General features: G+C 71.5%; 103 protein-coding genes and 2 rRNA genes (2 of these 105 only partly in view). 37 read left to right on the forward strand and 68 right to left on the reverse strand.

Translation table 11 applies throughout. The features are described from left to right. A protein-coding gene (locus K1T34_RS50475; protein ID WP_220241854.1) for a serine protease crosses the window boundary here: on the forward strand, window positions 1-701 show its 3' portion. The gene continues 88 nt to the left of window position 1, outside the view; only the last 701 of its 789 coding nucleotides appear in the window; its start codon lies off the left edge, out of view; it ends in the stop codon at window positions 699-701. 93 nt (window positions 702-794) lie between these two features. Further along, entirely contained in the window at window positions 795-2,201 is a 1,407-nt protein-coding gene (locus K1T34_RS50480; RefSeq protein WP_220241855.1) for an MFS transporter, read from the forward strand. A gap of 57 nt (window positions 2,202-2,258) precedes the next feature. On the opposite strand, the gene K1T34_RS50485 is transcribed toward K1T34_RS50480, so the two are convergent. After that, window positions 2,259-2,417 (reverse strand): hypothetical protein, encoded by a 159-nt coding sequence (locus K1T34_RS50485; RefSeq protein WP_220241856.1) that lies wholly within the window; start codon window positions 2,415-2,417, stop codon window positions 2,259-2,261. Window positions 2,418-2,473: 56 nt separating this feature from the next. On the opposite strand from K1T34_RS50485, the gene K1T34_RS55050 reads away from it, so the two are divergent. Then, window positions 2,474-3,370 carry a GNAT family N-acetyltransferase gene (locus K1T34_RS55050; protein ID WP_220241857.1) on the forward strand — a complete coding sequence of 299 codons (897 nt, stop codon included), beginning with the start codon at window positions 2,474-2,476 and terminating at the stop codon, window positions 3,368-3,370. A gap of 361 nt (window positions 3,371-3,731) precedes the next feature. Next, window positions 3,732-4,052 carry a hypothetical protein gene (locus K1T34_RS50495; RefSeq protein WP_220241858.1) on the forward strand — a complete coding sequence of 107 codons (321 nt, stop codon included), beginning with the start codon at window positions 3,732-3,734 and terminating at the stop codon, window positions 4,050-4,052. A gap of 602 nt (window positions 4,053-4,654) precedes the next feature. On the opposite strand, the gene K1T34_RS50500 is transcribed toward K1T34_RS50495, so the two are convergent. Beyond that, complete coding sequence (locus tag K1T34_RS50500) at window positions 4,655-5,398, reverse strand: helix-turn-helix domain-containing protein (protein WP_255638165.1); 744 nt, start codon at window positions 5,396-5,398, stop codon at window positions 4,655-4,657. Between the two features lie 64 nt (window positions 5,399-5,462). Here K1T34_RS50500 and K1T34_RS50505 point away from each other — a divergent pair, with 64 nt between their 5' ends. Beyond that, window positions 5,463-6,032 (forward strand): TIGR03086 family metal-binding protein, encoded by a 570-nt coding sequence (locus K1T34_RS50505; protein ID WP_220241859.1) that lies wholly within the window; start codon window positions 5,463-5,465, stop codon window positions 6,030-6,032. A gap of 551 nt (window positions 6,033-6,583) precedes the next feature. Here K1T34_RS50505 and K1T34_RS50510 read toward each other — a convergent pair. Further along, on the reverse strand, window positions 6,584-7,225 hold the full coding sequence (locus K1T34_RS50510; protein WP_220241860.1) for a hypothetical protein: 642 nt from the start codon (window positions 7,223-7,225) through the stop codon (window positions 6,584-6,586). Window positions 7,226-7,445: 220 nt separating this feature from the next. On the opposite strand from K1T34_RS50510, the gene K1T34_RS50515 reads away from it, so the two are divergent. The 4 genes from K1T34_RS50515 to K1T34_RS54385 all read left to right on the forward strand — a co-directional run bounded on the left by K1T34_RS50515 (window position 7,446) and on the right by K1T34_RS54385 (window position 9,449). After that, window positions 7,446-7,889, forward strand: a complete 444-nt coding sequence (locus K1T34_RS50515; protein ID WP_220241861.1) for a hypothetical protein — start codon at window positions 7,446-7,448, stop codon at window positions 7,887-7,889. A 374-nt stretch (window positions 7,890-8,263) separates the two neighbouring features. Further along, window positions 8,264-8,548, forward strand: coding sequence for a hypothetical protein (locus tag K1T34_RS54380; RefSeq protein ID WP_255638166.1), 285 nt, complete (start codon window positions 8,264-8,266; stop codon window positions 8,546-8,548). After that, window positions 8,515-9,150, forward strand: coding sequence for a hypothetical protein (locus tag K1T34_RS50520; protein ID WP_255638167.1), 636 nt, complete (start codon window positions 8,515-8,517; stop codon window positions 9,148-9,150). Before K1T34_RS54380 ends, K1T34_RS50520 begins: the two co-directional genes overlap by 34 nt. A gap of 170 nt (window positions 9,151-9,320) precedes the next feature. Then, window positions 9,321-9,449 (forward strand): hypothetical protein, encoded by a 129-nt coding sequence (locus K1T34_RS54385; protein WP_255638168.1) that lies wholly within the window; start codon window positions 9,321-9,323, stop codon window positions 9,447-9,449. A 76-nt stretch (window positions 9,450-9,525) separates the two neighbouring features. On the opposite strand, the gene K1T34_RS50525 is transcribed toward K1T34_RS54385, so the two are convergent. The 4 genes from K1T34_RS50525 to K1T34_RS50540 form a co-directional block, all read right to left on the reverse strand. Further along, entirely contained in the window at window positions 9,526-10,356 is an 831-nt protein-coding gene (locus K1T34_RS50525; protein WP_220241862.1) for a hypothetical protein, read from the reverse strand. Between the two features lie 94 nt (window positions 10,357-10,450). Further along, window positions 10,451-11,974 (reverse strand): CehA/McbA family metallohydrolase, encoded by a 1,524-nt coding sequence (locus tag K1T34_RS50530; RefSeq protein ID WP_220241863.1) that lies wholly within the window; start codon window positions 11,972-11,974, stop codon window positions 10,451-10,453. A 92-nt stretch (window positions 11,975-12,066) separates the two neighbouring features. Beyond that, on the reverse strand, window positions 12,067-12,786 hold the full coding sequence (locus K1T34_RS50535; RefSeq protein ID WP_220241864.1) for an SRPBCC domain-containing protein: 720 nt from the start codon (window positions 12,784-12,786) through the stop codon (window positions 12,067-12,069). Between the two features lie 95 nt (window positions 12,787-12,881). Then, the gene (locus tag K1T34_RS50540) at window positions 12,882-13,331 is read right to left on the reverse strand and encodes an Lrp/AsnC family transcriptional regulator (RefSeq protein WP_220241865.1); all 450 of its coding nucleotides are present in this window, start codon (window positions 13,329-13,331) and stop codon (window positions 12,882-12,884) included. 93 nt (window positions 13,332-13,424) lie between these two features. On the opposite strand from K1T34_RS50540, the gene K1T34_RS50545 reads away from it, so the two are divergent. After that, the gene (locus K1T34_RS50545; RefSeq protein ID WP_220241866.1) at window positions 13,425-14,282 is read left to right on the forward strand and encodes an LLM class flavin-dependent oxidoreductase; all 858 of its coding nucleotides are present in this window, start codon (window positions 13,425-13,427) and stop codon (window positions 14,280-14,282) included. Then, the gene (locus tag K1T34_RS50550) at window positions 14,279-14,695 is read left to right on the forward strand and encodes a nucleoside deaminase (RefSeq protein ID WP_220241867.1); all 417 of its coding nucleotides are present in this window, start codon (window positions 14,279-14,281) and stop codon (window positions 14,693-14,695) included. Before K1T34_RS50545 ends, K1T34_RS50550 begins: the two co-directional genes overlap by 4 nt. Window positions 14,696-14,724: 29 nt before the next feature. Here the strand turns inward: K1T34_RS50550 and K1T34_RS50555 are convergent, their stop codons facing one another. After that, window positions 14,725-14,886, reverse strand: a complete 162-nt coding sequence (locus tag K1T34_RS50555; RefSeq protein ID WP_220241868.1) for a hypothetical protein — start codon at window positions 14,884-14,886, stop codon at window positions 14,725-14,727. Window positions 14,887-15,019: 133 nt separating this feature from the next. Between K1T34_RS50555 and K1T34_RS50560 the strand changes: the two genes are divergently transcribed. After that, the gene (locus K1T34_RS50560; protein WP_220241869.1) at window positions 15,020-15,541 is read left to right on the forward strand and encodes a 2'-5' RNA ligase family protein; all 522 of its coding nucleotides are present in this window, start codon (window positions 15,020-15,022) and stop codon (window positions 15,539-15,541) included. Here the strand turns inward: K1T34_RS50560 and K1T34_RS50565 are convergent. From K1T34_RS50565 to K1T34_RS50575, 3 genes are read right to left on the reverse strand one after another with little or no spacing between them, the layout of a single operon-like run. Then, window positions 15,483-16,562, reverse strand: a complete 1,080-nt coding sequence (locus K1T34_RS50565) for a hypothetical protein (RefSeq protein WP_220241870.1) — start codon at window positions 16,560-16,562, stop codon at window positions 15,483-15,485. The two genes, K1T34_RS50560 and K1T34_RS50565, sit on opposite strands and share 59 nt — an antisense overlap. 7 nt (window positions 16,563-16,569) lie before the next feature. Then, window positions 16,570-17,154: a hypothetical protein gene (locus K1T34_RS50570; RefSeq protein WP_220241871.1), complete on the reverse strand. Its 585-nt coding sequence runs from the start codon at window positions 17,152-17,154 to the stop codon at window positions 16,570-16,572. A gap of 2 nt (window positions 17,155-17,156) precedes the next feature. Next, on the reverse strand, window positions 17,157-17,630 hold the full coding sequence (locus tag K1T34_RS50575) for a helix-turn-helix transcriptional regulator (RefSeq protein ID WP_220241872.1): 474 nt from the start codon (window positions 17,628-17,630) through the stop codon (window positions 17,157-17,159). Between the two features lie 257 nt (window positions 17,631-17,887). Here K1T34_RS50575 and K1T34_RS50580 point away from each other — a divergent pair, with 257 nt between their 5' ends. Further along, window positions 17,888-18,832, forward strand: a complete 945-nt coding sequence (locus K1T34_RS50580; protein WP_220241873.1) for an NAD(P)-dependent oxidoreductase — start codon at window positions 17,888-17,890, stop codon at window positions 18,830-18,832. Further along, window positions 18,829-21,003, forward strand: a complete 2,175-nt coding sequence (locus K1T34_RS50585) for a glycosyltransferase (protein ID WP_220241874.1) — start codon at window positions 18,829-18,831, stop codon at window positions 21,001-21,003. The genes K1T34_RS50580 and K1T34_RS50585 overlap by 4 nt, the downstream gene beginning before the upstream one ends. On the opposite strand, the gene K1T34_RS50590 is transcribed toward K1T34_RS50585, so the two are convergent. Continuing rightward, complete coding sequence (locus K1T34_RS50590; RefSeq protein ID WP_220241875.1) at window positions 20,933-21,439, reverse strand: GtrA family protein; 507 nt, start codon at window positions 21,437-21,439, stop codon at window positions 20,933-20,935. The genes K1T34_RS50585 and K1T34_RS50590 overlap by 71 nt on opposite strands. A gap of 182 nt (window positions 21,440-21,621) precedes the next feature. Here K1T34_RS50590 and K1T34_RS50595 point away from each other — a divergent pair, with 182 nt between their 5' ends. The 7 genes from K1T34_RS50595 (at window position 21,622) to rpmJ (ending at window position 31,033) form a co-directional block, all read left to right on the forward strand. Further along, a complete protein-coding gene (locus K1T34_RS50595; RefSeq protein WP_220241876.1) occupies window positions 21,622-22,776 on the forward strand; it encodes an NAD-dependent epimerase/dehydratase family protein in 1,155 nt (384 codons plus the stop codon). A gap of 161 nt (window positions 22,777-22,937) precedes the next feature. Continuing rightward, window positions 22,938-24,293: an SWIM zinc finger family protein gene (locus tag K1T34_RS50600; protein ID WP_255638170.1), complete on the forward strand. Its 1,356-nt coding sequence runs from the start codon at window positions 22,938-22,940 to the stop codon at window positions 24,291-24,293. 676 nt (window positions 24,294-24,969) lie between these two features. Continuing rightward, window positions 24,970-26,412 (forward strand): DUF5691 domain-containing protein, encoded by a 1,443-nt coding sequence (locus K1T34_RS50605; protein WP_220241877.1) that lies wholly within the window; start codon window positions 24,970-24,972, stop codon window positions 26,410-26,412. Next, entirely contained in the window at window positions 26,409-27,494 is a 1,086-nt protein-coding gene (locus tag K1T34_RS50610) for an AAA family ATPase (protein WP_220241878.1), read from the forward strand. Before K1T34_RS50605 ends, K1T34_RS50610 begins: the two co-directional genes overlap by 4 nt. Next, window positions 27,491-29,671 (forward strand): DUF5682 family protein, encoded by a 2,181-nt coding sequence (locus K1T34_RS50615; protein ID WP_220241879.1) that lies wholly within the window; start codon window positions 27,491-27,493, stop codon window positions 29,669-29,671. Before K1T34_RS50610 ends, K1T34_RS50615 begins: the two co-directional genes overlap by 4 nt. Continuing rightward, entirely contained in the window at window positions 29,668-30,837 is a 1,170-nt protein-coding gene (locus K1T34_RS50620; RefSeq protein ID WP_220241880.1) for a VWA domain-containing protein, read from the forward strand. The genes K1T34_RS50615 and K1T34_RS50620 overlap by 4 nt, the downstream gene beginning before the upstream one ends. Before the next feature lie 73 nt (window positions 30,838-30,910). Continuing rightward, entirely contained in the window at window positions 30,911-31,033 is a 123-nt protein-coding gene (gene rpmJ / locus K1T34_RS50625) for a 50S ribosomal protein L36 (RefSeq protein ID WP_220241881.1), read from the forward strand. A gap of 79 nt (window positions 31,034-31,112) precedes the next feature. Here the strand turns inward: rpmJ and K1T34_RS50630 are convergent, their stop codons facing one another. From K1T34_RS50630 to K1T34_RS50655, 6 genes are all read right to left on the reverse strand, one after another. Further along, window positions 31,113-32,588, reverse strand: a complete 1,476-nt coding sequence (locus K1T34_RS50630; protein WP_220247846.1) for an NAD(P)/FAD-dependent oxidoreductase — start codon at window positions 32,586-32,588, stop codon at window positions 31,113-31,115. Window positions 32,589-32,733: 145 nt separating this feature from the next. Continuing rightward, window positions 32,734-35,115, reverse strand: a complete 2,382-nt coding sequence (locus tag K1T34_RS50635; RefSeq protein ID WP_220241882.1) for a polysaccharide lyase 8 family protein — start codon at window positions 35,113-35,115, stop codon at window positions 32,734-32,736. A 206-nt stretch (window positions 35,116-35,321) separates the two neighbouring features. Then, window positions 35,322-36,776, reverse strand: coding sequence for an aldehyde dehydrogenase (NADP(+)) (locus K1T34_RS50640; RefSeq protein ID WP_220241883.1), 1,455 nt, complete (start codon window positions 36,774-36,776; stop codon window positions 35,322-35,324). 45 nt (window positions 36,777-36,821) lie between these two features. Continuing rightward, complete coding sequence (locus K1T34_RS50645; RefSeq protein WP_220241884.1) at window positions 36,822-37,970, reverse strand: hypothetical protein; 1,149 nt, start codon at window positions 37,968-37,970, stop codon at window positions 36,822-36,824. Window positions 37,971-37,974: 4 nt separating this feature from the next. Continuing rightward, window positions 37,975-39,231, reverse strand: coding sequence for a glucarate dehydratase family protein (locus tag K1T34_RS50650; protein WP_220241885.1), 1,257 nt, complete (start codon window positions 39,229-39,231; stop codon window positions 37,975-37,977). Further along, the gene (locus K1T34_RS50655) at window positions 39,228-40,169 is read right to left on the reverse strand and encodes a 5-dehydro-4-deoxyglucarate dehydratase (protein WP_220241886.1); all 942 of its coding nucleotides are present in this window, start codon (window positions 40,167-40,169) and stop codon (window positions 39,228-39,230) included. Before K1T34_RS50655 ends, K1T34_RS50650 begins: the two co-directional genes overlap by 4 nt. Window positions 40,170-40,386: 217 nt before the next feature. Here K1T34_RS50655 and K1T34_RS50660 point away from each other — a divergent pair, with 217 nt between their 5' ends. From K1T34_RS50660 to K1T34_RS50680, 5 genes are all read left to right on the forward strand, one after another. Continuing rightward, window positions 40,387-41,196: an IclR family transcriptional regulator gene (locus K1T34_RS50660; RefSeq protein WP_220241887.1), complete on the forward strand. Its 810-nt coding sequence runs from the start codon at window positions 40,387-40,389 to the stop codon at window positions 41,194-41,196. Window positions 41,197-41,239: 43 nt separating this feature from the next. Beyond that, entirely contained in the window at window positions 41,240-42,064 is an 825-nt protein-coding gene (locus tag K1T34_RS50665; protein WP_220241888.1) for an NAD(P)-dependent oxidoreductase, read from the forward strand. A 291-nt stretch (window positions 42,065-42,355) separates the two neighbouring features. After that, window positions 42,356-43,240: a helix-turn-helix domain-containing protein gene (locus K1T34_RS50670; RefSeq protein WP_220241889.1), complete on the forward strand. Its 885-nt coding sequence runs from the start codon at window positions 42,356-42,358 to the stop codon at window positions 43,238-43,240. Window positions 43,241-43,349: 109 nt separating this feature from the next. Further along, on the forward strand, window positions 43,350-45,275 hold the full coding sequence (locus tag K1T34_RS50675; RefSeq protein ID WP_220241890.1) for a maleylacetate reductase and hydroxyquinol 1,2-dioxygenase domain-containing protein: 1,926 nt from the start codon (window positions 43,350-43,352) through the stop codon (window positions 45,273-45,275). 14 nt (window positions 45,276-45,289) lie between these two features. After that, window positions 45,290-47,050 carry an FAD-dependent monooxygenase gene (locus K1T34_RS50680; protein ID WP_220241891.1) on the forward strand — a complete coding sequence of 587 codons (1,761 nt, stop codon included), beginning with the start codon at window positions 45,290-45,292 and terminating at the stop codon, window positions 47,048-47,050. Between the two features lie 58 nt (window positions 47,051-47,108). On the opposite strand, the gene K1T34_RS54390 is transcribed toward K1T34_RS50680, so the two are convergent. The 9 genes from K1T34_RS54390 to K1T34_RS50720 all read right to left on the reverse strand — a co-directional run bounded on the left by K1T34_RS54390 (window position 47,109) and on the right by K1T34_RS50720 (window position 58,646). Further along, the gene (locus K1T34_RS54390) at window positions 47,109-47,861 is read right to left on the reverse strand and encodes a hypothetical protein (RefSeq protein ID WP_255638172.1); all 753 of its coding nucleotides are present in this window, start codon (window positions 47,859-47,861) and stop codon (window positions 47,109-47,111) included. Next, complete coding sequence (locus tag K1T34_RS54395) at window positions 47,780-48,667, reverse strand: hypothetical protein (RefSeq protein WP_255638173.1); 888 nt, start codon at window positions 48,665-48,667, stop codon at window positions 47,780-47,782. The genes K1T34_RS54390 and K1T34_RS54395 overlap by 82 nt, the downstream gene beginning before the upstream one ends. A gap of 102 nt (window positions 48,668-48,769) precedes the next feature. Further along, window positions 48,770-49,645 (reverse strand): peptidylprolyl isomerase, encoded by an 876-nt coding sequence (locus K1T34_RS50690; RefSeq protein WP_220241892.1) that lies wholly within the window; start codon window positions 49,643-49,645, stop codon window positions 48,770-48,772. 58 nt (window positions 49,646-49,703) lie between these two features. Continuing rightward, a complete protein-coding gene (locus tag K1T34_RS50695; RefSeq protein ID WP_220241893.1) occupies window positions 49,704-51,122 on the reverse strand; it encodes a M1 family metallopeptidase in 1,419 nt (472 codons plus the stop codon). 82 nt (window positions 51,123-51,204) lie between these two features. Then, the gene (locus K1T34_RS50700; RefSeq protein ID WP_370643583.1) at window positions 51,205-55,155 is read right to left on the reverse strand and encodes a Pls/PosA family non-ribosomal peptide synthetase; all 3,951 of its coding nucleotides are present in this window, start codon (window positions 55,153-55,155) and stop codon (window positions 51,205-51,207) included. Between the two features lie 286 nt (window positions 55,156-55,441). Beyond that, entirely contained in the window at window positions 55,442-56,926 is a 1,485-nt protein-coding gene (gene der, locus K1T34_RS50705) for a ribosome biogenesis GTPase Der (RefSeq protein ID WP_220241894.1), read from the reverse strand. Between the two features lie 16 nt (window positions 56,927-56,942). Further along, a complete protein-coding gene (locus K1T34_RS50710; protein ID WP_220241895.1) occupies window positions 56,943-57,602 on the reverse strand; it encodes a 1-acyl-sn-glycerol-3-phosphate acyltransferase in 660 nt (219 codons plus the stop codon). Next, a complete protein-coding gene (cmk, locus tag K1T34_RS50715) occupies window positions 57,599-58,315 on the reverse strand; it encodes a (d)CMP kinase (RefSeq protein ID WP_220247848.1) in 717 nt (238 codons plus the stop codon). Before cmk ends, K1T34_RS50710 begins: the two co-directional genes overlap by 4 nt. A gap of 172 nt (window positions 58,316-58,487) precedes the next feature. Continuing rightward, complete coding sequence (locus K1T34_RS50720) at window positions 58,488-58,646, reverse strand: hypothetical protein (RefSeq protein ID WP_255638174.1); 159 nt, start codon at window positions 58,644-58,646, stop codon at window positions 58,488-58,490. A 162-nt stretch (window positions 58,647-58,808) separates the two neighbouring features. Between K1T34_RS50720 and K1T34_RS50725 the strand changes: the two genes are divergently transcribed. After that, window positions 58,809-59,177: a DUF4267 domain-containing protein gene (locus tag K1T34_RS50725; RefSeq protein ID WP_220241896.1), complete on the forward strand. Its 369-nt coding sequence runs from the start codon at window positions 58,809-58,811 to the stop codon at window positions 59,175-59,177. A 44-nt stretch (window positions 59,178-59,221) separates the two neighbouring features. Here the strand turns inward: K1T34_RS50725 and K1T34_RS50730 are convergent, their stop codons facing one another. After that, window positions 59,222-60,118, reverse strand: coding sequence for an alpha/beta fold hydrolase (locus K1T34_RS50730; protein WP_220241897.1), 897 nt, complete (start codon window positions 60,116-60,118; stop codon window positions 59,222-59,224). A 180-nt stretch (window positions 60,119-60,298) separates the two neighbouring features. Here K1T34_RS50730 and K1T34_RS50735 point away from each other — a divergent pair, with 180 nt between their 5' ends. Together K1T34_RS50735 and K1T34_RS50740 are read left to right on the forward strand one after the other, a co-directional pair. Continuing rightward, window positions 60,299-60,781, forward strand: a complete 483-nt coding sequence (locus tag K1T34_RS50735; RefSeq protein WP_220241898.1) for a cation:proton antiporter regulatory subunit — start codon at window positions 60,299-60,301, stop codon at window positions 60,779-60,781. Further along, a complete protein-coding gene (locus K1T34_RS50740) occupies window positions 60,781-61,971 on the forward strand; it encodes a cation:proton antiporter (protein WP_220241899.1) in 1,191 nt (396 codons plus the stop codon). The genes K1T34_RS50735 and K1T34_RS50740 overlap by 1 nt, the downstream gene beginning before the upstream one ends. 24 nt (window positions 61,972-61,995) lie before the next feature. Here the strand turns inward: K1T34_RS50740 and K1T34_RS50745 are convergent, their stop codons facing one another. From K1T34_RS50745 to K1T34_RS50815, 15 genes are all read right to left on the reverse strand, one after another. After that, the gene (locus K1T34_RS50745) at window positions 61,996-63,393 is read right to left on the reverse strand and encodes an MmgE/PrpD family protein (protein ID WP_220241900.1); all 1,398 of its coding nucleotides are present in this window, start codon (window positions 63,391-63,393) and stop codon (window positions 61,996-61,998) included. Beyond that, window positions 63,383-64,747, reverse strand: a complete 1,365-nt coding sequence (locus tag K1T34_RS50750) for an MmgE/PrpD family protein (protein WP_220241901.1) — start codon at window positions 64,745-64,747, stop codon at window positions 63,383-63,385. Before K1T34_RS50750 ends, K1T34_RS50745 begins: the two co-directional genes overlap by 11 nt. Window positions 64,748-64,788: 41 nt before the next feature. After that, window positions 64,789-66,153, reverse strand: coding sequence for an MmgE/PrpD family protein (locus K1T34_RS50755; RefSeq protein WP_220241902.1), 1,365 nt, complete (start codon window positions 66,151-66,153; stop codon window positions 64,789-64,791). Window positions 66,154-66,222: 69 nt separating this feature from the next. Beyond that, complete coding sequence (locus tag K1T34_RS50760) at window positions 66,223-67,206, reverse strand: LLM class flavin-dependent oxidoreductase (RefSeq protein WP_220241903.1); 984 nt, start codon at window positions 67,204-67,206, stop codon at window positions 66,223-66,225. Continuing rightward, window positions 67,203-67,943 (reverse strand): hypothetical protein, encoded by a 741-nt coding sequence (locus K1T34_RS50765; RefSeq protein WP_220241904.1) that lies wholly within the window; start codon window positions 67,941-67,943, stop codon window positions 67,203-67,205. Before K1T34_RS50765 ends, K1T34_RS50760 begins: the two co-directional genes overlap by 4 nt. Then, a complete protein-coding gene (locus K1T34_RS50770; RefSeq protein ID WP_220241905.1) occupies window positions 67,940-68,299 on the reverse strand; it encodes an EthD domain-containing protein in 360 nt (119 codons plus the stop codon). Before K1T34_RS50770 ends, K1T34_RS50765 begins: the two co-directional genes overlap by 4 nt. Next, window positions 68,296-68,826, reverse strand: coding sequence for a hypothetical protein (locus tag K1T34_RS50775; protein ID WP_220241906.1), 531 nt, complete (start codon window positions 68,824-68,826; stop codon window positions 68,296-68,298). The genes K1T34_RS50770 and K1T34_RS50775 overlap by 4 nt, the downstream gene beginning before the upstream one ends. After that, complete coding sequence (locus K1T34_RS50780; protein WP_220241907.1) at window positions 68,823-70,214, reverse strand: FAD-binding protein; 1,392 nt, start codon at window positions 70,212-70,214, stop codon at window positions 68,823-68,825. Before K1T34_RS50780 ends, K1T34_RS50775 begins: the two co-directional genes overlap by 4 nt. After that, window positions 70,211-70,849, reverse strand: a complete 639-nt coding sequence (locus K1T34_RS50785; RefSeq protein ID WP_220241908.1) for an aspartate/glutamate racemase family protein — start codon at window positions 70,847-70,849, stop codon at window positions 70,211-70,213. Before K1T34_RS50785 ends, K1T34_RS50780 begins: the two co-directional genes overlap by 4 nt. 47 nt (window positions 70,850-70,896) lie before the next feature. Next, complete coding sequence (locus K1T34_RS50790) at window positions 70,897-72,306, reverse strand: MmgE/PrpD family protein (RefSeq protein ID WP_220241909.1); 1,410 nt, start codon at window positions 72,304-72,306, stop codon at window positions 70,897-70,899. Between the two features lie 17 nt (window positions 72,307-72,323). Further along, on the reverse strand, window positions 72,324-73,025 hold the full coding sequence (locus K1T34_RS50795; protein ID WP_220241910.1) for an ABC transporter ATP-binding protein: 702 nt from the start codon (window positions 73,023-73,025) through the stop codon (window positions 72,324-72,326). Next, window positions 73,018-73,749 (reverse strand): ABC transporter ATP-binding protein, encoded by a 732-nt coding sequence (locus K1T34_RS50800; RefSeq protein ID WP_220241911.1) that lies wholly within the window; start codon window positions 73,747-73,749, stop codon window positions 73,018-73,020. The genes K1T34_RS50795 and K1T34_RS50800 overlap by 8 nt, the downstream gene beginning before the upstream one ends. Continuing rightward, entirely contained in the window at window positions 73,746-74,789 is a 1,044-nt protein-coding gene (locus K1T34_RS50805) for a branched-chain amino acid ABC transporter permease (protein ID WP_220241912.1), read from the reverse strand. The genes K1T34_RS50800 and K1T34_RS50805 overlap by 4 nt, the downstream gene beginning before the upstream one ends. Then, window positions 74,786-75,820: a branched-chain amino acid ABC transporter permease gene (locus K1T34_RS50810; RefSeq protein ID WP_220241913.1), complete on the reverse strand. Its 1,035-nt coding sequence runs from the start codon at window positions 75,818-75,820 to the stop codon at window positions 74,786-74,788. The genes K1T34_RS50805 and K1T34_RS50810 overlap by 4 nt, the downstream gene beginning before the upstream one ends. Then, entirely contained in the window at window positions 75,817-77,055 is a 1,239-nt protein-coding gene (locus K1T34_RS50815; RefSeq protein WP_220241914.1) for an ABC transporter substrate-binding protein, read from the reverse strand. The genes K1T34_RS50810 and K1T34_RS50815 overlap by 4 nt, the downstream gene beginning before the upstream one ends. Window positions 77,056-77,390: 335 nt before the next feature. Between K1T34_RS50815 and K1T34_RS50820 the strand changes: the two genes are divergently transcribed. The 3 genes from K1T34_RS50820 to K1T34_RS50830 all read left to right on the forward strand — a co-directional run bounded on the left by K1T34_RS50820 (window position 77,391) and on the right by K1T34_RS50830 (window position 80,601). Beyond that, the gene (locus K1T34_RS50820; RefSeq protein WP_220241915.1) at window positions 77,391-78,794 is read left to right on the forward strand and encodes an MmgE/PrpD family protein; all 1,404 of its coding nucleotides are present in this window, start codon (window positions 77,391-77,393) and stop codon (window positions 78,792-78,794) included. Window positions 78,795-78,942: 148 nt separating this feature from the next. Continuing rightward, window positions 78,943-79,710 carry an IclR family transcriptional regulator gene (locus K1T34_RS50825; RefSeq protein ID WP_220241916.1) on the forward strand — a complete coding sequence of 256 codons (768 nt, stop codon included), beginning with the start codon at window positions 78,943-78,945 and terminating at the stop codon, window positions 79,708-79,710. A 36-nt stretch (window positions 79,711-79,746) separates the two neighbouring features. Continuing rightward, a complete protein-coding gene (locus K1T34_RS50830; protein ID WP_220241917.1) occupies window positions 79,747-80,601 on the forward strand; it encodes a CoA ester lyase in 855 nt (284 codons plus the stop codon). A 62-nt stretch (window positions 80,602-80,663) separates the two neighbouring features. Here the strand turns inward: K1T34_RS50830 and K1T34_RS50835 are convergent, their stop codons facing one another. From K1T34_RS50835 to K1T34_RS50890, 12 genes are all read right to left on the reverse strand, one after another. Then, window positions 80,664-82,133, reverse strand: a complete 1,470-nt coding sequence (locus K1T34_RS50835) for a dihydroorotase family protein (protein ID WP_220241918.1) — start codon at window positions 82,131-82,133, stop codon at window positions 80,664-80,666. A gap of 26 nt (window positions 82,134-82,159) precedes the next feature. Then, window positions 82,160-83,587, reverse strand: a complete 1,428-nt coding sequence (locus K1T34_RS50840; protein ID WP_220241919.1) for an MmgE/PrpD family protein — start codon at window positions 83,585-83,587, stop codon at window positions 82,160-82,162. After that, a complete protein-coding gene (locus tag K1T34_RS50845; RefSeq protein WP_220241920.1) occupies window positions 83,584-84,396 on the reverse strand; it encodes a cyclase family protein in 813 nt (270 codons plus the stop codon). The genes K1T34_RS50840 and K1T34_RS50845 overlap by 4 nt, the downstream gene beginning before the upstream one ends. Then, window positions 84,393-85,589, reverse strand: a complete 1,197-nt coding sequence (locus K1T34_RS50850; RefSeq protein ID WP_220241921.1) for a CaiB/BaiF CoA-transferase family protein — start codon at window positions 85,587-85,589, stop codon at window positions 84,393-84,395. The genes K1T34_RS50845 and K1T34_RS50850 overlap by 4 nt, the downstream gene beginning before the upstream one ends. Window positions 85,590-86,437: 848 nt before the next feature. After that, entirely contained in the window at window positions 86,438-87,190 is a 753-nt protein-coding gene (locus K1T34_RS50855; RefSeq protein WP_220241922.1) for a pseudouridine synthase, read from the reverse strand. After that, a complete protein-coding gene (gene scpB, locus K1T34_RS50860) occupies window positions 87,180-88,004 on the reverse strand; it encodes an SMC-Scp complex subunit ScpB (protein WP_255638865.1) in 825 nt (274 codons plus the stop codon). The genes K1T34_RS50855 and scpB overlap by 11 nt, the downstream gene beginning before the upstream one ends. A 278-nt stretch (window positions 88,005-88,282) precedes the next feature. Then, the gene (locus K1T34_RS50865) at window positions 88,283-89,317 is read right to left on the reverse strand and encodes a ScpA family protein (RefSeq protein WP_220241923.1); all 1,035 of its coding nucleotides are present in this window, start codon (window positions 89,315-89,317) and stop codon (window positions 88,283-88,285) included. Beyond that, window positions 89,317-89,718, reverse strand: a complete 402-nt coding sequence (locus K1T34_RS50870; protein ID WP_220241924.1) for a cobyrinic acid a,c-diamide synthase — start codon at window positions 89,716-89,718, stop codon at window positions 89,317-89,319. The genes K1T34_RS50865 and K1T34_RS50870 overlap by 1 nt, the downstream gene beginning before the upstream one ends. Beyond that, window positions 89,715-90,719, reverse strand: a complete 1,005-nt coding sequence (locus K1T34_RS50875; protein WP_220241925.1) for a ParA family protein — start codon at window positions 90,717-90,719, stop codon at window positions 89,715-89,717. Before K1T34_RS50875 ends, K1T34_RS50870 begins: the two co-directional genes overlap by 4 nt. Before the next feature lie 123 nt (window positions 90,720-90,842). Beyond that, entirely contained in the window at window positions 90,843-91,745 is a 903-nt protein-coding gene (gene xerD, locus K1T34_RS50880; protein ID WP_220247850.1) for a site-specific tyrosine recombinase XerD, read from the reverse strand. Window positions 91,746-91,844: 99 nt separating this feature from the next. Beyond that, window positions 91,845-92,486, reverse strand: a complete 642-nt coding sequence (locus K1T34_RS50885; RefSeq protein WP_220241926.1) for an NUDIX domain-containing protein — start codon at window positions 92,484-92,486, stop codon at window positions 91,845-91,847. Beyond that, a complete protein-coding gene (locus K1T34_RS50890; protein WP_220241927.1) occupies window positions 92,483-94,183 on the reverse strand; it encodes a CTP synthase in 1,701 nt (566 codons plus the stop codon). Before K1T34_RS50890 ends, K1T34_RS50885 begins: the two co-directional genes overlap by 4 nt. Window positions 94,184-94,279: 96 nt before the next feature. Between K1T34_RS50890 and aroA the strand changes: the two genes are divergently transcribed. Next, complete coding sequence (gene aroA / locus K1T34_RS50895; RefSeq protein WP_255638175.1) at window positions 94,280-95,590, forward strand: 3-phosphoshikimate 1-carboxyvinyltransferase; 1,311 nt, start codon at window positions 94,280-94,282, stop codon at window positions 95,588-95,590. Between the two features lie 296 nt (window positions 95,591-95,886). Here the strand turns inward: aroA and K1T34_RS50900 are convergent, their stop codons facing one another. Then, window positions 95,887-97,038, reverse strand: a complete 1,152-nt coding sequence (locus K1T34_RS50900) for an acyltransferase (protein ID WP_220241929.1) — start codon at window positions 97,036-97,038, stop codon at window positions 95,887-95,889. Window positions 97,039-97,285: 247 nt separating this feature from the next. Here K1T34_RS50900 and K1T34_RS50905 point away from each other — a divergent pair, with 247 nt between their 5' ends. Then, a complete protein-coding gene (locus K1T34_RS50905) occupies window positions 97,286-98,044 on the forward strand; it encodes a class I SAM-dependent methyltransferase (protein ID WP_220241930.1) in 759 nt (252 codons plus the stop codon). A gap of 18 nt (window positions 98,045-98,062) precedes the next feature. On the opposite strand, the gene sigJ is transcribed toward K1T34_RS50905, so the two are convergent. Beyond that, window positions 98,063-98,971, reverse strand: a complete 909-nt coding sequence (gene sigJ, locus K1T34_RS50910; RefSeq protein ID WP_220241931.1) for an RNA polymerase sigma factor SigJ — start codon at window positions 98,969-98,971, stop codon at window positions 98,063-98,065. 145 nt (window positions 98,972-99,116) lie between these two features. Here sigJ and K1T34_RS50915 point away from each other — a divergent pair, with 145 nt between their 5' ends. From K1T34_RS50915 to K1T34_RS50925, 3 genes are all read left to right on the forward strand, one after another. Further along, a complete protein-coding gene (locus K1T34_RS50915) occupies window positions 99,117-99,740 on the forward strand; it encodes an LUD domain-containing protein (protein ID WP_220241932.1) in 624 nt (207 codons plus the stop codon). Window positions 99,741-99,879: 139 nt separating this feature from the next. Next, on the forward strand, window positions 99,880-101,157 hold the full coding sequence (locus K1T34_RS50920) for an alginate lyase family protein (protein WP_220241933.1): 1,278 nt from the start codon (window positions 99,880-99,882) through the stop codon (window positions 101,155-101,157). 210 nt (window positions 101,158-101,367) lie between these two features. Next, window positions 101,368-103,287, forward strand: coding sequence for a glycosyl hydrolase family 18 protein (locus K1T34_RS50925; protein WP_220241934.1), 1,920 nt, complete (start codon window positions 101,368-101,370; stop codon window positions 103,285-103,287). Window positions 103,288-103,358: 71 nt separating this feature from the next. Here the strand turns inward: K1T34_RS50925 and K1T34_RS50930 are convergent, their stop codons facing one another. The 11 genes from K1T34_RS50930 to K1T34_RS50980 all read right to left on the reverse strand — a co-directional run. Next, the gene (locus tag K1T34_RS50930; RefSeq protein ID WP_220241935.1) at window positions 103,359-104,309 is read right to left on the reverse strand and encodes a copper transporter; all 951 of its coding nucleotides are present in this window, start codon (window positions 104,307-104,309) and stop codon (window positions 103,359-103,361) included. After that, entirely contained in the window at window positions 104,306-105,490 is a 1,185-nt protein-coding gene (gene steA / locus K1T34_RS50935; RefSeq protein ID WP_220241936.1) for a putative cytokinetic ring protein SteA, read from the reverse strand. Before steA ends, K1T34_RS50930 begins: the two co-directional genes overlap by 4 nt. A gap of 96 nt (window positions 105,491-105,586) precedes the next feature. Next, the gene (locus K1T34_RS50940) at window positions 105,587-106,732 is read right to left on the reverse strand and encodes a DUF1266 domain-containing protein (RefSeq protein ID WP_220241937.1); all 1,146 of its coding nucleotides are present in this window, start codon (window positions 106,730-106,732) and stop codon (window positions 105,587-105,589) included. Window positions 106,733-106,741: 9 nt separating this feature from the next. Continuing rightward, window positions 106,742-108,523 (reverse strand): DNA repair protein RecN, encoded by a 1,782-nt coding sequence (gene recN / locus K1T34_RS50945; RefSeq protein ID WP_220241938.1) that lies wholly within the window; start codon window positions 108,521-108,523, stop codon window positions 106,742-106,744. A 182-nt stretch (window positions 108,524-108,705) separates the two neighbouring features. Beyond that, window positions 108,706-109,632, reverse strand: a complete 927-nt coding sequence (locus K1T34_RS50950) for an NAD kinase (protein ID WP_220241939.1) — start codon at window positions 109,630-109,632, stop codon at window positions 108,706-108,708. Then, on the reverse strand, window positions 109,629-110,474 hold the full coding sequence (locus K1T34_RS50955) for a TlyA family RNA methyltransferase (RefSeq protein ID WP_220241940.1): 846 nt from the start codon (window positions 110,472-110,474) through the stop codon (window positions 109,629-109,631). The genes K1T34_RS50950 and K1T34_RS50955 overlap by 4 nt, the downstream gene beginning before the upstream one ends. 5 nt (window positions 110,475-110,479) lie before the next feature. Then, complete coding sequence (locus K1T34_RS50960) at window positions 110,480-110,686, reverse strand: hypothetical protein (RefSeq protein WP_220241941.1); 207 nt, start codon at window positions 110,684-110,686, stop codon at window positions 110,480-110,482. A gap of 16 nt (window positions 110,687-110,702) precedes the next feature. Then, complete coding sequence (locus tag K1T34_RS50965; protein ID WP_220241942.1) at window positions 110,703-111,689, reverse strand: HAD-IIA family hydrolase; 987 nt, start codon at window positions 111,687-111,689, stop codon at window positions 110,703-110,705. Beyond that, a complete protein-coding gene (locus K1T34_RS54400) occupies window positions 111,682-114,654 on the reverse strand; it encodes a hypothetical protein (protein ID WP_255638176.1) in 2,973 nt (990 codons plus the stop codon). The genes K1T34_RS50965 and K1T34_RS54400 overlap by 8 nt, the downstream gene beginning before the upstream one ends. A gap of 194 nt (window positions 114,655-114,848) precedes the next feature. Next, a 5S ribosomal RNA gene (rrf, locus tag K1T34_RS50975) occupies window positions 114,849-114,965 on the reverse strand. A gap of 56 nt (window positions 114,966-115,021) precedes the next feature. Beyond that, window positions 115,022-115,343 (reverse strand): 23S ribosomal RNA (locus tag K1T34_RS50980); it runs 2,794 nt beyond the window's last position.

The following is a 115,343-nucleotide window of genomic DNA, read 5'->3' on the forward strand; positions in this document are numbered from 1 at the left end:
TCGCGGACTCCGGCGGGCTGCTCGGCAGCGACACCGTCGCGAGTGCGGCCGTGCCCTCGTCGCCTGCACCTGCACCTGCACCTGCGGCCACCGACGCGGTCGGCGCGTTGTTCTCCGGGGGCAAGCACTTCTGCTCCGCCAGCGTGGTCCACAGCCCCGCCGGCGACCTCGTCCTCACCGCCGCGCACTGCCTCGGCGGCGGTACCGAGGGCCTGACGTTCGAGCCCGGTTACCACGACGGCGTCGCCCCCTACGGCAGCTGGACGGTGACCGCCGCGGCCGTGCCGGCGGGCTGGACGGCCTCGGCCGACCAGGACCTCGACTTCGCGTTCCTCACCGTCGCCCAGCCCGGCACCGCCGCGTCGCTGGAAAGCCTGACCGGAGCGAACCAGCTCGGCGTCGACCGGGGCTTCACGAACCCCATCACGCTCACCGGCTACCCGGACACGGCCGACGCCCCGGTCGTCTGTGCGAACACCACGACCCAGTCCGACACCTACCAGCAGCGCGTGGAATGCCCCGGCTTCCCCGACGGCACCAGCGGCGGCCCGTGGGTCACGGCGGCCGACCCCGCGACCGGGCTCGGCACGGTGGTCGGCGTGATCGGCGGCTACGAGCAGGGCGGCGACACCGCGGACGTGTCCTACAGCGCGTACTTCGACGACGACATCCAGCGGCTCTACGACTCCGTCGCCGACTGAGCCCAGCAGGTAACAACCAGCACAGTCTCTTGTGAGGACCGACTCCCGCCAGCTAGGTTGCCTTTGCCAACCGAGCTCGACGGGAGCCCGTCCATGTCCCCAGCCCCGGTCCGTCCCGGCGCGGTCCTGCTCGTGGTCTCGGCCGCGACGTTCCTGGCGAGCCTCGACCTGTTCATCGTCACGGTCGCGTTCCCGGCCATCCGCACGGCCTTCACCGGCGCCGACCTCGCGACGACGTCGTGGGTGCTCAACGGCTACACCGTGCTCTTCGCCGCCTTCCTCGCCCCGGCGGGCCGGCTGGCCGACCGCTACGGCCGCCGGCGGCTGTTCCTGCTGGGCGTCGCGGTGTTCACCCTTGCCTCGGCCGCGTGCGCGGCGGCGACGTCGATCGAGCTGCTCGTGGCGTTCCGCGCGCTACAGGCGGTGGGCGCGGCGCTGGTGATGCCGACCGCGCTGGCCCTGCTGCTCACCGCGTTCCCACCCCACCGGCGCTCGATGGCGGTCGGGGTGTGGGCGTCGATCGGCGCGGTGGCCGCGGCGCTCGGTCCGCCGGTCGGCGGCCTGCTGGTGGAAGCGTCTTGGCGCTGGGTGTTCCTGGTGAACCTGCCGATCGGGGTGCTCACGCTCGTGTTCGGCCCGCGGGTGCTGCGCGAAACTCGCGACGGCACCACCGGAGTGCCCGACTTCCTCGGCGCGCTCGGCCTGCTCGTCGGCGTCGGGGCGCTCGCGTACGCACTGGTCGAGGCGCCCGACCGCGGCTGGGGTTCGCCGGCCGTGCTGATCGCGTTCGTCGTCGCCGCGGTGGCGCTGGCGTGGGTCCCGTGGCGCTCCGCGCGCCACGCCGTGCCGGTGCTCGACCTGCCGGCGCTGCGCGTGCCGACGCTGTGGCTGGCGTGCCTCGCGGTCGCCGTGTACTCGGCGGGCTTCGGCGCGATGCTGTTCGGCAACGTGCTGTTCCTGACGTCGCAGTGGCACGACTCGATCCTCGTGGCGGGCTTGTCGCTGGCGCCCGGCCCGCTCGTGGTCGTGCCGATGTCGCAGCTCGCGGGCCGCCTCGCGCACCGCACGGGCCCCGGGCCGGTGATCGCGGCCGGCGGCCTGGCCATGGCGCTCGGCGTGACGGTGTGGCTGCTGCGCATGGGATCCGAACCGGCCTACCTGACGGCGATGCTGCCCGGGCAGCTCCTGACCGGCGCCGGCGTGGGCCTCACCATGCCGAGCGTCTCCGGCATCGTCGCCACGGTCCTGCCCGCGGCCCGCTGGGGCGCGGGTTCCTCGATGATCAACACCAGCCGCCAGATCGGCACGGTGCTCGGCACCGCCGTGCTCGTCGCGATCTACGCCGGCACACAGGACCTCGCGGCCTTCCGGCGCGGCTGGCTGCTGATCCTCGGCACCGGCGTCGCGACGTCCTTGGCGGGCCTCGCGATCGCCACCCGCCGACGCACGGACCACGTACCCGAGGGCGCGGCGGAGCCCACTCTCGCCACGCGAACTTGACCTGGAGTGAGTTCCTAGCCTCGAAGCCATGATCGTGACACAACAGCTTCCCCGAGATCATGCGAGCACGACGTCGCCCGGCTGCGCGACGTCGTGCTCGACGGGGAGATCGTCGCGCTGGACCTCGTCGTGGCTTACCAGAAGGTGACCGTGACGCTCGGCTGCGCAGGTGTTGGATAGGCCTGGCCGGCGCATCAGGAGACGGGAGTTGTCCATTGGGTGAGGTTCGTCGGGTCACTCTTGATCCCTCGCAGGTCAGGCCGGGATCGACGTTGAGGCCGATCGCGCGTTTTGTGGTGGAGCGCGACGGTGTGGAACAGGCGTCGGCGGTGTTGGGGCGGGCGGAGATCTTCGAGCGCGAGCCCCTCGAGTACGCGGTGGCTCGGCTGTCCTGGGCAGAGGGCGGGCTGGGTGCCGCACGGGCCGCGGTGACCGCAGCCGTGGACGCGGCTCCGCAGGGCGTCTCGGTCTACCTGCCCGTCGCGGTGAGCTCCGACCACGCCGCTCGCCGCGACGTCGCGCAGGCGTGCGGGTTCGAGTTGTTCCAGGAGAAAGAGGGCTTCCGGTGGGCCGATACCGGCCAAGCGCTGCCCGAGCCCGTCGGCCTGCGACTGGAGCCGATGTCGCGGATCGGGCAGGAGGCGTTCATATCCGTGATCGGGCGGTGCGTGGTCCAGACCCTGGACCGAACCGACGCCCTGGTGTTCGGCCGGCACCAGCCCCAGCAGTGGGTCACCACGTTCCTGGACCACCACGCTTCTGCCGCGGACGCCCAGTCGTGGCTGTACGCCGAGACGACCGGCGGTGTGCCGGTCGGGTTCGTGGGCCTGGCCCAACGGGAAGGTGATCCAGGGGTGGGCATGATCGTGCTCATCGGTGTCCTACCTGAGCAGCGCGGTCACCGCTACGTGGACCAACTCCTGCTCGCGGCCTACCGCGCCGCCCGCGCGCGCGGCTTCGCGGCGGTGCAGTCCCTGGTCGATGTGGACAACCACCCGATGATGGCGGCGATGCTCCGCTCTGGCGCGGACCCCAACGCCGATCCATGGCACAAATGGCTCTACACCACCTCGCTGCCGACGGCGAAGCCTTCGTCGCCGGCTCTCTGCTCTGAGGCGTCATCGCCGATAACTACCGGCCCAGCCGCTTCGACGTCATCAGCGCCCTAATCCGCCTCGCCGGCATCGCCGTCATCATGTGCGCCCGCGCGGCTGAATCCAGGAAACACCCGAGGTCCGCGTCGCGCTGGATACGCTATGGCGGCGCAGTAGATCGGGAGCGCGAAGTCGGGGGTGCCATGAGTCGGCCGTTGCTGTTCCTCGACGTCGACGGACCCCTGAGCCCGTATGCGGCCAAGCCCGAGAAGTGCCCCGAGGGCTACATCACCCTCCACGTGCCGCAGGAGGGTGGGCCAGTTGGAGAACCCAGAAGACTGGGACCCACATGAGGCCACCGCGGCTATGGCTCAACCCTGATCACGGGCGAGCGCTGCTTGCTCTCGACTACGACATCTGCTGGGCCACAACTTGGATGAGTGACGCGAACAAGTGGATCGGACGTGTGCTTGGTCTACCTGAGTTGCCATTCGTCGACTTCGGCAAGGCCCTGCTCAACGAGCGCGCTGACGGCGTTCATTGGAAGTCCGAGCCGTTGGTCGCCTACGCTGACGGCCGGCCGTTCGCTTGGGTGGACGACGAGCAGGGCGACGCGGATCATGCATACGTGGCTGCCAACCACCGCGCACCCGCCTTGCTCCACCACGTCAATCCGCGGATCGGTCTGCGGAACAACGACTTCGCTGGCCTGGCAGCCTTCGCAGCATCCATCGACACGTCGACGGGGACTCTCTGAGCGGCTAGCAGCCAGCATTGGTTCAGAGAAGCCTGCATACGCCACCCAAGCCTGCGGCCAGGTGTATTTGGCCAGCACGTACGTCCTGGTGCAGCCGTCCCCGCTCGGCCGGGCCGCACGCATGCCCTGGATCGCGAGGAAAGTCGCTTCGTCCACGAGAGCCGGATGGGTGACCTGCTCCGACTCTGCTCCACCTCCTGCCGTCATCGTCGACGTGGCACGCGGTGGTCGGTCGGAGCGGTTGTTCTGGTGCCGTATCGATTTCGAGGACGCACGCAGCCCAGCCGATCGGCAACCTGCGCCGGTGTTGCCAAATCCTTCATCGGCTCACCTTGTGGACGTGCCGCCATTCCGCCCCGAAACTCGGGGCATCGCCGAAGAAACCGCAAGCACGCCAAGGCGGATGCTCTTTTGTTCACCTACATGCGACCTGGGCGAACCCGGCCCAGCCGTCCCGACCCGTCCCAGCAATGGCACACCTCACGCGCACGCTCCTGCTCCGAAAACATCGGTCGGGACAGGTGGGCATGTCCCCTGCACCATCCACCTGCCGCCCGCACGCGCGCCGGGACGCGACCCACACTCAAATCCGGGGAGGCGGACTAATACCTCTGCGCGTACCAGGTCGGTGGCTCGCCGAACATGCTCTTGAAGTCGCGGATGAAGTGGCCCTGGTCGGCGTAGCCGAGATCCGCCGCCAGCGCGGCCCAGTCGATCGCCCCGCCGGCGGCCATGCGTGCGGTCACCTCGTGCAGGCGGTAGCGGCGGATCACCCACTTGGGCCCGATGCCGACGTACTCCGCGAACAGCCGTTGTAGCCCCCGCATGCTCAGCCCAAGCTCGTCGGCGAGGCGTTCGACCCTGGTCACGGCCTTGTCCTTGGCGATCAGCTCGACTGCGGCCACCGCCTGGCGCACCCGGGGATCGTCGTCCGGCAGGTGTTTCAGCAGGAACGCATCCACGGTCGGCACGTCGAGCGTCGTGGGCAGATCCGGGCCGAACACCTCGGTCGCCGGGACGACGCGGTCGGTGATCGTCGAAACGGAGGCACCGAGGAACGAGCGGAAGCAGCCCGCCCGGAACGCGACGCCGAAGACGTGGTCGCGGCCCCCTAGGACCTTGATCCGGTAGCCGCTGCACACGCCGTTGACATCCGCGCGGCCGCCGCCGAACGACAGGTGCACGTTCGGGTACGGCACGATCTTCTGCCGGTAGGGCTCGGCGTAGTCCCAGCGAGCCTCCCAGTACCGCTCCACCCATGGCGCGAGCGCCGGCGACGGGTCGTGGAACGCGTGGCGCTGATACGTGGTCCACCCACTCCGCAGCTCACGAACATCCCGCTCCACAAGGCAGAGTGTATGTCGCCTTTGTTCAATACCCCTCCGGCCCGCGCCGCCTACCGTCGCCGCCATGTCACAACTATCCAACGCGGCCGAGGCCATGGCCGCGGTCGCCCGCACCATCACCGACGACCAGCTCTCCAACAAGACTCCGTGCACGGAATACGACGTGCGGGCACTGGTCAACCACCTCCTGTTCTGGGGCCCGTCGCTCGCCGGCGCCGGCCGCAAGGAGTCCGTTCCGCAGCCGGCGGCCGCCGAGTCCGATGTGGACCTGGCTGCCGGCGACTGGCGCGGCCGCCTGCTCGCCCTGCTGGACGACATCACATCGTCGTGGGCGCCGCCGAGCGCCTGGGCGGGCGAGACGAGCATGGGCACTCCGCACACGCTGCCCGCGCCCGTCATGGGCGACATGATCGTCGGCGAGCTGGCCCTGCACGGCTGGGACCTGGCGGCCGCGACCGGGCAGCGGCTGGAACTGCCCGCCGACCTGCTGGCGCACCTGCACGACACGGTGTTCGCCGGCGTGGAGCAGGGGCGGGAGATGGGCATGTACGGACCGGAGGTCGCCGTGCCGGCCGACGCACCCACCTTGGACCGCATCCTCGGCCTGACCGGCCGTGATCCCGCCTGGACGTAGTCTCCGACTGGTGATGTCGGCAACATCTGGCGCGAGCTGTCGAAGCGTGGTGCGGTGGCTTCGACGTCCCGGCCGAAAGTAACCGAGCAAAGAGACAAAGGCCGACATCGACGCGATGGCCGGCGGTCAGTGCGTAGCGAAGTCACCGCGGACGGATACTTCTACGCCTTCGCCAATGATGCCTGGGGCTTCCCCGACCGGAACCAAGACAGCGTCACACTCACCATCGGCCGGCTCAACTGACCACGGCCTGGATCCAGAAGAAGTCGAGATGTGCGGAATCCCCGTGTGCATGACACGACCGCCGAGGCGGATGGTCTTTTGTTCACCTACATGTGACGTAGAGAACGTGGCCCAGCCATCCCGATCCGTCCCAGCAACGGCACACCTCACGCTCACGCTCTAGCTGCGAAAACATTGGTCAGGACAGGTGGGACACGTCCCTGCAACCCCGTCCCAGCTGTCCCTGACAGCCGGTCAAACGCCTCTTTCGTGACGTGTCCGGCTGGCATTTCGACGCCTGCTACCGGAGGGCCGAACAGGTGTGGTGGTCACTTGCTCTCCAGCCGACCGATCGCGTCGAGGCGCGCGAACGCGGCCGCTGCCGCCGGCCACGCCGAGGTGTCGGACGTGAGGGCGTCGCGCAGGAATGCCCAGCTCATCCGCTGGATCACGGCCACGCGTTCCGGGTCCTCGTCGGTGGTCTCGACGGTGTCGTAGCCGGTGACGCCGCCGAGCATGTGCTCGCCCCCGTGCAGGGTGAGCAGCGACTTCGGTCCGGGTGCTTGGTGGTAGGCGTCGGCGTGGTAGCCCGGCCCTCGGTCGGTGAGCTCGGGCGAGTCGTCCCGGTCGCCGACGATCACGAGCGTGGGCGTCGTCATTTTCTCGAACCCGGCCGTCCGCAGTGCGGTGAACCGCTTCGCCATGTCCGTGAGGTGATCGTCCCCGGCGCCTGTCGATGCGAGGAGGACGCCCGCCTTGACCCGGTCGTCGAACGCGCGGACGGTGTCGCCGTCCTCCACCACGTGTGCGCCGAGGAGCATACTCGCCGTCTGCCCGCCCATCGAGTGCCCGGCGACGGCGACCCGGCCGCGGTCGACGCGCCCGGCGAGCCCCGGTACGGCGGCCCCGACGAGGTCGAAGTGGTCCAGGATGGCGCGGCGCACAACTGCTGGAACGACTGGAGTCGTCACTCGACGAGCTTTTGCAGGGCGCGCGAGTCACGGGGGCGATGGGGGACGGAGCGAGCGCGATGGATCTCCTGCGCGCGGTCGCACACCTGTGCACGCCCGGCCCGTCGCACATCGACTACACCCGGCGCATGATCACGCTATTGCTCACCGGACTGCGGCAGGACCCGGCGACACAACGGGCTAAAAGGACTACCCCTGAGCGTCACCGACGTACCCGCGATTGACCACCGACGCCTCGACCGCCGCCCTTCCTTCGACGGAACCGCAGCAGTCCGGGCGCAGCGCAAGGCTTGCCGCGAGTACGCGAACCGCTTCCGGCCCTGTCGAGTCAGTCGACATGATCGAACCGCGCGACTTCGCGCGGCCCTGCTCTCAGAAACGATCGTTCGCGAGAAACACGTGGCTGATCAGCGACGAATTTTTGGACGATAGCGATACCGCCGGTATCGTTTACTCGAGAGAAAGGTGGTCTCTCACGGAAAATCCAGAAGCTGACCTAGCAGGAATGTACCCGAAGTTATCCGAATGGAACAAAACGAGTACTCCTCTGATAATTAAATTGAGCGAAGAATACGGCGTGCCCGCCGGCCGCCGCTACGGCTTCCAACACGGCACCGTCACTTGGACCAGCGCCAGCGGAACCACCCAAATCACCTACAACTGACCCTCGCACTGCCGAAAAGAGCCTGCCCCGGAGCACCCCGGTGTGCAGAAGAACATTCAACGCGCCAGCAGCCATGTCCAGGATGAGCTTGCGTTCGGTGATCTTCAGCTTCCCGGAGCGCATATCCTCGAACACCCGCACGCAGACCGGACCGAGCGCGTCCCGGCTGGTCGATACCTCGGTCAGCATCGACGAGGTCATGAGGTGTAAGCCCGGCCAGGTCCGGTCGGGCTTGGAGCTGCCGTATTGCCGGGAATCCAACGATCTGGGCGTCTTCGGGTCGAATGGCGCCCCGAATCGTGACCGAAACGGCGTAACCGCTAGCCCAATCCGGCGATAGTGCGGGTGAACCAATAACCTCCCAGGGGGACTGCATGCGCAAGACCACTTTCGTCGTCGCCGGAGGCGCCGCGCTGGCGCTCGTGCTGACAGGCTGTGGTGCCAAGAGCCAGACCGGGACGGCATCGGCCCCCGGCGACAAGCCGGAGCTGGGGCTCGCCGCACCGTTCAAGAACGTGCTGGAGCTGGTAACCGCCTCGAAGCAGGGCACGCAGAAGTCAAAGTCGGCGAAGGTCTCGATGGAGATGAACGCGGGAGGCAAGACGGTCACGGCTCAGGCGACTACTTGTTCCAGCCGGGCAACATCGAGCTTTCGCTGACTGAGACCGTCGAAGGCCAGCAGGTCGAGGTGCGGGCCGTCGACAAGAGCCTGTACCTGAAAATTCCCCCGGGTGAGGCGAGCCAGATCGGCACCGACAAGCCGTGGATCAAGATCACGCCAGGTGCGAGCGACCCGCTTTCGCAGGCGATGTCGGGCACCTTGGGTTCGACCTCCCAGGCGAGCGACCCGACCGAGCTGCTCGACCGCATCGCAGAAGCCGGCCAGATCCTCAGCTCCGACCAGACCACTCTGGACGGCGAGAAAGTGAACCACTACAAAATGGACCTCGATCTCGACAAGGCGCTGGACCAGTTCACCGTGTCGATGCCGGCCGCGGCCAGGGCCAAGGTCGACCAGCAGCTCAAGGGCAAGCACGTCATGCTCCCCGCCGAGCTCTGGGTGGACAAGAACCAGCTCCCGCGGGAGATCACCTTCGACGAGACCGCGCTGATGCAGGCCGCGGGTGCTGGCGCGGGCACAACCGGCATAGGCAAGGTCACGCTCAAGTACAGCGACTGGGGCGCCCCCGTCACCATCACGGCTCCGCCGGCCGACCAGGTCACGGACATGAGCGAGATCGTGAAGAAGCTGGGCGGCTGACCACTTCCATCGCCGCGAAGGGCGCCTCGACCACCGTCGAGGCGCCCTTCGCACTACTGCCGGCAGTACCGCCCGCGGGGATAGACCAGAACCTCTCCTCCTTTTTTGCCTGGTCGAGAAGCTGGAAACCAGGCTCGGCCAGCACTTGCCAGGTCAAGTCTTCGAATGTCTTGTTCGCTGTCCAGCTCGACGCGTTGGCCAAGCAGCAGAGAATCCGCGAGTTCGCGTTGCACCCCGGGCCGATCGCGACGCCGCTGCAGCGGCACCTCTCGCGTGAGGAGATGGTGCAGCGCGGGTAGATCGACAAGAAGGGCAACCTGATCGCGAAGTTCAAGACGCCCGACAGCGGGCTGATCCGGCGTCCGAAGTAGACAGTCAGCGCGAGCTGGGCGGCGTGGCCGGCACCTGGTGCAACGTCAGGTTCTGCCCGACGGACGGGTCGGCCGTCCACGCACCCGACTCGGCCGTCCAGGCTTGGCCGGCGAAGGTGACCTTGTCGACGCCCACCGTGGCGGCGCGGGCGACCAGCCAGGTGCTGATCGCCCAGCCCTGGGCGGCCGGGTGGGCGCCGCTGAGGCGGGCCGTGCCCAGCTCGGCGCTGGCGGTCTTCACGAGGTCGGCGGTGGCGGGGCCGACGGTGATGTTGCGGCAGGTCAGCGCGGCCGGGATCTGGCCGGTCAGCGCGCTCGCCGCGGCGCGCGCGACGGGTTCCCACTGGGCGTAGGCGTTGGGTGCGGCGGAGCGCTGCACCGCCTGCGCCGCCTCGGTGATGGGCATCGACTCCCAGCCCGAGAGCTTGGCCAACTTCTCGTAGAACGCCGTGGCCGCGTAGACCGGGTCCTGCAGCTGCGCCGGTGTGCCCCAGCCCTGGCTCGGGCGCTGCTGGAACAGGCCGACCGAGTCGCGGTCACCGCCGCTGAGGTTGCGCAGCTTCGACTCCTGCAACGCGGTGGCCAGCGCGACCGTGACGGCGTGCGACGGCAGCCCCTCCTTCGAGGCCACCGCCGCGATCGTCGCCGCGTTGCTCATCTGCTCGGGCTGCAGCGTGTACTGCGTCGGATCCTGCTGACCCGGCTCCTGCGGCAAAGTGACCGTGCACCCGGGTGTCGCGACGCTGCCCCGCGACAGCACCACCACCACGACGACCACGGCCACGAGGACCACGACGACCGCAGCGATCGCCGCCTTGACCCCGCACCCGCGCACCCGTCCTCCCCCACCCTTCGCCGAGACCTGTTCGGACAATTCTGCCCGGAGGACCGGTAGGGCCCGTGTGTGGGTGAAGGAGGACGGGCCGGGATCACTTGCCGTCGGCGGCACCCAGGAAGATCGGGTTGGACATGGCGACCATCGCGTTCGGTGTGGTGGTGTTCGGGCCGCCCGACGGACGCCGCACCTCGACGCGCACCCACCGGCTGTAGCGCGGGTAGGTGGTCCACGTCACGGTGGCGGTGCCGCCGGCGGGCACCGTCTCGACGTGCTCGGGGCCGAGCTGGTCGAGGAACGTGACGGTGGTGCCCGGCGCGCCGGTCACCGTCGCGCTCACCGTGACCGCGGTGCCGGTGCCGGCCGTGAGCCGCTCGCCGATGCCCGCGCTGCGCCCGCCGCCGGACACGCCGAACTCCAGGTTCACGTCTTTCGACTCGGCCAGCCACGTCTGGCCCGCCTTGAGGCCGGCCAGCAGGTCGGCGCGGCGGAGGCTGTTCGCCTTCACCACGGTGTGCGGCAGGGCCACGATCTGGTCCGGGTTGTGCGCGTCGGAGTCGCCGATCGCGGGGATCCAGCGGCCGCCGCGCAGCAGGCCGTCCCAGTGCGTGACGCTGGCCTCGTCGTCGGCCGTCCAGGGCCCGTTCCAGACCTCGACGAGGTCGGCGATCTCGTAGGCGAACTCGTACGTGCAGCCGAAGCAGTTCGCGAACGGGTGCGCCGCGGTGACCAGGCCGCCCGCGCGGTGCACCTGGTCGGTGAAGTGCCGGAAGTCCGCCGCGTCGGACGCGCGGTAGCGCCAGTCGATCCACGTGCCGGCGGGCAGGCCGATCGCGGGCCAGTGGCCCGAGCGCGTCGTGACCTCTTCGCCGTTGAGGATCAGCAGGTCGTCGGTGGCGTAGTCGCCCCAGATCAGCTGCGAGCTCTTGGTGTTGTGGTCGGTGGAGACGATGAAGTCGAGCCCGGCCGCGCGGGCGTCGGCGACGAGCTGGTCCGGCGTGCGCCTGCCGTCGGAGTGGACGGTGTGCAGGTGGCAGTCGCCGCGGTACCAGGACTTGCCGCGCTGGCGCGCCGGAGCCGTCTCCGGCGCGGGGTTCGGCTTGAACGGCTTGTCGTCCGCGCCGAACGTCAGCGTGATGTCCACGCGGTAGTTCATGCCCTGCGGCGCCACGGTGTACGGGCCGAGGATCACGTGCCAGCGGCCCTGCTTGATCGGGCCGGCAACGTAACCGGGCGTGGCGTCGGAAGCGCTGATCGAGAAGCGGTCGCGGAACCCGCCGGACCAGCCGCGGAAGCCGCGGGTGTTGCCGAGGTCGTGGCCCTCGGGGCCGAACATGCCGATGTCACAGGCGTTTCCGCGCACGCCGGCGGGCACGGTCGGCCGGTCGTAGGAGTAGACGACATCGATCTGCTTGACCCCGCGGGGCACGTCGACGGGCAGGTAGTACCAGTCCGGCACGTCGGGCTTGAACGTGCCCGTGACCGTCTTGGTCTGCTGCGCCGTGCCCGGGGCGGGAGCCGCGAACGCGACGCCGGGCAGCATGCCCATCGCCGCTCCGGCCGCCACGACACCACTCACACGCAACAAGTTACGCCGGCTGAGATCCCCAGTGGACATGCGTTCCTCCGCATAGGTCGAAGACGGCACGACGCTAGGCGAGGCCGTGCGCCGCCATCAACGACGCGCGGGTGAACACTCGGCGACCCGGGCTATTCGTCCGTTCCCGCGGGGAAAACACTGGCCAGCCAAGTGGTCCAGGCCACTTCCGGGTCCGCCGGGCCGCCGAAGACGTGGGCCCCGACGGCGACCGGCCAGCCCCACGCGTCGCGGCCGTAGACGCGGTAGAGCGCGCCGGACGTCCGGATGCCGAGGAAGCGGTCGGTGCGGTAGTCGACGACGCCGTCGATCCGCGTCGGTCCCGCGGCCACGACCCGGTCGCCGACAGCCGCGTCACCCACGCCGAGCGCGTCGCACACCGCCGCGAACCCGCCGTCGGCCGAGGACTCCGGCGCGCCTGCCGACACGTACGTCGCGTCGCGGCCCGCGAAGTGGCGGACGTACTCGGTGAGCGAGTGGTAGTAGAACTTCGTGTGGTGCAGGCACGAGTCGAGCTGCACGTCGTGGTCCTCGCCGAGCACCGAGCGGTGCCGGTAGCGCAGCAGCGAGCCGGCGCCGCGGGGCTCGAGGTCGTAGTCGAGCTGGTTGAACCACCCGTCGGCGGAGTCGGCGCGCGTCACGAACCGCCGCGCCGGGTCCCACTCGACGACAGTGCCGCCGGTCGGCGTCAGGCCGCGCTCGGCCCCGCCGGGGCGCGGCTCGTAGGCGATCTCCCACAGCCAGCCGCCGGTGTGCGCGGTGAACGCGTCCCACACCTGCTCCGGCGTCCCCGCCAGCACGCCTTCCCACCGGACGTCGATCTCCGTGCCCATGTCGTCTCCTTCGCTCGGAGGGGACGCTCGGTGCGCCCCTTCACGGACGCGTCGGAGGGGGCGGGCGCGCTTCGACAAATCGGCGGGAAATTTCCTCAGGCGGGTTTGCGCGGCCCCCGGTACGGCAGCGTCTGGCTGTAGACGACGTTCGTGGTCGTGCTGCCGAACCGAGCCAGCTCCCCCATGAGCTGCTCGAGATGCGCCATGGACGTGGCGGCGACCTTCAGCGTGTAGCAGTCGTCGCCGGTCGTGCGCAGGCACTCGAGCAGCTCGGCGCGGTCGGCCAGCAGCCGGTGCAGCGGCTCGTGGCGGTTGCCGGGGAACTTCAGCCGCACCACGGCCAGCACGCCGAACCCGACCTTGCCGAGGTCGACCTCGGCGCGGTAGCCGGTGATCACGCCGAGCGCCTCGAGCCGCCGCACCCGTTCGGTGGCCGCCGAGGCGCTGAGGCTCACGCGTTTGCCCAGCTCGGTGAGCGCGAGCCGGCCGTCCTGCTGCAGCTCGGCGAGAATCGCCCAGTCGGTGTCGTCGAGAGTCTCGGCCATTCCCGCAATCTACCGGCAGATCCACGGCCATCGGGCCGATATGCCGGACGGATTCCCTTCACCGGTCGGGTCCGCGCCGATAGCGTTGGTGGCGTGCGACTCGGTGTGAACATCCCGAACTTCGGCCCCGGCGCCGACCCCGGTGTGCTGCGCGCGTGGGCGCAGACCGGCGAAGGGCTCGGCTACGACCTGCTGATGGTGTCCGACCACGTCGCCATCACGCCCGACGTCGCGGCCCAGTACCCCGCGCCGTTCTACGAGCCGTTCACGACGTTGTCGTGGCTGGCGGGCGCGACGGCGAACGTGCGGCTGGGCACCACCGTGCTGATCCTCCCCTACCGGCACCCGCTGCTCACCGCGCGCATGGTCGCGAACCTGGCGGATCTCAGCGGCGGCCGGTTCGTGCTCGGCGTGGGCGTCGGCTGGGCGCGCGAGGAGTACGCGGCGCTCGGCGTGCCGTTCGAACGTCGCGGCGCGCTGACCGACGCGCACCTGGCGACCATCCGCGCCGCGTGGGCCGACGAGGACGACTACCGCGCCGGCCGGGTGCCCCTGTGGATCGGCGGTGGCAGTGACGCCGCCCTGCGCCGTTCGGTGCGCTTCGGCGACGCGTGGCACCCGCTGCGCTTCCGGCTGCCGTGGGTGCGCGACGCGCTCGGCCGGCTGCGGGACCTCGCCGGCGCCGAGGGCAGACCGGTGCCCGGGTTCGCGCCGCGGATCGTCCTGCGGCTCACCGACGCGCCGCCTGCCGACCGGCTCGCGGGCGAGGGCACGCTGGAGCAGGTCGTGGGCGATCTGGAGGAACTTCGGCGACTCGGCGCCGAAGACGTGGTGTTCGACCCGTTCTCGGGCGACCCTGAAGAGACCCGGCGGCCCTCGGCGGCCTGGCGGGCGCTCGCGGCCGTCGCGGACGCCTGGAAGCAGCACTCCCGCGAAAGGGGACCACGATGACCGAGGCCCTGCTCCGCCATGCGATCGAGCTTGCTGCCACGGCGCGGGCCAGTGGGAATCCGCCGTTCGGCTCGCTGCTCGCCACCGCCGACGGCAAGGTGCTCGTCGAGGAGTGGAACACGTCGCTCACGGACCGGGACATCACCGCGCACCCCGAGCTGAAGCTCGCGCGCTGGGCCGCGCGCGAGCTCAGCCCCGAGGCGGCCGCGCTGACGACGATGTACACGAGCTGCCAGCCGTGCGGGATGTGCACGGGCGCCATCGAACGATCAGGACTCGGCCGGGTGGTCTTCGCGCTGTCCACGCAGCAGCTGGCCACCCTCAAACCGCCCGCGCCCGGCGCGAGTTTCGAACTGCAGGGCCCCGCGTTGTTCGACGAAGCCCGCCTGCCCGTGGACGGTTATTACCGCTGAATTGCAATTGCAGGGCGACTCGGCGAATATCAGCCGCGGGTGGTGATCAATTCTCTTTCTTCGGCTCCCCGGCCGACTTCCCGGCGCACGGGAACACAGGCCAGGAGCAGGGAAACAGCCACGACGCCCAGGAGCACGTGGCCGGCGAGGGCACACAATCCGCACAATGCGGTCCATAGGACGATCTTCATTCACCGAGTGTAGGGCCCGGCCCACAATGCAGCGGAAAACTTGGGGAAGACTTAGGGTTCCCATTCGGGTACGCCCGAGAACGTAGGTAAGCCTCAATTTCTCGATAGGGCGCGGGTGCGGGAAGATCACCTCGTGCCCGCTCCCGGAACCAGTGCCCTCGTCGTCGAGCTCCCCGCCGCGGCCGGCCTGCTCGAGGCCGCCGTCGCGGTCAGCCCCACGCTCGTGCGGCCCGGCCTGCCCCCGCACGTCACGGCGCTCTACCCGTTCCTGCGCGCCACCAAGCTCACGGACGAGGTCGACGCCGCCGTGACCGCGCTGGCGGCCGCCCACGAGGCGATGGACGTCGCACTGGGCGAGGTGGTGGTCGCGCCCGGGTTCGTCGCCGCGGCGGCCCCGGCGCTGCAGCCGCTCGCCGACGCCGTGTGCGACCGCTGGCCTGGCGTCGAGCCGTACGGCGGCCGCTTCGGCCCGCGCCCGCCGGCCCACCTCACGGTCGCGATGGGCGGCAGCGACGAGCAGAACACCGAGGTGACGCGGCGCGTGGAGCAGCTCCTGCCGGTGACCGCTCGCGCCGAGGCGCTGCACCTGGTCGTGCTCACCGCACAGGGCTGGCAGCTCCGGCTGACCGCTCCGCTCGCAGCGTCCGCGCGATAGCCCGCAGCCGCGCCACGTCGGCGGCGAACGCGGTGTCGCCCTCGACGTCGCCCGCCGGGCCCGCCACGGCGTCGCCGCCGCCCTCACGCAGCAGGTCGGCCGCCACCTCGGGCGGAGCCGACGGCGGGATGCCGGCGAGCAGCAGGCCGTCGTTGATCTCGCTCAGCACCGTCAGCAGCCGCTCGCGCCCGGTCGCGCCCGCGCGGCCGAGGCGCACGACGTCGGGGAACCGCTCGGCGAGGTGCTCGCGCAGCAGGCGCAGCTCGGCCCGCGTCCGCGCGTCGCGCACCGCGCGCCCGGCCGCGGGGATCGCCGGCACGGTCAGGCCGACCACGATGAGCAGCACCGAGATCGCCGGGAAGCCCACGGCCAGCGCGCAGTCGACCGTCGAGAACGCGCCCCGGCAGACCACCGCGACCGGGTGCTCGGCGGTCACGTCGGCGACGAGATCGACGATCTTGCCCGCGAGGTAGGCCAGCGCGAACACGCACGCCACGAGCATCAGCCCGAGTCCGGCCCGCAACGCGCCGGCGCCCGCGCGGACCGCGCCCGCCGACACGATCGCGATGTCCACCACCGCGAACCCGAGGTAGAGCGTGTAGACCACGATGTAGGCGACCAGCGTCGGATTGGTCCGGTACAGCTCGTCGAACAGGCCGATGCCCACCGGCAGGCCGCGGGTCGAGAAGAACGCCACCACGAGCACGACCAGCGCGACCACGAGCGCGGCGAGCCGGCTGCGGCGCCGTTTCCCTGCCACACCACCGATCTCGGCGACGGTGACCTCGATGCCGTACGCGGCCACCATCGTCGCGAGGTTCGACAGCAGCCGCCCGAGGCTCGGGTAGATCCGGCTTTCGATCGCCTGCGCGCTGTCGGCCAGCAAGAACAACGCGAGACCGAGTGCGATCAGGCTCGTGGCCAGCCCGGCGCCCGCGCCGGTGCGCCGCGCCCGCACGGCGCGCCAGATCCCGGCGGCCACGGCGACGAGCCCGACCCCGAAGAACAGCGCGTCGATCATCCGGCCGCTACCCGAGCAGCGACGCGAGCCGCCGCGCGCGATCGGCCGAGCGCCCGGACGCACCCGGCCTGAGCGGTTCGTCCTCGGCCGTCGCCGCGCTCATCAGCAGCACGGCGATGAGCTCGGCCTCGTACTCGTCGACGTCGGTCGTCACGCGTGTGAGCAGGTGCGACAGCGTGTGGGCGCTGAGGTCGGGCGCCAGCGTCACGGCCTCGGCGTCGGACATCACGCAGGACCCGCGGTGCTCGCACAGCAGGTGTGCGAGCTCGTGGGCGATGATGTGGTCCTGGTGCAACGGCGAGGTGCCGGCGGTGTAGGCGATGAGGTCGTAGTCCGCGCGCCGCTGCCAGGCGCCCGAGGGCCGGCCCGGCTCGTACTCGACCGCCACCAGGTCGATGTCGCGACCACGGCCGCGTTCCAGCTCGTCGACCCACGCGTTCATCGACCACGGGCGAGGCGGCGGCACGTCGCGCAGCAGCTCACGCACTCGGGTGCGAGCGCGTGCCCTCAGGCTCGGGTCGATGACCCCTCCCGGTGCGCTCGGCGGCTGGACCAGCCGGGAGCACCGCGGCGCCCCGGCGATGATCAGCATAGCTACTCGGGTTTGCGCCCGCGGCGGGAGCGCTCGCGCCCGGCGTCGTAGCTGTTGAGCTGGTCCACGAGCGCCGACACGGTGTCGCGGTCGCGTTCGGAGAGGCGCATCGCGCGCTGCGCGAGGTCGCGGGCGCCGGTGTCGCGCCACGCGACGACGTCGGCGATCTGCCCGTCGACGCGCTCGGCCACGTCGTCGTCGAAGAAGTAGGTGACGGGCACGCCGAAGAACCGCGCCAGCGCCTGGATGTGCGAGCGCTTCGGGTCGCGCCGCGCCCCGACGGCGAGCTGCTGCACGTGGGTGGCCGACATGCTCACCCCGGTGAGCTCGGCGACCCCCTGCGCGATCTCGCGGTAGGAGTAGGGCTTGCGGTCCGGCGGGTGCACCATCGAGATCAAGTTCGCGAGCCGTTCGGCGAAGCTGGTCTCCTCGTCGGGACCGCTCGCCGCGTCCCCGGTGTCCGGCGTCCCGGTCATCAGTCCCCCAACCGTCCTCCGCTCGTGACGACCTGAAGCATAGCTGTCACGAAAACTTGACATCAACCGTCCTGTCAACGCTACACTCCGACGCACGGGATGTCGCGAAAACGAGACGGGCGTCCGTGTGTGGTCACTGGGGGTGGCCACACGCGGGCGCCAGGAGCGGGCGGACCTACCGGACATCCGGGACCGATCGGCCCGGGCGCGCTCGTCCGCTGTCCTGGCTCACAGGCTGCGGAGGTAGGTTGTGCGCCATGGTGCTGGAGAACGGTCCTGAAAGGACACCCGTCGTCGTCACCGGTGGCAGCGGCTTCATCGGCCGCGCGGCCGTGCGCGAGCTGCGTGATCGCGGCTACCCCGTCACCGTCGTGGACCGAGTCCCGTACGTCACCGAAGACGAGGGCGTGCGCGTGGTCACCGGCGATCTTCGCGACGCGGAGACCCGCGAAGCCGCCGTCACCGCGGGTACGGGCGCCATCGTCCACCTCGCGGCGCTCACGTCGGTGCTGAAGTCGGTGGAGCTGCCCGACGACACGTTCACCGAGAACGTCGCCGTGACCCACGGACTGCTGGAGCTCGCGCGCGAACGCGGGGTGCAGACCTTCGTGCTCGCCTCCACCAACGCCGTGATCGGCGACGTCGGCACCTCGACCATCACCGTGGACCTGCCCACGCGGCCGCTCACGCCCTACGGCGCCACGAAAGCCGCGTGCGAGATGCTGCTGTCGGGCTACTCCGGCGCGTACGGCATGACGACGTGCGCCTTGCGGTTCACCAACGTCTACGGCCCCGGCATGTCGCACAAGGACAGCTTCGTGCCGCGCATGATGCGCGCCGCGATGGCGGGCGAGGGCGTGCGCGTGTACGGCACGGGCGAGCAGCGCCGCGACCTCGTGCACGTGGACGACGTGGTGCGCGCCATCGCGCTCGCGCTCGAAAGCGGTTACTCCGGACGGGCGATCGTCGGCGCCGGGCACTCCGTGTCGGTGCTGGAAATGGTGCAGACCGTGCGCGACGTGACGGGTGCCGAGCTGCCCGTGGAACACGTGGCCGCGCCGAAGGGCGAGATGCCCGCGGTCGTCGTCGACGTGTCCGCCAGCGCCGGGACGATCGGCTTCACCCCGGCGATCTCGCTCGCCGACGGTCTCGCCACCGCTTGGAAGTACTTCTCGGAACTGGACCTGAAAGCGACCCCGTGAGCCTGTTCCTCCGCCGCCACGCCTTCCTGCTCCTTCTGCTCGTCGCGGGCACGGTCCTGCGCGTGCTCACGTGGGTGGCCTACCGGCCGGCGCTGCTGTACATCGACTCGTACCGGTACCTGGACAACCTGCACGCGCTGCGCGCCGACCAGCTCAACCCGATCGGCTACGACCTGATTCTGCGGCCGCTGCTGGCGGTCGGCGGGCTGTCGTGGGTCGCGGCCGTGCAGCACGTGGGCGGACTGGCGATCGCGGTGGGGATCTACGCGCTGGCCCGCCGGCTCGGCGCGCGCCGCTGGGTCTCGGCGCTCGCGATGGCCCCGCTGCTGCTGGACGCTTACCAGCTGCAGATCGAGCAGAACATCATGTCCGAGGTGCTCTTCGAAGCGTTGCTGCTGGGGCTGTTGTGGCTCCTGCTGGCGAAGGGCGCGCCGAACTGGCGGCGGATCGCGCTCGCGGGTCTCGTGGTCGGGTTCGCCGTGCTGGTGCGGCTGATCGGCGTCGCGCTCGCGGTGCCGTTCCTGCTGTACGTGCTCAGCGCCGGAAGCGCGTGGCGGACGTGGCGCGGCTGGCGCAACGCCGGCATCGGCGTGCTGGCGATGCTCGTCGTGATCGTGCCCTACGCCGCGGAAGTCAAGGCGCAGACCGGAAAGTGGGGACTGACCGGACCTTCGGGCAGCATGCTCTACGGGCGCACCGCCGCCGTCGCCGACTGCGCGAACCTGCACCTGGCGCCCGAGATCCAGGTGTTCTGCCCCACCGAAGACGTGTCCACCCGCCTGGTGGACAACTACACACACGCCGACCTCGACCCGGCGTGGCCGGGCCCGCTGCCCCCGGGCGCCGACCGCACCGTGCTGGCGCACGAGTTCTCGATCGACGTGCTCAAGGCCCAGTGGTGGGACGTCACGAAGGCGATCCTGAGCGACTTCTCGAAGAGCTTCCGGTTCACGCGCAGCACGGCGATCAACGACGTGCCGATCGACCGCTGGCAGTTCCAGCAGACGTACCCGGAGTGGAACGAACCAGCCGACATCGCGATGATCACGCAGCAGTACGACGGCGTGAACCCGAGCGTGAACGAGCCGATCGCGACTTTCCTGCGCGACTACCAGATCAACGGCGGCTTCGTGCCCGGCGCCGTGCTCGGGTTCTTCGCCCTACTCGGCCTGCTCACCTTGCTGCGCCGCAAGAAACCGCGCGACAAGGCCCGCAGCGGCGCGCTGCTCGCCGCGGGGTCCGGGCTGTTCCTCCTGTTCGCGTCGGCCGTGTTCGAGTTCTCCTGGCGCTACCAGCTGCCGGCGCTCGTGCTGCTGCCCGTCGCGGGCGCATTGGGCTTCACCACGCTCACGGCCGCGAGCCGGCGACGCCTCGCCGCGTACCCGGACGCAGTGGATGTGGGCGCGGTCAAGGATTTCGACGACCGGCACCCGGGCGCGAAGCTTTCGGAGCTGACCGTGGTGATCGCCGCGTACAACGAGGCCGGCGGAATCGGCCAGGTGCTCGAGAAGATGCCCGACGAGTGCCTCGGCCTGCCGGTCGACGTGCTCGTGGTCGTCGACGGCGGCAGCGACGACACCGCCGCCATCGCCGAGGAACACGGCGCCTACGTATGCGTCGCGCCGACGAACCGGGGCCAGGGCGCGGCTTTGCGCCTCGGTTACCACCTCGCGGCCGAACGCGGCGCGCGCTACGTGGTGACGACCGACGGCGACGGCCAGTACGACAACAGCGAAATGGCGGAACTGGTCGCACCACTGCTCGACGACACCGCCGACTTCGTCACGGGATCGCGGCGGCTGGGCCACGAAGAGGCCGACAGCCGCATGCGCTGGCTCGGCGTGCGCGTGTTCGCGTGGCTGGCTTCGGCGCTGACGTGGCGGAAGATCACCGACACGTCCTTCGGTTTCCGGTCCATGCGCGCGGAGCTCGCGTGCGCTGTTCCGCTCAACGAGCCGCAGTACCAGTCTTCGGAACTGTTGCTGGGAGTCACCGCGCGCGACGCCCGGGTGCTCGAACGGCCGATGAGCATGCGGCTGCGCAAGGCCGGCAAGAGCAAGAAGGGCGGCAGCGTCGTCTACGGCGCGAACTACGCGCGGGTCATGACGGGGACGTGGTGGCGGGGGTACGTGCTGCGCCGCGGGCGAACACGAAGCGGTCGAGCATCGTGAACTTCACCACGAAAACCAGTGCGTAACTGAGCACGTACGCACCGTCGATGAAAACGACCCACCAGGCGTGCGGCAGGTTCAGCGGCGCGAGCAGGTGACCGGTGAGCGTGGTGAGCCCCACGGAGGCGAACCCGCCGAGCGAGATGACGACGACGTAGGGCAGCAGCTCGTGCCCGAGGGCCGGCTTGCCGCGGCGGCCCCAGACCCAGCGGCGGGTGAGGAAGAAGTTCAGCACCGCGCCCGCGGCGAACGCGAACGCGCTGGCCAGCCACGGAGCACCGCCGATCGCGAGCACCGTGAGCAACGCCGCCTGGCTGAGCAAAGTCGCCGCGACCGAACTGGTGGCCGCGCGGAAGAACCTTCCGGCAAGGCGACGCCGGGGCCGAGGTGAATCCTCTGTCGTGCGAGGCTCCACCGGGTTGGTTACCGTCGTCATGTCCCCCAGTCTCCCCTCGGGCCGATCCGCCTGCCGTCCGGCCCCCCGACGCACAGTAGATTCACAGCTGTCTGCCAGGTGATCATCAGCACCCGGTCGATAGGTTCGGACGTGTTCAAGGCGTCATGTACAAAGAGGAATCAGCGTGCTTGTCGCGTAAACGATACGGAAAGGCTTCTTCAATGCGAGTGCTGGTTCTCGGCGGCGACGGCTATCTCGGCTGGCCCACGGCATTGCACTTGTCGGACAAAGGCCACGAAGTGGCTGTTCTGGACAACTACGCCCGGCGCAAGTACGACGTGGAGCTCGAAGCCGACAGTCTCGTCTCGATCGAAGACCTGCCCACGCGCATCGCGGCGTGGGAGGAGGTTTCGGGCAAAAAGATCGCCCTGTTCGAAGGCGACCTGTGCGACGCCGAGTTCACCTATTCGGCCGTGCGCGACTTCGCTCCCGATTCGATCGTCCACTTCGCCGAGCAGCGGTCCGCGCCGTACTCGATGATCGACCGCGAACACGCCGTCTACACGCAGCAGAACAACGTCGTCGGCAACCTGAACCTGCTCTACGCGATCGCCGAGATCAACCCGGACATCCACCTGGTGAAGCTCGGCACGATGGGCGAGTACGGCACGCCCAACATCGACATCGAAGAGGGCTGGCTCGAGGTCGAGCACAACGGCCGCAAGGACCGCATGCTCTACCCGAAGAAGCCGGGCTCCTTCTACCACCTGTCGAAGGTGCACGACTCCCACAACATCGAGTTCGCTTGCCGCATCTGGGACCTGCGCGCCACCGACCTCAACCAGGGTGTCGTGTACGGCCAGCAGACGGCGCAGACCACGCTCGACCCGCGCCTGGCGACCCGGTTCGACTACGACGCGGTGTTCGGCACCGTGCTGAACCGCTTCGTGATCCAGGCGGTGCTGGGCCAGCCGCTGACCGTCTACGGCAAGGGCGGCCAGACCCGCGGCCTGATCGACGTGCGCGACACCGTGGAGTGCATCCGCCTGGCCGTGGAGAACCCGGCCGACCGCGGTGAGTTCCGCGTGTTCAACCAGATGACCGAGAGCTACTCGGTGGCGCAGATCGCCGACATCGTCGCGAACTGCTTCCCCGGCCCGGTGCAGATCGAGAACCTCGAGAACCCGCGCGTCGAGCAGCCCGAGCACTACTACAACGTGAAGCACACCGGGCTCGTCGAGCTCGGCCTGCAGCCGCACCTGCTGTCGGACACGCTGATCGAGTCGATGTTCGACATCGTCGGCACGAACAAGCACCGCGTGAACTCCGAGCGGCTGCGCCCGACCGTGCGCTGGCGGGGTGCGGTCAAGTCCTGACCCTGCTTGCTCGTTTGGCACGCTGAAACGCCGGATCGCCGTTGTGCGGTCCGGCGTTTTTCATCGCGGCCCGGCAGGTGTCGGAAACTGTCGGTGGCGGATGAGATGCTTCTCCGGTCAGCCCCTCACGGGGGTCGGAAACACGGAGCGGCAAGGGAAACGTGGCCGAACAGGTGGCAGCGCGCTGGAGTCCCGAGCAAGTCGCCGGACTCGCGCCGGACCCGGCGTCGGCCAAGGCCGGGCGCGGGCTCGCGGTGCCGGCGAAGTGGTCGGGTGCGGGCGCTTCGGCGCGCGCTGTGTGGGGTTCGTGCAAGGGCAGTGGCGAGAAGCCGTACCGCACGGTGGTCGAGCTGGCGGGGCCGGCGTTCAAGTGCACGTGCCCGTCGCGGAAGTTCCCGTGCAAGCACGCGCTGGGGTTGCTGCTGCTGTGGTCGGCGGAGCAGGTGCCGTCTGCTGCCGAGGAACCCGATGTCGCCAGGTGGCTTGCCGAACGAGAGGCGCGGGCGTCGCGCGCGGAACGCAAACCGGACGCGCCGAAGGACCTGGAAGCCGCCGCCAAACGGGCGCAGGAGCGGCTCGCGCGGGTCACCGCGGGCGCGGCGGAGCTACGTGGCTGGCTGACCGACCGTGTTGGTGCCGGCTTCGCGAGTTTCGAACGCAGTGCGTTCGAGGGCGGCGGTTTCGAAGGCGGCGGTGGCTTCGGAGGCGGTGCTGAGCAGCTGCGCGCGGTGGCCGCGCGGATGATCGACGCCCAGGCACCGGGCCTGGCCGGCGGCCTGCGGCGCGCGGCCGGGCTGGTCGGGCGCGGCCGCGACTGGCCGGGTGACCTGCTGGCCGAGCTGTCGCTGCTGTACGTGCTGGCGGGCGCTGCGCTTCGCCTGGACGAGCTGCCTTCGGCGCTAGCCGAAACCGTGCGCACGCGCCTGGGGTTCTCGGCGGGCACCGCGCAGGTGCTGGAGTCGGGCGAACGCCTCGCCGACCAGTGGCTCGTGACCGGCGCGGTCGACGACGAACAGGACAACCTCCGCACCCGCCGCACCTGGCTGCGCGGCCGCCATTCGGGGCGCGTGGCGCTGGTCCTGTCCTTCGCCCCGCCCGGGCGCCCGTTGGACAGCTCGCTGCCCCCGGGCTACGTCGTCCCCGGCGAGCTCGCCTTCCACCCGGGCGCGCTGCCTTTGCGCGCGCTCGTCGCCGACCGCACCGAGGCCGTCCCGACCCCGGTCCCCCGCGGCGACACCGTCGCCGACGCCTTGGCGGCGTTCGCCGAAGCCCTCGCCGTGGACCCGTGGCTCGACCGCTGGCCCGTGCTCCTGTCCGACCTCACCCCCGCCCGCCACGACGGCGGCTGGGCCCTGTCCGATGTGGACGGTGCCGCCCTGCCCCTGCTGCCGGGCATCGACCCGTGGCCCCTGCTGGCCCTCGCCGCGGAACACCCGGTGACCCTCGCGGCCGAACTGACCCCGGCCGGCCTGCGCCCCCTGACGTGCTGGCACCCGAACGGCGTGGTGCGCCTGTGACTACGACACTGTGGGAGAGACCGAAAACCTTGGCACCGCAAGCACATCAGCCCGCGCCACGACGGCATCCTCGCCGCCCCGCTGTGCCGGCGGCGCGGCCTTCGCACCACGCGAACCCCGCCGCGCCAAGGCTTCGCCCGAAGGCCCCGACCGGCGGGCTGCTGCCGATGCGCCCGACCAGCCGGCCCAGGCCGGCAGCACACCTCGCAACCACGTGCCCGCCCGAGGCCGGGAGCCGTCCGGCAGGCACGGCCGGGCAGCAATTGCCGGCGCGCCCGACCAATCAGCCCAGGCCAGCAGCGCACCTCGCAGCCACGTACTCGACCGAGGCCGGGAGCCGTCCAGCAGGCGCCGCCGGGCAACAATTCCCGGCGCGCCCGACCAACCGGCCCAGGCCAGCAGCACACCCCACACAACGCAGGCCGGCAATGTTCCTCGCAAACACCTGCCCGACCGAGCCCAGGAACCGTCCGGCAAGCGCGGCCCGACAACGATTCCCGGCCCGCCCAGTCCGGCCAACCCGGCCGGCCACCGGCTCGGGAACGCACCTCCCGCAGCCGCACCCGCGCTCCGCAGCGGCGACCGGCGTTTCCTCAGCGCCCACCGTCGCAGCGGGGCGGGGTGCGGGTCGTCTGCCGTTGTGTGCCGGCGGAAAAACCGAGGCGGTGGTGGGCCGGTGAAGGCGTGGGAAGACCTCGTCGGCACGGCGCTGCTGGGCACGCGCCGCCGGAGTCTCGACGTGAGCGGGCTGCCGGCCGAGGTGCGGGAGGTCGCGGGCAAGGCCGAAGATCAGGCCGACGCCGTCCTCGCCGCCGCGGCGTTGCTCACCAACTACCGCCGTGCGGGCCGCCTTCCCGTGGCCGACGCGCGCCGCGAAGAGCCGGCCAAGCCCGACGGGCGGCGGTTCGTCTCGCCGCTCGCGCGGGAGCGGCTGGCGCGGTTGCTGCACGCGAACCGGCCCGAGCTGCTCGAGGAGTGGCTGCACACGGCGGCCGGGCGGGGGTTGCGGGTGGGGCCGGAGCTGCTGCCGGCGCTGGCGGACGCGGCGCGGGCGCGGGTGTCGTTGCGGGCGCCGCTCGCGGAGGTGGCGGGGCCCGTCGGGGCGTGGCTGGGCGAGCGCAACACCGACTGGGCGTTCCTGGTCGCCGAGGTCGAGGACGACAGCGACGACGCCTGGCAGTTCGGCACTCCCGCGCGACGCCAGGCGTGGTTCGAACGGGCGCTCACGCAGGATCCCGCGGCGGCGCGCGCGGCGCTCACGACAACGTGGCGCACCGAGCCGGCCGACCTGCGCTCGGTGTTCCTCACGGTGCTGGGCCGCCACCTCACCCAGGACGACGAGCCGTTTCTCGACGCGGCCCTCTCCGACCGCGCGGCGGCGGTGCGCGACACGGCCGTACGGCTGCTCGGCGGGCTGCCCGACACCGGGCTCGGCAAACGGATGGCGGCGCGGCTGCAGGAGTGCGTCACCGTGCGCAGCCGGTCGCTGCGGGCCGACGTCCTGCAGGTCACGCTGCCGAGGCCGGACGACTCGCTGGTACGCGACGGCGTCCGCGTGCCCCACGGGCCCGGGCAGGACACTGCGCGGCTGAGGGCGATCATCGCCGCCACTCCCCTGGCGTTCTGGGCGGAGTTCGGCACGCCGGGTGACCTCGTGGGCATGCTCGTGGAGGGCTGCCCGCTCGCCGTGGTGCGCGAAAGCTGGGCCACGGCCGCGATCCGGCAGCTTGACGAAGCATGGGCGCAGGCGCTCGTCGAAGCCGAACCCGGCGGCCGGGCCACGGCGGCGCTCGTCGGCGTACTCGCGCCGGAGAAGCAGGCCGCGACCATAGCGAAGCTGGCGCGCGGCCTGAAGGTCGAAGCGCTCACGCGGCTGATCCTCGACCTGCCGCAACCGTGGCCCGAGGAGCTGGGCCGGGTGCTGCTCGACTGGGTCGCCGCGCAGCAGGACCACCGGCTCGTGGCCCACGCCGCCGCCCTCATCGCCAAGGCCGTGCCGCCGGCTTGCCTGCGCCACCGCCTGTCCCTGATCCTCCAGCCCGGCGAAGCCGCCCCGTGGCAGCGCGCTGTGGCCGAAACCCTGACTTTCCGCCGCGAAATGCACGAGGAGCTCTCATGACGTCCGCAGTCCTCCGGCCCCACGCCGAGCAGGAGTACGCCGGTGAACTGGCCGCGCTGGCCGCGGCCGACGACCGCGCGAAGCCGCCGTCGTGGCTGCTCTCGCCGTGGGCCGTGGTCACATACCTGCTGGGCGGCACCCTGCCCGACGGCACCGAGATCAGCCCGAAGTACGTCGGCCCGCGCCGTCTGATCGAGGTCGCCGTCGCCACGCTCGCCACCGACCGCGCGTTGCTGCTGCTCGGCGTGCCGGGCACCGCCAAGACCTGGGTGTCGGAGCACCTCGCCGCCGCCGTCAGCGGCGACTCCACGCTGCTCGTGCAGGGCACGGCGGGCACAGCCGAAGAGCAGATCCGCTACGGCTGGAACTACGCGCGCCTGATCGCCGAGGGCCCGAGCGAGCACGCGCTCGTGGAGAGCCCCATCCTGCGCGCGATGCGCGACGGCAAGGTGGCCCGCCTCGAGGAGCTCACCCGCATCCCGGCCGACGTGCAGGACTCGCTGATCACCGTCCTGTCGGAGAAAACCCTGCCCGTGCCCGAACTCGGCACCGAAGTGCAGGCACGCCCCGGCTTCACGCTCGTCGCGACCGCGAACAACCGCGACAAGGGCGTGAACGAGCTCTCGAGCGCGTTGCGCCGCCGGTTCAACACGGTGGTGCTGCCGCTGCCCGACACCGCCGAAGCCGAGGTGGAGATCGTCAGCCGCCGGGTCGCGCAGCTGGGCGCCTCGCTCGCGCTGCCGGCCGAAGCCGCCGAGCTGACCGAGATCCGCCGTGTCGTGACGGTGTTCCGTGAGCTGCGCGCCGGCCGCACCGAAGACGGGCGCACCGCGGTCAAGACCCCGTCGGGCACGCTGTCGACGGCCGAGGCGATCAGCGTGCTCACCGGCGGGCTCGCGCTCGCCGCGCACTTCGGCGACGGCGTGCTGCGGGCGCAGGACGTCGCGGCCGGCATTCACGGCGCCGTGGTGAAGGACCCGGTCGCCGACCGCGCGATCTGGATCGAGTACCTCGAGACCGTGGTCCGCGAACGCGACGGCTGGGGCGACTTCTACCGCGCGGGGCAGGAGATCAGCGGATGACCACGCACCTGCTCGGGATCCGGCACCACGGGCCGGGTTCGGCTCGGGCGGTGGCCGCGAGGCTCGCCGAGCTGGAGCCCGACGTGGTGCTCATCGAGGGCCCGCCCGAAGCCGACCAACTCGTGGACCTGGCGGCCGACGAGGACATGCGGCCGCCCGTCGCGTTGCTCGCGTACGCGGCCGACGACGTGTCGCGCGCGGCGTTCTGGCCGTTCGCGGTGTTCAGCCCCGAATGGCAGGCGCTGCGCTACGCCGCGGAAGCCGGGGTGCCGGTGCGGTTCTGCGACCTGCCGGCCGCGCACCAGTTCGCGCTCGGCGACGAGGACCGCGTGCCACGCACCGACCCGCTCGCCGAGCTGGCGGCCGCAGGCGGGTACGACGACCCCGAGCGGTGGTGGGACGACGTCGTGGAGTCGCGCCGCGGCGGGGAGTCGCCGTTCGAGGTGATCGCGGAGGCGATGACCGCGCTGCGGGAGGACGAACGCCCTGCGGACCTCCACGAACAGCGCCGCGAGGCGTACATGCGCGGCGTGCTGCGCAAGACGCGCAAGGAAGGCTTCGAGCGCATCGCCGTGGTGTGCGGCGCGTGGCACGTGCCGGCGCTGGCCGATCCGCTGCCGCCGGCGAGCCACGACCAGACCGTCCTCAAAGGACTGCCGAAGCGCAAGGTCGTGTGCACGTGGGTGCCGTGGACCCACGGCCGGCTCGCCACGGCCAGCGGCTACGGCGCGGGCGTGCACTCGCCCGGCTGGTACCACCACCTGTTCACCACGGCCGACGACGTCACCGCCCGCTGGCTCACCGCCGTGGCCGGGGTGCTGCGCGAGGAGGACCTGCCGGTCTCGACGGCGCACGTGATCGAGGCGGTGCGGCTGGCCGAAACGCTGGCGGTGCTGCGCGGCCGGTCCTCGGCGGGGCTGGCGGAAGTCGACGCCGCCACGCGCTCGGTGCTGTGCTCGGGCGACGACGTGCAGGCGGACCTCGTCACGCGCAAGCTCGTGGTCGGCGAACGCCTCGGCGAAGTCCCCGAAAGCGTGCCGCAGGCTCCGCTGGCGGCCGACCTGATCGCGACCGCGCGCCGGCTGCGGCTCAAACGCGAGCCGACCGCGCGCGAGCTGGATCTCGACCTGCGCACGCCCGGCGGCCTCGACCGCTCGCGGCTGCTCCACCGGTTGAGGCTGCTCGACATCCCTTGGGGCAGCCCGGAAATCTCGGCGACGCGCAGCAAGGGCACCTTCCGCGAGACGTGGACGCTGTGCTGGGAGCCGGGCTTCGAGGTCGACCTGGTCGCGGCCGCCGTGCACGGCACCACCGTCGCCTCGGCGGCGTCCGCCCGCGTGCGCGAGGCCATGGGCGGCAAGCCGCCGCTCGCCGACATCACCACGGCCGTCGAGGGCTGCCTGCTCGGCGGTCTCGGCGACGCGCTGCCGGAGGTGCTCACCGCACTCGACGTCCGCGCGGCGGCCGACACCGACGTCGCCGACCTCATGACCTCGCTGCCTCCGCTGGCCCGGTCCACCCGCTACGGCGATGTGCGTGGAACCGACACCGCGCAGCTGCGGGAGGTCGCGGACCGCCTGCTCACCCGCGTGTGCGCCGGGCTGCCGCCGGCCGTCCATGGCATCGACGACGACGCGGCCCGGAAGTTCTGCGACCTGGTCGACAACGTCCACGAAGCCACCACTCTCCTGGGCGACGCGGCGCGCGAACGCTGGCTCACCGCGCTGCGCAAGCTCGCCGGCCGAGACTCCCTGCCGCCGCTGCTGGCCGGCCGCATCGTGCGGCTGCTGCACGACGCCGACCTGTTCGACAGCGCGGAGGTCGAGCTGCGCCTCGGCCGCGCGCTCACCCCGGGTGTCGAGCCGGCCGCGGGTGCGGCCTACGTCGAGGGCTTCTTCGCCGGCGGCGCGCTCCTGCTGGTCCACGACGAGCGCATGCTGCGGGTCGTCGACACCTGGCTGGGCACCATCCCGTCCGACGTGTTCACCGAGGTGCTTCCCTTGCTGCGCCGCACTTTCGGCGCCTTCGCGGGACCGGAGAAACGCGCCATCGGCCAACGCGCCGCCACCCTCTCCGGCGGCGCCCCCGCGGCTCGCCTCGCCGCCGACGAGCTGGACGAGATCCGCGCCCGCAGTGCCCTGCCCGTGCTCGCGACCCTTCTCGGAGCAGCGTCATGACCACCCCGGACCCCGATCGTCTGCGCCGCTGGCGCCTCGTGCTCGGCGGCGGCGAGGACGGCACCGGCCGCTCACTGTCCGAAGAGGACAGCGGCCTCGACGCCGTTCTCGCGGCCCTCTACGACCGGCGCGACGAGCCCGTCCGCTCGGGCGACCGCCGCGGCGCGACCCTCAACTCCTCGGCGCCGCGCGTCGCCCGCTGGCTCGGCGACATCCGGCGGTACTTCCCGGGTTCGGTCGTGCAGGTGATGCAGCGCGACGCCGTCGACCGGCTCGGCCTCACCCGCATGCTGATGGAGCCGGAGCTGCTGAGCGCGGTCGAGCCCGACGTGCACCTGGTCGGCACACTGCTGTCGCTCAACGGCGTGCTGCCCGAGGAGACGAAGGAGACGGCGCGCTCGGTCGTGCGCACCGTGGTGGCCCAACTCGAGGAGCGGCTGGCCGAACCCACGCGCGCGGCGATCCGGGGCGCGCTCGACCGCGCCGCCCGCACGCAGCGCCCGCGCGCCGCGGACATCGACTGGGCCCGCACCGTGCGCACGAACCTGAAGCACTACTCCCCCGAGCTGGAAACCATCGTGCCCGAGCGGCTGGTCGGCTTCGGCCGGCGCCAGCTCAGCGTGCAGCGCGAAGTGATCCTCGCAGTGGACCAGTCGGGGTCGATGGCGGAGTCGGTGGTGTACTCGGGCCTGTTCGGTGCCGTGCTGGCGTCGATGCGGGCGCTGAGCACGAAGTTCGTCGCCTTCGACACGGCCGTGGTGGACCTCACCGAGCACCTCGACGACCCCGTCGAGCTCCTCTTCGGCACCCAGCTCGGCGGCGGCACCGACATCAACCGCGCCATCACCTACTGCCAAGGCCTCGTCGAACGCCCCGAGCAGACGCTGCTGGTGCTCATCAGCGACCTCTACGAGGGCGGCGTGCGAGACGAGCTGCTGCGCCGCGTCGGCGAACTGGTCGGTTCGGGCGTGCAGGTCGTGACCCTGCTGGCACTGTCGGACTCCGGCGCGCCGTTCTACGACCACGAGAACGCCGCCGCGCTGGCCGAGCTCGGCGTGCCGGCCTTCGCGTGCACCCCGGACCTGTTCCCCGAGCTGATGGCCGCGGCGCTGCGCCGCGAGGACCTCGGCCGCTGGGTGAGCGCCGCCACCGCGACCGTGGATTGAGGCTCGGGATTAAACCGACCGGTCATCTGGTTGAAGAAGACAGAACGAGACTTCGAAGAGAGGACGGGTAACCATGAAGGTTCGCGCGTCGGTCAGGTCGCTGGCTCGCCAGCAGGGGGCCCAGGTCATCCGCAGGCACGGCAAGATCCTCGTGATCAACCGCGACAACCCGCGGAACAAGGCTCGCCAGGGCTGAGCTGCACTGCGTCGGGCGCCATCCACCTCAGGTGGGTGGCGCCCTTTTTTTGTGTGCTCAGTGTGCGCTCAGTGTGTGCTCAGGCCGGCGTCGGGATGCGTTCGTCCGCCCGGCGGAAGGCCATGACACCGTCGTCGAGCCGGTTGAGACGCATGTCGGCCAGATCCAGCAGGTAGTTCTGGCGCATCACCCACGGGCGGCGGTCGCCTTGTTTCGGCAGGGCCGAGGTGGCGCGTTTGATGTAGCCCGACATCAGGTCGACGACCGGGCGCAGGCCCGTGGTCGGGGCGCGGCCCGGGTCGGGGGCGCAGGCGACGTAGCCGTGGCGATCCATGTGCGAGATCAGCCGGCAGACGTACTGCGAGGCGAGGTCGGCGCGCAGGGTCCACGAGTTGTTGGTGTAGCCCACGCACCACGCCAGGTTGGGGATGCCGCCGAACATCATGCCCTTGTAGACGAGCTGCTCGCCCGGGTTGATGGCCCGGCCGTCGACGGTCAACGCGACCTGGCCGAACGCGACCATGCGCAGGCCGGTCGCGGTGACGATGACGTCGGCGGGCAGCTCACGCCCCGACTCCAGCTGGATGCCGCCCGGGGTGAAGCGGGTGATGTGGTCGGTGACCACGTCGGCCTTGCCGCTGCGCAGTGCGCGGAACAGGTCGGCGTCGGGCACCAGGCACAGGCGCTGGTCCCACGGGTTGTAGGCGGGCACGAAGTGCGGGTCGACGGGAATCGACGGCGGCAGCTGCTTCGCCACGCCGTCGCGCAGCACCGCGGCCGCACGCTCGGGCAGGCGGCGCATGAGCTGGAAGAACAGCGTGCCCATCACCACGTTCTTGCCGCGCACCAGCCGGTGCGCCAGGTTCTCCGGCAGCACGGCCCGCAGGCGGTCGGCGAGCGCGTCGGCCCCGGGGCGCGCGACGACGTAGCTCGGCGAGCGCTGCAGCATGGTCACCGAAGCCGCTTCGGGCGCCATCGCCGGCACCAGCGTCACGGCGGTGGCGCCGCTGCCGATCACCACGACGTTCTTGCCCGCGTAGTCCAGGTCCGCGGGCCAGTGCTGCGGGTGCACGATCTCGCCGGCGAAGTCCTCTCGGCCCGGGAAGTCGACGACGTGGCCGCTGTCGTAGCTGTAGTAGCCGCTGCACAGGTAGAGGAACGAGCAGGTAAACGTGGCCGGCTCGCCGTCGTGCTCGGCCTCGACCGTCCAGCGCGCTTCGGCCGAGGACCACGAAGCGGACACCACGCGGTGCCCGAAGCGGATGTGGCGCTCGACGCCGTGGGCCTCGGCCGTGGCGCGGATGTAGCTGAGGATCGAGGGACCGTCGGCGATGGCCTTCGGGTCCTTCCACGGCCGGAACGGGTAACCGAGCGTGAACATGTCCGAGTCGGACCGGATGCCCGGGTAGCGGAAGAGGTCCCAGGTCCCGCCGATCGAGTCGCGAGCTTCCAGGATGGCGTACGTCTTGCCGGGAGTCCGAAGCTGGAGGCGGCACGCCGCCCCGATCCCGGACAACCCCGCACCCACCACGAGGACGTCGACGTGCGTGGCGATCGTGATCACTCTCCCCGGCTCGAGCGTGTTCCCGAGATCGTACCGTCGGAATGGCCTTTCGGCGGGGCCCGGGCCGAACGAGGTTCGGACGTGGGGCCCTGCCGGGCCGGGCGGGGAATCACCGGCCCGGCAGGGAAACCGAGGGTCAGCGCGGCAGGTTCACGACCTGCGTCGCGCCGAAGGTGCCCTTCAGCGGGACCTCCACGGTCTGGCGCCGCACCGTCACCCGCACGCTGTCCTGCGACTGCGTCGGATCCGAGACGGCGAGCTGCCAGCCCGAGCCGCTGCGCCCCAGAGCCACGGAAGCCGGACCTGAGACAGTTACCTCATCTACAGTATCCGCCTTGTAGAAGTTTGCGAGGAGTGTGTTGTCCCACAGCCGGATCGCCTGAACGGCGGCTGTGTTCGCCCGCACTCGCCACGCGAGCACCGAAGCGACGGTGCTCACCACCGAGGCCGCGGGCAACACCGCGTACGCGTATTTCGCGTCCGAAGGCTTCACTCCGTGCTCGATCACGAGCTTCTGGTAACGCCGCGTGTACGGATCGGTCGTGCCCTTGGTGTTGGCGCCTGTGTCGATGTCGCGCCACGCGCCGGTGCGGTCCTCGCGCAGCGCGGTCACGTCGGCCTTGTCGAGCAGCACGTAGCCGGCGACGTCGTCGAGGTGCAGCCAGTGCGGGTTGCGCAGCGACGTCGTGCGGCCTAGCGCGGACGAGACGAGCCGCCCGTCGGCCAGCAGCGTGCCCCGGCCGTTCTCCCCCAGGTTGCGGTTCTCGATCGTGGTCCGCACCTGCTGCCCCGACGTGTCGGTGATCCCCGCGCCGAGGCAGACGACGCCCGCCGGCGTGAAGAACCACGACTTCTTCGCGGTCAGCGTGCCGTCCAGCGACACGAAGTCAAAAGCGTACGCACCGTGGCGCGCGTCCCACCGGACGCCGCCGACGTGGGCCTTGGTCGACATCGGCGTGGACTGCAGCGCACCCGTCGGGCCGGCTTTCGTGGTGGCACCGGGCAGCAGCAGCGGGTCGACGGTCGGCCAGTACGCGTCGGAGTAGTGCCCCTTGGCCTTCGGCAGGAACAGGTACAGCACGCCGTCGCCGACGTACCAGCCGTGCTGGTTCATGCCGTTGATCGACTCGTAGCGCGAGATCCGCGTGGACCCCACGGCGAGCGAGCTCGACCAGCCCTCGGTCACGTGCAGCATCCGGTCCTGCTGGCCGAAGATCCGGTGCGTGGCCGTGATCGGCGTCGGCCGCACGTGGGTCGCGAGCATCTCCTGCGCGAACTCGATGCCCGGCGTCGCCACGAGGTCCGGGCCCGGCGCGAACCGCTCCGGGTCGGGGATCTCCAGGAACGGCGCGTACGTGCCTTCGGAGATCCACTTCGCCGCGAGACCCGACAGCTCGGCCTTGGCCGCGCCGGTGGCCGCGCGCGCCAGCACGAGCGTGGCGACAGTGAGCTGGTGGCCGATGTCGTGGCCGGTCTCGCCTTGGCGCGAGAGCATTCGCCCGCGCACCGGCTCCATCAGCGCGCCCGCGTAGACGAACGGGGCGAACGTGTCGGGCACCAGCGCGTAGATCTTCTGCTTGAGGTCCTCGGGCAGCGCGTACTCGGTGCCTTCGGTCACGTGGATCGCGCCGGAGAGCGCGGTCAGCAGCACGATGCCGTAGTGCCCGGGGTACGGGATGGTGTCGTGCTGGATGAACGAGCCGTCCACGTGGAAGCCGTCGCTGCCCGCCTTGTCCAGCTTGGCCACGAGGCTCGCCGCGCCGCCGCCGGCGACGTCGGTGAGCGCGTCGATGCCCGTCTTGATCCACGCGGTGTCGCCGATGAGCGCGCCGGAGACGATCGAGATCAGGGCCTTGTCGGCCCGGTTGGCGCCGGTCTCGACGGTGCTCGGGCTGTTCGCCCGCACGTTGGGGTTGCCCACGAACCGCTTGATCGGGCTGACGTAGCGCGCGAGCTCGTCGGCCGTCAGCTCGTCGGCGACCGTGACGAGCGTGTGCAGCACGTAGTACGGCACGCCGATCTCGTAGGTGTACCAGTTGCCGATCTCGCCGACCTGCGGGTTGTACTGGCTCGCGTAGATCAGCTCGAGCGCCTTCTTGATGCGGTCGAGCACCTGCGGGTCGCCCGAGAGCGTGCCGCCCGGCGTGCCCCAGTCGACCGCGATGGCCCGCAGCCGCGCGTACATCGACGTGGTGTAGTCGCTGCCCGGCCCCAGCGGCAGGTCGGTCCACAGTGGACCACCGGTGACGGTCATCGTGTCGTTGTAGGCCTTCGCGACGCGGCCGAGGTTCTTCAGCGCGGCCGTGCGCTCGGCCGACGGCCGGTTGATCCCGGTCTGCATCTCGCGGTAGCCGGCCACGATCGCGTTGAGGGGATCGGCGGCCGCGCCGTTGGCGGCGGACACCGTCGCGGCGGGCGCGGAACCCGCCGCGAATGCCGGGTGCGCGGCGGCGGTCAGGGCCACCGAGGCGGCCGCGACGGCGCCGCCGCGCAGGGCAGTTCTCCGGTTTACGGGCATGACAATGCCTCCCAGGATCAAGACGTCCTTGGCTTGCGGGATTTTCGGGGACCGCTGTGCCGATCGTTGCCGATCCGACCACAGTCACGGCCGAATGGCTTCGTAGCAACGGTTACGTGCCGTGTGGGGGTCGGCCTACTTTTGGCCGGATCGGCAAAAGGAGAATTCAGTTGTGGTTGTTCAGCGCGGAAAATTCAGGCGGAAAGTCAGCGCGCTCCGTCCGTGCGCCTCGGCAGCTGCCACGGGTTCTGCTCCTGCAGCGGCTCGGGCAGCAGCGCGTCGGGGAAGCCCTGCCACGCGACCGGGCGCAGGAACCGCTCGATGGCAGCGGTGCCGACCGACGTGGTGGTGGGCGCGGTGGTGGCCGGGTACGGGCCGCCGTGCTGCTGCGCCCAGCTCACCGTGACGCCGGTGGGCCAGTCGTTCCACAGCAGCCGCCCGGCGAGGCGGGTCAGCGAAGGCAGCAGCGGGCGGACGTAGTCGGCCTCGTCGGCCTCGCCCTGCACCGTCGCGGTCAGGCCCGGCTCCAGCGTGTCGAGCACGCCGATGAGCTCGTCGGCGTCGCTGTAGGTGACGATCAGCGACGCGGGACCGAAATGCTCCTCCCGCACCGCTTCCCCGCCGGCCAGGAACTCCTTGGCCGTGGTCGAGAGCAGGCTCGGGGTGAACGACTCGCCCTGGTGCGTGCCGTCGACGACCGTGGTCACACCCGGGGCCTGGCGCAGCTCGGAGAGCTTGTGCGCGAAGCCCTGCGCGATGCGCTCGTTGAGCATCGGCTGGCCCGCGACGGCGCCGACGGCCTCGCGCAGCACGTCGTCGAGACCGTGGCCCTCGGGCAGGAACAGCAGGCCCGGCTTCGTGCAGAACTGGCCGGCACCGAGGCTGAACGACCCCGCGTACGCCCTGGCCACGGCCTCGCCGCGCTGGGCGACCGCACCCGGCGTGACGACGACCGGGTTCACGCTGCCGAGCTCGCCGTAGAACGGGATCGGCGTGGGCCGCGAGACGGCGATGTCGAACAGCGCGCGCCCGCCCGGCACGGAGCCGGTGAACGACGCGGCCTGGACGCGCGGGTCCTTGAGCGCGGTCACGCCCTGCTCGAACCCGTGGATCACGGCGAACGCGCCCGCAGGCGCACCGGCGGCGGCGAGCGCGCCGACGACGATCTCGCCCGTGCGCGTGGACAGCTCCTCGTGGCCCGGGTGCGCCTTGAGGATCACCGGGCACCCCGCGGCCAGCGCGGAGGCGGTGTCGCCACCCGCGACGCTGAACGCGAACGGGAAGTTGCTGGCCGCGAACACCAGCGTCGGGCCGATCGGCACGAGCACCCGGCGGATGTCGGGGCGCGGGCCCATGGGCCACTCGGCGTCGGCGTGGTCGACGGTGGCCCCGAGGAACGCGCCGTCGCGCAGGACCTGGCCGAACAGGCGCAGCTGGAACGTGGTGCGGGCGAGCTCGCCCTTCAGACGCGGCGCGGCGGGCAGGTGGGTCTCGGTGTGGGCGAGGGCGATCAGCTCCTCGGCTTCGGCGTCAAGAGCGTCGGCGGCGGCTTCGAGCCAGCCGGCGCGCTCGGCGGGCGTGCTCGCCGCGAACGGGCGGGCGGCCGCGGCCGCGGCGGCGAGGGTGCGCTCGAGCTCCGGTTCGGAGGTTTCTCGGCTCATGGTGGAACGTGTCTCCTCGGTGAATCGCTCAGGTTCAAGCACGGTTCAGGGCAGGCTGCGTGCGGCCGCCGTGGCCGCGTGCAGGTCCGGCCATCGGCCGGGACCCGCCAAGCCCAGATGGTAGAGGTGCAGCTCGGCCGCGCCGGCCTTGCCGAGCTCGGTGACGTACGCCTTGATGTCGGGCACGGGGCTCGCGGCGACGGCGGTGATGTAGCTGCCCACCGCCACGTCCTCCGGCAGCGCCCGCCGGGCCGCGGCCACGGCGTCGACGCTGCCCTGGCCCGGCGCCCAGTTCTGCAGCACGACCGCGGAGGCGTCCTCGGCCGCGGTCGGCGTAAGGCCCGGCAGCGCACCGGTGACCCACGGGTCGAGCGCGCCGTGCAGCACGATCCGCATGCCCGGTTCCAGCTCGGCGAGCACCGCGGCCCGCAACGCGTCGGTGGCGCGGTGGCGCCCGGCGAGCACGGTGTCCTTGAGCGCGACGGGCAGCCGGTCCTCGGTGACGGTGAGGTCGGCCGTGTCGAGCAGCCGGCGGACCTCCGTGCGCAGCGTCTCGCGCACCTCGGCGGCGGCGAGGCCGGTCCAGCCTTCGGCGCAGGCATCGCAGCAGCAGATCGACAGCAGGCGCGCCACGGCGGGCGCCCACACTCCGTCGGTCTTCTCGTGCTGGTGCTGGTGCACCGCGCCGAGCGGGCCGCACGCCTCGAGGATCACCGACGAGACCTCCAGCCCCGCCACGGCCTCGGCGGTCAGCGTGGCCGCGTACTCGCGCACGGCAGGCTGGGCCGGGCACAGTGCCCACGGGTAGGACTCGCCGAAGCAGTTGCGCACGGTGTACTGCGGGAAAGCCGTGCCCAGCCGGGAATTGTGCGTGAGCACGATCCAGGCGGCGGCCGGAATCCCCGCGGCGTTGAGCAGGCGCACGGCATCGCCACCGCTGTCGGGCTGCGCGACCCAGTCCGGAGTGGACGGACGCAGTTCCCGGCCCTGCCACGCTTCTTCACGCACGGGCCGGTAGCTCGCCGCCGTGCGAGCGATCACCGAGGTGCGCTCGGCGGAGTACGGCGTGGCGGCCCGGGCGCTGTGGTAGGTCAGCGCCACGGCGACCTCGTCCACCTCCAGGTCCTGCACGCGCTCCACGAAACCGGGGTCGCCGAGGACGTCCCAGGAGTAGGCGTATCCGGTCACCTTCACGGGGTCACCACCGGGCCGTGTTGGGTTCGAAGTCCGGCACGTAGGAGCGCATGTAGGTCACGTCGTCCCGTTTCGTCAGTCCACAACGGACGTAGTCCTCGTGCGCGCGGGCCAGCGCGTCCTGGTCCAGCTCGATGCCCAGCCCCGGCTTGTCCGGCACCGCCACCGCGCCCTCGACGAACTCCAGCACCCCGGGCACGATCACATCGGCCGTCTTCCACGGCCAGTGCGTGTCGCACGCATACGTCAGGTGCGGCGTCGCGGCGGCGACGTGGACCATCGCGGCCAGGCTGATGCCGAGGTGGCTGTTGGAGTGCATCGACAGCCCGACCCCGAAACTCTCGCACAGCACCGACAACGCCTGGGTGTCGCGCATCCCGCCCCAGAAGTGGTGATCGGACAACAGCACCCCGATCGCCCGGGCCCGGAACGCGGGCTCGATGTCGCCGAAGTTGACCACGCACATGTTGGTCGCCAACGGCATGCTCGCCTCGGCCGCGACCCGCGCCATGCCCTCGATGCCCGGCGTCGGGTCTTCGAGGTACTCCAGGACACCGTCGAGCTCGGCCGCGACCCGGATGCTCGTCTCGACGGTCCACGCGGCGTTCGGGTCGATCCGCAACGGGTGACCCGGGAACGCCTCCGCCAACGCCCGGATGCCCTCGACCTCTTCCTCAGGCTTGAACACGCCGCCCTTCAGCTTGATCGACCGGAACCCGTACTGCTCGATCATCCGCCGGGCCTCGCCCACGAGCGCCTCCGGCGTGATCACCTCGCCCCAGGAATCCACCTCGGCTCCGACGTGAGCGCCGAACTTGTAGAACAGGTACGCCGAGAAATCCACCGCATCACGGGCCTTGCCGCCCAGCAGATCGACGACCGGACGACCGAGCACCTGGCCCTGCGCGTCCAGGCACGCGACCTCGAACAGCGAATACACGCTGGCGATCGTCTTGCGGATGGAGAACCCGCCGATCAACCCGTGCTCGTCGGTCAGCACCGTCCCGGCCAGCACCCGCGTCACGATCCGCTTCAACCCCGGCAGATCGAACACATCGTGCCCGGCGAGCTCCGGCACGACCTTGCGCACCTCACCCAGAAACGCCGCGTCACCGTAGGACTCACCGAGCCCGACCACACCGTCGTCGCACACCACCTGCACCACGCTGCGCAACGCGAAAGTCTCGTGCACCCCCATCACGTTCAACAACGGAGGATCCGCGAACGCGACGGGCGTGAGCACCACATCCCGGATGTTCATCGGCCCTCGATCCCCTTGAGCACCTCGAACCCGCGTTCCACGATTCCGCCGAGCCGGTCGACCTGCTCGGTCGTCGGCTCCACCAGCGGCGGCCGGACGGGGCCGACCTTGTCACCGCGCAGCCGGGCGGCGGCCTTGACCAGCGACACCGCGAACCCCGGCGTCTCATCTCGCAACGCCACCAGCGGCAAGTAGAACCCGGCCAGCAACGTGTCCATCACGTCCGTGTCGCCCTCGGCTAGCGCGCGGTGGAACCGGTGCGCGATCTCCGGCGCGAAACAGTGCACCGCCGAGGAATACCGCGCCACGCCGATCGCCGCGTACGCCTTCGCCGACACCTCCGCCGTCGGCAACCCGTTGAAGAACAAGAAGTCCTCGGATCGCTGCGTGCCCAGCGAACGGATCGTGGTGACGATGCGCGTCATCACTTCCGCGTCGCCGTACCCGTCCTTGAGCCCGACGATCGACGGGATGTCGAGCAGCCGTGCGGCCGACGGAGCCGTGAACACCCCGGTGCCGCGGTGGTACACGATCACCGGCACCGACGTGTCGCCCACGGCGAACCGCACGAAATCGACCAGCCCCGCCTGCGGCCCGGAAACCAGGTACGGCGGCAGCAACAGCACACCGTCGGCGCCACCGGCCTGAGCCGCGGCCACACCCGCGCGCGCGGCGGCCGCACCGCCACCGGCCCCGATCCACACGGGCACGCGCCCGGCCACGACTTCGCGCGCCCGCGCCAGCAGCGCCGCGACCTCGTCGGGCGAGAGCGAGGAGAACTCGCCCGTGCCGCACGCGACGAACAACGCGCCCGCGCCGGCGGCCACGTGGCCCTCCACGTTCTCCGCGAACCCGTCGAGGTTCACCTCGAGGTCCTCGGTGAACGGCGTCAGCGGGAACGCCAGCAGGCCGTCCAGCTCGATCTTGGGCTGTGCCATCAGTTTCTGCTCTTTCCGTCCTCGTCGGGGCGTCCGGGTGGCGTGCCCGGCCACGGGTTCGACGATCCCACCGCCGCCGTCTCCTCGCTTGAGACCGCCCCGGTGTTCACACTCTTGAATGGAGTCTGTTATGCTGATTATGTTCATCCATAAGAATGCTGTTCGGGACGCTAATATGGCCGGAGTCACAAGTCAACGGCCCGGTTGGAGGACGCACATGGCGCAGAAGCCGGCCACCGCGGAGCGGATCGCGACGCCCGGTGCGGAGAGCGCGGGCGTGAAGTCCGCGCGGCGCGCCATCGACCTCATCGAGACGTTCGCGGCCAACGACGTGTGGTTGTCGCTGTCCGACCTGCACGCGCGCACCGGCTTCCCGCGTTCCAGCCTCCACGGCCTGCTGCGCACGCTGCTGGAAGCCGGCTGGCTCGAAGCCGACGCGAACACCGCGCGCTACCGCCTCGGCGTGCGCGCGCTGATCTGCGGCACCGCCTACCTCGATCGCGACGCGATCGTCCCGTTCGCCACCGAGGCGCTGGAGCGCATCCGCGAGAAGACCGGGTTCACCGCGCACTTCGCGCGCCGCAACGGCACCGAGGTCGTGTACCTCGAGACCCGCGAGTCGCAGCACTCGACGCACCTCGTCTCGCGCGTCGGCCGCACGCTGCCCACCCACGCCACGGCGCTGGGCAAGGCGCTGCTCGCCGAGCTGACGCACGACGAGATCGAAGAGCTGATGCCGGCGAAGCTCCCGCCGCTCACGCCGCACACGATCACCACTCGCGAGCAGCTGCACGCCGACCTCGCGCGCACCCGCGAGGTCGGCTACGCCGCCGAGATCGAGGAAGGCACGCTCGGGGTCCGGTGCGTCGCCGCCGTGATCCCGTACCGCATCCCGGGCACCGACGCGATGAGCTGCTCGATGCCGGTCGGCCAGGTCACCGACGCCGACGTCCAGCGCGTCGGCGAGCTCCTGGCCGAGACGACCGCCGAGCTCGGGCAGCAGCTGCGCCGGGCCGGCATCCGCTGACCGCCGCCATTCCCCTGTTGCGAAGCGTTTCGAGAGGAACCCCATGGCAGACCAGCGCGTGCTGATCACCGGATCGGCAGGCATCGTCGGCACCCTGATGCGCCCGCGGCTGCGCAAGCCCGGCCGGGTGCTGCGGCTGCTCGACCTGGCCGAGCAGGCTCCGGCCGAGGCGGGCGAAGCCGTCGAGATCGTGACCGGCTCGGTCACCGACCGCGAGGCGATGGCGGCGGCCTGCTCCGGTGCCGACGCCCTGATCCACCTCGGCGGCCACAGCCGCGAGAACACGTGGGAAGCCACGCTCGACGTCAACATCAACGGCACCCACACGGTGCTCGAGGCCGCCCGCGAAGCCGGGGTCAAGCGGGTGGTCCTCGCGTCGAGCAACCATGCGGTGGGCTTCCGCCGCAACGCCGACGCCGGTGCCGCCGGCGTGCCCGCCGACTCGAGCCCGCGGCCGGACACCTACTACGGCGTGAGCAAGGCGGCCATCGAGTCGCTGGGCAGCCTGTACGCGTCGCGGTTCGACATGGACGTGATCGTGATCCGCATCGGCTCGTGCTTCGAGACGCCGCTGCCGCTCGGCCCGCGCGGGCTGACCACGTGGCTCTCCCCCGACGACGGCGCGCGCCTGTTCGAGGCCTGCCTGAGCGCGCCTTCGCCCGGCTACCGGCTGGTCTGGGGCGTCTCGGACAACACCCGGCGCGTCTACTCGCTCGCCGAGGCCGAGGCGCTGGGCTACAAGTCCCTCGACAACGCCGAGGTCTACGCCGGGCAGCTCGCCGACAAGCCCGCCCCGACGGGCGCGGCCGCGGAGTTCGTCGGCGGGCCGTTCTGCACCGCTCCGCTCGGGCAGTTCAACCCGCTCTGAGCCGCCCCCGCTTGCCGTGAGGGCCCGCCGACCTGGACCGATTCGAGGGGTCGGGGCAACTTGTCCACTGGCTTCGGTCAGAAGCCAGGCCAAGCGCTCGGCTGGGGTGTCCCAGCCGAGCGTTTTGCGAGGACGGCCGCCTGGCGACGAACGCTCATCGCATCCCCTGAACCGGGGTGTCGCGACCACTCGGGGAACCCGAGCTGCCCGGCGGGCCTTCGCGCATCCGGTGCAGCCGCGCAGGCGCCTACACTCGTGGTGTTCGGAGACGGCGTGACGAGGAGGACGCGGGTGGGTGAGCTTTCGGCCGCCGACACCAACGGCATCCTCGCGCTGCCCTGGATCCGGCCCGAACGCACCAGCGCCGGTCTCGGCTGGGAGCACCTCTACCTGTCGAAGCAGCACGAACGGCCCCACCGCGGCCTGTTCGCCGCGGCCCCGACCCACCAGCTCATCCTGCACCTAGCCGGGCCCGTGACGGTCCGCCGCCGGGTCGGCACGCCGGGAGAGCAGAGCCGGCGTGTGCCGGCCGGCGGCCTGTTCCTGCAGCCTTCGCACGCGGACCTGTCCGTGGAGCTGGGCGGGGAGCTCGACACGCTGCACGTGTACGTCGCCGACTCGGCCGTGCAGGAGGCCGCGGGTACCGACACGCCGATCCGGCTCTCGGAGGAGCTCGGCACCGTCGACCCGCTGCTGGAGCAGCTCCTGCTCTCCCTCGACGGCGTGGTCCGCGACTGGGAGCCGAGCGCTCGCACGTACGCCGACCAGCTGTGCGCCCTCGTGGCCACCCACCTCGCCCGCCGCCACCGTGCCGGGGGCACCACCGCCGAGCCGGTCCCGGCGGCGCCCGCCGCGCTGTCGGACCGGCAGTTCGACCGCGTGCGCGACCTGATGTGCGAGCGGCTCGCGGAACCGCTGGGCCTGCCCGAGCTGGCGGCCGTGACCGGGCTGAGCGTGAGCCGGTTCGCCCGCCGCTTCAAGGCCCGCACCGGCCTGCCGCCGCACCAGTACCTGCTGAAGCTGCGCGTCGAGCAGGCCCGGCTGTTGCTGCGCACCTCCAGCGACCCGATCGCCGACATCGCGGCCGGCTGCGGCTTCTCGCACCAGGAGCACCTCACGCGGGTGCTGCGCACGCAGCTCGGCACCACTCCGGCGGCCCTGCGGCGCGAGGGATAAGCGCCCTCCGGGTGACGCGCGCGTTTCGTGCTGCCTGCGCGGCAGGAACGTGCAGGAAACCGGGCGGCGACATCCGGATACTCGAGGCACCCGCGTGGAAGGACCAACGATGTTCAGCTACACCGCGAACCCGGCCCGGGTCGTCTTCGGCAGCGGCACCCTCGCCTCGCTGCCCGACGAGGTGCGCCGCCTCGGCGCGACCCGCGTCCTGCTGCTGGGCAGCCCGCCGCTGGCCGGGCCTGCGGACCGCGTCGCCGAGTCGCTCGGCCCGCTGCTCGCCGCCCGCTTCGACGAAGCCGCGATGCACACACCCGTGGACGTGACCGAGCGCGCGCTCAAGGTCGTGACCGAGAACGACGTCGACTGCGTCCTCGCCATCGGCGGCGGCTCGACGACCGGTCTGGCGAAGGCGATCGCGTTGCGTACGGATCTGCCGCAGATCATCGTGCCCACGACCTACGCCGGCTCGGAGATGACCCCGGTGCTCGGCGAGACGGCCGACGGGCGCAAGACCACGCAGACCACACCCAAGGTGCAGCCCGAAGTCGTCGTCTACGACGTGGACCTCACCCTGAAACTGCCCGTGCAGGTGTCGCTCACCAGCGGCATCAACGCCATGGCCCACGCCGTCGAGGCCCTCTACTCGCCCGACGCCAACCCGATCGTCGACCAGTTCGCGCTCGAAGCGATCCGGCTGCTCGCCTCCGCCCTCCCCCGCATCGCCGCCGATCCGTCCGATGTGGACGCCCGCAGCGAAGCCCTGCGCGCCGCGTGGCTGGCCGGGACCTGCCTGGGCTCGGTCGGCATGGCCCTGCACCACAAGCTCTGCCACACCCTCGGCGGCAGCTTCGACCTGCCCCACTCCGAGACCCACACCGTGGTCCTGCCCTACGCCATGGCCTACAACACCACCGGCGCCCCCGACGCCCTGCGCCGCATCGCCGACGTGCTCGGCACACCCGACGCCGCGACCGGCGTCTACGACCTCATCGCGAGCCTGCCCGTCCCGCACTCGCTGGGCGAGCTCGGGTTCACCGAGAACGACATCGCCACGGCCGCCGAGATCGCCACGGCCAAGCCGTATCCGAACCCGCGCGAAGTCACCCGCGACGGCATCGAAGACCTGCTGCGCCAAGCCTGGGCCGGCACCCGCCCCGCACCCGCCGAAGGCACCAAACCGGACCTGCGCAGCCTCACCAGCGAGGTCGTGGAGAGCTTCGCCGCCACTCCGGACACCCGCCTGCGCGAACTCCTCCAGGAACTCGTCCGGACCCTGCACTCCTATGTGGTCCGCACCGACCTCACCCAGCAGGAGTGGGAGTACGCCATCGGGTTCCTGACCCGCACCGGCCAGATCTCCGACGACAAGCGCCAGGAGTTCATCCTCCTGTCCGACACCCTCGGCGTGTCCAGCGTGGTCGACGTCCTCACCAACTCCCGCACCCCCGACACCACCCCGTCGGCGGTACTCGGGCCGTTCTACGTGCAGGGCCCGCCCGAGACCGCCCAAGGCGCCGACCTCGCCGACGGCCTGCCCGGCACTCCCCTGTGGACCGACGTCACCGTCACCGACACCCACGGCACCCCCGTCGCCGACGCCATCGTCGACGTCTGGCAGTCCAATGAGGACGGCTTCTACGACGTGCAGCTCCCCGACGTCGACGGCCCGGTACTGCGCGCCCGCTTCCGCACCGACGCCGAAGGCCGGCTCAAGTTCTGGACCATCGTGCCCTCGGCCTACCCGATCCCGGCCGACGGCCCGGTCGGGCACATGCTCGACGCGGTCGAGCGCCACCCGTTCCGCGCGCCTCACGTGCACTTCATGATCGCCAAGCCGGGCTTCCGCACGCTCGTGACGCAGCTGTTCGTCCGGGGCGGCGACTACCTCGACTCCGATACGGTGTTCGGTGTCAAGGACGGGCTGATCGTCGACTTCGCCGAGCAGTCCGGCCCCGCGCCCGACGGCCGCGAGCCCGCGAACGGCTGGCGCCGCCTCGACTTCACGTTCCGCATCTCCCCCGCCCCCGCGCACTGACGAGGACTCCCACCATGAACGAGTACGACACCGACGTCATCGTGGTCGGCAGCGGGCCGGCCGGGGGAACCGCGGCCTTGCTGCTCGCTACCTACGGCGTGCGCACGGTGCTGGCCACCAAGTACGGCTGGACGGCGAACACGCCGCGCGCCCACATCACCAACCAGCGGGCCATGGAGGTCCTGCGCGACCTCGGCATCGAGGAGCAGGCCCTGGCGCAGGGCACGCCGCCGGAGCTGATGGGCGACACCGTGCTGTGCACGTCGCTGGCCGGCAACGAGATCGGCCGCATCGCGAGCTGGGGTACCGGCGACCGCTCGGCGACCGAGTACGGCGCGGCGAGCCCGTGCCACATGATCGACCTGCCCCAGACCTACCTGGAGCCGATCCTCGCGACCAACGCCGCCGAGCGCGGCGCGAAACTGCGCCTGGACACGGAGTTCCTCGACTTCACCCAGGACGCCGACGGCGTCACCGCGCGCTTCCTCGACCGCGTGCGCGGCGACGAGTTCACGCTGCGGGCCCGGTACCTCATCGGCGCCGACGGCGCGCGCAGCCGGGTCGCGGAGCAGGCGGGGCTGCCGATCGCCGGCGAGACGGGCAAGGCCGGCAGCATGAACATCACGTTCACCGCCGACCTCGGCAAGTACGTGGCCCACCGCCCGAGCGTGCTCTACTGGGTCATGCGGCCGGGCGCGCACCTGGGCGGCATCGGCATGGGCCTGGTCCGCATGGTGCGGCCGTGGAACAAGTGGCTGCTCGTGTGGGGCTACGACATCGCGCAGGCGCCGCCGGAGGTCGACCCGGAAGAGGCGACGCGGATCGTGCGCGACCTCATCGGCGACCCGGAGCTGGAAGTCGAGATCACCTCGACCTCACTGTGGACGGTCAACCACAGCTACGCCACGCAGTACTCCAGCGGCCGCGTGTTCTGCGCCGGCGACGCCGTGCACCGGCATCCGCCGTCCAACGGCCTCGGCTCGAACACGTCCGTCCAGGACTCGTACAACCTCGCGTGGAAACTCGCGATGGTCGTGCGCGGCGAGGCGGGCGAGGAGCTGCTGGAGAGCTACTCGGCCGAGCGCGCGCCGGTCGGCAAGCAGATCGTGGACCGCGCGAACCTCTCCCGCGACCAGTTCGGCCCGATCTTCGAGACGCTCGGCATCACCGGCGACACCGACGCCGACGCCATCGCCGCCGGCCTGGCCGCGTGCGAGGCGCCGACCGAGGACGGGGCGCGCAAGCGCCGCCAGCTGGAGAAGGCCATCGAGCTCAAGCACTACGAGTTCAACGCCCACGGCGTGGAGCTGGACCAGCGCTACGACTCGACCGCCGTGATCCCGGACGGCTCGGGCGACACAGCCTCGGTGTCCGGCCGCGACCCGGAGCTGTTCCACCAGGCCACGACCACGCCGGGCGCGAAGATCCCGCACGTGTGGCTCGTCGGCTCGCACGGCCGCCGGGTGTCCACTTTGGACCTCGTCGGCCACGGCCGCTGGAGCGTCGTCACTGGTCTGTCGGGCGAGTCCTGGCGCGTCGCCGCGGAGAAGGCGGCCGCGGAGCTCGGCCTGGACCTGCGCGTGGTGACCGTCGGCGCCGAGGGCGCCCGCGACTCCTACGGCGACTGGACCCGCGCGAGCGAGATCGACGAGGCCGGCGCGCTGCTGGTCCGCCCGGACGGCTACGTGGCCTGGCGCCACTCGACCGGCGCCGCGGAACCCGAAGCGACGACGGCGCTGCTTTCTGCGTTGAAGACGGTGCTGTCCCGCGCCTGAGGTCCAGTGCGCACTGTCCGCCCGCGGGTCACTTCGGTGGCTCCGCGGGCGGACCGCGTTACAGGGCCTCGAGATCCACGGCTTCGTGCGCGAGGTTGAACCCGTCGGGCGGCACGCCCTTCGGCAGCGTGAGCCACGAACCGCGCGCGTGCGGGCGGCGGGCGGCGTCCTTGCCCAGCAGCAGAGCCACGTAACAGCCGTAGTCGATGGCGAAGCCGTCGTACAGCGTGCCGGGCCGGTGCGGATCGGCGAGCCCGCGGCGCAGGACGTGCAGCAGCCGCGCGTCGTAGAGGTCGGCGATCACGGCGTGGCGCGGGCCCGGCGAGCGGTCGAGCAGGAAGGTGCGCGAGCGGCGCCGGCCGACGACCTCGTCGACGAGCAGGCGCAGCAATGTCGTGGCCGCCTCGTCGGCGCTGATGGCGCTGTGCTTGTCGCGCAGGTACCAGTCGCGGGCGGCGAGGCGGACCTCGCGCAGCCCGAGGGGCTGGTCCTGCGCGTGCTGGGCCGCCAGGGCCGCGATGTTGATCGCGTCGCGCGGCACGCCTTCGGCCGCGCGCACGAACTCGGCGAACGCGGTGCCGCGGAAGGTTTCCGCGACGAACGCCTCGGCGTCGGGCGGCGGCGGGAGTGTGGCGACCAGCCGGACGGCGGCGTGGTTGTGGAACAGCTGCGCGAAGAACTCCAGCGCGCGGGTGCGGGCGTCATCGAGGATCATGATGTCGTCGAGGCTCACGGCCGAGGCGGCGTCGGCGCCGACCTCGATGCCGAGGTGGTCGCCGTCGGCGAGCCGTTCACGACAGTGTTTTCCCATGCATGCTCACGCCGTTCGATGGCGGCGATCTTCACGGTGACCCCCGCCGTCGGCAGGAACGTACGGCGCAGCAGATCGGCCAGCAACGGCTGCAGCTGCAAGGGAAGCGCGCTCCACTCGTCGAGCAGCAGCCACAGCCGGCGGCCTTCCAGCGCCCGGATCACCGCGCGCAGTGCGCGCCCCAGCGGGCCGAACACCACGTGGTGGCGCTCCGTACCGGTGCGCCGTAGCCGACTCTCGCGGCCGGCGGAACGCTTGTGCCCCAGCGAGATCCACGCCGTGGGCGGCAGGCCGACCTCGACGCCGAGGGCCGCTTCCTCCGACGCGCTCGCCCGCGTCTCGCGCTCCACCTCCCCCACCACCTCGACCGCCGTGGCCGCCTCGGCGAGCGCGTCGAGTGCCGGCAACAGCGTGTCCGGGTTGCCCAGCTCGCGCTCCACGGCCACGGTCAGCAGTTCCTCGTGCACCGCCTCGATCGTGTCCACGAGCAGCTGCGTCCCCCGGACAGCCGCCGACGTTCCGCCGTCCGAGTACAACCCGCCGGCACCGCCGAGCGTGCGCAGGTCGGCATAGACCGCGACGTCGCCGGTGCGGTCCACGAGATCACTGAGGTACAGCAACGCGTACGTCTTGCCCGCGCCGCGGCGGCCGTAGAGCACCTGGTGGTCGGTCGAGTGCAGCATCGCCGAAAACGACCCGGCCGCCACGAAAGTCCGCGTCAGCGTGGCCCGGTCCGACGACTCCGCCCGTCGCGGGATGCCCATGAGCGCCTGGTTCAGATGCCGTTGCCGCCTGACGGAAGCCATCGGGAGAGCCTGCCGTCCCGGCGAGCGGGGCCGCAGCCGCCGTCCGCGTGCTGGCCGGGGTGACGCCGGGTGCTCGGCTCCGGACCGCCAACCCCGCGCTGCTCAGCCTTGGACCGACACCGCCGTGAAGGTGACGGGGATCCGCGGCCGTCCTGTGCCGTCGCCGTACGCGCCCGCCGACGACGTGTCCACACCACCACGCGCGACCTTGTCCAGAACGGTGAGCCCGGCGTCGGAGACGGTGCCGAACACCGTGTACGTCGGCGGGATCGGCGTGTCGCCGAACATCAGGAAGAACTGGCTGCCGCCGGACGTGGGCTGGCCTGTGTTGGCCAACGCGACCAGGCCGCGGCCGTAGGCCAGCTGCGGGAAGAACTCGTCCGGCACCGTGTACCCCGGCCCGCCCGTGCCGTCGCCGGCCGGGTCGCCGCACTGCAGCATCTGCAGATCGGTCGTGCCGAGCCGGTGACAGCTGGTCCCCGTGTAGAAGCCCTCCTTGGCCAGCGTCACGAAACTCGCCACCGTGCACGGCGCGAGCGCGCGGTCCAGCGTCAGCCCGATGTCGCCGGCCGTGGTGGCCAGCGTCGTGCCGACGGTGCCACTCGCGGGCTCCGGCCCGTCGGCGGGCGGCGTCGCGGGCTTGGCGGCGGGCCCGTTCGGGTCGGCCGGGTAGCTGCAGCTCGACGGGTCGGCCAGCGGTTGCGGGCGATGCGGTTCCGCCGTGCGCGCGGTCGGGATGGAGACCGGCGGCGCGTCGCCCGCCGACGGCGCAGCGGCGTCCGAAGACGGCGGAGCCGCCACGGAAGCGCCCGGCACGACCTGTCCCACGCCCGACACCGTGCGCGTCGGGCGGAGGAACCCCGGGGCGACGAACGCGGTCACCCCGAAAGCGACCACGACCACCACCACCGCGCCGAACACCACCCACGCGCCAGTGCCACTTCGCCGTGGCGGACCGGGCTGCTGCGGCCACGTCATGGACGCCCCCTTCGTCAGGCCGCTATTCTGCCCGCCCCGGCTCGCGCGGGGGAACGGGTTACAGCTCCGGCAGCGCGGGTGTCTCCAGCCAAGCTGTGAAGAACGGCCGCAGGGAGCGAGCGGCGTAGGCCTCGGCGGACGCGACGAACTCCTCGGTGCTCACCGTGGCGTGGCGGTGTTCCGAGGTCCACGCCTTGACGAGCGCGAAGAACGCCGGGTCGCCGATCTCGCCGCGCAGGGCGTGCAGCGTGAGCGCGCCGCGTTTGTACACGCGCTCGTCGAACATCCGTCCCACACCCGGGTCGCTGATGCGCACGTCGGCCGGCCTGGTCTTCATGCGCGCGTGCCACATCCGCGCCAGCGACTCCGCCGACTGACCGCCGGATTCCTCCGACCACAGCCACTCCGCGTATGTCGCGAAGCCCTCGTTGAGCCAGATGTGGCGCCAGTCGGCGACGGTGAGGCTGTTGCCGAACCACTGGTGCGCGAGCTCGTGCACGACCAGGCGCTCGTAGGTACGCCGGCCGTCGACGTGGTTGGCGCCGAAGATGGACATCCCCTGCGCCTCGATCGGGTCGTCGAGCTCGTCGTCGGTCACGACCACCACGTACTCGCCGAACGGGTACGGCCCGAAGAGGCGCTGCAGCACGTCCATCATCCGGCCCTGGCGGCCGAAGTCGCGCCCGAACGCCTTGCGCAGCCGCGGCGGCACCGCGGCCCGCTGCGGCACGGTCGACACCACGGACTCGACGCTGCTGGCGCGCCCGAACCCGAGGCGCAGCCGGAACGCCCGCGCCTCGGGGTGCGAGAACCAGCCTGAGCCGGCCCCGGCCACGAGCTCGATGTCGTCGTAGCGCCCGACCTGCACGCTCATCAGGTACGTCGCCGTCGGCTCCGGCCGCTCGAACACCCAGGTCGCGGTGCTCGCCGACTGGTAGCGCGACACGAGGTTCCCCGTCACCGCGACCAGGTACAACGACGAGGTCGTCACCGTGACGCGGTAGGTCGCCTTGTCGGCCGGGTGGTCGTTGCACGGGAACCACGACGGAGCGCCGATCGGCTGGCTCGCGACGAGCGCGCCGTCGGTGAGTTCGTCCCACCCGATGTCGCCCCATCGGCTCGGCACCGGCCGCGGGTTGCCGACGTAGCGGACCTCGACACGGAACTCCGTGTCGGCCGCCATCGACCGGACGGGCTTCACCTGGAGCTTCAGCCCGCGCCGGACGAACTTCGCCGGCCGGCCGTCGACGAATACCCGCGAGACGCGGAACTCGCCGAGGTCGAGCGTCAGCCGCGACAGAGCCTGCGTCGCCACGCAGGTGAGCACCGCGGTACCGCTGAGCCGGTTGGGCCCGACGCGGTAGTCGAGGTCCAGGTCGTAGTGGCTGACGTGGTAGCCGCCGTTGCCGTGACCGGGGAGGTACGAATCTGCGGAGGTTTCCGCGCCGGGTGCCGGCGCGGCAGCCTTCGAGGTCACGCGAGCAGAACCCCGCTTTCCGTCAGGTGGTCGTCTTCCAGCAGGATCGCGCGGATCTTGGCGCGCCGCAACGGTCCCGGGCTCACCGACGCCAGGTCGAGATCGGGTTGCCGAGCCAGCGCGTGTCGGCCGGCACCGCGTCGCCGCGCGTGACGAGCGAACCCGGGCCCACGGTGGTGCGCGCGCCGATGCTCGCGCCCGGCAGCACGATGCCGTGCGGGCCGAGCGTGGCGCCCTCGTCCAGCTCCACCCGGGACATGCTCATGATCCGGTCGTGGAACAGGTGTGTCTGCACCACGCAGCCGCGGTTGATCGTCGCGCCGTCGCCGAGGCGGACGAGGTCCGACTCCGGCAGCCAGTACGTCTCCAGCCACACGCCGCGCCCGATCTTCACGCCCATGGTGCGCAGCCAGGCGGTGAGCAGCGGCGTGCCGCCGACCGAACCGATCAGCCACGGCACCGCGAGCGTTTCGACGAAGGTGTCGGCCAGCTCGTTGCGCCACACAAAGGAGCTCCACAACGGGTGCTCGATCGCGCGGAACTTCCCGACCAGCAGCCACTTCACCACGGTGGCGGTGAGCGCGGCGACGACACCGGCGGCCAGCAGCACCGGTCCGGCCAGCAGCGCGGCTATGCCGAACCCCCAGAGCGACGCGATCGCCAGCAGCGAGAACGCGACGCCCACGGTGAGGGCGACCCCGCACATCACCGGCACGATCCGCAGCAGTTCCACGAACGCCCGCGCGGCCTTGAGGTGCAGCGCCGGGGTGTAGGTGCGGCTGGTGTCGGCGTCGCCGACCGCCCGGCGGACCGGGAGCGGCGGCATGCCGAGGTAGGACGAGCCCTTCTTGGCCTTCAGCGGCGTCGAGGACAGCACGCCCACGAGGCCGCGCTTCGGGACCGAACGGCCCGCCGCGGTCATGCCGGAGTTGCCGAGGAACGCCTGCTTGCCGATGCGCGCCGGGGCGACGTGCAGCCAGCCGTGCCCCAGCTCGTAGGTCGCGACCATCGTGTCGTCGGCGAGGAACGCGCCGCTGTCGACCTTGGTCATCTTCGGCAGCGCGAGCACGGTCGACGCCTCGACGTTGCGGCCGACCTTCGCGCCGAGCAGCCGCAGCCACACCGGCGTGAACAGGCTGGCGTACAAGGGGAACAGGCCTTCGCGGGCCATCCCCATGAGGCGCTCGGTGGCCCACACCTGCCACGCGACGCGGCCGTGGACCGGGTGGTAGCCCTCGACCATGCCGACGCCCAGCAGGCGCACGCCGGACAGCACCAGCAGCGCGTAGGTGAGGAAGTAGGCGACGGTGGCGACAGGGGTGAAGATCAGGGCCTGGGTCACGGCGGCGCCCAGCGTCGGCGCGCCCCACAGCGCGGCGCCCACCACGGCCACGCCCGGCAGTGCCGCGATGCCCGGCAGGAAGCCGAGCACGACCGACGTCATGCCGTACACGGTCGCCCAGAACCGCGACCGCGGCGGGCGGCTGGCCGGCCACTTCAGCGCGTCCTTGGCGTCCTTGCCCGAGCGGACCGCGGGTGAACCCGCCCAGCGCTGCCCGGCCGGCACGGCACCGCGCACGGTCGAACCAGCGGCGATCTCCGCGCCCTTGCCGATGCGGGCGCCCGGGAACAGCGTGCTGCGCGAACCGACGCGGGCCTCCGCGCCGATCCGGATCTTGCCGATGTGCACGAGGTCGCCGTCGACCCAGTGGCCGGTCAGGTCCACCTCGGGCTCCACGGCGGCGCCGCGGCCCAGCTTCAGGAAGCCGGTGACCGGCGGCGGCGAGTGCAGGTCCACGTCCTTGGCGACCCGGGCACCGAGCGCCTTGGCGTACGTCGTCATCCACGAAGCACCGGCGACGCTGTCCGCGCCGCTGAACTCCGCGAGCTTCTCGGCCGTCCACAGGCGCAGGTGCACGCTGCCGCCGCGCGGGTAGCTGCCCGGGCGCACGCCTGACAGCAGCACGCGCGCACCGCCCGCGGCGATCGCGATGCGGCCGGCAGGGCTGAACAGCACCAGCCACGCCAGCACGAGCCACGCCCAGTTCAGCGTCGGCGCCCAGGAGAACCCGAGCAGCGACAGCACGTTGGAGGCCACCGCGGCGAGCGACGCCCAGCGCAGGCCGACCAGACCCATGAGCGGGAGCATCAGCAGCGTCTGGACCACGCCCGCGCGGCGCGGCGTCGGCGCGATGTCGCGGCGTTCGGTCTCCTGGCCGCTGAGCTTGTCGAGCATCGTGGCCAGTGACCCGAGCCTCGGGTGCTGGTAGATGTCGTTGACCGACACCTCGGGGTGGCGGGTGCGGATGCGCGCGATGAGCTGCGCGGCGGTGAGGCTGCCGCCGCCGTGGGTGAAGAAGTCGGCCTTCGGGTCCGTCACGGACACACCGAGGATCTCCGACCAGCCCTCGGCCAGCCACGCCTCGGTGGCGGACAGGCCGGCGGCCCCGGCGTCCACAGTGGACAGCGGCCACGGCAGCGCGGCGCGGTCGACCTTGCCCGAGGTGCGCGTGGGCAGGTCGTCGACGACCGCGAGCAGCGGCACCAGCGCGGCCGGCAGCTGCTCGCGCAGCCGGGTGGCGGCGTCGTCCGAATCGAAGGTGGCGCCGGCGCTCGGCACGACGTACCCGACGAGGACCTGGTTGCCGGCCTTGGTGCGGCGGACCGCGGCGGCCGCGCCCTGCACGCCGGGCAGCGACTGCAGCGCGGCGTCGACCTCACCCAGCTCGATGCGGCGGCCGCCGAGCTTCACCTGCTCGTCGAGCCGGCCGAGGAACAGCAGGCCCTCGTGCTCGGCGCGGACCATGTCCCCGCTGCGGTAGGCGCGCTGCCAGCCCAGCGAGGGCAGCGGCGCGAACTTCTGGGCGTCCTTCTCCGCGTCGAGGTAGCGCGCGAGACCGACGCCGCCGATCACGAGCTCACCGGTCTCGCCCATGGCGACCGGGTCGCCCGCCTCGTTGACCACGGCCAGCTGCCAGCCCACGAGGGGCAGGCCGATGCGCACCGGCCCTTCGCCGGTCATCTGCGCGGCGCAGGCGACGACGGTGGCCTCGGTGGGGCCGTAGGTGTTCCAGACTTCGCGCCCTTCCACGGCCACGCGCTCGGCCAGCTCCGGCGGGCACGCTTCGCCGCCGAAGATGAGCAGGCGCACGTCCTCGAGCGCGTCGGCGGGCCACAGCGCGGCCAGCGTCGGCACGGTGGAGACGACGGTGATGCGCTGCGCGACCAGCCACGGGCCGAGGTCCACACCGGTGCGCACCAGCGTGCGCGGCGCGGGCACCAGGCAGGCGCCGTGGCGCCACGCGAGCCACATCTCCTCGCAGGAGGCGTCGAACGCGACGCTCAGGCCCGCGAGCACGCGGTCGCCGGGGCCGATGGGCTCCTCGGTGAGGAACAGCTCGGCCTCGGCGTCCACGAAGGCCGCGGCGGAGGCGTGCGTGACCGCGACGCCCTTGGGCTTGCCGGTGGACCCGGAGGTGAAGATGATCCACGCGTCGTCGGCCGGGCCGGGGCGGCCGTCACGGCCGCCCGAGGTGCCGGCGACGGTGATGGTGCCGTCGGTGACGATCGCGGCCACGCCGGCTTCGCCGAACACGAGCTCCGCGCGCTCTTCGGGGTCGTCCGCGTCGACCGGCACGTAGGCGGCGCCGACGGACAGGGTGGCGAGGATCGCGACGTAGAGCTCGGCCGTGCCGGACGAGACGCGGACGCCGACGCGGTCTCCGAGGCCGACGCCGTGTGCCCGCAGGCGGCGGCCGTAGGTCTCGATCTCCTCGAGCAGCCGGCGGTAGGTCAGAGTGGTGGTGCCGTCGTCGATGGCGGCGGCGTTGGGGTGCTGCTCGGCCGTCTCCGTGAGGATCTGGAGCAGCGTGCGCTCGCTGGCGCCGAGGCCGGACCAGAACAGGGCGCGGTCGCCGATCGGGGTGTCGGAGGGAGCGTGGGTCACCTCGGCGACGCAGGCCAATGCTGTGGTTGCCTCGTCGGCGGCGAGGGCGAGTTCGGTGGTGGGGGCGTGGTCGGCGGTGAGAGTCACCGGGCCACCCCGTCACGCCGCGTAGCCGCGGGTTTCGAAAAAAGGCCGTAAGGGGTCGTACCGTGGGCGCGCAAGCCCATCACTCACCTTCCGCGAGCGTCATTCGGGCTGGCTCTCCGAATGAGGCGCCCGGGTGCAGCCATCCACCATACGCGGAGGTGAACGTCAGATAGCGCAAGGGTCACGGTCGAGTGTCGGACGTCACCGGTTCCGCACTTGATGACAGAGCGCGAAAACGCGCCGGGGAAGCGATCTCCCCGGCGCGTCCGAACCGCGTCCGACGAGGTCAACGGGTCTTCGCGGCTTTGCCCCCGACCTTGGGTTTCGCCTTCTTCTCGCGCACGCGGACGTTCACCCGGACGGGACTGCCCTCGAAGCCGAACCGCTCGCGGAACTTCCGTTCGATGAACCGTCGGTAACCGGCCTCGAGGAAACCGGTGGTGAAAAGGACGAGCGTCGGCGGGCGGATGCCGGCCTGCGTGGCGAAGAGCACCTTCGGCTGCTTACCGCTGCGCACCGGCGGCGGCGTGGCGGCGATGAGGTCCGACAGCCACCCGTTGAGCTGGCCGGTGGGCACGCGCTGGTCCCACGACTTCAGCGCCGTCCGCAGCGCCGGCGCGAGCTTGCGCACGGACCGGCCGGTGAGCGCGGAGATGTTCACCTTCTCCGCCCACGGCACGCGGACCAGGCCGCGGTCGAGCTCGCGCACCATCGCGTGGCGGCGGTCCTCGTCCACGAGGTCCCACTTGTTGAAGGCGAGCACGAGCGAGCGGCCCGCCTCGACGACCATCGTGAGCACCCGCAGGTCCTGTTCGGACAACGGCTCGCCGGCGTCGAGCATCACGATCGCGACCTCGGCCGCGTCGATCGCCGTCTTGGTGCGCAGGGAGGCGTAGTACTCGGCGCCGTTGGCGGAGTTCACGCGCTTGCGCAGGCCCGCCGTGTCCACGAACCGCCAGATCTCGCCGTCGAGGTCGACCAGTGAGTCGACCGGGTCGACGGTGGTGCCGGCGACCGAGTCGACCACCGAGCGCTGCTCGCCCGAGAGCTTGTTGAGCAGGCTCGACTTGCCCACGTTCGGCTTGCCGACGAGCGCGACGCGGCGCGGGCCGGTGCTCACGGTACCGGCTTCGCGCGGCGCGGTGGGCAGGGCCTCGATGATCGCGTCGAGCAGGTCGCCCGAGCTGCGCCCGTGCAGGGCGCTGACCGGGTACGGTTCGCCTAGGCCGAGGCGCCACAGCGACGCGGTGTCGGCGAGCAGCCGGTCGTCGTCCACCTTGTTGGCGGCCAGCAGCACCGGCTTCTTCGAGCGCCGCAGCACGCGCGCCACGGCCTCGTCGGTGGTCGTGGCGCCCACGGACGCGTCGAGCACGAGCAGCACGGCGTCGGCCGTCTGCATCGCGATCTCCGCCTGCGCGGCCACGGAAGCCTGCAGGCCGGTCGCGTCGGGCTCCCAGCCGCCGGTGTCGACGAGCGTGAACCGCCGGCCGCCCCAGTAGGCGTCGTAGGCGACGCGGTCGCGCGTCACGCCCGGCACGTCCTGCACCACGGCCTCGCGCCGGCCGAGGATGCGGTTGACCAGCGTGGACTTGCCCACGTTGGGCCTGCCCACCACGGCCAGCACCGGCTGCGCGAGGTTCGCCTGCTCGGCGGCGCCCTCCGCCTCGATCTGCGCGTCGAGCGCGGCGAACTCGGTCTCGTCGGACCAGGTGCCGTCGATCTCTCCGGCACCTTCAAACCCGGCGTCAGCGGCGCCGTCAAACCCTGTCATCGTGTTCCCACTTCACCTACGGCGAGCCGATTCGGTTCTCGGCGCGCCAATCGTCCAAAGTCTTCACGAGCCCCGCGAGCTGCAGGCGCAGCTCCTCGGTGCCCTCTTCCAGGCCGGTCCGGCCCGGGCCCACCTTCGGCAGGAACGGCTCCCCCACGAGGATGTCCACGCGCGGGCGCCAGCGCCGCTTCCCGTCCGCGGGCTTCAGCGTGCCCCGCGTCGCGACCGGCAGCACGGTCGCCCCGGCGGCGCGGACCAGCCACGCCGCACCCTTCTCGGCCACGCCGACGTCGCCGGCGCCCCGGGTGCCCTCGGGGAAGATGCCGACGACCCCGCCGGCCTTCAGCACGCCGACCGCCGTCATCAGCGGTGTGCGGTCGATCTCGCCCCGCTTGACCGGGATCTGGCCGATCGCCCGCAGGAACCACCCCGCCGCGCCCTTGAACATCTCGGCCTTGACCAGGAACGCCGAACGCCGCGGCAGCATTCCGAAAATCAGCTGCGGCTCGATCATGGAGCTGTGGTTGGCGATCACCACGACCGGGCCGGCGTCGGGCATCCGGTCGCGCCCGTGCACGCGGATCCGGAAGACCGATCGCAGATGGTACCGCCCGAAGACACGACCGGCGTCGTGCAGGAGGCCGATCGCACCCTCGGGGAGAGCGCCACCGGTCATGCCCGCGCCTCGACCTCGACTTCGGCGGGGCAGTCGTCGAGCAGGCCGCGGCGGCAGGCCAGCTCGGCGAGCGCCACGATCACCTGGTCGATGGACAGCTCCGAGGTGTCGACCGGCACGGCGTCCTCGGCCGCGCGCAGCGGCGACGTCGCCCGCGTGGAGTCGAGGCGGTCCCGGCGTTCGACGGACTCGCGCGCCGCCTCGACGCTCGTGTCGCGCCCGGCGGCGCTGTCCTGCCCGCTGCGGCGCGCGGCGCGGACGTCGGCCGACGCGGTGAGGTAGACCTTGAGCGGCGACTCGGGCGCCACGACCGTGCCGATGTCGCGGCCTTCCACGACGATGCCGCCGGTGTCGGCGAGCACGTCGGCGATGATCCGGCGCTGCCGCGACACGAGCAGCTCGCGCACCTGCGGCACCGCGGAGACGGCCGACACGGCCTGCGTGACCTCGGGCCCGCGGATGTCGGCGGCCACGTCCTCGTCGCCGAGGCGGACCTCGGGACGCTCGGGGCTGGTGCCGATGCTGAAGTGCACGTCGTGGGCGAGGTGGCCGACGGCGTCGGTGTCGGCCGGGTCGGTGCCCGCGCGCAGCACGGCGAGCGTCACGAGCCGGTACATCGCGCCCGTGTCGAGGTAGCCCGCACCGAGCCGGTCGGCGAGCTTGCGCGCGACCGTGGTCTTGCCGGTTCCCGACGGGCCGTCCAGCGCGACCACACCACGTAGGGCTCCCGTCACCGAAACTCTCCTCGCGTTCGTCCTGCTCTGCGTGATCGGCGTTCATTCTGCCCGCCGCCCGGCACGGCCGGTGAGGCGGCTATGCCGCGCTGTTCGTGCGGGGCCGGCAGTGGGTCCGGCAACGGTTCCGGCGGTGCGCCCGGCGGGCGGCTCAGCCACCGAAGCGCGACACCAGCACGGCCAGCCGCTCTTCGCGGTGACCCGGGCTCAGCCGGCGCCCGCGGCCGACGGTGACCAGGCCGTGCAGGGCGCCCCAGAACACCTCGGTCAGCGTCCCCGGGTAACTGGCCCCCACCACCGGTTCGATCACCGCGAGCAGCTTCGCGAGGGCGTCCGTTCCCGGTCCGCTCGATCGCGCTCCTTGCGCAGTCGCTGGTTCATGAGCAGAGACTCTAGCGCTGCTAGACAAACTAGCGTCCACAAGTTAGCGTTGTCAGTGTTCCTAGCACCGCTAGATTCACCGGAGGGCCCTGTGATCGTCACCGCCTACGTCATCGCCGGAATCGTCGCGATCGGCATCATCTACGTGGGACTGAGCTACCTGCTGGCTCCGGAGAAGACCGCCGCCGGCTTCGGCCTCGCCACGATCCCGACCGGCACGACGGCGTTCTTCCACATCAAGGGCGTGCGCGACATCGCGTCCGGGCTGGTGGTGGGCGCGGCAATGCTCGCGGGCGGCCCGCACGTCCTCGGCTGGATCCTGCTCGCCGAGGCGTTCATCCCCGTGGGCGACATGCTGATCATCCTGCGCCACAAGGGAAGCCGGGCGATCGCGTTCTCCGTCCACGGCGCGACGGCGGCCGTGATGGTCGTGGCGACGCTCCTGCTCGAGCTCTCCTGACCGGCGGCACCGTGGGGCTGCGCCACCGCACGTGGCGCGGCCGGTCAGCCGGTGCGGTTCAGCCAGCCGCTGATGCGGTCGTTGAGCTCCTTCGGCCGCTCGACGAGCATGAAGTGGCCGACACCCTCGATCAGCTCCGACTCGGAGCCGGGCCCGCCGAACTCCTTCACCCGCTCGACCTGGGCCGCGGTCATCCCGTGGCAGCCGTCGGTGGTGCCGTGCAGGTAGAGCAGCGGCTGGGGCGCGCTGCCACCCCACGCGGCGGCCTGCTCGGCCACCCACTCGGGCGTGCCGAAGCGCGTCGGGTCGAACTGGCCCCAGTAGTAACCCAGCGCGGCGTGCAGGTGGTCGGGATCGGCGAGCGCGGCACGCAGGTAACCCAGGTCCTCGTCGGCCGAGTAGCCGGGAGACCAGTCGCCCCAGATGTCGCGGATGAAGGCGAAGTCGTCCTGGCGGATCCGGTCCTCGATCACCCGCTGCATCTGGAAGTACCAGAAGTAGAAGCTGCGCTTGATCTGCGCGTAGGTGCCCAGGTTCTCGCCGAAGATCTCGAAGGGCGGGATGTTGAGGATCACCGCGCGCCCCCACAGCTCGGGAGCCCGCCCGAGCGCGCCCCACGCCCCGACCGCGCCCCAGTCGTGCGCCACCAGCAGCGCGTCCGGTCCGCCGCCGAGCGCCCGCGTGAGCGCGATCTGGTCGGCGACCATCACGCTGGAGTGCACGAAGTGGCGCAGCGGCGGCAGTTCCGTCGGCGCGAACCCGCGCACGAACGGCGCGACCGCGTGGAACCCGGCCGCGGCGAGCGCGGGCAGCAGGTGCCGGTAGGTGAACGGCGTGTCCGGGAACCCGTGCATGCACAACGCGAGTGGGCCCTCACCGGCCTCGAGGTACTCGAACGTGATCCCGTTGGCGGTGACGCGGTCCCGTGCGAACTCGGCCATCGTGGCCTCCTCCCACCACGGGGAACCCTAGGCGAGCACGACCGTGGTGCTCCAGACCTCCTGCGAGCCGGGAATTTCACCGGGCCGCCACGGTCGGCGACGCGCGCGGTGGTCGTGACCACTCGGCTGCCGGAGCTCGCCTGAGCCTCGCGAATCGGACAATGGGTTACCGTGGCCGGTGTGAACGTGGAAGTGACCCCCCTGCCCGGAATCGGTGTCCGGAAGGACTTCGCCACGCGTGCGGGACGGCGCATCGGTGTCGTGACCCAGCGGGACGGCAAGATCGAGCTCATCGTGTCCAAAGCCGACGACCTCGACGCCTGCCTCGCCTCGCTGCCGCTCACCGCGGACGAGGCCGGCGCGCTGGCCAACCTGCTCGGCGCGCCGCAGCTCGTGGCACAGCTGACCGAAGAGCACCGCGAGCTGCCCGGCATCCACACGCGCCAGCTGCCGATCACCGAGGACGGGCCGTTCGACGGCCGCACGCTCGGCGACACGGCAATGCGCACCCGCACCAGCGTGTCGGTGGTCGCGGTGGCGCGCGCGGGCCAGGTCCACCCGTCGCCGACGCCCGACTTCACCTTCACCGCGGGCGACCTGCTCGTCGCGGTCGGGACGTCCGAAGGTCTGGACGCCGCCGCCAAGATCCTCAAGCAAGGCTGATGGACCACACCGCGCTGTCCCTGATCGAACTCGGCGGGGTCTTCTTCGTGCTCGGTGTGCTGGGCAGGCTCGCCGGCCGGATCGGGCTCTCCCCCATCCCGCTGTATCTGCTCGGCGGCCTGTGCTTCGGCTCCGGCGGCCTGATCCCGCTCACCGACATCGGCGACTTCACGCACCTGGCCAGCGAGATCGGCGTGGTGCTGCTGCTCCTGCTACTGGGGCTGGAGTACTCGGCGGCGGAGCTGTTCACGGGCCTGCGCCGCTCGTGGACGGCGGGCGTGCTCGACATCGTGCTCAACGGGCTGCCCGGCGCGGCCGTGGCGCTGCTGCTGGGCTGGGGCCCGATCGGCGCGTTCGTGATGGCGGGTGTCACCTACATTTCGTCGTCCGGGATCGTCGCGAAGGTTCTCGGCGACCTCGGCCGCCTCGGTAACCGCGAAACGCCGGTGGTGCTGTCGATCCTGGTGTTCGAGGACCTCGTGATGGCCCTGTACCTGCCGATCCTCACGGCGATCCTCGGCGGCGTCAGCTTCCTCGGCGGCGTCGAAGCGGTCGGCATCTCGCTCATGGTGATCACCGTGGTGCTGGTGATCGCGCTGAAGTTCGGCCGCTACGTCTCCGCGATCGTGGACAGCGACGACCGCGAGGTGTTCCTGCTCAAGATCCTCGGCGCCGCGCTGCTCGTGGCGGGCCTCGCGTCGGCGATGCAGGTCTCGGCCGCCGTCGGCGCGTTCCTGCTCGGCATCGCCGTCTCCGGCTCGACGGCCCACAACGCCACGCGCCTGCTCGAACCCCTGCGCGACCTGTTCGCGGCGGTGTTCTTCGTGGTGTTCGGCCTGAACACCGACCCGGCGTCGATCCCGCCGGTGCTCGGCTGGGCCGTGGTGCTGGCCGTGGTGACCACGCTGACCAAGGTCGGCACGGGCTGGTGGGCCGCGCGAAGACAGGGCATCGGCAAACTGGGCCGCGCCCGCGCCGGCGCGGCACTGGTGGCGCGCGGCGAATTCTCCATCGTCATCGCCGGCCTGGCCGTCACCGCGGGCGCGGTCGACGGCGAACTCGCCGCACTGGCCACGGCCTACGTGCTCCTCATGGCCATCCTCGGCCCCACCGCGGCCCGCATCGTCGAGCCGATCGCCAAGGCTGTGCAACGGAAACCCCGGACCCAGCACAGCGAAGCACCCGCGTGAGCCGCGCTCAGCACCTATGACGCCTTACGGCGTCTGTGTCGTACGCAGGCTCTCGGTCAGCGCGTGCAGGGACTTGGTGCGGGGCAGTGCGTAGATCTCTTCCCTGACCCGCTCGGCCCCGGCGGCACCGTAGACGCGGCTCAGAAGGCTCGTTGCCTTGGCCAGCCGCTCCTCATCGGTCACAGGGGCTTCGGGCGTACCACGCGGGTGGATGACCGTGCGGGAGACGACACGGCCGTTGCCGAGCTCGACGCGCACTGTGCCGGCCCGACCGGTGGGCTTGTGCACGTCGAGCTCGGGGTCGTGCGAGACGCTGATCCGGTCCATCAGTGGCCGGAGGGTGCCGAGGTCCAGCAAACCTTCGTCATCGAGCGCGCCGAACCGGATGGCCGCGGCCACCGTCGCCCGAGCGCTGAACCGGGCATCCAGGTCGTTCTTCGGCTCGGCGCAGTCGATCGCCATCCCCTCGTCGAAGATCCGCACGTCGACCCGGCGTACGTCGTCCTCGCCGAAGCGCTCCTCCGCCAGCAGGGCGGACACCGCGTCGTTCACGCCGTGCAAGTGCGCACACGAGGGGTGGAGTTTAAAGTAGCCGTTCACGATCTCATAGCTCGCCCAGGTCCCGTCCGCGACACCGTCGAGCATCGCCTCGGCGTGGAAGTCCTCGGCCAGGAACGGCCCGTAGAACGAGCTCAAGGCCCCGCGCCGCGCCGTGAGACCGGCCGCGGCTCCGCGGGCCACGTTGAGCGCTGTCGTGCAGGCCGTCGCGGGGTAGAGATGGTGGAGCGTGGCGCCGGACGTGGTGGTCCAGCGGTCGAAATGGAGACCGAGCGAGGCGGCGCCGTCGATGCCGGCCGCGACCGCTCGGTCATCGGCCCCGCTCACCAGCGAGGTCGCCGCTCCGGCGGCGCCGACGGTCACCCAGTTGCCGATGTCGTGGAGGTGGCCGGGCACGCCCCCGATGCCGAGCCCGATGCGAGCCGCCAGCTCGTAACCACCGACGAACGCGTTGAGGAACTCCCGAGCTCCCACCTGTCGCTCCTCGCCGAGACCCAGCAGGACGGCGGCGACCTGGATGGCGGGGTGCCCCTTCATCCTCGAGTAGCCGTCCTGCCGCTGGAGCACCGAGATCGTGGCACCGTTCAGCAGCACGGCGTCCTGGACCCCTGCGCCACGGCTCTCCCCGAACACGGTGCTCGGTCCCGCGGCCGGCGCGACGGAGCCGCGCAGCGCCCGCATGTCCGGATGGGCGGAGCCGGCGGCCATGACGGCGACCGAGTCGAGCAGGAGGTCGAGCGCACTGACCTGCGCGGCCGCCGGAACGGTGTCCCAGCTCGTGGTGGCCACCGCCCGAGCCAGCTGTCCGACGACGTCCGCAGACGCCTCGTTCGGCCCGCCGTTCGTCGAACCGTCACTCACCATCGGAGTCCGTCCCTCCTGTCGGCCGGAGCAGGCGGGCGAGGCCGCCGAGGTTCGAGTGGGCCGGGAGCGCACCCAGCCACTCTCGCAGCGGGTGCACGAGTTCGGCCGACCTGCCGTGGGTCACCAGCTGGTCGAACTTCTCGTCGATGACCGCCTCTGGATAGGGGTTGTCGAAGCCGCCCGGGGCACGATCCTCCACTTCGGACAGACGTCGCCCGTCGGTGGTGAGCACTTCCACGCGTGCGGTGCGGACGGCCGGCTGCACCCGGGTGTAGTCCGGGTCCTCGACGACCCGGATCCGCGAGGCCAGGGCGCGAACCTCGTCATCCGCCACGACGTCTCCCCGGTAGGCCTCCAGCCCGTTGTGGCCGAGCACGGCCTGCACGGCCACGTTGTAGGGAATGGAGTGCTTGCCGGCGAACCCGTTCGCCGGGGCCGTCTCGTCGAGGCGCGTCGCGGGGGCGTAAGTGAACACGGTGACCTGCTCGATGTCGGCGCTCGTCACGCCGGTGCGGGCCACGAGCTTGCCCATGGCCTCGATGGGAGCGTGGTTCCAGCGGCTGCAGGCATGCAGCTTGAAGTAGTTCTCCAGGATCAGCCACCGCTGTCCGAGACCATCGCCGAGCACGGAGGGCTCGAAGTGCTCGCCGAGTACCTGGCCGTAGACGGTTTCCAAGGCCTGCGTCTCACCGGTGACGCCGCCGCGGGCGGCGTGCGCGCCCAGCACACCCGCGGCCGACGACACGCCGGTCAGCAGATTGCGCACGGTGGCTCCCATGTTGGCCGCCCGCTGCGTCGAAGCGGGGGTCATCGCCGCCGCCACGCGAACGGTCTCGATGATCTCGGCGACCGAGAACCCCCGCAGCCGGGCGACGCCGGCGGCGGCTCCGACGACCATGGCGGTGCCGAAGGGGTGGACCGGGGCTCGGAGCGTCAGCGCAAGCCCGGCCCGCACAGCCGTCTCGTAGGCAGCGACGAAGGCCACCAGGAACTCCCGGCCGCTGCTGCCCAGCTCCTCGGCGGTGGCGAGGACCGCGGGCAGCACATGCGCCGAGGGGTGGTTCGTCGCCCACTGGTTGCCTTCGTCGAGCTCGTAGGTGACGAACGCCTGGCCGTTGAGCAGCGCGGCCGCATAGGACGTCGTGCCCTCCCCGGTCGCCAGCACCGTTGCGGCGCCAGGGCCTCCGATGGCCAGCGCTGCCTGCGCCGCACCGGCCACCTCTTTCTCGGCGCCGGCGCCGAGGCCTGCTGCGACGGTGTCCGAGACGATGCGGACGGCCTGCTCGACGACTTCCTCCGGAAGGTCCTCGTAGCGGAGCCCGCCGACCCACTCGGCCGCTCTCTCCAGTGTCATCGCAACATCTCCTTCGGTCGATCGGAAACGGCCGGGACGGATCAGAGCCGGTGGGCGATCGCGTCGGCGAGGGCCTGCAGGCTCCTGCCGTCCGGGAGCAGGTCCGCGGTCGTCAGGGCCTGCACCACCGGGTCGAGCACGTCGCCGGGAAGGAACGGCCCGACGTTGCCACGGAACTTCGCCACGATCTCGTCGACGGAGAGCGGATCGCTCGGGTTGCCCCGCGCGTTGCGCACCTGCGCGGTCCCCGAAGAGTCCGCGGTGACGACGGTGACCCGCGCCGGCCGCTCGGCCGGGAGAGCGCCGGTGTACTCCGCCACCTCGACCAGCCGGACCTTGGCGGCCAGGTCCACGACGTCGGGCCGCTCGAACTGCCCGGGCAGGAAGCCGCCGGCGTCCAGGTGCCCGTCGACGACGACGGACGCCGCGCAGCGCGGCACCGAAAACCGTGCGTGCAGGTCGGACTCGCTGCCGAGGCTGTCGAGTGAGGCGGCGAAGGCGAACGTCTCGATCACGATCTCGGTGATGGAGGCCGGCTTCGGCGAGCCGGCGCGCACGAGTGCCTCCCGCAGCGCGTCCAGTGCCGGGTGGACCCAGCGGGCGCAGGCGTAGGGCTTGAGATAGCTGTCCGCGACCCGCCAGCGTTGGCCGAGCCCGCCGCCGATCTCCTCGGCATCCGCGTCGGTGGTGACCACGCCCCCGTAGAGCGTGGCGAGCAGCCCCGGGTCGGCCTCGTGGCCGGCGGCGGCCAGCCGGGCGGCGAGCGCGCCGTAGTAGGAGCCGAGCCCGGTCCAGACGTTGCGCACCGTGCCGCCCTGCATCGGCACGGCCAGCGTGGCGGCGAGTGGCAGTGAGCCGGCCAGCTCGATGGCCCGGGCGGTGGTGGGCGCGTCGGCGCCGGTCAGCGCCGACGCCGCGACCGCGGCCCCGATGGGGCCGTGGATACCGTGCGGGTGCAGACCGGGGCGCAGTGAAGTGCCGGCGCCGAAGCGCAGCCCCACCTCGCAGCCCAGCACGAACGCGCGGACGGCGGCCACGTCGTCCACACCCTGGCGGCTCAGTGCGTGCAGCAGCGCCGGCAGCACGTGGGGCGCCGGGTGTGCGGTCGGTACCGGCGGGATGCGGCCGCCGGCCGGGTGGAACGACCCACCCGAGTCGGCGTCGAGCCAGGTGGCCGCCGCGCCGAGCGTCGTCAGCCGCCCGAACGGGGCGGACTCGTCGGCGGCTTCGGCGCCGAGCAGGGCACCGAGACCGTGCACGGCCGGGTAACGCAGTCCGCCGAGCAGGGCGCCCAGCGAGTCCAGCAGCAACAGCCGGCCGAAATCCCAGATCTGCGCGGGAATCGCTGCCGCGGGCGTCGAGGCGAACTCGCCGAGCGCATCGACATCCAGGTCCAAGGTCTGCATCTTCGCTCCTTCTTGCTCGGGTTGCTCGCGGTCGGTCCGCGGTGCCGGTACGAGACCCACCGGCGCACGTCAGCTCGCCGGCTGGGCCGTCCCCAGCCCGGCCCGCAGCGCGCCGGCCGTCTGCGCCAACCGGCGCTCGACGCCCGCAGTGGCACCGGCGATGACGACCCCCTCGATGCCCAGAGTGGCAAGGGGCCGCAGCCGGGCGGCGAGGGCCGCGGGGTCGCCGGTCAGCACGAATCGGTCACGGATCAGCGAGTCGATCTCCGGGTCGGCGTCGCGGGCGCCCGCCGACTCCGAGGTGCCGTGGCGGCGGTAGTCGTGGGCCGAGGCCACCGCGGCGACCCGGGCGACGAGCTCCGGCGCGATGCCGTACCAGTCGGGCGAGTTGGTGATCCGTGCCGCGCAGGAGCCCAAGATCGGGGCTGCGCCTGCTGCCGCTTCGTCGTCGGTGTCGGTCACCACCGCGCGCAGGAACAGCCAGCAGCGGACGTCGGGGCGCCGGGCCCGCGCGATACCGACGGCGCGTTCGATCACGGCAGGCTCGACGCCCACGTCGAGCAGTACCCCACCGAGGATCGCGCTGGTCTGCTCGATGGTCCGTGGGCCCGACGCGGCACCGAGCACCGGCCCGAACCCGCCGGGCAGCTGGGCCGACAGCTCGTCGAGTCGAGCGCGAAGCTGCTCCAGCAGGACGCGATAGGAAGAGAGCGACGGGATCGGGAGCCCCTCGTTGCGCAGTGAACTCTCGCCCCGTGCGACCGCCAGCAACGTCCGGCCGGGGTGCTGGCCCGCAAGCGTCGCGAGGGCTTGGGCGACCACGCTCGGATGGTGCAGCCCGAGCCCCATCACGCACGGCCCGGACAAGGCGGCCGTGGTGCGGGTCAGCACCTGTCCGGCCGTCAGGAACGGGTCCGGGAACAGCCGTGGGCTGTCCGCGAACCCGACACCGTCGACGCCGTCGCCCAGCGCGGTTCTCGCCGCGGCGAGATGGTCGAGCACGCCGTGCGGCCGCGCGAGATTCAGCAGGAGCCTCGGCTCTGCGCCGCTCACCGGATCGACTCCAGCAGGTCCGCGACCGTGCCGGTGACGCCGGCTGCCGGTACCGCGTGACCGGCCGCCACCGACAACGTATGCGCGACGCTGCCCGACATCGGCGTGGCCACCTCGGCGGGGAGGGTGGCGGCGAGCCAGCCCGAAGCTGCGCCGTGCCCTGCCCACAGGGGCGAGGACGCACGCCGCTCCGGGCCGGGAGTGAGCACGGTGAGACTGGCCGCCAGGTCCAGAACCCGTTCCAGCCCCTCTCCCTCCGCAGGTCCGGCGAACGCCGCCGCCGTCGCGGCGCAGAGCGTCGCGAGGGTCGGTAAGGCGGCCGCCGGAGAGTCGTCGGTCAGGAGACCCGCGGCGAGGCTGCGCACGCAGCTGCCGGCGGCGACCGCGCGCGCGACGCGGTCGAGGCCGGCCGAGGCCGCGTCCGCGGCCGCCAGGGCGGCCAGCAGCGGAGCCCAGTCGAGGTCGGGGCGCGCACCGTCGAGCCGGGCTCCGTTCCACAGCAAGGCCGGATAGGCGGGCGCGACGAGGCCGGTGCCGAGCAGAGGGAAGCCGCCGGCCGTCGCGATCTCCTCGGCCCAGGACGCCAGCACGCCCTCGGGTGCTCCGGCGGAGAGCGTGCGCAGCTCGCCGACTGCGATCGGCGCCGCGGCCTCCAGCGCGTAGACCGCGTGCGCGGCCCGCGCGAGCTCACCGGTGAGCCCTGGCGCCGGTGGGGTGAGGATGCCCGCCTGGGTCACGACCGGTTCCTGTCCACGGTGACGCTGTCGGTGATGAGGTAGAACCGGAAGTCCGTCCGACCGCCCGGTCCCCGCTCGGCGGGCAGCGGGTTGTCCGCGAACCAGTCGCGGTAGGCCTGATACGCCGCCTCGTCCGCGAAGTGCATCTCCGCGATCCGGTAGAACATCATGCTCGGCGGAACCGCGGCGGTCCCTCCCGACGCCGTCGTCACCGGACGAAGCACCTTGTTGAACACGATCCGGTCGAGGTTCGGGTTGGCGAGCAGGTCGGGCGCGTGCACGTCGAAAAGCCAGCGCTCGTACTCCTGCTCGCTCACGCCCTCGACGATGTCGTACCCCAGGATCGCCTTGATCACGTGTCCGTCCTCCGTGGTGTGATGGTCCAGCTGAACGCCTGCGCGCCCGTCCCGAAGCCCTCGAGCCGGACCCGGCGTGGTTCGATCCGCACTCCGGCGAAGTTGGCGTCGAGGTCGGCCCGGTCCCGCAACGGCGCCTTCGTGTGGCCCGCGGCTCGCAGCCGCGTCGTGTGCCGGTCGTAGACCTCCCAGGTGGCCTTCGCGTCCAGCGGCCGCGCGACGCCGCGGACGAAGACCACCCGCGGGATCGTCAGGCCCAGGTCGAAGGTCCACGGCGAGTCGTTGACCGAGTCGTCGGCCGGCGTGCCACCCCAGATCGCCAGCACCCGGTCGTCGTGGCGGAGCTGCTCGACTCTGCGGTGGGTCCGGCGCTGCACCAGTTCGACGGCCCAGTCGTCGGTCAGGAACGCGCTGGTGGTCCGTCCGACCAGGGCGCCGCCCGCGCCGTGGGTGACCAGCTGGGCGAATCCGGCCTCGTGCCGCACGAAGTCCAGTGCCCGGGACCGGGCGGCCGCCTCGTCGGTCATGCCGTGGTGTCCGAGCCCGCAGCGCGGTGTTCCGCCGCCACGGCCGTGGCGGCGAGGTAGGCCAGTCCGAAGGCGGGCAGGAGGCCGTTGCCGGCCAGGTAGCCCGAGGCGCCGTGCCCCGAAATCCCGGCGGCCGCGCCACCTGAGGCGTAGAGGCCGGGAATGGGCCGGTCGTCGCCGTCGACGACACGCGCCGACCCGTCCACGACCAGGCCGCCCTGGGTGTGGAAGAGAGCCGGCACCACCTTCACCGCGGCGTACGGCGGCTCGAGCGGTGCCTCGTAGTCGCGGCCGAACCGGTCGGGGATCTCGCCTCGCGCCGCCCGCCCGGACTCGTCGAGCTCGGCGGTGACGGCATCTTCGGGTAGGCCCGTCGCGACGGCGAGCGCCCGCGCGTCGTCGGCCCACACTTCGGCGCCGGACTCGACGGTCTGCCGGAAGTCCGTGAACGGCATGCACAGTTCGTGCACCCGGCGGTCGAACACGACCCAGCCGGTCGCCTCCGGCCGGGCCGCCAGGGAGGGGCCGAATTCGGAGTAGCCGGTGGTCTCCTTGGCGAAGCGGCGGCCCGTGGTGTCCAGCATGACGGCGCCGTGCATGATCGTGGCCCAGCCCAGCAGCGTCGAGGACTTCGCCGCCAGCGCTCCGTGGCCCTGATAGGCGTCCAGGAACTCGGTCGCGGCGCCCAGCCGGGAGCCGATCCGGAGCGCATCGCCGCGCGACGTTTCGCTGCCGTGGTATGTGGCCGTGGCGATCTCCGGCATGTGCTCGGCGACCAGCTCGTGATCGGCACCGTAACCGTTGGTGGCGAGCAGGACGGCCGGGGTCTCGATGCGCTCCACATCGGCGTTCGGGTCGGTGACCACGACCGCGGCGACCCGGCCCTCAGCGTCCAGCTCGACCTCGGTGAGCCGGGCCGGCACCAGGAAATCGATCCGCGGGTGGGCCCGCGCCTGCCGGGCCAGGTGGTCGATGAGCACGGTGCCGTGCCGCTCGGGGATGGTGTGGCAGCGGTCCACGGAATGCCCCGGGTAGTGCATGTCGGTCATCAGCGAGATGTCTAGGCCGACCTCGTCGGCCAGCCACTCGACCAGCTCGCCGCTGACGGCGGCCAGCGCCCGGGCGAGCCGCTGGTCGCCGCTGCCCTTGGTCTTGCGGTCGACGTCGCCGGCGAACACCTCGACCGAGTCCTCGATCCCCTGCTCCCGCTGCCAGCGGCTGTTCACGCCCGGCACCATCGCCGTGCACATCGACGTGTTGTTGCCGCGAAGGAAGTGCTCGCTCGCCTCGACCACGAGGACGTCGAGGCCGAGCTGGGCGGCGCGAAGGGCAGCGATGAGCCCACCGCCGGCACCCGCGACGACGAGGTCGGGTCCCTGTGCGCTCATCGGCCCGCTCCCGCCGCGACCAGTTCGAGGGCGCGCAGCACGGGGTCGAACACCGGCACCGCCGAGGGGTGCGTTGGATCGACGTCGACGGCGGAGCAGCCGTTGAGCAGCGTGCGGGCCCCCTTCGCGGCCAGCACCTCGGCCGCCTCGTCGAGGCGCTGCTGCCACCCCGGCCCTTCACTGATCGAGTCGAAGGGCAGGTCGAGGATCTCGATCTGCCCGAGCCACCGCTCCCAGCCGTAAGCGGCCGCAACCCGGCGCATCTCGGCGGCGATGGCCTCGTTGCGGACCACCGCGCCCATCGGCGCCGCGAGCGCGGCCGCGAGGGCCAGGTTGAGCTTGAGGATGCCGACCACCGGACGGTCGGTCTCCTCTTGCAGCCGGGCGACCGCGGGGTCGAGCACGCAGTCGGCCATCAGGACGTCGTACCCCGCGGGGGCGGCGGCGAGGGCCCGGTGGACGTAGTCGTCCGAACGTGCGATGTCCTCGGCGTGGTCGAGCTGCTCGGGCGCACCCTGCGCGAGATCGTGCAGTTCGACGATCACGCCGGCCGGGCTGATGGCGTCGTAACGTTGTTGTCGCCGCGCCAGTTCCTCGACGCCGACGTGCAGGGGTGTGGTCGCGAAGATCCGCATGGGTGGTGGCTCCTCCTCGAGGACGGGCAGGGTGCGGCAGGTGAGGATCACGGAGTGGCGAGCACGCGCAGGACATCTCGCACGCCCCTCGCCTCGGGCAGTGCGGCGGCGCAGTCGACCGCCCGCTGGAGCGCCGCCTCATCGCCCAGCAGGTCACGCAGCAGCACGAGAGTCCGCTCGTGGTCGAAGGGCTCGTGGGCGGCGTCGCCGACTGGGTTGGCGACCTCGTGCCGCAGGACCCGGCCGTCGGTCAGCGTCAGCTCGACGGCCGCGCCGCGGGCGTCGGGCAGGCGGGCGTCGAACTCGGTGCCCGAGACGACCTCGACCCGCTCGGCCAGTGCGGCGAACCGGTCCTCCCGCGAGCGGTCGAAGCCGTCGGGAGCGACGCGGCCATCGAGCAGGGCGGTCGTCACCACGTAGGGAATCGAGAACATGGCGGCCAGCCGGTTGCTCCATCGGGTGCGGCCGAGCGCTGCCGCCATCGAGTACGTCGTGACCCGCACCCGGGTGATGTCGCTGTCGGCGAGCCCGTCCTGGTGCAGTCGTGCTCGCAACACGAGGGTGGCATCCGCGCTGGGGTGGGTGAAGGCGCACGAGGCGTGCCGTTTGAAGTAGCCGAGCCCGATGTCCCAGCGCAGGCCGAGCTGCTCGACCAGGGCGACCGGGTCGAACGTGCCGAGCAACCCGCCCAGGCTGTGGGCGGCGATGCCGGTGGCGTGCGCGATCCCGGCCTTGGCCAGTCGCGCGGCGGCGAGCCCAGCCACGTTGCTGGCGCCCATCCACTCGTTGCGCACCGCGTTGCCGTCGAGTGCCGCGGAGAAGGGCCCGGCGATCGGCATGCCGCTCGCGGTGTCGACGGCGGCGGCGATCCCCGCGGTGTCGAGACCGAGGAGCTTGGCGCAGCCCGCGGCTGCGCCGGTGACGCCCCAGTTGCCGTGCGGGTGCAGACCCGGCGCGCCGCGGCTGGCGCGGCCGTACCGCGCGGCGACCTCGTAGGCGACGAGCAGGGCCGTCGCGGTGGCCGGACCGTCCGTGTCGAGCGCGCAGGCGAGTGCCAGGACCGCCGGGAAGCCGTGCGCGGCGGGGTGGCCGGCCGCGAACTTGTTGCCCTCGTCCATCTCCAGGCTCACCAGCGCCGTGGCGTTGAGCCAGGCCGCGGCCTCGACCGTGGTCTCGACCCCGGTCCCGAAGACCGGTACCGGTCCGGGTGAGGGCGCCCAGGCGTCCACGAGTGCGGCGCGCTCGGGAAGCCGAGCACCCAGGACCGTGACTCCGAAGGTGTCGAGCAGGACCAGACGCAGCCGCTCTCGCACGTTCTCGGGTACGGCGTCCCACCTCAGCGCGCCGGCCCAGCCGGCGAGCCGGTCGAGGGCCTCGAGCGCCGCCTGCTGATCCGGGTCGAGCCCGACTTCGTTCGCTTGATCCGTACCGGGATCAACGGTAACCGTCTTCCCCACCTTCTCCGTCGTTTCGTTCACAGGCCGAGGTAGGCCTTCTTGACCCGCTCGTCGCCGGCCAGCTCCTTGCCCGGGCCTTCGAGCGCGATGGTGCCGCTCTCGAGCACGTAGGCCCGGTCGGAGATCGAGAGCGCCTGAGCGGCGTTCTGCTCGATCAGGAGAACCGAGACACCCGTGTCGCGGATGGCCGCGACGGCCTTCAGCACGTCCCAGGTCAGCTTCGGCGAGAGGCCGGTCGACGGTTCGTCGAGCATCAGCAGCCGCGGCTTCGCCATGAGGGCCCGGCCGATGGCGAGCATCTGCTGCTGGCCGCCGCTCATGCTCTGGGCCGCCTGCTTGCGGCGCTCGGCCAGGATCGGGAACAGCTCGAAGATCCGCTCCAGCTCCTGCGCCACCCGCACGCCGCGGCGCGTCCACGCGCCCAGGACGAGGTTCTCCTCGACGCTCATGGGGCCGAAGAGGTCGCGATCCTCGGACACCTGCACGATCCCGCGCCGCACGATCTGGTGCGGCCGCAGCCCGGTCAGCGGCTCGCCGTCGTAGGTGACCGCACCGGAGAGCGCACTGATCAGTCCGCTGATCACGCGGAGCGTGGTGGTCTTGCCGGCACCGTTGGCGCCGACGACGGAGACCAGTTCCCCCGGCCTGACCCGCAGGCTCATGTCGTGGAGGATCTGCAGCTTGCCGTAGCCGGCAGCGATGTTGTCGAGCTCAAGCACCGGGCAGCTCCTGTCCGAGATAGGCCTCCACGACCGTCGGGTCCGCGACCACTTCCGCGGGCTCGCCCGAGGCGATCACCCGTCCGCGGTCGAAGACGACGACAGAGTCGGAGAGCTGCATGACGGCCTGCATGATGTGTTCGACGAACACGAGCGTCAGGCCCTCCGACTCACGCAGGCGGGCGAGCAGGTCGACGACGGGCGCCCGTTCGGCGGGCACGAGGCCGGCCAGGACCTCGTCGAGCAGCAGCAACCGCGGACGGGTGGCGAGCACCCGGGCCAGCTCGAGCCGCTTCAGCGCAGCTGTGTGCAGCGAGTCGGACACCACGTCCGCCCAGGCCGCCATGCCGGTCGCTTCGATGACCTCGTGCGCGTGGTGATGGGCGCTGCGGTGATTGCCGCCCCGCGACAGTGCTGCCGCGACGACGTTCTCCCGGACCGTCATGGAGCCGAACGGACGCATCAGCTGGAACGTTCGCGCCATGCCGAGCCGCGAGATCCGGTGCGGCGACATCCCGCTCACGTCCTTGCCGAAGAGCTTCACATGGCCGGTATCCGGCCGCAGTGCGCCGGCGATGACGTTGAAGAACGTCGTCTTGCCCGCGCCGTTCGGCCCGATGATGCCGACGATCGAACCTTCGGCGACGTCGATCTCGACCTCGCTGAGTGCATGGACGCCACGGAAGGACTTGCTCACGTCGCGTACTTCGAGAGCGGTGCTCATCGACGCTTCCACCAATCGCGGATCGATCCGACGATGCCTTTGGGCAGGACGAGGGCGATCACGATCAGCAGGATCGAGTAGAGCACCACGTCCAGCCCGCCCCGGCCCGAGAGGAATTCCAGGAAAGTGGGCGGGTTGCGCAGCCAGCCGGCCGTCAGGTCCGAGAGCGGGCCGAGGATCAGTGCGCCGACGAGCGGGCCCCACAGGGTGGCGACGCCGCCGATGACCGCCGGGGCGATGGCCTGGACCGACTGGGCCTGGCCGAACGCGATGTCGGGATCGACGAACATGAAGTACTGCGCGTAGAACATGCCGGCGACGGACGTGATCGCCGCGGAGAGCGCCATCGTGGTCAGCTTGACCCGCATGACGTTGACGCCCAGCGCGTCGGCCGCGTCCTCGTTGTCGCGCACGGCGACCGTGTGGATGCCGGTGCGCGACCGAAGGTAGAACATCGTGATCAGCAGGCAGATCACGACCAGCGCGAGGCCGATGTAGTAGTACTGCGGCGCGTTGGCGGCGAACTGCAGCATCGACCACGAGTTGTCGGGCAGCAGCGGGACGTGGAACCCGGTGGTGCCGTTGACCCAGCTGGTGTTGGTCGCGAGCAACCGCAGCATCTCGGCGAAGGCGAACGTGGCGAGCGCGAAGTAGGCACTGCGCAGCTTGTAGCGGAAGGCGAGGTAGCCGATGCAGATGGCCACGAGTGCCGCCAGCATCGCTCCGACGACCAGCGAGATCCACGGCGACCAGCCGAAGTGCTCCAGGAGGTAGACGTCGGTGTACGCGCCGATGCCGAAGAACGCCGCGTGCCCGAAGCTGAACATGCCACCGTAGCCGCTCATCAGGTTCCAGCCGATCGCCATGATCGCGAAGATCAGCACCCGGACCGCGATGGTCTGGCTCGACTCGGGCAGGAGTGCGGGAGCGAAAGCGGCCAGGACGGTGATGACGACCAGGATGATCAGGGACCGCTGGATCGACTGGCGGCGATTCTGGATCGCCGCTGATCCCGGTCGCGTCTCGGTGGTGATGGTCATGATGACGTGGCTCCGAAGATGCCCTGCGGACGGATCAGCAGGATGAGCAGGAACAGGATGAAAACGCCCAGCAGGGGGCTCTGACCGGCGATCGCGACACCGCCCAGCTGCTCGACCAGGCCGACGATCACACCGCTGATGACGGCGCCCATCACGTTGCCCAGCCCGCCCATCACGACGACGACGAAGGCGAGGATGTTGAACTGGTCGCCGGCGGTCGGGGTGATCGTGGTGAACGGCGCGATGAGCATGCCGGCCGCCCCGGCACAGGCGGTGCCCAGGCCGAAGGTGACCGCGTAGACGAGCCGCACGTCGATGCCGACCAGTCCCGCCCCCTGCCGGCTGGCGGCGACAGCGCGGATCGCCCGGCCGAACGAGGTGCGCTCCAGCAGCAGGAAGACCAGCACGGCCAGTACCAGGGCGCCGCCGAGGGCGATGACCCGGGAGAGGTTGGCGACGGCGCCGAACACGTGCACGCCGGGGTCGCTCTTCAGGTTCGCCGACAGCGGGTCGCCGCCGAAGACCAGCAGTAGGACATTGCTGATCAGCAGCGACAGGCCGAGGGTGATCAGCAGCTGGCGCTCGAGCGTGCCGCCCATCGTGCGGTTGAGGAGCAGGAGCTGGATCAGGAGGCCGAGCACGAAGAGCCCGAGGATCGCGACCGGGAGGGCGATGTAGGGGTTCAGCCCGGCCTGGTGCGCCACCTCGTAAGTGATGTAGAGACCAACGGCGAGGAAGGCACCGTGCGCGAAGTTGACGATGTCGAGCACGCCGAAGACGAGGGTGAGGCCCATCGCGAGCAGGCTGTAGACACCGCCGGAAATGATGCCGGTGAGCAGCGCCTGGCCGGTGATGCCCATGCTGCCCGAGCGCAGCAGCGCGGCGATGAAGAGAACGACCAGCAAGGCGCCCGTCACGATCAGCGGCGTCGAATGGCGCAGGCTCAGCCGCGACGTGGCGCGGCTACCGCCCCGGAGGGCGGTCCCGTCCTTCGACGGAACCGCCCCTCCGGCGTTCGTCGGGCCGGTCACTGGCCCGGGTTCGCGGGGTAGACGGGGCTCTTGACCGCAGCGGACTGCGGATAGACCACGACCGGAGCACCGTTCTGGACCTGGGTCAGCACGGGCAGCGAGGTGGAGTTCTCGCCCTTGTCGCTGAACTTGATCGGGCCGTCGGAGAGAGTCAGCGGCGTCAGGTTGGTCTGTGCGATGGCGTCGCGAACCTTCGACGCGTCGGTCGAGCCGGCCTTCTCGAGCGCTGCCGCGATGACACGAACCGAGTCGTAGGCGAGGGCCGCGCCGGTGCGCGCCTCGTCTTTGTAAGTCGTCTTGTAAAGGGCGCTGAACGCCTTCGCGTCGGCGCTCTTGTCGTCGAAGTGGTAGTTCACGTCGAAGTACCCCTGGGAAGCCGAACCGGCGTCGGTCGGGAACTGCGGCTGGTCGAACGCACCGTCGGCTGCGCCGACCACGGCGTCGAGGGCCGGCTTGACCGTCTGGATCGCCTTCGCGGCGAGGACACCGTCGCGGTAGTAGCCCGAGACGACGAGGACGTTCGCGCCGCTCGCCTTGACCTGGGCGATCTGGGTGGTCAGATCGGAGACGCTGGCCGCGTCATAGGTGATCTCCGGACCCATCTGGAGGCCGCTCTTCTGGGCCTCGGCCTTGAACGCCTGATAGACCCCGGTGCCGAACGCCGTGGCCTCGTGCAGGTAGGCAACCTTGGTGACCGGGCGATTCGCCGCCGCGGAGATGGCCTTGACGTACTGGGCCGCAGTCGTGCCGAACCGCGAGTTCTGCGGCTGCATGCGGAACGAGTACTTGTAGCCGTGCGAGAGGATCGCGTCGTCGCCCGAGACGTCCATGACGAAGGGGACCTTGTTGCGCTCGGCGACGGCGGCGACATTGGCGCTCACGGCGCTCTGGTAGGTGCCGACCAGGGCGACGACGCCGTCACCGACGAGGCGCTGGGCCTCGCTCTGGCCGGTGTCCGGCGTGCCCTTGGTGTCGCCCCCGTCCAGCTCGAGCTTGGCGCCACCGAGCGCTTTGATGCCGCCGGCGTCGTTGATGGCCTTGATGCCGAGCTTCACGCCGTTCTCGAGCTGGGTTCCGTCGCCCGCGTTGGCACCCGAGAGGGGGTGCAGGGTGCCGATCTTGATGACCTTGGCGTCCCCGCTCGAACCGCCGCTGCCGCCGCCCGCACAGCCGGCGAGGAGTACGGCCCCGGAGCCGACCGCGGCGACCAGCTTCACGAAGGATCTTGTACGCATCCTGATGACTCCTGATCTTGATGAAGAGTGGCGCTGTGATCGTTCCGCTAATCGGAACGCCCCGATCAAGTTCCGCTGACTGTGGCATGTGGTCGTACTCACGTCAAGTGGTACATCGATGATTGAGGTCACGTGCACTTCGCGACCGCAGAGCCGGACTCCAGGCAGAGCGCAGGTTTCGCCTGGGCATTGACTCCCGACGGGACGGCAGCCAGACTTGTTCCGTCTACAGAAACGCAGTTGTTACAGTGGCTTCCGGCGGTGGCGGCCGGCCGCGCGCGTCCCGTGCGCGGCGCCCCCCGCGGTCCTGTGCCCCGGCTATCGAGGAGATCCCCGTGGAGAGCGCGTCACCGCCCGTGCCGACAGCCGGCGCCGGCCTCGCCGCGCGCCTGGGCACCTTCGCGGCAAGTATCCGCGAGCCCGCGGCCCCGGACGCGGTACGGCACCGGGTACGGGCGCTCGTCGCCGACGTGGTGGCCACGGCGGCCGCCGGTCTGGCCCGGCCCGACATCGCGGTTCTCCAGGCCACCTACGCGATCGGTGCCGGCCCCAGCAGCGTGCTGGGCCACCGGACGGGTTTCCCACCGGCCCAGGCGGCATTCCTCAACGCGATGCCGGTCGCGCGCGAGCAGCTCCAGGACGGGCACCGGCGCGCTCGCGGCCATCCGGCGTCCCACGTGGTGCCGGCCGTTCTCGCTGCCGCCGAGGCCTGCGGCGCCGATGGCCCGGCGACGCTGTCGGCCGTGCTGGCCGGCTACGAGACGGGCGTGCGGATCGGCCTCGCGATGGGCGGGACCCCGGCCGGGGTCCACGACATCGGGACCTGGGCGACGCTCGGGGCCGCGGCCGGCGTTGCCCACGTGCTCAGCGGTGGCGACGCGGAGACCATTGCCGGGGCCATCGACTCGTGTGCCGCGCTGACCACGGTGCCCGACGCGCCGGGGGTCTTCGACGGCTGGACCAGCCAGAACCTCTACCTCGCCTGCGCGGCACAGACCGCGGTCATCCACGGCCAGGCGGCCGCGGCGGGCCTCCGGGCGCAGCCGGGAACACTGGAACGCCACTTCGCCCGCTGGGTCGCGGCCGACCAGGGCGGATTCTCCGAGCGGCTGATCGCACTGGTCGCCGCCGGCGACTGGACCATCACCCAGGGGTACCTCAAGCGCCACCCCACCTGCGCCCTGCTGCACGGCGTCAACGACGCCGTCGAGGACCTCGCGACCCGTCCTTACCGGCCCGAAGAGATCGCCGCGGTCACGGTCCGCACCTACGCCGCGGCGGCCGCGTTCGACAACGTGCGGCCCCGCAGTGAAATGGCCGCCCGGTTCAGCATCCCGTGGAGCGTGGCCGCCGGTCTGGTCCTGGGCACACTGCGGACCCACGCGTTCGAGTCCGGCACCCTCCGCGTCACCGCGGTGCGGGATCTGGCGGCTCGGGTGCGGGTGGAACACGACCGGACCCTCGACGCCGGGTATCCGGCGGGGCGCCCGGCCACGGTCACCGTGCGGTTCACCGACGGCACCCAGCTCACCGCGTCACGCGACGGCGCCCCCCGCGGTGACGGGCCTGACGCGGTCGACGACCCGGTGGTCGGTCAAAAGGCCGCGACGCTGCTGACCGACGCCGTCGGTGAGAGCGGGGCGCGGGCAGTGCTCGCTGCCGTGGCCTCTCTCGGCCAGGACGGCCCGATCCCGTTCGGCCTCGTGCTGCGCACGCTCGACGTACGACGGCCGTCGTGAAAATCGGCACCGGCCGCACCGGCCGCCCCCCGGGCCCCTCGGGTATCGCGCCGGGAGCGCGATCCGCGGATCTGACGGGCGAACGTGATCCGCGCCGACCTTGCCTCGTTTCGTGAGGCCGAACTTGTCCGGAAGAAAAGGGGATCCTGTGGTTCGCGAACGGACGGTCGAGACTCCGGGAGGTACCGAGGCCGCGGACCGGGTCGCCGACGTCCTCCTCCTCTTCGCGCGGTCCGACAGTCCGCTCGGGGTATCCCAGATCGCCCGTGACCTGTCCCTCAGCAAGGCCGTCGTCCACCGGATCCTGCAGTCCCTGGTTTCCCGCTCACTGGCCAAGGTGGCGCCCGGTGGGTCGTCCTATGTGCTCGGACCGGCGGCGCTGGGTCTCTCGGCGCGGGCGTGGAGCCAGATCGACGTGCGCAGCATCGCCTCGCCGATCCTTCGTCGGCTGCGAGACACCACCCGGGAGACCACGACCCTCTCGGTGCTCGTCGGCAACGAGCGGATCTACCTCGACCAGTTCGAATCTCCCGAGGAGGTGAAGATGGTCATCGAGATCGGGCCGCGTTACCCCCTGCACTCCGGTGCTTCGAGTCGCGCGATCCTCGCCTTCCTCTCGCTCTCCCTCATCGACGAGGCGGTCCGCCAGCTGCGCGCGCGGCGCGCCGGTCTGGACGAGAACGCCTACCGCGACGGCCTGGACCGGGTTCGCGAGCACGGATATGCCACGTCCATCAACGAGCGCAACACCGGCGCCGCCTCCATCGCCGCACCGTTCTTCGACTCGGCCGGCAACGTGATGGGCTCCATCAGCTCCTCCGGTCCGGCCTTCCGCTACGCGATCGAGGACCACGAGGAGCACGCGGCGCTTGTGGTCGAGGCGTCGCACGCCATCACCCAGCGTCTGCGCGGCTGACCCAGCCCCCGACCCGACAGCCCAGCAGGAGACACCGTGCTGCCCCGCTCGTTCCTCTACGTTCCCGCCTCACGCCCGTCGCTGTTCGCCAAGGCCTCGACCGGGGCGGCCGACGCCGTCATCCTCGACCTCGAGGACGCGGTGCCGGTCGCCGAGAAGAGCGCGGCCCGCGGCGCGGTCGCCGCCTGGCTGGGCCGGGACCGCCAGGCCCCGGGAGCCGAGGCCGGCGCCCAGACCTGGGTCCGGGTCGACGCGGATCGGCTCGCCGATGATCTCGAAGCCGTCGTCCGTCCTGGCCTCGACGGCATCGTGCTGGCCAAGTGCTCCCCCAAGTCCATGAGCGAGCTCGCCGCGCGGCTCGACGGAGCCGAAGCCGAGCAGGACCTGCCCCCGGTGCCCGTCGTCGGGCTGGTCGAGGACGCGGCTTCGGTGCTCGCCCTCGGCGAGCTCGCCGCCCATCCCCGCCTCACGACACTCGGCCTGGGCGAGGTGGACCTGCTCGCCGCCCTCCGGATCGCCCGCACCACCGCGACCGCCGACGCGATCACCCAGCTCAGACTCCAGGTCGTGCTCCACTGCGCCGCCGCGGGCCTCGCCGCACCGGTGGCGCCCACGTCGGTCGACTTTCGCGACCTCGACGCCTTCCGGCGAACGACCCGGGAGCTGGCCGACCTCGGCTTCCGCTCACGAACCGCCATCCATCCCGCCCAGGTCCCCGTGATTCACGAGGTGCTGGCCCCCACCGCCGAGGCGGTGGCCGCGGCGCGTGACGTCCTCGATCGGTTCTCCGCGGCCCAGGGCGGAGTGACGCTGGATGCCGCGGGACGGTTGATCGACGCAGCCGTGATCAGATCGGCCCGGGAGACGCTCGGACGCCGTCGGGATGACTGAGGGACCGGCCGGCGCCTGACGGCGCCGACCGGTCCCCCTGGGAGATCTTGGATATCGGTGCGTCAGGCCTGACCCGAGCGCTTCACGAACCGGCCAGTCGGGGTGCCGACGATCTTCTCCGCACGCAAGACCTCGGTGCCGCGGACCCAGGTGTCGGTCACCTTGGCCGTCAGCTCGAAGCCCTCGAACGGGGTGTACTCCTGCGTGGAGAGCGAGTCCTGCGCGTGCACGGTGTAGTCGACCGTGTCGTCGAGCAGGCAGAAGTCGGCGTCGTACCCGACGGCGAGATCACCCTTGCCGCGCAGCCCGAACCGCTCGGCCGGGCTCTTGGCGACGAGTTCGGCGATGCGCGGGTAGGACAGACCACGCTTGCGGCCTTCACTGACCATGCCCGCCAGCAGGTACTCGGTGCCGCCGAAGCCGGATTTGGCCACGAAAACGTCCTCGCGGGGCTCGCCGAACTTGGTCTCGTCGCGGCAGCACGCGTGATCCGAGGTGACCCACGAGAAGTGGCCGGCCAGCAGGTGTTCCCACAACGACTCGACGTCTTCGCGGGAGCGAAGCGGCGGGTTGACCTTGCCGCCGAGGTTGGCGGTCGTGAAGTCGGCGAGCAGGTGGCCGACCGTCACCTCGCGGCGGAAGTCGATGTGCGGGAAGGTCTCCTGCATCATCATGGCGGCCTCGATCGCCTTGCGCGAGGTCAGGTGCAGCAGGTTGATCTTGGGCAGCTCGGTCTCGTGGGCCAGGTAGGAAGCGATGGTGATCGCCAGGCCCTCCGAGTGCGGCGGCCGCGAGGCGCTGTACGCCTCGAGGCCGGTCAGCTTGCCCTCCTGCTCGACCAGCTTGGTGTAGGCCCGCATGATCTCCGCCGTCTCGCAGTGCAGCGACAGCGAGATGTTCTCGCGGTCGGCAGCGAACCGGGGGTCGCGACGCGCCTTCTCGATGCCCCGCATCACGAACTCGAAGTGGGCCAGGTCGTAGGACTCGTCCTCGGGGATCATGAGGAACGAGCTCTGGTCGCTCGAGCGGCCGTGCAGCCCGTGGCTGCCGTAGAACATGAAGATCTTGAACGAGGGCACCCCGAACTCCCCGATCAGGTCGGGGATCTCGTCGATGTGCTCCTTGAGGATCGGCGCCACGTGGAACGCGTAGTCGATGAAGGAGCGGCCCTCCGCGGCTGCCAGCACGTCGGGGAACACTTCGCGGTACGGCCCGGTCCGGTTCATGTAGTAGGCACCGGTGCGGATGTAGGTGATGCCGGTCGTGACACCGCCCTGCGCCGAGGCCTGGCTCTCCGAGCTGGTGTCCTCGCCGAGTTCGTTGTAGATGCCCCAGTGCTGGTGGACGTCCACCACACCGGGGAAGAGGTGCTTGCCGGCGGCGTCGACCGTCTCGGCTGCGCGCTCGGAGTCGATGCTCGGCTCGAAGGCGGCGAACTTGCCGTCCTTGACGGCGACGTCGAGGCGCTCGGGGGCATCGCTCGCGGGGCGCACCACCTGGGCGTTACGGATCACCAAGTCGAATTCAGCCATTTTCCCTCATCCTTCGGTTGTTCGTCCTACGTGCGAGCGGGGTCGTCGACCTTCGTCAGGGAAGCGAGCAGCTCCATGAGGTCGGTGCAGTCCTCGAGCGTGCGGCAGGCCGCCGCGAGTTCGTCGGCCCGATCGGGAGGCAGCACCCGCCGGGCGTTGTCGTGGAACTTGGCGGCCAGCTCTTCGAACGAGAGCGGTCGCTGCGGGCCACCGCGGTTCGTGAACACCTCGGCCACCACCTCGCGGCCGTCCTTGAGCCGCGCCGTGAGCACCGCGGGGAACTGGTGCGGGAAGATCTCCGTGCACCGCTCGTCGGCCGTCACGTCCACCTTCGCCATCAACGCTCTTCGCTCGGGGTCCTGCGCGAGTTCGTCGGTGTAGTCGTCGAGCCCGGCACCGAGACCGGAGCCGCCCAGCAGGCCGAGCACGACCGCGTAGGGACCGCTGAACTGGGCCATGTAGCCGGTCTGCGGCGTCCGCTTCACCTCGATCGGCTCCCCCACCGTGCGCAGGTTCTGCGCCGGTACGCCGAGCTGGAGCGAGACTATGTCCTCGACCCGTACGCCGTCCGCGCGCAGCTGCGCGGCGGCGTCGACGGCCGCGTGCGTGAAATGGTTCGCCGGGTAGGGCTTGAAGAAGATGCCCGGGACCGACCACTCGGTCCCCAGCCCGTCGACGATGGCCGCCGGGTCGAAGATGCCGTGCAGCCAGGCCTGGAAGAAGCCGAACCGGCCCTCGAGCACCGTGGGCGGACCGGTCAGGCCGAGCTTGACCAGCTCCGCCGCGGAGACAGCCGCGTGCGCCGCCCACCCGCAGTGGATCCGCTTGACCGTGCCGCCGGTGCGGTTGGCCTCGATGATGCCCGAGGCCAGCGAGGCCGTGACGCCGAGCGCATCGACGACGGCTTGCTCATCGCCACCGGCGAGCAGCGTCGCCGCGACCGAGGCACCCATCGCGCCGCAGATCGACGTGGCGTGCTGGCCGTGCTCGAAGAAGACGGAGTTGTTGCTCGCCTGGTCGTAACCGGCCATGCCGAGCCGGACGCAGATCTCGATCCCGATCGCGACCGCCCGGATGAGCTCACGACCGTCCGCGCCGGCACGCTCGGCGGCGGCCAGTGCCGCAGGGACGACCGAGGCGCTCGGATGAAGGACCGACGGCAGATGGGTGTCGTCATAGTCGAGGGAGTGAGCGAGGACCCCGTTGACGAAGGCGGCCATGTTGGCGGGCAGCCGGCCGGGCACACCGACGGCCGAGGCGGCGCCCGTCCCGCCCTGGCTGCCGGCCCACTCCCGCGCGGAGCGGCTGGTTTCGAGCGTGCTGGCGGCGGCGGCGATGCCGAGGATGTCGAGCACCCGCATCTTCACGCTCTCCACGACCTCGGCCGGGAGGTCGTCGTAGGACGTGCCGGCCGCGAAGGCGCCGAGCTGCTGGGCCAGGGTCTGCTCGCTCACGCGGTACGCACCGCCAGCGGGCGCACCGGCGACCCGGTCGCGCCGTAGATGTTGAGCGGCACCAGCACGAGCGTGAACTCCGCCCACCCGCGGCCGGCCAGCTCCTCGAGGTCGAGCGCCTCGATGAGGTAGATCCCGCTCTCGACGAGCAGGACACGGTGTGCCGGCAGCAGCGCGTGCCCACCGCCGGGCGCGAGCCGCTCGAACGCGATGGTGTCGGCGCCGGCGGCGTGGATGCGCCGCTCGGCGAGCCACTGAGCGCCGGCCTCGCCGACCCCCGGGACCCCGGACGGCCCGCCCACGTAGGCGCCGCCCTCGGCGAACTTCGTGCCCCAGCCGCTGCGGATGAGCACCACGTCTCCCTCACCGACACCGCCGTCCGCGTTCTTGGCGGCCGCTTCCAGGTCGCCGACGGTGATCTCGTAGCCGCCGTCGAGGCAGCCGACTCCGTGCAGTCCCGCGATGTCGAGGAGCACACCACGGCGGATCATCGGCGCGATGGAGTGAACGCCGAGCGCGTCGTACTTGCCACCGACCCCGGCCTGCATCGCGTCGACGCCGCCGAACATGAGCCCGTCGTGCGAGACGTGCGCCAGCGCGTCGATGTGCGTGCCCACGTGGCAGCCCATCGTGATCATGTCATTGGCGGCGCTGCCCCCGTCGGCACGCGTCATGTCGCCGTGGCGGCGCGGCAGGGTGTGCCAGAACTGGGGGTGGTTCGGGGACTGGGGCATGCCGACCCGCAGCTGTCGTCCCAGGTCGACCACGTCCAGCCCGCCCTGAACCGCGCTGAGCAATGCATCGGTCATCGGATGATCCCACTCTCCTTGAGCTCGGCGATCCGGCCGGCCTCGAGGCCGGCCTCGGTCAAGACTTCGTCGGTGTTCTCGCCCAGCCCGCGGCCGGTGAACCTGATCGCCCCCGGCGAAGCGCTCATCCGCCACATCACGTTGTGCTGCAGCAGCGGCCCGAAGTCGGCGTCGTCGACCTCCAGCAGCATCTGCGTCTCCCGCACGTGGGGATCCTCGACCAGGTCGCGGGCGTCGTAGACGGCGGCGATGGCGGCACCGGCCTCGGTGAAGGCGCTGATGACCTCGTCACGGCTGCGCTGCGCGATCCAGCTGCCGACGTAGTCGTCGAGCAGGTCGACGTGCGCCGCCCGGCCGCCGCCGGTGGCGAACCACGGTTCGCTGATCACCTCGGGATGGCCGACCAGCTCCAGCACCCGTTCGGCGATCCGCTGGGCGCTGGTGGAAACGGCCACCCACCCGCCGTCCGAGGTCCGGTAGGTGTTGCGCGGCGCGTTGTTGGTCGACCGGTTGCCATGGCGCTGCTCGACCTCGCCGAGCTGCTGGTAGATCGTCGGACCGGGCCCGACGGCTGCCATGATCGGCTCGAGCAGGCTCATGTCGACGACCTGTCCCTCGCCGGTCCGGTCGCGGTGGCGGAGCGCCATCATCACGGCCGACGAAGCGGCGATCCCGCAGATGCTGTCAGCCAGGCCGAAGGCCGGCAAAGTCGGCGGGCCGTCGGGCTGCCCGGTCAGCGAAGCGAAGCCGCTCATGGCTTCGACGAGCGTGCCGAAGCCGGCCCGGCCGGCGTAGGGACCGGTCTGGCCGAAGCCGGTGAGCCGCACGAGCACCAGCCCGGGGTTCTCGGCGAACAGCGCGTCGGGGCCGATGCCCCACCGCTCGAGGGTCCCCGGACGGAAGTTCTCGACGACGACGTCCGCCGTCTTCGCCAGAGCACGGAACACCTCGCCGCCGCGCTCGTCCTTGAGGTCGAGGGCGACGGTCCGCTTGTTGCGGCTGATCTCCTTCCACCACAGCGGGACGCCGTTCTTGCTCCGGCCGTGGCCGCGCATGTTGTCGCCGTTGCGCGGGTGCTCGATCTTGATCACGTCGGCACCGAAGTCACCGAGGATCTGACAGCAGAACGGGCCCGCCAGGATCGTGGACACGTCGAGCACGCGTAGTCCGTCGAGAGCTGCCGCTGAAGCCACTCGAACCTCGTTCCGTCAGAAGAAACACTCCATCTGGCGACGACTGTAGCCGGAACGGGCGTCCACCTGAAGAGGTCGAGTCGAATCTGCGGACATTGAGGCTATCCCCACATGCAAGCCCGACCAGACCGCTGTGATCACCCGCGGTCGGATCAATGACTTCCCTGTCGATCACGTTCCGCTTGCCGGAACGGCGATGGGCGAGCACCCCGGCGCCGGTAGGTGATCGAGCGGCAGGCCCACCACTTGCGCGGCCGGCGACCGGGAGGTGCGGCGGCTCGACGGCGCCGGCCTCGTCTGGCCGGCGCGCCACGGAGCCGTACTGGTCCGGCGGTGTCCGGAGGGAAGGAGAAGGACGGCCGCGCCGGGGCCTCGGCGATCCGGTGTCCCAACGGGACGAAATCGTCGGCGCGGCCTTGTCTCACAACGGGATCATGGCTCCCGGCAGAGCTGATGACGGGGCGATCGCAGCGCGACGCCGAGCCTCGCGCGTGTCGCAGCGAGGCCGGCTACGTGATCGGGCTCCAGCGTCTGGTCGCCGGCGACGGCCGGAGTCGCGCGAAACGATCGGAAGGTGTGCCGCACTCGCGGGACGGGGCCGGGCTCGGGAGTCACCCTTCCCCCGTCCGGGGCTTGAGTGCCGCGGCAGGTGCGGGGACGGGCGGCTCCTGAACGAAGCCCGCTGTCGAGCCGCGGCGTGACCTCGTCCGTGCCGACCTCGGTTCAGCCCGCCGTTAGGCCACGGCCATCCACCGATGCGGCCGGTCGCCGCAACTTCGACCCGACCGGCTCGACGCCGCCGGCGAACCCGGGGCGTCGATCAGGTCGCCAGGGTGGAAAGCCGGTGTTTACAGGTCCACGTTTCGGTACAGCGAGCCGACCTCACCGCGGTTGAGCCGGCGGATCGTGCCGGGGCGCTGGGCACCCAGCTGCACGTCGCCGATTGCCGTGCGCACGAGCTTGCGCACGGGGTGGCCGGTCGAGGCCATGAGCCGGCGCACGATGTGCTTGCGACCCTCGTGGATCACGAGCTCAATCATGCTCCGGCCGGAGTGCATGTCCTTCACGCGGAACTGGTCGACCTTCACGATCCCGTCGGGCAGCTCCCAGCCGGCGCGCAGCTCCTTGCCGAGCCCGCGCGGCACGAGACCCTCGACCTCGGCGAAGTAGGTCTTGAGCACGTTGTACGACGGGTGCATCAGCCGGTGGCCGAGGTCGCCGTCGTTGGTGAGCAGCAGCAGGCCCTCGGTGTTCTCGTCGAGCCGGCCCACGTGCACGACGCCGGGGGTCTCCTCCCAGCGGCCGCGCAGGTAGTCGCCGACGCACGGGCGGCCGCGGTCGTCCGACATCGTCGAGTGCACGCCCTTGGGCTTGTTGAAGGCGAGGTACACGAGGTCGTCGCGCAGGTTCACGCGCGTGCCGTCGACGTGGATCACGGCCTCGACCGGGTCGACGCGGCGGCCCAGCTCGGTGACGATCTGGCCGTCCACCTCCACCCGGCCCTCCACGATCAGGTCCTCGGCCGCGCGCCGCGACGCGATGCCGGCCTGGGAGAGGACCTTCTGCAGCCGGACGCCGTCGGGGTGCTGGTCAGATGTCATCGATGGTGTCCACTTCGGGTAGCAGCGGAGCGATCGGGGGCAGGTCGTTCAGCGACGACAGCCCCAGTCGCTCCAGGAACAGCTCGGTCGTCACGTACAGCGTGCCCGTCGTCTCGGGGTCGGTGCCCATCTCTTCGATGAGGCCGCGGGCCAGCAGGGTGCGGATCACGCCGTCGACGTTGACCCCGCGCACCGCGGCGACCCTGGCCCTGGTCACCGGCTGCCGGTACGCGATCACGGCGAGGCTCTCCAGCGCGGCCCGGGTCAGCTTCGACCGCTGGCCGTCGAGCAGGAGCTTCTCCACGAACGGGGCGTACGTGTCTCTAGTGTAGAACCGCCACCCTTCGCCGACGCGCCGCAGGTCGATCCCGCTGCCCCGCTCGGTGAGCCGCTGCGCCATCGTCCGCAGCGCGACGGTGACCCGCGCCACCGGCTGCGCCACGGTCTCGGCCAGCATCTGCTCGCCCGCCGGTGAGTCGACGACGAGCAGCAGCGCCTCGAGAGCGGCCTCCAGCGCCTCGTCGGACGTCACGTCGGGCAGGTCGCTGACCGGCTCGACACCCTCCTCCGAGTCCGGCTGCTCGGCTCCGGCGGCCGCCTCCCCCGGCTCGCCCTCGCCCGATTCGGCTTCGGGGCGCTCGGCTTCGGCGCGCTCGGCGTCGGACTCGGTTTCCGGCTGGGCGCTCGGCTCGGCGGACTCGGGCTTCGGGTGTGCCTCGCCCGCCTCCGCGGCTTCGGCCTCGGTGTCGGCCCGAACCTCGCTCGCCTCGACGGCCTCGGGTTCCGGCTCGGGTTCCGCCGGGGCCTCGGTCACCCCGGGCTCCGGCTCGGCCTCGTCCGCGCTCGCCTCGTCCGCGCTCGCCTCGTCCGCGCTCGCCTCGTCCGCGCTCGACTCGGCTTCCTCCGGCGCCCTGTCGCTTTCGACCCCTTCGCCGGTCGTGCCGGGCGAAGCCGCGGCAACGTCCTCCTGCGGAGAACCTTCCGGCGCGACACCGGGTTCGGGCGGCTCGGACACCGACGCGTTCGGCGTCACGACCTCATCGAGGTCGATCGCTTCCACGGCCGGCGTCGCGGCGCGGTCGTCTTCGGTGCTCACCCGTACTCCTCTTCGTCGGCCGCCGTGCGGTCGTGGGCCGCGGCGGCCGAGGCCTCCGCGACGCTGCCGCCGGTCCAGCGCACGTGGAGCTCGGCGAGCGCCTCGAGCTGCTCGAACTGCACCGTCGACTCGCGGTACAGCTCCAGCAGCGCGAGGAACCGCGCGACGATCTCCACGGTGTACTCGCAGTCCTCCACGAGCTCCTTGAACGTGGCCTGCCCCACCTCCGCGAGCTTCAGCCGCAGCAGCGCCGCGTGCTCGCGCACGGACACGTGGCCCATGTGCAGGTGCGCGAGCGACACCGTCGGCGGCGGCTTCGGTTTGAAGACCGTGACGGCGATGTCCGCGAACTTCGGCGGCGTCACGCCGAGCATCACCTCGGGCAGCAGCCCGACATAACGCTCCTCCAGCGCCACCGAGCGCGGGTAGCGCCGCAGCGCGCCTTGCTCCAGCTCGCCGAACAGCGCCGCCACCTGCTTGTACGCGCGGTACTGCAGCACGCGCGCGAAGAGCAGGTCGCGGGCCTCCAGGAGCGCGAGGTCGTCCTCGTTCTCCACTTCCGCCGAGGGCAGCAGCCGCGCGGCCTTGAGGTCCAGCAGGGTCGCGGCGATGACCAGGAACTCCGTGGTCTCGTCGAGGTTCCAGTCGGACCCGAGTGCGCGCGTGTAGGCGATGAAGTCGTCGGTGACCGTGTGCAGCGCGACCTCGGTGACGTCGAGCTGGTGCTGCGAGATCAGCTGCAGCAGCAGGTCGAACGGCCCCTCGAAGTTCTTCAGGCGCACCTTGAACTTCGAGGTGCTGAGCTCCTCGGCGTAGCCCTCCGGGATCGTCCCGCCGTGCACGGTCTCGTGCTCGACGGGCTTCTCCTCCTGGCCCGGCGTTTCCTCCGCCGTCGCAGTTTCGCCCTGGCCCGCCGTCTCGTCCTGGCTCGGAGTCTCGTCCGGGCTGGGGGTTTCCTGCTGGATCGGCGTCTCGGTACCCGGGGCCGCGGCGTCCGGCTCCGGCTGCTCGGCCGATGCCGGTTCGTCCATCAGCCCTCGGTTCCGCCTTCTTCTTCCATCGCCTGCAATCGCTGGACCAGCACCGAATCTTCGCCGCGCTGGTCGAAGTCCGCGATCAGCACGGCCACGGCCTCGCGCACCAGGCGGCCGCGGTCGACCACGAGGTTGTGCTTGGCCCGCAGGTTCAGCCGGGTCTGCTCCATCGCGAGCAGCTCGTCGCCCGCGACGTACACCGTGATCTTCGCGTCGTGCTTCGTGCGGCCGGAGCCGCTGCGCGCCGCGGCGCGGCTGAGCTGGTCGGCGTCCTCGCTCTTCCTCGGGAGCGGTTCGGCCGGTGCGGGCGCCGCCGGCCGGTCGAGTGCCGGGCTGACAGGGCTGGAGGTGAGGCGGAAGAGTTCCGACGCTCCGGGCAGGGAAGCGCGCCTGCTCACCGAGCGATCACCTCGCGAGCCAGCGCGCGATAGGCTGCCGCGCCGGCCGACTTGGGGGCCCAGGTCGTGATCGGCTCACCCGCGACTGTCGTCTCGGGGAACCGCACGGTGCGGTTGATCACCGTGTCGAACACGATGTCGCCGAATGCCTCCACCACGCGAGCCATGACCTCCTTCGAGTGCAGGGTTCTCGGGTCGTACATCGTGGCGAGAATCCCCGTGATGTCCAGTTTGGGGTTGAGGCGTTCCTGCACCTTCTCGATCGTGTCGATCAGGAGCGCGACGCCTCGCAGACTGAAGAACTCGCACTCCAGGGGGATGATCACACCGTCCGCAGCGGTCAATGCGTTCACCGTCAACAGGCCGAGCGAGGGCTGGCAGTCGACAAGAACATAGTCGTAGTCGTTCATGACCGGACGAAGGACCCGTAACAACGTGTGTTCGCGCCCTACCTCTGCGACGAGCTGGACCTCGGCCGCGGACAGGTCGATGTTGCTCGGCAGCAGGTCAACGCCGTCGACGCGGGTTTTGCGGAGCACGTCCTCGATGCCGACGGAGCGCTCCATGATGACGTTGTAGACCGTCTGGTCCAGCTCGTGCGGCTGGATGCCGAGACCCACCGACAGGGCGCCCTGCGGGTCGAAGTCCACGAGCAGCACGCGGCGCCCGCACTCGGCGAGCGCCGCACCCAGGTTGATGGTCGACGTGGTCTTGCCGACGCCGCCCTTCTGGTTGCACATCGCGAGCACCTTGGCCGGACCGTGGTGGTCGAGCGGCGCGGGTTCGGGGATCTCGCGCAGCGGCCGGCCCGTGGGACCGATGCCGCTCTCTTCGCGCTCCTTCGCGCGCAGCCGGGCTCTCTCGGCGCGGCTCAGGCGCGGGCCGTCGGACGGCTCGTCCCCGTCGTGGTTGGCGGGGGTGGCGATTCGCGCCTGGGAGAGGCTAGCCGCGGCCGAACCGGCGGACGCGGCCGGGCGCTCCGGCTGGTTCGGTGTCGACATGGCGGGAAAGCTCCTTGTTTCGGCGTCCCCGGCAGCCTATGCGCGGAGTCGGAGCCCCGGCAAAGCGCCGCGCCGGGCCGGGCGCGCGAAGTCACCACTGGTGGCTGATGCCCTGAGGCCGGTTCAGCCCAGCGCGCGCGGGTGCGCCGTGGCGTAGACCTCGCGCAGCGTGTTGACCGTGACGAGCGTGTAGACCTGCGTCGTCGTCACCGAGGCGTGGCCCAGCAGCTCCTGCACGACGCGCACGTCGGCACCGCCTTCGAGCAGGTGCGTGGCGAACGAGTGGCGCAGGGTGTGCGGCGAGACGTCGGCGGTGATCCCCGCGCGTTCGGCGGTGTCCTTGAGGACCTGCCACGCGCTCTGGCGGGACAGCCTGCTGCCGCGGGCGTTGAGGAACATCGCGGACGTGCCGCGCCCGTGCGCCGCGAGCACCGGGCGCGCCCGCACGAGGTACGCGTGCAGCGCCTCGACCGCGGGCCGGCCGATCGGGACGAGCCGCTGTTTGCCGCCCTTGCCGTCGAGCAGCACGGTGCGGTCGACGTCGTCGACGTCGTCCACGTCGAGCCCGACGGCTTCGGAGATCCGGGCGCCGGTGGAGTAGAGCAGTTCGAGCAGCGCCCGGTCGCGCAGCGCGCGCTCGCCGTCGGGCGGCGGGGTCTCGAGCAGCTTGAGGACGTCGGTCACGGGCAGCGCCTTGGGCAGCCTCTTCGCCGCGGCAGGCGGGCGGACCTCGCGCGCGGGGTCGTGCTCGGTGATGCCGTCGGCGTGGGCGAACTTGTGCAGCCCGCGCACGGCGACCAGCGCCCGCGCGGCCGAGGACGCGGCGAGCGGCCGGTGCTCCTCGTCGCCTTCGCGCAGGGCCGCGCCGAACGACGTGACGTGCGCCGCCGTCACGTCCGGGAACCGCGTGACGTCCGCGGCGGCGAGGTGCGCGGCGTACCGCCGCAGGTCGCGGGCGTAGCTGTCGAGCGTGTTGCGGGCGGTGCCGCGCTCGACCACGAGGTGGTCCAGGTACGCGGCGATCACGTCCCCCACCGCCGTCCTGCCCGTGCCCGTCACGGGGTCACACTCTAGGCCGCCGGGCCGTCCGTGCCCGCCGACGCGCGGCGGGCACGGACGGGTAGATCAGCCTTCCGCTCGGCGCCGGGCGAAGCGAGTGGGCCGGTCCCGCCACGGCGCGTCGGCCGGGCGGGCCTTCGCCGCGCCGGTGACCACCGCGTGGGCGGCCAGCACACCCGAGACGGTCGCGCCGTTCACCACCTCACCCGAGAGCGCCATGGCGACGGCTTCGGCGAGCGGGAACTTCTTCACCACGAGGTCGGCCTCCTCCTCGCCGAGCACCTCACGGTCCACTTCGGACAGGCCGCGGGCGAGGAACACCCGCACCACCTCGTCGGTGAACCCTGGCGAGGCGGCCACGTCCACCAGCGTCGACCACTCGTCCGCCGCCAGCCCGACCTCTTCCACGAGCTCGCGCTTCGCCGCGTCGACGGGGTTCTCCCCCGGCTTGTCGATCAGACCCGCCGGCAGCTCCCACAGCCGGCGCCCGAGCGGGTGCCGGTACTGGTGGACCATCGTCACCGCGGCATCGACACCGCTGCCGTCGAGCGTGAGGATCGCGACGGCACCGAGGTGCTCCACGACCTCGCGATTCGCCGTCCCGCCGCCGGGCATCACCACCTCGTCGACCCGCAGGCCGACGACGCGTCCGATGTGGACGACCCGGGTGCCGGCGACCGTGAACTCGTGCGTGCCGGGCTCGGTCACCGGGCCGCCACGGGCGCCTCGGCGAGCTCCACCGGCAGCCGCTCGGCGACCTTGCGGTCCACCACGGCCTTCACGAACGCACTGAAGAGCGGGTGCGGCCGCGTCGGGCGGCTCTTGAGCTCCGGGTGCGCCTGCGTGCCGACGAAGAACGGGTGCACGTCGGCCGGCAGCTCCACGAACTCGACCAGGTGGTCGTCGGGCGAGGTGCCGGAGAACACGAGCCCGGCGTCGGAGAGCTGCTTGCGGTAGGCGTTGTTGACCTCGTAGCGGTGACGGTGGCGCTCGGAGACCTCGGTGCTGCCGTACGCCTTCGCGACCTGCGAGCCCGGCTTGAGTTTCGCCGGGTACGCGCCCAGGCGCATCGTGCCGCCCATGTCCCGCTCGCCCGCGACCACGTCACGCTGGTCGGCCATCGTCGAGATCACCGCGTGCTCGGTGTCCTCGTCGAACTCCGCCGAGTTGGCGTCCGCGATGCCCGCCAGGTGCCGCGCGCCTTCGATGACCATGCACTGCAGGCCGAGGCACAGCCCGAGCAGCGGCACGCCGCGCGTGCGCGCGTACTCGATGGCGCCGACCTTGCCCTCGATGCCGCGGATGCCGAACCCACCGGGGATCAGCACGCCGTCCACATCGGACAGCACCGAAGCGGCGCCCGACGCGGTCTGCGCGTCGTCCGAGGCGACCCACACGATCTCGACCTTGGCGCGGTGGGCGAACCCGCCCGCGCGCAGGGCCTCGGTGACCGACAGGTACGCGTCGGGCAGGTCGATGTACTTGCCGACCACGGCGATCCGCACCGTCTCGCTCGGGTTGTGCACCCGGTTGAGCAGGTCGCCCCACACCGTCCAGTCGACATCGCGGAACGGCAGCCCCAGGCGGCGCACCACGTAGGCGTCGAGCGCCTCGCCGTGCAGCACCTTGGGGATGTCGTAGATCGAGCGCGCGTCCGGGCAGGCGATGACCGCCTCCGAGTCGACGTCGCACATCAGGCCGATCTTGCGCTTGAGGTCCTCGGGGATCTCCCGGTCGGCCCGGCAGACCAGCGCGTCGGGCTGGATGCCGATGTTGCGCAGCGCGGCAACGGAGTGCTGGGTCGGCTTGGTCTTGAGCTCACCCGACGGCGCGAGGTAGGGCACGAGCGACACGTGCAGGAAGAAGCAGTGATCCCGCCCGACGTCGTGACGCACCTGGCGGCACGCCTCGAGGAACGGCAGCGACTCGATGTCGCCCACCGTGCCGCCGACCTCGGTGATGACCACGTCCGGGGTGTTCCCGTGCTCATCCGGACCGGCCGCGGCGGTGATGCGCGACTTGATCTCGTCCGTGATGTGCGGGATGACCTGCACCGTGTCGCCGAGGTACTCGCCGCGGCGTTCCTTGGCGATGACCTCCGAGTAGACCTGGCCGGTCGTGACGTTGGCCTTGCCGTCGAGGTCCCGGTCGAGGAACCGCTCGTAGTGCCCGATGTCGAGATCCGTCTCCGCACCATCGTCGGTGACGAACACCTCACCGTGCTGGAACGGGTTCATCGTCCCAGGGTCGACGTTGAGATAGGGGTCGAGCTTCTGCATCGTGACGCGAAGCCCGCGTGCGGTAAGGAGCTGGCCGAGGCTCGAGGCCGTCAATCCCTTACCCAGAGAGGAGGCGACGCCTCCGGTGACAAAGACAAACTTGGTAGCCCGCGACTGATGTCCCACGGGCCGCCAGCATATCGCACGCACGCCGATCCGCTCGTTCGCGCCCGTTCCCGGCGCGGCGGCGTTGACGGAGACCGCCACGCTAGGCTTCGTTGCGTGACGGATGCGCACAAGGACGACCACGCCGACCACTGGGCCGCACCGGTCGCGGCGGCGGCACTCGACGCGCGGGTGCGCGTCCCGGGCTCGAAGTCGATCACGAACCGCGCCTACGTGCTGGCTGCCCTCGCGGGCGCGCCGACGCGGGTGCGCGTGCCGCTCGACTCGCGCGACACGCGGCTCATGCTCGGCGCGCTGGCCTCGCTGGGTGCCCGGTCGGAGGAGACGGCCGACGGCTTCCTCGTCCACCCCCTCGGCGCAGGCGGCAGCAGCCACGGCGAGCCGGTCGAGGTCACGCTCGGCAACGCCGGCACCGTCGCCCGCTTCACGCCCGCGCTCGCCGCGCTCGGCGACTCCCCCGTGCTCTTCGACGGCGACGAGGCCATCCGCCGTCGCCCGATCGGCCCGCTGCTGGCCGCGCTGCGCCGCCTCGGGGTGCGCATCGACGACGACGGCCGCGGCGCCCCGCCCTTCACGGTCCACGGCGACGGCGGGGTCCGCGGTGGCACGGTCGACCTCGACTCGTCGGCCTCGAGCCAGTTCCTCTCCGCGCTGCTGCTGGCCGGTCCGTCCTTCGACCGCGGCGTGACCGTGCGCCTGGTCGGCGACGCGCCGCCGAGCGAGCCGCACATCGCGATGACGCTCGACATGCTGCACCGCTTCGGCGCCACCGTGGAGCGCGAAGGCGCGGAGTTCCACGTCGCGCCGGCGAAGCTGTCGTGCCCCGAGTACGTCGTGGAACCGGACCTGTCCACGGCCGCGCCGTTCGTGGCCGCCGCCGTGGCCGCGGGCGGCACCGTGCGCGTCGCGGGCTGGCCGAGCACCACGACCCAGCCCGGCGACTGGCTGCGCAGCTTCCTGCCGGCGCTCGGCGCGTCGGTCCGGCTCGAGGACGGCGGCCTCGCCGTCACCGGCGGCTCGCACATCCCGGGGGTCGAGCTCGACCTGCACGAGGTCGGCGAGCTGACCCCGGTGGTCGCCGCGCTGCTGTGCTTCGCCGACGGCCCGTCGGTGATCAGCGGCGTCGCGCACCTGCGTGGCCACGAGACCGACCGGATCACAGCACTGGCCACGGAGCTGTCGGCACTGGGCGGCGACGTGTCCGAAACGGACGACGGCCTGCGCATCACGCCGGCCCCGCTGCACGGCGGCGTCTTCCACACCTACGACGACCACCGCCTCGTCATGGCCGCGGCCGTGCTGGGCCTGCGCGTGCCCGGCATCCGCGTCGAAAACCCCGCCACGGTGGGGAAAACGTTCCCGGCGTTCGTCGAGACGTGGACCGGGATGCTCGGCTCGAGCCAGTAGCGGTGTTATTGGCCTGTGTTATTGGCCTGTGTTATTGGCCCCGCCTTCGGCAGGGCGTGCGAGATCGCCTTTGAGCCGGCTTCCGGATGGGGCGGTCGGATCGGCCGGGGGCCGATCGCACCGCCCCATCCGGAAGCCGGCGCGATCTCGCCGGTGGGTTGCGGCCCGGGCGACACGCAGCTGCACAGCGCCCACCCAAGTTAGGGTGGCCTTACCTTGAGCGAACTCGAGACAGAGGGAACAACATTCGCCCGCGCGGGTTCGTACGCGATTCCGTTGCCTAAGCGGAGGGTTGCTTAGGCGGAAGCGGTTTCAGCCGCCCGCTTGAGCTCCAGGCGCGGCCGGCCCGTCAGTGCTTTGCTCCACGGCAGCCGCCGCAGCACCTCGACGAGCACCAGCGTCAGCGCCACCGTGGCCGGGTAGACGACCACGGTCGTCCACGGCGCCCCCACGCCGTCGCCGACGAACGCGATCAGGGGACTCAGCAGCGCCAGGGCGAGCGGGTGCGTCAGGAAGATCGCGAACGACCGGTCCACCGCCCACGACACCACCCGGCCGCCGGGCCGGCCCGCCTCCGCCCAGCGCGTGCCCGCGAGGAGCAGGCCCGCGATGGCCGCGACGCACCACGGCACGAGGTAGGGCCGGAACGCGTCGCTCGCCAGCTCCGGCCACAGTCCGTTGTGGACACTGACGAAGTAGCCCGTCTCGGCCACGGCGAGGGTGACCACGAGCCCGCCGGCCACGAACCACCGGTGCCGCCGCACCCACGCCTGCACGGCCTCGAAGTGCACGGCCGCGACGGCGCCGAGAACCGAGTAGAACTGGTACGGCAGCAGCGTCGTGAAGAACCGGCTCACAGTCGAGTACTCCACGCCTTCGGGTGGGTAGCTCAGGAAACACGTGACCGCGATGTGCACCGCGCCGGAGATCCCCAGCACGAGCCACGGCCGGCGCTCGAGCGTGCGCACCAGCTTCATCAGCACCGGGAACAGCAGGTATACCTGCAGCGTCACGAGCAGGAAGTACAGGTGGTACCACGCCGTCCCGTCGGCGATCTCGATCCCGAGCGCGCGCAGGGCCGCGGCGACGGAGCCGACGGGCTGCTCCGCGGTGACCAGCGAATAGCCCCAGTAGAGCACCGACCAGACCACGTACGGCACCGCGACCAACGGCACCCGCCGGCGCCAGAACGCCATCGGCCGCGGCGGGCGCGAGCGGTAGGAGAACACGAGCACGAATGTCGTCAACGCGAAGAACGCCTCGCGGGTGAGGTGCAGCGGCATCTCGAGCGCGTCGGACACCACGTCCTGCGGGAAGGTCGTGGCCCCCAGCACATGCATGAAGATCACCAGGGCGAAGGTGATCACGCGGTACAGGTCGAGCTGGTACAGGTGGGCCGCCCGCGCCGGGGCCGCCGCGGGTGCGGGGGCGATCTCGGTCGTGGTCATCGTGCGGCCGGGCGCCCGGGTGCGGAGTGGATCATGCGACCACATTTGCCGCACTGCCTGTGAAGCAGCCATGAAGTGGCTGAGAACCCGCTTTACCGCTGGAAAACGGGCGTAGCGAAGATCACGCCCGTCCACGGACCGGGATCACGGCCGCACCACAGTGGTACATACCACTCAAGCCCTGCGCGCCTGAGGTCCCGAAAAGTGAGTGCGGAGCGGGCGACGGCAGGCGTAGCGTCCGACGGCCATGGGCGATCGAGACGATCCGGCCGACGGCTGGTTCCCGGAGAGTGTGGCCGCGGGGTACGACGATCCGGGTGGCGCGAACGCGCCTGAAGTGGTGACACCCGCGGTGGATGTCCTCGAGGAGCTGGCCGACGGCGCCGTGCTCGAATTCGCCGTCGGGACCGGGCGGATCGCCGCCCCGCTGGCCGCGCGCGGCGTACGAGTCAGCGGCATCGAGCTGAGCCGGGCCATGGCGGCGCGGATCGCGAGCAAGCCGGGCGGCGACGCGGTCGCCGTCACGATCGGCGACATGACGTCGGCGCGGGTGGCCGGTGAGTTCTCGCTGGTTTGCCTGGTGTTCAACACGATCGGCAACGTGACCACACAGGACGCGCAGGTCGACGTGTTCCGGAACGCGGCCGCGCATCTGCGGCCGGGCGGGCTGTTCCTCGTCGAGGTGGGACTGCCGGATCTGCGCCGCCTGCCGCCCGGGCAGGACACCGTCCCGTTCGCGGTGGCGCTCGACCACGAAGGCGCCGGCTACGTGGGGTTCGACCAGTACGACGTCGTGACCCAGGAGTTCACCTCGAACCACCTCACCGTGTCACCGGACGGAACGGGGCGGTTTCGCCGCATCCCCTTCCGGTACGTCTGGCCGGCCGAGCTGGACCTCATGGCCCGCATCGCCGAGATGAAACCGAAGTACCGCTGGGCGGACTGGGATCGTTCGGAGCTCACGGCCGGCAGCACCAAGCACGTATCGGTCTGGGAGAAGGGCTGAAGCGCTCCCCGCCGGGCCTCAGTCCGTCAGCCAGGGCCGGAGTTTCTCGGGGTTGCGGATCACCCAGATGTGCTTGATCCGATCGTCCGCGACGTCGAACGCGTACACCGTCTGCGTGGTTCCGTCCCGCTGGGCCACGAGACCGGGCTGACCGTTGACCGTGCGTTCCGCCAGCGTCGTGGTCCCGAGCGCGCGGTGGGCGAGCTCGATCCAGGCCCGCGCGATCTGCTCGGCGCCTTCGATGGGGTGCAGGAAGGTCAGGGCGCGTCCGCCACCGTCGGCGATCGCCGTCGCCTCGGGATCGAGCACGCCGATCAGCGCGGTGATGTCCTTCGCTTCCCACGCCTGCTTGAAGTCCCTGACGACGCTCGCGTGCCGGGCCGCCGGGCTCGCGGGTGCCTGCGCCGCGCGGACGCGGCGGCGGGCCGAGGAAGCCAGCTGCCGGCAGGCCGCCGGCGTACGGCCGACGATCCCGGCCACTTCGGGGAACGAGTAGCGGAACACGTCGTGCAGGATGAACGCCACGCGCTCGGCCGGGGTCATCGACTCGAGCACGACGAGGAAGGCCATGCCGACCGACTCGTCGAGGGTGACCCGATCGGCCGGGTCGGCGCTACCGGCTCGGCCGGGCCACTCCGTGGGCCCGGGCAGCGGCTCGGGGATCCATTCGCCCACGTAGGTCTCCCGCCGGGCCCGCGCCGAGCCGAGCAGGTTGAGGCAGATGCGGCTGGCGACCGTCGTCAGCCACGCGCCGGGAGACTCGACGGCGTCCTGCTGCTCCCGCGACAGCGCGTACCAGCGGGCATAGGTCTCCTGCACGGCGTCCTCGGCCTCGGCCAGGGAGCCGAGCAGCCGGTAGGCGAGGTTGGTCAGGTGCCGGCGCTCGCTCATGATCGCGCTCAGGCCCGGCTCGGGTGGGGTGGTCATCGTGGCGGCGGCTCCCTCGGTCTCGTGCTGCCCTCAGCAGTACGACACGACAGCGCTCCGAAGTGTGAGGCCGGCGCGCCGCCTCACACTTCGGGGACGTGTGTTGTCGAGCTGGTGACACTCTCGACCGCCACCAGGAGACACCATGACCACCTCGGCTCCGTCGTTCACCGCCCCGGCTTCCGCGCAGCGCCTGCAACGCGCGGCCACCGCGCTGACGGCCCACGGCTTCATCGTCGAGATCCTCGACGACGTCGCCGCCGCCCGCACCCGCATGACCGAGCTGATCCCCGAGGGCGCCAGCGTACTCACCGCGGCCAGCGAAACGCTGCGGTTGTCCGGCATCGACGACGACCTCAACTCCAGCGGGCGGTACGAGGCGATCAAGCCCCGAACCCTGGCCATGGACCGCGTCACCGAAGCCGACGACATCCGCCGGCTGCGCGCCAGCCCCGACTTCCTCGTGGGCAGCGCCGCCGCCGTCACCGAAACCGGCTCGCTCGTGATCGCCTCCGGCAGCGGCAGCCAGCTGCCCGCGTCGTCCGGCGGCGCCGCCCGCGCGATCTGGATCGTCGGGGCGCAGAAGGTCGTGCCCGACCTGGACGCCGCCCTGCGCCGCGTCGAAGACCACTGCCTCCCGCTGGAAAGCGAGCGCGCCCTCGCGGCCTACGGCTGGCCCAGCGCCGTCAACCGGCTGCTGGTCCTCAACGCGGAACCCTTCCCGGGCCGCGGCATCGTCGTGTTACTCCGCGAAGCCATCGGGTTCTGAGGCGCAGCTGGGCCGCCGGCGCCGGTGCTCGATTGACAGGGCGCCGGATGGCCCCGCACAATTCGCGTCGCCACAGCCGCACCGCCGCCCGGTTGCCGTGGGGATCCCTGGCGTCCCCGGTAGTTCGAAGGGCGAAACAGTGCGAAGGCAGTTACGCGTTCTCGGCGCGACCGTGCTCACCGCGGTCCTCGCGGTGGTCCCGCTGAACGGCACGACGGCGGCAGCGCAGCCGGTGCCGCACACGATCGTGACGGACGGCAAGAAGCTGGCGCAGATCCGCGCCGAGTTGCACAGCGGGCACGCCACCGCGGCGCAAAAAGCCGCGCTGAAGACGTTGCTGGGCAAGGCCGACGAGGCGCTGACCGCCGGTCCGTGGTCGGTCATGGACAAGCCCACCACCCCGCCGAGCGGCGACAAGCACGACTACCAGAGCCAGGCGCCCTACCAGTGGGCCAGTCAGCCGAAGACGCCGGACAACCCGCAGGGCTGCCCGTACGTGAACCGCGACGGCGAGCGCAACCCGGAGGCAGACGCGATCACCGACCACACCTACCGCATGGTGGCGTGGGACGCGATCTACTACCTCAGCACGGCCTGGTACTACACCGGCGACGCGAAGTACGCCCAACGCGCCGACCTCGACATCCGCACGTGGTTCCTCGACCCGGCGACGCGGATGAACCCGAACATGACCTACTCGCAGATCGTGCCGTGCAAGAACACGATCAGCGGCACGGGGATCATCGACTCCACGCAGTCGTTCAGCCAGCTGCTCGACGCGTTCGCGCTGCTCGACTCCGGCGCGCCCGGCTGGACCGGCCACGACCGCTCGGCGATCCGCGTGTGGCTCGGCCAGTACCTCACCTGGATGCAGACCAGCCCGCAGGCGAAGCTGGAGCTGGCCGCGACCAACAACCACGGCACGTTCCTCGACATGCAGAACGCCACCATCGCCGCCTACCTCGGCAAGACGGACCAGGCGCGCAAGATCGTGACCGACGCGCTGCACAAGCGGTTCCCGGTGCAGTTCGACGCCGACGGCAACCAGCCGCTCGAGCTCACGCGCACGATCTCGTGGCACTACGTGAACTTCAACCTCACAGCGTGGGGCCGGATGGCGGAGGTCGGGCACACCCTCGGCGTCGACGTGTGGGGCTACCGCGCGGACAACGGCGTGACGCTGCGCAAGGTCGTCGACCGGCTCATCCCGGCGGCGCTGCACGGCGTGCCGTCGTGGCCGTACCCGCAGATCGCCCCGCTGGACCAGTCGATCGCCGCGGACATCTTCCACGCGGCGGCCGAGGAGGCCCACGACACCGACGCGGCGAAGGCGCTCAAGCAGATGCCGCTGCCCGCCGGCGGGGACACGTGGCCGGTGCGCGTCACGTGTTTCCCGCTCGACCCGCCGCTCAAGTGACGGGCCGACCTTCGGCGGGCTTTTCCGGACGAAACACCCGATAGCGCCCACAGTCCGAAATTGGTCTAGTCCAAAGTATTGACTCTCCCTGTGCACTGGTTCACATTCAGCAACGGGCCGGTACCGCTCAGGCAGTGATCCACACGTCGCGTCGGTCCTCCGCGCACTCCCCGGGCGCGGAGGACCGTTCGCCTGCGCGAGGGAGAACCCATGCAGCACAAGGTATCCAGAAGAGCCGCGTGGCTTTCGGCCGCCGCGGCGGCCGTGGTCGTCGGCGGTCTCACGACATTGGCCGGCCCGGCCGCCGAAGGCGCGGCCGTCGCACCCGCTGCGAGCCAGCAGGCCGCCGCCTCGGGCGGTCTGCGCGTCGCCTACTACGACCAGTGGAGCATCTACCAGAACGCCTATTACCCCAAGAACGTCGACGCCCTCGCGGGCAACCTCGACTACCTGATCTACGACTTCGAGAACATCGACCCGGCGAACCTCACCTGCTTCGAGGCCACGAAGGCGAGCGACCCCGACCCCGCCGGCGAGAACAACCCGAACGCGGGCGACGGAGCGGGCGACGCCTTCGCCGACTACCAGAAGTCCTTCGGCTCGGACATCAGCGTGGACGGCACGGCCGACGCGTTCGGCATGCCGATCGTCGGCAACTTCCACCAGCTGCAGGAGCTCAAGGCGCGCCACCCGAACCTCAAGGTGGTGCTCTCGCTGGGCGGCTGGACGTACTCGAAGTACTTCTCCGACGTGGCGGCCACCGACGCGTCGCGCAAGAAGTTCGTGAGCTCGTGCATCGACATGTTCATCAAGGGCAACCTGCCCTCGCAGGACGGCTACGGCGGCCCCGGCACCGCGGCCGGCATCTTCGACGGCTTCGACATCGACTGGGAGTACCCCGGTTCGAACACCGGCCACCTCGGCAACCACGTGAGCACAGGTGACACGGCCAACTTCACCGCCCTGCTCAAGGAGTTCCGCACCGAGCTCGACGCGTTGGGCGGCAAGCACTACTCCGTCTCCGCCGCGCTGCCGGGTGGGCAGGACAAGATCGCGAAGCTGCAGACCGACAAAATCGGCCAGTACATGGACTTCGCCGACGCGATGACGTACGACATGCACGGCGCGTGGGACGCGACCGGGCCGACGAACTTCCAGGACCCGCTCTACGGTTCGCCCAACGACCCCTCGGGCACGATCCCGCCCGGCACCGAGAAGTACACGACCGACTCGGTGATCAAGGCGTACACCCAGGGCTCGCCCGCGTACGGCATCCCCGGCGGCTTCCCGGCGAACAAGCTCACGCTCGGCATCCCGTTCTACTACCGCGGCTGGACGGGTGTGCCCGCCGGTTCGAACCACGGGCTGTATCAGTCGGCATCCGGGCCCTCGGCCGGGAAGACGTTGAGCGGCAACGTGCCCGGCATCGCGATGTACAAGGAACTGAGCGGGATCGTCGACAACCCGGCGGACACGTACTACGACCCGACCACGCAGTCGGCGTGGTTCTACGACGGTACGAACTTCTACGGCGGCTCGTCGGCGCAGTCCATCAAGGCCCGCACCGACTACATCCACTGCAACAACCTGGCCGGCGCGATGATGTTCTCGCTCTACGACCTCGATCCCAACGCGACGCTGTTCCACGACGTCGTCAACGGGCTGGCGAGCTCCACGGCCGGCTGCGGCACCACGCCGCCGACCACACCCACCACCCCGACGAACCCCACCACGCCGACGACCCCGACCACTCCGACGTCTCCGCCCACGACCCCGACCACCCCGGGCGGCGGCTCGTGCGCAGCGGCGGCGTGGAGCGCGACGCAGGCGTACACCGGCGGTGCGGTCGTCTCGTACAACGGGCACCAGTGGACGGCCAAGTGGTGGACGCAGGGCGACACCCCCGGCGGCAGCCAGAACGTGTGGACCGACAACGGCGTCTGCTCCGAGGGCGGTAGCCCGACGTCGTCGCCGGGCGGCACCTGCCCGGCCGCGTGGAGCGCCACGCAGGCCTACAGCGGCGGCGCGGTCGTGTCCTACAACGGGCACAAGTGGGCCGCGAAGTGGTGGACCCAGGGCGACACCCCCGGCGGCAGCCAGGGCGTCTGGGCCGACAACGGCTCCTGCTGAGCGCAAATCGGCGGCGGGTCGGGATCTCTCACCCTCCAAGAGATCCCGGCCCGCCGCCGACGTGCGTGGTGCTAGTTCCCGGCCGAAGACCCGACGCCCGGCGCGGGAGCCTGGGCGTTGCCGCCGGTGCCGTAACGGCCGGAGCCGCCGTCGAGCTGCTCACGCAGGGCCAGCAGCGTCGCGACGCGGCCGGCGGCGGAGTCGACGTTGTCCACAGTGGACAGGATGGATGTCGCGGAGGTGTCCGCCCGCACCACACCGATCGGGCCGGAGCCGTCGGCCGAACCCGGATCGCCGGCGAGCACCGTGCCCGCGCCCGAGCGGTCGAGCTGCGTCGCGAACCGCGCGATCGTGGCCGCGCGGTCGCCCGCGCCCTCGCCCGTCTGTTGCGAGCCGGTGAGCACGATCGCCAGCTGTGCCGGCTGCACGCCCTGGCTGGGCTTCACGAAACCGCCGTCGGTGAGGCCGCCGAGCGCGGCGGCCAGCTCGTCGCCCGTGGACTGCGGCTTCGCCGTGGACTTGTCCAGCAGCAGCACCGAACCGAGCAGCGCGCCGGCGAGCGTGCCGGAGTCACCCGCGGTCGGGAACTGCGAGCCGGCCGGCTGCAGGCGCGTGACGACGTCGCGCAGCTGGTCGGCCTTCTCCGGGTCGGTGAAGGAATCCGTGAGCTGCAGCTCCCCCGTGACCGAGGCGCCGGACTGCTGCACGAGCTGCTTGATCGCGTCGCGGTCGGCCGGGCGCGCGTCCTCGGTGGTCACGAGCACCACCGTGCGCTTGTCGAGCGTGCCGGCCACGACCTTCGGGCCCATCGACCCGGCGAACGCGTCGGAGTCGGCCAGGCGCGCGTTGAGCGCGTTGCGCTGCGCTTCGAGGTCGGAGACCTGCGTGCCGAGGTCCTTCTTCTGGTCCGACAGGCCCGAGAGCAGCGAGCCGTTGAGCGCGGTGGAGCCCAGGACCACGCCGACGGCCAGCGCGAGGAAGCACGCCGTGATGGAAACGATGTGGTACCGCAGAGAAATCACGTGAAGAGCCCCTTCACCCAGGTGGTGAACGTGGTCCAGGTGTGCTGGATCCAGTCCAGGTAGACGGAGCCGACGTCGGAGACCAGCAGCGCGGCGACCACCACGACGACGGCGGCGAGGACGAGCAGCGCGACGGCGCCCAAGGACACCCGGCTGCGGTGCAGTGTCGCGACGGCCTTGCCGTCGACCAGCTTCGTGCCCAGCTTGAGCCGGGTGAGGAACGTCGACGGGTTCGAGCCCGACCGGCCGTGGTCGAGGAACTCCCGCAGTGTGGCCTGGAACCCGACGGTGACCACGAGGCTCGCGCCGTGGGCGTCGGCCAGCAGCAGCGCGAGGTCCTCGGAGTTGCCCGACGCGGGGAACGTGACCGCGCCGATGCCCAGGTCCTGGATGCGCTCGACACCGGGCGCGTGTCCGTCGGGCTGCGCGGGCACCACGACCTCGGCGCCGCTGCGCAGGGTCGCGGTGCCGATGCCGGTCGGGTCGCCCACGATCACGTCGGGCGTGTAGCCCTGCGCGCGCAGCGTGTCGGCCCCCGCGTCGACGCCGACGACCACCGGCCGGTGCTCCCCGATGTACTTCTTGAGCCGCTTGAGGTCTTCGGCGTGGCCGTTGCCGCCCGCGACCACCAGCACGTGGCGGTCGCGCATCGGCAGCCGCAGCTCGGGCACGCCGACCCCGTCGAGGATCAGCGTGCGCTCGCGGCGGAGGAACTCGATGGTGTTGGCCGAGAACGCCTCCAGCTGCGTCGACATCCCGGCCTTGGCCTCGATCATCTGGTCGGCGACGCTCTCGGGCGTCTGCTCGTCGCCGGAGGCGATCTGCCGCTCCCCGATGTAGATGCCGCCCTCATGCACGCGGAGCTTCGTGCCGTCCTTGACCGTGCGCAGCAGCTCGCCGCCGACCGAGTCGACGAGCGGGATGCCCGCGGCCAGCAAGATCTCCGGGCCCAGGTTCGGGAACCGGCCGGAGATCGACGGCGACGCGTTCACCACGGCGGCGACCTCGGCCTCCACCAGCGCGTCGGCCGTCGCGCGGTCGAGGTCGAGCTGGTCGAGCACCGCCACGTCGCCGGCGCTGACGCGGCGCAGCAACTCCCGGGTGCGGCGGTCGACCCGCGCGACGCCGGTGATGCCGGGGAGGGCTTCGTGGTTTCGCGCGAGCAGACCGGTGAGCTTCATGTGGCTGATGGTGACAAATTTGTGGGTGGGACGAGCGCCGACGCGCCGAAGGGGACGTGACTCATTGTGGTGAGCGGTGTCGCCGTGAGCGTCCGTTCAGGGTTGGATGGTGGGTTCCGCCGCGGCGAACGAGAGGTTCAGCCAAGGACTGGCGGGATCTTGAAGCAGCAGGTGATGGACTCGCACGGCCGAGGTGTACTCCTCGCCGAACTCCTCCTCGTCCAGCGCGAGGGCCCGGCCCATGACGTAGCTCGCGGACAGCTCGGCCCATGACTCGTGGTAGCGACGCGCCACCGCGCCGGCCTCGAGCACCATCAGCTCGGCCGTGAGCGGATCGCAGTGACCGACTGCCAGACCCCACCGCGCCATCGCCACCGCACGGGCGACGTCCCACCCGATCGTGGTGCCGACGACGCCGGTGGGTGGCAGCAATCCGTCGGCTCGGAAGCGCTGTTCGTACCGCACGACGCGACGCAGGACGTCGGTGAGCGCGGGCGCCTGGTCCCGCGCGCCGTTGTCCGCGCACCAGCGCGCCACGAGCTCGGCCCAGGACCACGGATCGAGCCCCGCGCCGTAGCGGGCGCGCAGCACGAGGACGAGGTTGCCGGGCGTGAGCGTGTAGCCGGGGCCGACGAGGTCGTTCATCGCGGCGCGCCAGCCGGCCGCGTCGGACACGCCCCACCAGTCGCGCAGGCCGCGGACCTCGGCGACGTAGTCGTGGTAGCGCGCGTCGAGCACGTTCCACGGCTCGGCGGTGAGCACGGCCTGGTGCGCGCCGCACGCGAGCGCGTGGGCCAGCGAGCCCTCGAAGTGCCCGTAGCGCGCGGTGTTGAGCCGCTCGACCTGCTGCTCGACCGCCGTGACGCGGTGCGGGTTCGCGTCGAGCCACGGCAGCACAGCCGAACCTGGCACGCGCCACTCGCCGAGGGTGCCGGCGTTGAACACCACCTGCTCGTCGGCGTCGACCCCGTGCAGGGCCCAGTCGAGGTCGCCGCTGAGGAATACCACGTCGACGCCGAGGTCGGGCAGGGCGCCGCGCGTGAACAACCGCAGCGAACGGTCGCGGCAGCAGGCTTTGGCCGACGACCAGCCCTGCTCGCTCGCGAGTTTTTCCGCGTCTTCCCGGAGCATCGGCACGAACAGCTCTTCGTCGCCGAGCAGCCCGAGGAACCGGTCGAGATCGCCGTCGCGCCGAGCCCGGGCGAGCTCCGCCTCGACGTCGGCCACCGCGGCCCAGATCATGGCGTGTGGTCAGCCCTTCTTGGCGCGCTTGCGTTTCGGCTCGGCGGCGGCCTTGTCCTTCTCCGCCACGGCGAGCAGCTCCTCGGCGTGGGCGCGGCCGGTCTCCGTGCCGTCCATGCCGGCGAGCATGCGGGCCAGCTCCTTCACGCGGTCGGGCTGCTTCAGCGTCTTCACGCCGCTTCGCGTGACGCCGCCGCTGGTGCCCTTGTCCACCACCAGGTGCTGGTCGGCGAAGGCCGCGACCTGCGGCAGGTGCGTCACCACGAGCACCTGGTGCGTGCGCGCGAGCCGGGAGAGCCGGCGGCCGATCTCGACCGCCGCGCGCCCGCCGACGCCGGCGTCGACCTCGTCGAACACCAGCGTCTGCACGGTGTCGGCGTGAGCGAGGACCACCTCGATGGCCAGCATCACGCGCGAGAGCTCACCGCCGGAGGCGGCCTTGTGCACCGGCAGCGGCGGCGCGCCGTTGTGGGCGCGCAGGAGCAGCTCGACCTCGTCGATGCCGTCCGATCCGGCGTGGACGGCGTGGCCGTCGATCGCGAGCGCCTGGCGGTCGCCGTGCTCGGCGGGCTTCTGCTCGACGGTGATCTCCAGCTCCGCCTGCCCCATCGCGAGACCGGAGAGCTCCTTGGTGATCGCCGACGCCAGCTCGGCCGCGGCCTTGCCGCGCGCCGCCGACACGGCGGTGGCGTGGTCGCCCAGCTTCACGGCGAGCTCGTCGCGGCGGCGGGCCAGCTCGGCGAGCGCCTCCTCGGAGGTGTCCATCGACTCGAGCCGGCGGCGGGCGTCGTCGGCCCAGACCAGCACTCCGTCGACGTCGGCCGCGTACTTGCGCGTGAGCCGCTTGAGGTCGGCCTGGCGCGCCAGCACCTTCTCCAGCAGCGCCGGGTCGGCGTCGAGGCCCTCGATGTACCCGCCCAGCTCCGCGCCGACGTCGGTGAGCAGCATCGAAGCTTCTTCCAGCCGCGGCACGAGCTCCCGCAGCGCCGAGTCCTCGGCCGAGGCCAGGCGTCGCAAGGCTTCGCCGACGAGGCCGAGCGCACCGGGCGCGTCGGGGTCGCCGTCCTGCGAACCCGAGACCGCGACGTGCGCTTCGGTCGCCGAAGCGCGCAGCTCGTCGACGGCCATCAGCCGCTTGATCTGCTCGGTGAGCTCCACGTCCTCGCCCGGCTCGGGCGCGACGGCGTCGATCTCGGTGAGACCGTGCTTGAGCAGGTCGGCCTGCTGCGCCATCTCGCGCGAACGGGTGGAGCGCTCGGTGAGCTCGCCGATCACGGCCAGCCACTCCTCGCGCACCTCGCGGTAGGCGGTGAGCGGCTCGCCGACCGCGGGGCCCGCGAACCGGTCGATCACCGCGCGCTGCTCGCTCGGGCGCAGCAGCCGCAGCTGGTCGTTCTGCCCGTGCACGGCGATCACCTGCTCGGACAGGTCCGCCAGCACGCCGACCGGCACGGACCGGCCGCCCAGGTGGGCTCTCGACCGGCCGTCGACGGCCACCGTGCGCAGCGCGATCACGCTGCCGTCCTCGTCGATGTCCGCGCCCGCGTCGGTGACGATGCGGCTCGCGGCGTCGGCCTTGTCGAGGGTGAAGCGCCCTTCGACGAAGGCCTTGAGCATTCCGTTCCGGACCTTGGACGCTTCGGCCCGCCCACCGGAGAGCAGGTGCAGCCCGGTCACGACCATGGTCTTCCCGGCGCCCGTCTCACCGGTCACAACGGTGAAACCCGGGTGCAGTTCCAGCAGGGCGTCCTCGATGACTCCGAGGCCCTGGATGCGCATCTCGGCCAGCACGACGCCTACGGTAGCCGCCCCCACCGACCTTCCGTGCGCTCGACCGGTGCTAAATGTTCTTTTCGCTGGTCGAACACCTGTGCGGACGGTTCGGCCCGGGCGTGTCACGGGTCACCTCGCGCACACCCTGCGTTGCGAAGGAGAGCGCCGCACGTCGTCGATCACCGCACGCCAGCACCCGCTCAGACCGAGCGGCCGCCGGTGCGCCGTTCGCGCCAGCTGCGCACCGGCAGGCCGAACTTGTGCACCAGCCGGTCGGTGAACACGCCTTCCCACAGCCGCACGAGCCGCACCGGCCGGCGGCCGCAGACGACGCGCACGAGCGAGCCCGGCGGCATGTCGAAGCTGCGCAGCCCGTCGCAGGTCAGGACGGCGCTATGGCCCGAGGGGTCGATGCCGACGGTGATCACGGAGTCGGGCGAGACCACGAGCGGACGCGCGAACAGGGCGTGGGCGTTGCTGGGCACCACGAGCAGCGCCTCGACGTCAGGCCACATGATCGGGCCGCCGGCGGAGAAGGCGTACGCGGTGGAGCCGGTCGGCGTCGCGCACAGCACGCCGTCGCAGCCGAAGGACGAGACCGGGCGGCCGTCGACCTCGATCAGCGCGTCGAGCACGCGCTCGCGCGAGAACTTCTCCACGCTGGCCTCGTTGAGGGCCCACGTGCGGTAGAGCTCGACGCCACCGTGGGTGACGGTGACGTCGATCGTCATCCGGTCCTCGACCTGGTACTCGCGGTCGACCACGCGCTGCACGGCGTCGGCGAGCGCGTCGGAGTCGGCCTCGGCCAGGAAACCGACGCGGCCCAGGTTCACCCCGAGCACCGGCACGCCCGCGGGCCGCGCGAGCTCGGCCGCGCGCAGCAGCGTGCCGTCGCCGCCGAGCACGAACACGAGCTCCGCTCCGCGCGCGGGGTCGTCCTGCGGCGCCACGACGGTGCAGGGCATGTCCATACAGCCGTCGGGGTCGATGAGCTGACGCACCTCTTCGTCGGTCACGCGCAGCCGGATCCCGGCCTTCGTGAACCGCGCTGACACCTCGCGTGCGGCCTCCCGCGTGTGGTCCCGGTCCGGGTGCGCCACGAGAAGCACTTCACGTTCGCTGGTCACTGGGGTCCTTCCTGGACGGCGGCCCGCACGAGCCGCTCGACACCGTCCACAGTGCCATCGGCGGCCGCGAGTTCGCCCGGATCTTGATGCCGAAGATCTCGCCGCAGCCACACGAAGTACTCGACGTTGCCGGACGGGCCGGGCAACGGGCTCGCGACGACCCCGCGCAGCGCGAGCCCCAGCTTCGCGGCTTCGGCGATGACGTCGACCACGGACTGCACGCGCAGCTCGGGATCGCGGACCACGCCGCCGCTGCCGAGGCGGTCCTTGCCGACCTCGAACTGCGGTTTGACCATGGGCACGAGGTCGGCGCCTTCGCGCGCGCAGTCGGCGAGCGCGGGCAGCACGAGCTTGAGCGAGATGAAGGACAGGTCGCCGACGACGAGGTCGACCTGGCCGCCGAGCGTCTCCGGCGTCAGGTTGCGCACGTTCGTGCGGTCCAGCACGACCACGCGCTCGTCGGTCCGCAGGCGCCAGTCGAGCAGGCCGCGGCCGACGTCGGCGGCGATCACGGTGGCAGCGCCGTTGCGAAGCAGCACGTCGGTGAACCCGCCGGTGGACGCGCCGGCGTCGAGGCAGCGGCGGCCCTCGACCGTGAGGCCTTCGGGGCCGAACTTCTCCAGCGCGCCCAGGAGTTTGTGCGCGCCGCGCGAGGCCCAGCCGGGGTCGTCCTCGTCCTTCACCACGATGGGCGCGTCGGACTCGACGCCGGTGGCGGGTTTGGTCGCGACCATGCCGCGCACGGAGACTTTGCCGCCGGTGATCAGGGCCGACGCCTGTTCCCGTGAGCGGGCCAGGCCGCGGCGAACCAGCTCCGCGTCGAGGCGGGCCCGTTTGGGCACGCCGGTCAGACCCTGTCGATGCTGGACAGGGCCACGGTGAGCTCGGTGTGCACGGTTTCGAACCGGTCGACGTGCTCGGCGAGCGGCACCGAGTTCAGGTCGTCGATGCCCGCCACGGCTTCCTCGATCCCCGCGCGGGGATCGATCTGCTGCGGGCCAGGTCCGGGTACCGGCGGAGGGCCAGGGACGGGCCGCGGGACGTTCGGGTGCACGAACTCAAACTACCAGTCAGGCCAGCCGCAGCCCGGTCAGCGCCGCCTCGGCCGCGTCGCCTTCGGCACGGACCTCGGTCACGCCGCTCGCCCACGCCGCGTGGCACAGCGCGCGCAGCAGGTCGAGGGCTTCTCCGCTGCCGCGCACGGTCAGCACGTCGCCGGACATGATCTCCCAGCCCGGCCGGGGACCGATCTTGAGGTCCTCGGCGCGCTGAGTGAGAGCGGTCAGGTCGGCGGCCAGGTGCGTCGGCCGTTCGGCGGGGATCGCCGTCAGGAGACCGGCGGGCGTCGCGACGCCGGAGAGCACCGCGAGCACGTCCATGCCCGCGGCGACCGCACCGGCGATGTCGGTGTCGAGCCGGTCGCCCACCACCAGCGGCCGGCTCGAGCCGGCCGACCGTGCGGCCGTCTCGAACAGCAGCGGCTGTGGTTTGCCCGCGACGACCGGTTCGGTGTCGGTGGCCGTGCGCAGCGCCGCGACCATGGAACCGTTGCCCGGCAACAGGCCGCGCTCGGTGGGCAAGGTCGCGTCGACGTTGCACGCGACCCACAGCGCGCCGGCGCGGATCGCCAGCGCCGCCTCGGCTAGGTCGGCCCACGCGGTCTCCGGCGAGTGCCCCTGCACGACGGCCGCGACGTCGTCGTCGACCTTCCGCACGGTGCCCAGCCCGGCCGTTTCAACTTCGGCGGCCAGCGAGTCGGTGCCCACGACCAGCACGCGCGCACCGGCGGGCAGGCGCTCGCCGAGCACCGCGGCAGCAGCCTGGGCGCTCGTGTGCACCTCGTCGACGGTCGCGTCGAGGCCAAGAGCTTCGAGATGCGCCACCACGTCGGCCGGCGCTTTCGACGCGTTGTTCGTGACATACCGGACGGCCGTGCCGTGCTCCCGCACTGCCCCGACCGCCTCCGGCGCGCCCTCGATCACCTGCGAGCCGTGGTACACGGTGCCGTCCAGGTCGAACAGCACCGCGTCGTAGCCCGCGAGGAGCGCGTCACTCATTCGAGAGCTCCGCCGCCCGCTCGGCGGCGTCGGTCTCGTCTTCGTTGTCGGCCTCGGCGGCGTTCAGGAACCAGCGCACGGCCTCGTCCTTGCGCCCGGCCGCCACGAGGTTGTCGGCGTAGGCGTAGAACAGGCGCGCGCTCCACGGGTCCCGCTTGCTGGGCACCAGGTCCGGCCCCTGCAGCGAGACGACCGACGCGTCCATCTGCCCGAGGTCGCGCCGCGCCCCGGCCGCGACGATCGCGAGCTCGACCTGCGTCGCCTTCGAGAGCTTCGCCGTGTCGGTTTCCTTCGCCAGGTCCAGCGCCCGCTCCGGCCGGCCCAGGGCCCGCTCGGAGTCGGCGATGATGGCGATGTGCTCGTCGCTGCGCGTCATGCGCCGCACGGCCCGCAGCTCCGACAGCGCCTCCTGCCAGTTGCCCGCGTGGTAGGCCGCCAGCCCCAGCGCCTCCCGCACGATCGGCACGCGCGACGCCTTGAGCTTCGCGTACTTCGCGTGCTCCAGCGCCGCCTCCGGGTCGACGTCGATCAGCCCGCCCGCCGCGACCAGGTGCTTCCCGACGGTCTCGGCCAGCCCCTTCGGCAACGTCCGCAGCTCACGCCGCACCTCTTCGTCCAGATCGGAGTACTCGATGCCCTCCGGCAGCTCCGGCGCTTCGAGCAGCTCCCTCGCCAGCGCCGCGTCGTCCAGCGCCTCCGCGCCGGCACGCGTGCCGCGCATCGGCCGCTCGTCCCGCCGCGGCCGCGAGTCGCGGCCCCCGCGCGCGTCGCGATCGTCCCGACGGGGCCGGTCGTCTCGACGGCTGTCCCGGCTGTCGCGGTTGTCCCGGCCCTCGCGGAAGTCACGACGGGGACGGTCGCTGCTGCTGCCGCGGTCGCCTCGGTCGTCGCGAGAGGACCGCTCGCCACCGGTTCGGCGGTCGTCACTCGAGCCGTTGTCGCGAGAGGACCCTTCGGCGCGCTCATCGCGCGCCGACACCGCGGTGCCGTCGCCATTGTCTCGGCGGTCCTCGCCCGAGCTGTCACTGCCCGAGTTGCCACTGTCGCGGTCTTCGCGAGCGGACTGCGCGCCACCGTCGCTGTCGTCGCCGCGGTCTTCAGGCGAAGCGTGCTCGCGACCGCTGCGGTCACCCTTGTCGTCGCCCTCGGGCGCGTCGTCTCGGTTGTCCCGAGCGGACCGCTCTCCGTCGCGATCGGCCGAGTCGTCGGCCTGCGACCGGACGACGTCGCGCGAAGCCGGCTCCTCGCGATCGGAGTCGCCGTCATCCGCACGGTCGGCGCGCGGCGCGGCGTCGTCCCCATTCGCGTGGTCGCGTGCGGCGTCGCCGTCGGCGGTCACGTCAGAGCGCTCGCCGCGGCCGCTGTCGCCGGGCTTCGAGAAGTCTTCGCGGTCGGCGGTGTCGCCGGCGACGAAGCCGTCGTCGGTGATGTCGAAGTCGTCGTCGGAGGCAGCGCCGCGGGTGTCGGCGCGGTCGAAGCCGCGGGAGTCGCCCGAGTCGCGGCGGTCGCGGGAGCCGCCGCGGTCGTCCCGGTTGAAGGAGCCACGGTTGTCGCGCGGGCCGTTGTCGCGCGGGCCGTTGTCGCGGCGGTCGGAACCGCGCGGGCCGCCCCGATCGTCACGGCGGTCCGAGCCGCCCCGATAGCCGCCGCGGTCGTCCTTGCGGAAGCCGCTGCCCGAGCTGCGGTCGTCGCGGTCCTTGCGGAAGCCGGAGCCACCACGGTCGTCGCGAGCGCCGCCGCTGCGGAAGCCGCGGTCGTCACGGTCCTTCTGGAAGCCACCCGGCCGGCGGTCGTCGCGCGACCCACCGGTGCGCGGAGCACGGTCGTCGCGGTCGCCCCGGTAACCACCCGAGGTGCCCCGGTTGTCCCTGTCGCCTCGGTAGCCGCCCGAGCCGCCCGAGCCGCCGCGGTCATCGCGGTCGCCCCGGTAGCCGCCGGAACTGCTGCCGCCGCGGTCGTTGCGGAAGCCGGACCCACCGCTGCCGCGGTCGTTGCGGTACCCACCCGAGCTGCCGCCACTGCGGTCGCCACGGAAACCGCCCGCGCCACCGCCACTGCGGAAGCCCGAGCCACCACGATCGTCACGCGACCCAGCCGAGCTGCCGCCGCTGCGGTCGCTACGGAAACCGCCCGAGCCGCCGCCACTGCGGAAGCTGGAGCCGCCACGATCGTCACGGGACCCACCCGAGCTGCTGCCCCGGTAGCCCGAGCCGCCGCGCTCGTCACGCGAGCCCGAACCGCTGCCGCCGCGGTAGCCACCGCGGTCGTCGCGCGACCCACCCGAATTGCCGCCGCGGTAGCCGGAGCCACCGCGGTCGTCACGGAAGCCGGAGCCGCCGCGGTCCTTCCGGAAACCACCGGAATTGCGGTCGTCCCGATCGTTGCGGAAACCGCCACTGCGATTGTCGCGGTCGCCGCGGAAACCGCGGTCGTCGCCACTCGAATCGCGGTTGGGGCGGAACCCACCGGAGCCCCGGTCGTCACGGAAGCCGCCGCGGTTGTCGCGGGGACCGCCGGAGCCACGGGAATCGCGGGAGCCGCCGCCGGAGCGGTTGTCGTCGCGGAAGCCTCCGGTCGAGCCGCTCGAACCGCGGTCCTCCCAGCGACGCCCGGACGCGGACTTGCCCTGCGGCCGGCCGGAGCGGTTGTCGTAGCCGCCGCGCGAGCCGCGGTCGTCAGAGCCCGCGCGCGGGCCGCCGTCGCGGTTGCCGGCGTATCCGCCGCTGCGCTGGTCACGGGGGTTGTCGCCACCCGAGGGGCGGCCCTGGTACCCACCGCCGCGCGCACCGTGGTCGTCCCGCCGGGGGCGTCCCTGGTAGCCGCCGTCACGCCCGCCACGGTCCTGCCGCGCGCCACGCCGGTCTCCCCGGGGCGCGTCCGACCGGTTGCCGCGGGAGCCCTGGTCGCGGCGAGCCGACCGGCCGGACCCATCATCCTCTGAGTCACGTCGACCGAACTCGGACACCTGGCCTCCTGCCATAGAAAAATCTTGTGTTCTCACGGGCCACCCGCTATGGGGGCCGACTGTCCATCCTACGGGGCCGTTCGGAGCACCCCGCGCGCGCATGGCGCTCCGTCACGGGCGCCGCACAGCACGCCACATAGAGATAGGCCCCGGGAGAACCGTGAAGATTCTCGACCGGGGCCTACTCTAAGTAAGTTCGGCGGCGTCCTACTCTCCCACAACCCTTCGGTTGCAGTACCATCGGCGCTACCAGGCTTAGCTTCCGGGTTCGGAATGGGACCGGGCGTTTCCCTGGCGCTATAACCACCGAAACACTATGAAACACGCGTGGTGTTTCAGAACCGTAGAGTGGATGCGTAACATCTTTGTAGGCAAGTCCTCGGCCTATTAGTACCAGTCAACTCAACAACACATTACTGTGCTTCCATTTCTGGCCTATCAACCCAATCGTCTCTTGGGGGCCTTAACCCACATGGGGTGGGATACCTCATCTTGGAACAGGCTTCCCGCTTAGATGCCTTCAGCGGTTATCCCTTCCGAACGTGGCCAACCAGCCATGCCCCTGGCGGGACAACTGGCACACCAGAGGTTCGTCCGTCCCGGTCCTCTCGTACTAGGGACAGCCTTCCTCAAGTATCCTACGCGCGCGGCGGATAGGGACCGAACTGTCTCACGACGTTCTAAACCCA

The organism is Amycolatopsis sp. DSM 110486, assembly GCF_019468465.1.
Taxonomy (GTDB): Bacteria; Actinomycetota; Actinomycetes; order Mycobacteriales; family Pseudonocardiaceae; genus Amycolatopsis.

Excerpts from the sequence above, each read along its gene's own strand:
- K1T34_RS50530 (WP_220241863.1), bottom strand. The coding sequence starts at position 11,974 with ATGTCCACTGGGGATCTCAGCCGGCGTAACTTGTTGCGTGTGAGTGGT.
- K1T34_RS50565 (WP_220241870.1), bottom strand. The coding sequence starts at position 16,562 with ATGATCGACGCGCTGTTCTTCGGGGTCGGGCTCGTCGCCGTGGCCGCC.
- rpmJ (WP_220241881.1), top strand. The coding sequence starts at position 30,911 with ATGAAGGTTCGCGCGTCGGTCAGGTCGCTGGCTCGCCAGCAGGGGGCC.
- der (WP_220241894.1), bottom strand. The coding sequence starts at position 56,926 with ATGACAGGGTTTGACGGCGCCGCTGACGCCGGGTTTGAAGGTGCCGGA.
- K1T34_RS50940 (WP_220241937.1), bottom strand. The coding sequence starts at position 106,732 with ATGATCTGGGCCGCGGTGGCCGACGTCGAGGCGGAGCTCGCCCGGGCT.
- K1T34_RS50640 (WP_220241883.1), bottom strand. The coding sequence starts at position 36,776 with ATGAGCCGAGAAACCTCCGAACCGGAGCTCGAGCGCACCCTCGCCGCC.
- K1T34_RS50680 (WP_220241891.1), top strand. The coding sequence starts at position 45,290 with ATGAACGAGTACGACACCGACGTCATCGTGGTCGGCAGCGGGCCGGCC.
- K1T34_RS50875 (WP_220241925.1), bottom strand. The coding sequence starts at position 90,719 with ATGTCGACACCGAACCAGCCGGAGCGCCCGGCCGCGTCCGCCGGTTCG.
- K1T34_RS50925 (WP_220241934.1), top strand. The coding sequence starts at position 101,368 with ATGCAGCACAAGGTATCCAGAAGAGCCGCGTGGCTTTCGGCCGCCGCG.
- K1T34_RS50505 (WP_220241859.1), top strand. The coding sequence starts at position 5,463 with ATGTCACAACTATCCAACGCGGCCGAGGCCATGGCCGCGGTCGCCCGC.
- K1T34_RS50610 (WP_220241878.1), top strand. The coding sequence starts at position 26,409 with ATGACGTCCGCAGTCCTCCGGCCCCACGCCGAGCAGGAGTACGCCGGT.
- K1T34_RS50755 (WP_220241902.1), bottom strand. The coding sequence starts at position 66,153 with ATGCAGACCTTGGACCTGGATGTCGATGCGCTCGGCGAGTTCGCCTCG.
- K1T34_RS50575 (WP_220241872.1), bottom strand. The coding sequence starts at position 17,630 with ATGACCGGGACGCCGGACACCGGGGACGCGGCGAGCGGTCCCGACGAG.
- K1T34_RS50780 (WP_220241907.1), bottom strand. The coding sequence starts at position 70,214 with ATGAGCGCACAGGGACCCGACCTCGTCGTCGCGGGTGCCGGCGGTGGG.
- K1T34_RS50570 (WP_220241871.1), bottom strand. The coding sequence starts at position 17,154 with ATGCTGATCATCGCCGGGGCGCCGCGGTGCTCCCGGCTGGTCCAGCCG.
- K1T34_RS50550 (WP_220241867.1), top strand. The coding sequence starts at position 14,279 with ATGACCGAGGCCCTGCTCCGCCATGCGATCGAGCTTGCTGCCACGGCG.
- K1T34_RS50540 (WP_220241865.1), bottom strand. The coding sequence starts at position 13,331 with ATGGCCGAGACTCTCGACGACACCGACTGGGCGATTCTCGCCGAGCTG.
- K1T34_RS50800 (WP_220241911.1), bottom strand. The coding sequence starts at position 73,749 with ATGAGCACCGCTCTCGAAGTACGCGACGTGAGCAAGTCCTTCCGTGGC.
- K1T34_RS50710 (WP_220241895.1), bottom strand. The coding sequence starts at position 57,602 with ATGACCGGTGGCGCTCTCCCCGAGGGTGCGATCGGCCTCCTGCACGAC.
- K1T34_RS50835 (WP_220241918.1), bottom strand. The coding sequence starts at position 82,133 with ATGGCTGAATTCGACTTGGTGATCCGTAACGCCCAGGTGGTGCGCCCC.
- K1T34_RS50495 (WP_220241858.1), top strand. The coding sequence starts at position 3,732 with ATGAGTGACGCGAACAAGTGGATCGGACGTGTGCTTGGTCTACCTGAG.
- K1T34_RS50965 (WP_220241942.1), bottom strand. The coding sequence starts at position 111,689 with ATGAGTGACGCGCTCCTCGCGGGCTACGACGCGGTGCTGTTCGACCTG.
- K1T34_RS50815 (WP_220241914.1), bottom strand. The coding sequence starts at position 77,055 with ATGCGTACAAGATCCTTCGTGAAGCTGGTCGCCGCGGTCGGCTCCGGG.
- K1T34_RS50535 (WP_220241864.1), bottom strand. The coding sequence starts at position 12,786 with ATGGGCACGGAGATCGACGTCCGGTGGGAAGGCGTGCTGGCGGGGACG.
- steA (WP_220241936.1), bottom strand. The coding sequence starts at position 105,490 with ATGAAGCTCACCGGTCTGCTCGCGCGAAACCACGAAGCCCTCCCCGGC.
- K1T34_RS50655 (WP_220241886.1), bottom strand. The coding sequence starts at position 40,169 with ATGGCACAGCCCAAGATCGAGCTGGACGGCCTGCTGGCGTTCCCGCTG.
- K1T34_RS50580 (WP_220241873.1), top strand. The coding sequence starts at position 17,888 with ATGGTGCTGGAGAACGGTCCTGAAAGGACACCCGTCGTCGTCACCGGT.
- K1T34_RS50675 (WP_220241890.1), top strand. The coding sequence starts at position 43,350 with ATGTTCAGCTACACCGCGAACCCGGCCCGGGTCGTCTTCGGCAGCGGC.
- K1T34_RS50615 (WP_220241879.1), top strand. The coding sequence starts at position 27,491 with ATGACCACGCACCTGCTCGGGATCCGGCACCACGGGCCGGGTTCGGCT.
- K1T34_RS50915 (WP_220241932.1), top strand. The coding sequence starts at position 99,117 with ATGACCACCTCGGCTCCGTCGTTCACCGCCCCGGCTTCCGCGCAGCGC.
- K1T34_RS50620 (WP_220241880.1), top strand. The coding sequence starts at position 29,668 with ATGACCACCCCGGACCCCGATCGTCTGCGCCGCTGGCGCCTCGTGCTC.
- K1T34_RS50775 (WP_220241906.1), bottom strand. The coding sequence starts at position 68,826 with ATGACCGACGAGGCGGCCGCCCGGTCCCGGGCACTGGACTTCGTGCGG.
- K1T34_RS50785 (WP_220241908.1), bottom strand. The coding sequence starts at position 70,849 with ATGCGGATCTTCGCGACCACACCCCTGCACGTCGGCGTCGAGGAACTG.
- K1T34_RS50805 (WP_220241912.1), bottom strand. The coding sequence starts at position 74,789 with ATGACCATCACCACCGAGACGCGACCGGGATCAGCGGCGATCCAGAAT.
- K1T34_RS50845 (WP_220241920.1), bottom strand. The coding sequence starts at position 84,396 with ATGACCGATGCATTGCTCAGCGCGGTTCAGGGCGGGCTGGACGTGGTC.
- K1T34_RS50555 (WP_220241868.1), bottom strand. The coding sequence starts at position 14,886 with ATGAAGATCGTCCTATGGACCGCATTGTGCGGATTGTGTGCCCTCGCC.
- K1T34_RS50865 (WP_220241923.1), bottom strand. The coding sequence starts at position 89,317 with ATGGACGAACCGGCATCGGCCGAGCAGCCGGAGCCGGACGCCGCGGCC.
- K1T34_RS50595 (WP_220241876.1), top strand. The coding sequence starts at position 21,622 with ATGCGAGTGCTGGTTCTCGGCGGCGACGGCTATCTCGGCTGGCCCACG.
- K1T34_RS50590 (WP_220241875.1), bottom strand. The coding sequence starts at position 21,439 with ATGACGACGGTAACCAACCCGGTGGAGCCTCGCACGACAGAGGATTCA.
- K1T34_RS50690 (WP_220241892.1), bottom strand. The coding sequence starts at position 49,645 with ATGACGTGGCCGCAGCAGCCCGGTCCGCCACGGCGAAGTGGCACTGGC.
- K1T34_RS54390 (WP_255638172.1), bottom strand. The coding sequence starts at position 47,861 with ATGGGAAAACACTGTCGTGAACGGCTCGCCGACGGCGACCACCTCGGC.
- K1T34_RS50480 (WP_220241855.1), top strand. The coding sequence starts at position 795 with ATGTCCCCAGCCCCGGTCCGTCCCGGCGCGGTCCTGCTCGTGGTCTCG.
- K1T34_RS50485 (WP_220241856.1), bottom strand. The coding sequence starts at position 2,417 with ATGGACAACTCCCGTCTCCTGATGCGCCGGCCAGGCCTATCCAACACC.
- K1T34_RS54395 (WP_255638173.1), bottom strand. The coding sequence starts at position 48,667 with ATGGCTTCCGTCAGGCGGCAACGGCATCTGAACCAGGCGCTCATGGGC.
- K1T34_RS50740 (WP_220241899.1), top strand. The coding sequence starts at position 60,781 with ATGGACCACACCGCGCTGTCCCTGATCGAACTCGGCGGGGTCTTCTTC.
- K1T34_RS50745 (WP_220241900.1), bottom strand. The coding sequence starts at position 63,393 with ATGGTGAGTGACGGTTCGACGAACGGCGGGCCGAACGAGGCGTCTGCG.
- sigJ (WP_220241931.1), bottom strand. The coding sequence starts at position 98,971 with ATGACCACCCCACCCGAGCCGGGCCTGAGCGCGATCATGAGCGAGCGC.
- K1T34_RS50660 (WP_220241887.1), top strand. The coding sequence starts at position 40,387 with ATGGCGCAGAAGCCGGCCACCGCGGAGCGGATCGCGACGCCCGGTGCG.
- K1T34_RS50855 (WP_220241922.1), bottom strand. The coding sequence starts at position 87,190 with ATGACATCTGACCAGCACCCCGACGGCGTCCGGCTGCAGAAGGTCCTC.
- K1T34_RS50635 (WP_220241882.1), bottom strand. The coding sequence starts at position 35,115 with ATGCCCGTAAACCGGAGAACTGCCCTGCGCGGCGGCGCCGTCGCGGCC.
- K1T34_RS50730 (WP_220241897.1), bottom strand. The coding sequence starts at position 60,118 with ATGGCCGAGTTCGCACGGGACCGCGTCACCGCCAACGGGATCACGTTC.
- K1T34_RS50900 (WP_220241929.1), bottom strand. The coding sequence starts at position 97,038 with ATGACCACGACCGAGATCGCCCCCGCACCCGCGGCGGCCCCGGCGCGG.
- K1T34_RS50665 (WP_220241888.1), top strand. The coding sequence starts at position 41,240 with ATGGCAGACCAGCGCGTGCTGATCACCGGATCGGCAGGCATCGTCGGC.
- K1T34_RS54380 (WP_255638166.1), top strand. The coding sequence starts at position 8,264 with ATGCGCAAGACCACTTTCGTCGTCGCCGGAGGCGCCGCGCTGGCGCTC.
- K1T34_RS50750 (WP_220241901.1), bottom strand. The coding sequence starts at position 64,747 with ATGACACTGGAGAGAGCGGCCGAGTGGGTCGGCGGGCTCCGCTACGAG.
- K1T34_RS50650 (WP_220241885.1), bottom strand. The coding sequence starts at position 39,231 with ATGAACATCCGGGATGTGGTGCTCACGCCCGTCGCGTTCGCGGATCCT.
- K1T34_RS50905 (WP_220241930.1), top strand. The coding sequence starts at position 97,286 with ATGGGCGATCGAGACGATCCGGCCGACGGCTGGTTCCCGGAGAGTGTG.